The sequence below is a fragment of the Xenorhabdus koppenhoeferi genome, from assembly GCF_900116635.1.
In the GTDB taxonomy this organism is placed as follows: domain Bacteria; phylum Pseudomonadota; class Gammaproteobacteria; order Enterobacterales; family Enterobacteriaceae; genus Xenorhabdus; species Xenorhabdus koppenhoeferi.
On record NZ_FPBJ01000004.1, the window covers coordinates 1 to 115343 of the forward strand.

Consider the following 115343-nt stretch of genomic DNA (forward strand, 5'->3'; position numbering starts at 1 on the left):
GCAGAACAAGAGGGGCAAGTCACATCAATCTTTGCCATTTGAATGTTCTCCAAATAGACAGACTATACATGATTCAATAGATTGATGTCACGACCCAGAATACTGTTAAATAAACTAGAGACTAATCCCAAAAATGTGTGCAATATCTAACCTTTTGAACATTTGATTTCATTAATTCCTATACTGCACTGGTATTAAAAAAATCAATCGGTTATCTAAATTCCATCAAAGCTATCCACTCGCCGTTTCTGCTCATCACTGAGATTGAACGAAAACTCTTCATGCTCAATCTGCCATGTGCCAAAGCTCATCAGGAACGCAATTGCAGGGTCTATCTTATTTGCTGATTTCTTCTTATTCGGTTTGATATTGGCGTTCGCGTCAGTTTCCATCACTACATTAGACATTGCCCACGCAAGTACTGGATCGCCGTTGTGACGAATGACTTTGCGGTTAACGAACACCTCCGGCGTTCATCACAGCGGGTAAGACTTCCGCCGTGGAGGGGGAAACATGAAGACAGAATATTTACAAAAACTTTAACTTTAGCTTTAACTTTAACTTTAACTTTAACTTTAACTTTAAATGATCAGCCTTGATCATTCGAAGTATTTATACAAATGTTTATACACAGTATGCTGCAAGAATGGGATAACGCTAATAAACACTGGAACAATATACAGTCTTTTATTTTATTATCCATTTGATTTTATTTGAATTTAAAATAACACCTGATAGCATGAGAACTTAAGAAATGAAAATACGGCAATATTGAGAAAATTAGTAATAATCAATTCGCCTTTCGGCCACGGGCGAGAAAGCGTATTCGCTAATGTAGAAGGACAAAGAGGCTTGTCCCTAATACCGACAGAAGGCAGGAGAGTTATTTTTGGTAGAAAATAACAGAAGGGGCGTGAAAAAAACGCCCCAATGAAGTGCTTTGAAAGTTAGATATTCAGCTAATGCAAATGTTCTTTATTCTAATCTATACCATCCCATTAACATAATATAACCATTAGTAATATCGATTATTTCCCTGTGGCCAGTATTTGATGTTGTTCCAGAAACAGTATGGTGATGGGCACCAATATTTACAGAATGGGCATGATTGCCCTGAGTATCTGTGTATGCAACTTTTTCATTGGATTTATAGCTGGCTCCACGAATTACCACTCCTTTCTGAATATACCCTCCCCATACAGGTTCCTGACTTTGATCATATGATAACGCCGTAGCATGTTTATGCTCACCTGTAACACTGGTTGATTTTATTCCATAATCAAATGAATCGGTTGTAGCTGAAAATGAGTGATTATGGGGAGGGAGTTGCGAAGCTTTCAGTGTGATAGCATCATTTCCTCCTATTGATAAAATGTCGGAACCGTCTAAAGCTCCCAGCCTGATAGTTTTATTTTCGCCAATATATTTCCAGACTGTGTCAGGGAATAGAATATTTGGATCTTTACTTTGAGCAAAAAATGTAACAATCCCAACAGGATATAATATATCAATAGTTACAGCATGTTTTTCCCGTTCTAATGCCAATTCATCTTCAGATAACGTTTTTATTGTGCGTTTCTTATTTTGAATGCTCATACTGATTCCTCATGTATTAACAAAGTACATTGCTAGTTAAGCCAAAGAGGTTTAATTGGAAATATCTTTGGCAATATGAGGCGGTGGGATACTTCTCCGCCTGTGAACATCAATAAAATCAGTTCATCAATACTGGAGAGTACGGCTGGGCTAAATTCAGCTGGTTAATATTTAGTAAATTGTATGCTTTGATGGCAGAATGGCACAAAATAACAGATGGTAAACAATAAAATTTATCAAATAACTGATAATACTTGGTGCTATAAAGGTGGAATATTCTATAAAGATGGTTGAATGCCAAATATCATAGTTATTTGATTATTAATCATTTATTCTCAGTAATAGAAGCAAGTAAAGTCCATAAATTAACTAAATGCCGTCAAAATTAGCCAAAAGCGGTTGCTCAAGGTTCAGTACTGTACATTGTCGGTGAAGGTGGCGGCATTGGTGTATCACGGAGAAGAAATGTATAACACGTGATACCCATTTCCAGATGAATCTTGCGAGAAAACGCAACGAAGAATGATAAAACGAAGAATGATAAATAGTGTCACACGTTAATCATTTCAGCCAAAATAGCCCGTAATCAAATTGATATGTTCACTATTTAATTGGCCTGACTCACTCAACAAGCCTATCCATGCTTTCATGTAGTCATATTTCGCCTGAGACAGTTCACGGCGGATGGTATAGAGTTGCTGTTCTGCATTCAAAATATCGACATTCACCCGCTGCCCCAACGCGACACTTTTCTGGGTTGCCTCCACTTGCAATTCAGCAGCTTTCAGAGAGTTTTCATAGGCTCGTATCCGCTTTTCACCATTCATGCAAGCGTTATAATGGCGGCGAAGCGTATTTAATATCTCGCCCGTCTGGGCATCCATCTCATATTTAGTCTTGCCATAATTCGCTGCGGACTGACGCAGGGCAGCCGAGGTTCCACCGCCATTGTAGAGGTTCATTGAGACACGTAAGCCAACAGAATCTGTCCGGTATTTTTGATCGATACTGTTATCACTGCTGGATTTATTTTCACTATGGGAAGCGTATAGTTCCAGTTTAGGCAGAAATCCCGCCCGGTTGCTCTCAATATCCTGATACGCCACATCCATTTTCTGCCGTGTAGCCGCCAGCTGGGGGTTATGCCACAACGCCCGTTGTTCCCAATCCGCATACTGTTCTGCATCCAGTTTGATGATTTTGAACTTGGGGACGTTGGACAGGCGATTAATCGGTAAGTCTGTCGGCAATGATATGCCAACCAATAATTGTAAGCCGCGGATGGCGGCATCCAGTTCATCCTGTACGGTTAACTCATCCGCCATTACTTGGCTATAACGGGCCTCAGTTTCAGCCACATCCGTGCGGGTACCTTCCCCAGAAACAAACAATTTCTGATTGCGCACCAATTGTTCTTCATAAACAACCCGCTGCTGGGTAACTTGTTCCAACCTGTCTTGTGCATAAGCCACCGCCACATAGCTGTTGACAACTCTGACTGCCAGTTGCTGACTATCCGAGCGAAAACGGGCATCACTCATCAATGCATAGGCCTGACGGGTGCGGTAACGTGCCCAAGCCTCGAAATCGATTAATGGCTGGGTCAGAAGCACCGTACTGCTGTAACTGCGATATTGCCGATTACGGCTCTCTTTGGTGTTCCTGCCCCGTAGATCGACAGCATGAGATACCATCTTCTGCCCATTTTTCGGCGCATTCTGATAACTGAATGATAATCTGGGCAATAACTCCGCCAACCCAAGATTTTTCTCCTCCTGTCCCGCTTCCTGCGCTTTAATGGCAGCCTGAAAGGTGGGATCGTGCTGTAAAGCCAACGCATAAGCCTCTGTCAAGGAGAGCGCTCTGGCAAAACCAGCAAAGATGGATGTCCCCATTAATAACAGCGTCAAACATAGAGGCAGTAACAAAATGCGCCCATAGGTAACTCCGTGATGCCTCAACATCGCCCTTACTCCTCAATCAGTGACGTGGATGCCCTGTCCACCAACGGCTTGAACAGATAACTCAGCAGAGAGCGTGAACCAGTTTTGACGAATACCTCAACGGGCATGCCCGGTTTAATATTCAATCCCGCCAGTTTTTCCATGCTTTCCGGCATGACTCTTAATCGCATCTGGTAATAAGGCTCTCTTGTGATGTCATCCACCAAACGGTCGGCGGAAACCACCGCCACTTTCCCCGTAACTTTCGGTGTCCGGCTCTGGTTGAAAGCCGTAAACATCAAATCTACCTCCTGTCCCACGGCAACCTTGTCAATCAGACTCACCATCAGTCGTGTCTCCACTTCAAGCGCACTTTGGGCAGGCAGAATTTCCATTAGCTTTTCACCGGAAGCGACCACCCCACCTTGGGTAAACACGGTTAACCCGACGACCACCCCCTCTACCGGAGCAATAATGGCGGTGTGCGACAGATCGAATTGCGCCGTTTCCAGTTTATTTTTCAACTCATTCGCCAGTACCTGCACATCCGACAGTTGGCTGCGCACTTCACGCTGATAATCTGCCTGACGTTGGATCACCCGCTGTTGTGTTTCCTGTCTCTGCTTTTCAAGCTGCCCCATTCGCCCCGCCATTTCGGCCATGCCGCCACTTAATTCGCTTTGGCTACGCAGTAACTCCAGATAACGGTTACGGGGAAAATAGCCCTCTTCCGTCAGGGGACGCAAATTCGTCATCTGCTCTTTGAGCGAATCCTGTTGCTGCTGTTTGCTCACCAGCGCTGCCCTCAGCCCTTTGATCTGGAAATTCAGCCCCTCTTCAGCCTGATGCATTCCGGCCAGATCACTGCGCAATATTTCACGGCGTGATAAAAAGAGCTGTTTCTGCAATGCCAAAATATCGTGAATGCGGGGTTCTGACTGTTCCGTCAACAATGCGGAAGGAAAAACGATCACCTCCAGTCCCTGTTGCTCTGCCAGCAATCGCGCTTCCGTCGCCTGTGTGGTGTACAGTTGCTGTTTGAGGGAATCAATCTGCGCATTGACCTGCACCTGACTCAGCTGAACCAAAACCTGACCAGCCTTGACCTGTTGCCCCTCTTTCACCTGAATTTGCCGGATAATCCCATTAACAGGAGACTGAACTGTTTTACGGTTACCATCCACGACGACCGTCCCCGAAGAAGCCACGCCTTTATCCAGTGGTGCCAACGCCGCCCAAATGAGAAATCCCAAAATGCCGATGCCAATAATCAGCCAGCCGGTTCGCAGGTAACGATTCGCATCCAGCGGCAATAATTCCGATGCCTCTTGTTGGGCATCTTCTGCATTATTCTGATAAGACATATTTACTCCCGGATAGCCATCTTCCAAGAATTACAATAGGGTTGAATCATGTTACGACGCACGTTCAGCCGCTTTTAGCGGTGATTGTGGTTGTGACGAAGCCTGAGCCTGAGATTGAGACAGCGCCGCCATGACTTGCTGGGAAGGACCAAACAGCTTCATTTTTCCCTGAACCAGCAGCAAGATTTTGTTTGTCTGCGACAGCAATGCCGGCCGATGAGTGACGACGATGACGGTTTTACCTTGCTCCCGCAATTGTGTAATCGCATGACTGAGCGCTTTTTCACCCATATCATCCAGATTCGAGTTAGGTTCATCCAATACCACCAGCGACGGGTTGCCGTACAAAGCGCGAGCCAGACCGATTCGCTGCTTTTGTCCGCCCGATAGCCCCATTCCCCCCGCTCCAATCAGCGTGTCATAACCCTGCTCAAGATTAAGCACTAATTCATGGACACCCGCTTTTTTCGCTGCTTCAATGACTTTTTCAGGATCAACATCACTAAAACGGGCTATATTCTCTGCAATCGTGCCACCAAACAGTTCAATGTCCTGCGGAAGATAGCCGACAAATGCTCCTAATGCATCTTTGTTCCACTGGTAAATATCAGCATCATCAAGCCGCACCACACCTTCCTGCGCAGGCCAAATGCCTACCAGCAAACGTGCCAGAGTGGATTTCCCCGACGCGCTGGGACCAATCACGCCCAGAACATCACCAGAATTCAGGGCAATGCTGATATCTTGTAAAACATACTGGGTATTTTGTACCCCCCCGTTTTGTGAGGCTTGTAAGACCCGAGTCTTACGCGGTGGGATTGCTGACACTTTCTCCAGCCGCAATTCCCCTTTTGGCGCTGGCAATGACATACCACTTCTGCGCTCTGGCTGTGCTTCCAGTAACGTGCTTAACCGCTGCCATGATAAACGAGCCGCGCTCAGGCTCTTCCAGGCCTGTATCAACTGCTCAATTGGGGATAACGCTCTCCCCATCAAAATAGAGCCGGCAATCATCATGCCCGGTGTGATATTTCCCGCAATCGCCAGCCAGCCCCCTAATCCCAGAATCAACGATTGCAGAGCCATGCGGACAGTTTTAGTTATGGCAGTGATCGATGCAGATCGCTCACTGGCGATACGCTGAAAATGAAGAAAGCGTTTATGTAAATCAAACCAACGACGACGCAATGCCGGTAACATGCCAAGCGCTTCAATCACTTCCGCATTGCGCAAATTAGTGCTGGCCAAATGAGTGGAACGTAAAGAGAGGTTACTGGCTTCTGCCAAGGGCGCTTGAGATAACCACTGATTCAATACCGCCAGCGTGATCAAAATGATCGCCCCTGCCAGCGCCAATAAACCCAGATACGGGCTGAACAGGAAAATGACACAGAGATAGAGAGGGAACCAAGGAGCATCAAAAAAGGCAAACAGAGCATTGCCTGTCAGAAACTGACGGATAGTCGCCAAATCATTGAGCATCTGCCCGGCATCTGTTAAACCGCTTTTTAAGTTGGATTCATACGAAGCAGTATAAACCCGCTGGTTCAGGCACATATCAAACTGACTGCCAATGCGGATCACGACCTGACTCCGAATATATTCCAGCCCGCCCATGATGGCAAACATCCCCAGAGTGATAAGCGTGAGCATCAGCAGGGTCATTTCATTGCTGGATGGCAACACCCGATCATATACCTGCAACATATAAACAGAAGGAACCAACATCAGCATATTACTGAATGCCGTAAATAATCCAAGAGTCCAGAAAACCCCGCTACGGGCACGGATAACATCCGTGATTTCGTCCTTCGGAAAACGTAGTTTCACAGCCATCCCTTTATCATGTTTTACTTCGTTACTGCCTTCGCAGTACCATTAAATGTCATGACCAGTTCCTTGCCATCAACAAAGTAAGCGATCCACTGTTCCGATTCATGGCTAAAAAAGGCCAGGCTGTTACCATCATCATTGGTTAATGCGATGCCATCAGGAGACGGATACCATCCTTCAACAGGCTGCCCAATCAATTCAGTCACACAAGAATCACCTTTCACAGCCCAAATTGAACCTTCAGGTAGACGGTTATCAGTCAATTCAATACTACACAGCTCATTCCCATCGGAGAGTTGCCATAATCCTTTCAATTCATCGACTGCTGGAAGTCTCAAACTACTGGCCATACATCCTCCTACAAAAAAGAGGGATAAAATTATTGATAAACTCAATTTCGGAAAAAGTGATAAAAGGGAATTAAAGAAAACAGGCAATAAACTTCGATATTTATATAACATGGTTACCCCCTTTCCATAATACTGCCGCACACCTGGAGGCATACGGCAGTATTTCGTTATTGTGATGAACTCATCAGACGATGAAATCTGCCTCAGTTAACGGTTGCCCGATCACTTTCACCAGAAAATCATTGCCAGCCAGATCACCACCGAGGCTGATCTCCAAATCGGTTGCTTGATTCTCTTCATCATAAGTGAACAGTACTTCGCCCGCCTTACCTGAGAACGAATCCACGAATTTGATATCGCCAGTGCCGCCGAAATTGAAATCAGACAGGTCAATCTTGTCTTCACCAGAGATAAAGTCATGAATCCAATCTGGGTTATCTTTCAATGATTCTTTTCCATTCAGATAAACAAATGTATCGTTGCCTTCACCGCCCCACAAATGATCACCGCCGAGGCCACCATAAATGATGTCATCACCTGCGCCGCCTTTCAGGATGTTATCAGCGCTGTTACCCACCAGAATGTCGTTCCCACTGCCGCCGATCGCGTTTTCAATCACAACGCCACGGGCGATGGAAACATTGCCTTTCAAGCCACCAACATCAGAGAAAGCGCCTTCATTCAGGTTAATACGCTGATTTTGAGTAAAGCCGGAGAAATCAAAGGTATCTTCGCCGCCAGCATCCCAGACACTGAAAATGAGTTTGCTATTAGCATCGGTAGCCGTCATGAAATCGCGCTCGGTATTGGAATTGAAACCGTACACAGTATCATCCTTGCGAGTTTCCATATTCGCGCCATATAACTCCTGAATGGCGGAAATATCATTCAGCAAAGGTGCAGATGAATACCCATATTTGAAATCTTGCCCCGTGATTTTTTCACTGAAGTAACTCATGACGGTATAGGCACGGGAATCTTCGAAATATTTCGCTTTATTGGCATAACTCGGACGAACTTTATCAGAACCGTCATAATCGGCAGGATGTTCTAGTCCTAATGCATGTCCAATTTCATGAGTGAATGTCTGACGGATATAACCATTCACATCAATATCATTGTCTACAAAAGTATGGCTTTTCGCATTATACCAAGTATAAACCGTTTTCTGTCCCTGTGGCAGATTTGCAAATGCATAATCATTGTTAAGGCTATGATCAAATAAACCAAAAATGATATTGGCCTTATTAAGACTCGCTTCGGTAAATTTAATATTGGCAACATCAGACCAAGATTGTAAAGAAAGTTTCGCAGCTTCTTCGTGCTCTTCATTAAAAGCACTGAAACCGGTAATCTTAAAGTAAGGCATGAACAGTGGTTCTGATTCCATGAAGTTATACGATAATTCTAATGTTCCAGAAGAATTAACGTATTTATTGCCCCATTTATAATGACCACGCACAAGCTCACCCGGCGCTTCATCTGCGGCTGGCTCATGTACAACAAGAATATTAGGATCAGAATTTGGAACATAGGCTGTGAGAAGTGAGTTAACATCCTGAACAGAATTGGAATCAGATAACCCCGCATAGGTATATTTTTTCGTTGAGGTCATATAAATCTCCTATAAAACAACATGAATATCCTAAAACCCGAAATATTAGTAGTAACGGGAGCTAAAGTTTTAAATTCTCTAGAAATAAAACTCCAGAATAAAATAGCGTTAGTTCTTGTCTGTGTAAAAATAATTAATATATCTTTTTAGAATACATATTAAACAAATTTAGTTTATATATTTAATTATTAGATCTTAAATAACTTTTTTGATAACAAAAAAACAGTATTATTTATTATTAAATAATACTGTTTTTATCTACTGAGGATTGATCTTAAGAAAGAATTATCTTTTAACCCTTCCCTTTTTCAAATTGCGCTTTTTTTATACAATTTGAAATTTATTAAACCCCAAAATCATCAATAATCTCGTTCATGTGCATATACAGACCAAATACGGCGAACATGTACCGTGATCTCTTCACGATCGTGATACAAGTGTTTAGCCTGAATTTGAACATTCACACCATTTTCTTTTAATTGCTGTTCCATTTTCAGCAAAATATGAGCTACTTCTTCGTTGCGCTTTTTCATTGGCAACTTAAGGTTGAAGATCGCCTCACGACACCAGCTTTTTGTCATCCAATCCGTTATTAACTGTGCAACTTTGGCAGGTTTCTCAACCATGTCACAAACCAGCCAATAAATATTTTTCACTGTTGGTTCAAATTTGAAGCCATCCACTCGATGATGCTTCACTTGACCCGTTTCCATCAGACTATCAGCCATCCGGCCATTATCTACCGCATGAACCAGCATACTGCGTTTCACAAGCTGGTAAGTCCAACCTCCGGGACAAGCACCAAGATCGACGGCATGAAGGCCGCTGCTCAAACGCTCTTCCCATTCGTCATAAGGAATAAACACATGAAAGGCTTCTTCAAGTTTCAGTGTTGAACGGCTTGGCGCATCTGATGGGAATTTCAGGCGGGGAATGCCCATATAGAAACGGGAATTATTGTTACTGTAGGAATAACCCACATAGCAGCAACCCGGCGCAATGAAAAAGATATGGATCACAGGACGGTTGTGATTTTCTTTCGCCAGTAAAAGTTTTTCCTGGCGCAACGCATTTCGCAACGGAACCGTAAATTTACGGCAGAATTTCATCAATTCCTTACTTTCATTCGTATCCGGTACTTCTACACGCAGCTCGCCTGCCCGTTCAACCACACCGATCAACATACCAACAATCGGCGTAATACGATCTTCCTGCGGCAAATCTTTCAGCAATTCACCAACAACCAACATTTGGCGGGCAAAAATCAACTCCTTAAACGGAATTTCACGGATCAAACGGTCGGCATCATCAGGCTGATAACACTCAAACAGCACATATCCACTGTTTTCTTTCACGCGGGCAAAACCGTAAATCTCTTTCTTACCCGCTTTATCGGTAATTTCCGCCGCACACTCTTTTTCAAAACCAGGGCGGCAATATAAAGCAACTTTATTCATGGCTAAGCGCCGATTTCCTTAGACGCAGAGCGCCAATTAATACACATAACCAACCAATCAGAAAACCGAACCCATCAATTGGTGTCAGATACACTAAAAATTTTAGTGGTAAAGATAAAAAAGCCAGACAATAAAGACTGCCACTAAACAGCACAATTGGATATATAGCTATTGGATATATTGAGTAATAAACCCTAACCTCTCCTGCTCTGTCGCAGCTTGCGTCAGTATCCATTTCCGAAAAGCCACAATCTTACCCAATTCTGCCTGATTATCGTGACAAACCAAATAAAATGCGTTCTTACTGACCAAAACATCATTGAATGGGCAGACAAGGCGACCTGCATCAATTTCATTTTGTGCCATGACATTATTGGCAAGAGCAACCCCCTGACCATGCACAGCAGCCTGAATTACCATGGAGCTATGACTGAATATTGGCCCCTGCTGGACATTGATATGCTGTTGCATATCAAGCTGGCGAATATAGGCCTGCCAATCCCTCCGGGATAAGTCATGCAACAAAGTATGTTTGGCAAGATCTGCGGGCGTTTTTAATGGGCGATCTCCCATCAGCAACGAAGGGGAACAAACAGGCAGCAGATATTCGGGATAGAGCCGATCTGTCCTCAAACCCGGCCAGTTGCCTCGCCCATAAAAAATCGCCACATCAACATCATCAGCCAGTTTATCCTCTTCCCTATCTATCGCCTGAATTCTGACATCAATGCCCGGAAAACTCTGATTAAAGCCAGAAAGTCGGGGAACCAGCCATTGAATGGCAAAGCTGGGAGATAAACTGACCGTTAATGCACCTTTAGCGATGCGTGCCTGAAGCTTACGAGTTGCTTCATTAATCGCGATAAAAATCTCTTTAATATCGAGATAATAACTCTGCCCATCTTCGGTTAGCAGTAGCGAACGGTTACGACGACGAAAAAGCTTCAATCCCAGAAAATCTTCCAAGCTTTTCATCTGATGACTAACAGCAGCCTGAGTCACAAATAATTCTTCTGCTGCTTTAGTAAAACTTAAATGACGGGCAGCGGCATCAAAAACTCGTAACGCATTAAGTGGAGGTAAACGTTTGGACATGTTCATTTCTTAATATGGTGGTGACGATACCGGTAACTCTTTTCGTTCAGGTATTAGTTTTTATAATCCGAATCATTATAATTTTTCCATTGATGATATACCAGCAAATCCCTATAGTGTGCGCACTTCCTAAGCCGGAACGAAAAGCCTCTTTGTAGCAATACATTGATACTTTTGGCTTTGTGGTTGTGATGTTGTGTTTGCAAGTTGTCTGGGATTACCAGACCTTGTAGCTTAGGCTACTATTTTTTCACTTCCTGTACATTTACCCTGTCTGTCCATAGTGATTTTTTAATGCACCGCAATTGCGGTGCTTTTTTTCTCAACTTTCCTGTAGAATCCTTCCTAACCTGATTAAAGAAAAACTTATTCTTTATCACACAACGATTAAATTAACATCATTTATGAAAGCCTTTGACTCAGAAAAATTCCGCCAGCGATTTCCTGCCCTGCAACAATCAACCATATTTCTGGACAGTGCCGCTACGGCATTAAAACCAATATGCATGATTGAAGCGACCAAGCACTATTACCAAAACCACAGTGCAACGGTTCATCGCAGCCAACACGCCACTGCACAAGCCATGACCGCTCGTTATGAACAGGCTCGATCACTGGTATCGGAATTGATTAACGCGCCATTACCTGAAGATATCATCTGGACAAAAGGCACTACTGAATCCATTAACTTAGTCGCACAAAGTTACTTTCGCCCTCGCCTGAGTGCTGGCGATGAAATCATAGTCAGCGAACAGGAACATCATTCCAACCTGCTTCCGTGGCTGATTCTGGCAGAACAGACCGAAGCCAAAATCGTTAAATGGCCAATAGGCAACCACCGTCAGCCAGAAATAGCGACGCTCGCAGAACTGTTGAATGAAAAAAGCCGACTGATTGCCATCAGCCAGATGTCGAACGTGACTGGTGCCACAGTGGATCTCACCCGGGTCACAACACTCGCACATCAATATAATTGCCGGGTACTGGTTGATGGCGCTCAGGGTATCGTGCATTCTGCCGTTGATGTGCAACAATTGAATATCGATTTTTACGCTTTTTCTGCCCATAAACTGTATGGTCCGAACGGATTGGGCGTGCTGTACGGCAAAAGTGAGTTGCTGAATATGATGTCACCGTGGCATGGGGGCGGAAAAATGCTGACCCGAGTTTCATTCGAGGGTTTCACACCGGAAGCCGTACCTTATCGCTTTGAAGCAGGTACCCCGAATGTCGCCGGTGTAATCGGATTTGCAGCAACCCTGGAATGGTTGAAAACCGTCGATATCCAGCTTGCCGAATCCCATGCAATCGCCCTGACGGATTATGCCGAGCAACAACTCAGTACCTTACCGGGATTTATCAGTTACCGTACGGCGAACTCCTGTCTTCTGGCTTTTAATATTGCAGGAATACATCACAGTGATCTAGCAACCTTAATTGCTGAACAGAATATTTCACTGCGTTCAGGCCAGCATTGTGCCCAGCCTCTGCTGGATGCCCTGTGCGTCAATGGTTGTCTGCGCGCCTCATTCATGCCTTATAATAATCAACAAGATGCAGATAAACTGGTCAGCGCTGTGAAATTTGCCCTGTCGCTGCTGAATGATGAATAATGAATAATGAATAATGAACGGATTAAAAACCCTAATAAACTCACCGCAAGATACATAACCGATGACACAACTTTCAGATACTATCCTTGCACCGCACCCGTTTGGAACGGAAATCACGGAGCAACAACTTATTGAACTCTTCCAGCAATGCAAATTATGGGAAGATCGCTATCGGCAGCTGATTCTGTTAGCCAGAAAACTGCCGACTTTAGCGGATGAATTAAAACAACAAAACATTGAAATGCCCGGCTGCGAAAATCGCGTCTGGCTGGGGCATCAATTACGCCCTGACGGCCATCTGCATTTTTACGCTGATAGCGAAGGCCGCATTGTCAAAGGGTTATTAGCCGTTATATTGACCGTCGTAGAAAACAAAACACCAGCACAGATTTTACAAACACCTTTAACGGAATTATTCCAGCAACTCGGTCTCACACAGCAATTAAGTGGCTCACGGCTCAATGGCGTGAAATCCTTGATTAATACCATCAAGGATATTGCCCGTACCTATATACAGTAGAGACTGCATTTGTAGATATCGTATACCCGTCGTCTTTCAAGTTGCAGCTTTGTTGGCTGCGCTCACTCACCCCAGTCACATAGTTAGCTATGCTCCTGGGGGTTCATTCCCTTGCTGTCGCGCTGCATCTTGAAATCCATTGGGTATATTACAACGTATTTTCCCGCCCGGCTTTTGCCACCATCTTTTTCAGGGCGTGGGAGACTGCCACAAAACCAAAGGTTGCCGTAACCATCGTTGCGGCACCAAAACCAGAAGCACAATCCATCCGTTTCGAACCATCCGCAGTACTCTTCGCCGCACAGACCGTCCCGTCTGATTGAGGGTAAACCAGTTGTTCTGTTGAAAAAACACAATCAATGCCTAATTTGCCCTTACCGTTTTTCACAACGCGGTAATCCGACTTCAAACGTTCTTTCAATTTAGCCGCAAGCGGATCTTGTACCGTTTTTGCCAAATCCACGACCTGAATCTGGGTAGGGTCAAGCTGTCCACCAGCTCCACCAGTTGTCACAACGGGGATCTTATGCCGGCGACAATAGGCCAATAACGCCGCTTTTGGCCGTATGCTATCAATGGCATCAATCACATAACTAAATCCCGTGGACATCAATTCGGCTACATTATCAGGCGTCACAAAATCATCAATGCAAGTCACCTGACATTCTGGATTGATCGCCCGTATCCGTTCAGCAATGACCTCCGTTTTTGGCAACCCGACATTTTGTACCAGAGTATGAAGCTGGCGATTGGTATTGGTAATACAGACATCATCCATGTCAATCAATGTGATGGCACCAATGCCTGTTCGAGCCAGAGCCTCCGCAGCCCATGAACCGACACCGCCAATACCCACCACACAGACATGTGAACGGGCAAATAATGAAAGCGCTTTCTGACCATATAGTCGAGCGGTACCCGCAAAACGCTGGAGATAAGCATCAGAGAGAGAAATTTGCATCACTAAATAAATCCTGAATAATACCTATACCCTTAGCCTTTCAAGCTACAGCTTTGTTGAATTTGCTCCCTTACCGCCATGCTGTAACTCGAAATCCATCGGGATATCTCTGTCGAGATAGGTTATCGATTAATTGTTTGAATCAGGGGATCTTACTGGTTTGCCACCAAAAAACCAGATGAGGCTTTCTTCAATACCCAAACACGGCCATAGTGATTATAAAAACCGGCCATTTCTCCGGCGTTATCACCAACACCATGGTAGATATCAAAATGATGCCCTTTGATGGCGCCACCAACATCCAGTGCCACCATCAGGCGCATTCGATACTGTCCGGTAAATTTACCCATATTATCCAGCACAGGTATTTCTGCCAACAGCGCAGTTCCCGGAGGGATCAACGATCTATCGGATGCCACAGACGCTTTTGCCACAAGAGGCACCGCACTGGCTCCTCGCACAAAGGTATAGGGTTCAGATTTAAAGAACACAAATGAAGGATTTTGCTCCAATAGCTCTCTTACTGCGGTTTCACTATTCCTTTCCCCCCACTGGCGAATCGTTTTCATTGACATATTTTGACTGGGTACTTCTCCACGGTCGATCAGTACCTTGCCAATACTGCGGTATGGATGTCCATTTTTCCCCCCGTAACCAAAAAAGGTCAATGGCTGACCATCACCAAAATCGACATAACCACTTCCTTGCACTTCCATCATAAAATTATCCATCAGGGAATTGCTGTACCCGACGATAAATTTTTTATTCAGCGCTCCACGGTATATTGCTGCGCGGTTTGGCAAACCGAAACGCGATTTAGGTGGCATCCTGTACAGCGGATATTTAAATTTCCCCCGCTTAATATGCCGCGCTTGCAAAATGGGGGTGTAGTAACCGGTAAATTTCACGTTACCATAATTATCTTGACCTTCCATTTGGTAAGCCAATAACCCAAATTCATTTAAATAACGGGTATCACCACCAGACAATATCCAATTCTTGATAGCATCAAATGTTTCACGGTTATTGTTATAAAGGCGAGGAGAAGATTCACTGATGAAGTTAACTTGAGTGGCAAAATCCTTGGCATTCACAGGCCGCCCTTGAGCATCGGGAGTATTAACCAGTTGAAGATCTTGGGTGATGTGACCATCTTTATACTGTTGTCCCTGCTCGGTCGGTCGATGACATCCCGATAATAACAAAATGACAAACCCACATAAAAAATATCTGCCCCAGAGTTTCATATTTACGCCTTATCTCCAACCATCATTATTCGACGATGAACAATATCAAACGCTAATAAATAATGAAATGTAGTTAGAAAAAAATAGACTCCTGCTTTAATTAAGCCATAACGAGCAAAAACAAAACAATAAGACCAACATTTAATCAAAAAGCAAATAAATTTAGTAAATATCAACAAAAAAGCTTGCAACGGCATCGTTCAAGAGTATAGTGTGCCGACATCAGACGCGGGGTGGAGCAGCCTGGTAGCTCGTCGGGCTCATAACCCGAAGGTCGTCGGTTCAAATCCGGCCCCCGCAACCAATTTTATATAATGTTATTACTAATAGCGTTATTACTGATAATGTCATTATTGATAAGTGCAACATATATGTATAGAAAGTAAGAATTTGATAATTAAAGAATGTCATCATTCAGTATTTGCCCACTATTGATAATCAAAGTTTGCAAATAGACGGACGCGGGGTGGAGCAGCCTGGTAGCTCGTCGGGCTCATAACCCGAAGGTCGTCGGTTCAAATCCGGCCCCCGCAACCAACTTTTCTTAATACACCTATTTACATCTATTTTCGTTGTATCCAAATCCCTTCGAGTTTCAAATTAATTTCCGAATTTTATTTATTCCTTATATAGGTTCCCCAGATTTCCCAATAAAAATAGTTAAAACTGATTGCAAGTTGTCACTTTTAGAAATAGCTTTTTATAGAATTTATTCAAGGCGGATATTTCACCGCCGAGCTAATTCGGCACCATTTTTAAAGTAAGCCTTAATACCAGCAAAAATAGATTTTGCTATTTGTTGCTGGAATCTCGCTGTTTTCAGTTTACGTTCTTCTTCCAGATTACTAATAAATGCAGTTTCTACTAAAACAGAAGGAATATCTGGCGCTTTTAATACCGCAAACCCCGCCTGATCGACGCTATTTTTATGCAATTTATTAATTTTTCCCATCCGCTTGAGCACTTCATCACCAAATTTCAGGCTATCATTAATTGTCGCGGTTTGAACCAAATCCAGCATAGTATGATCTAAATATTTATCACCACTTTTACTGACTCCCCCAATCAAGTCAGCCTCGTTCTGAGTCTGAGCTAAAAATCGGGCGGTATTACTGGTCGCTCCCTTAGTGGAAAGCGCAAATACCGATGAACCCCGTGCAGATCGATTTGTAAAGGCGTCTGCATGAATAGAAACAAATAGATCTGCACGCATCTTGCGGGCTTTTGCTACCCTCACTTTCAAAGGAATAAATACATCTTCATTACGGGTCATATAAACTTTCATGCCAGGTTCACGTTTAATAAGAGCCTGTAAACGACGAGCAATTTGCAACACAATATCTTTTTCACGGGTTTTGTATTTTCCAATGGCTCCCGAATCTTCGCCACCGTGACCGGGATCGAGCATAATCACAATCGGCCGATCTTTTCCTGCCTTACCGGGTTTACGCGCCTTCGCAGGCAAATGCTTTTCCAAATCACCGCTGTTGTACTCTTCGAGCAAAGCCAGTAAAGGATCATCATCCACATTTGCTGCCTTTTTAGGATAAAGATCTAATACCAAGCGATGCTTAAATTTCGCAATCGGCGGCAGCGTAAAAATATGCGGAGCAACAGGCTGTTTAATTTCAAATACCAAGCGCACCGTTTTGGGATCAAATTGCCCTGCCCGCACCAATTTCAGGTAGGGATCACGCTGCTGAACCTGTGCTCCCATACTGCTCAGGACACTATTGATCTGGATACCCTGTAAATCAATGACAATACGGTTGGGATTTGAAAGTGAGAATTGGCGGTACTTAAGTGAAATATTAGACTCCAGCGTCACTCTGGTATAACTTGATGCCGGCCAAATACGGACAGCAATTACTTTTGAGTTTGTTGCGTAACCTATTGGACTAACGCTTAATAACCATACAGCTGCTGAGCCTTTCAGCAGACGACGACGTGAAGAATTATAGTCTGAATAACTCATCGTTTATTCCATTTAAAAACAGCCAAACTCAGCAATTTTTGCTAAAAATAATCGTTAGGCGGGGACTCTAATTAATTAGAGAATCGCTGTCATCAAAAAAAAGCATTTTATGCTCTCTCAATCTATTTATACCAATATAAATAATAACGTTATTTTTATCCATTTTTCCTCTTGCCATTTCCTATCAAAAGGAATAGAAACACATAAAATAAGCATAAAAATTCATTCGGAGAGAGTTTAATGAAAGAACGCAGTACCGAATTGGTTGAAATCGTCCGGCAATCGGTTCCGTATATCAATGCACACCGGGGAAAGACTTTTGTCATTATGTTGGGAGGTGAAGCTATCGCCCATGAAAATTTCTCCAACATCGTTAACGATATTGGATTGCTGCATAATCTAGGCATTCGTTTAATTGTCGTGTACGGGGCCCGCCCACAGATCGAACAAAATATTGCGGAGCATAACTGCCTGTCGGTCTATCACAAACATACCAGAGTGACTGATACCAAAACATTGGATCTCGTTAAGCAAGTCGCAGGGTTGTTACAATTGGATATTACTGCACGTCTTTCTATGAGCCTGAGTAATACACCATTGCAGGGTGCCCATATTAAAGTGGTCAGTGGTAATTTTATTATCGCCCAACCTTTAGGTATCGAAGATGGTATTGATTATTACCACAGTGGCAAAATCCGCCGCATTGATGAAGAAGCCATCAACCAGCAATTGGACAATAATGCGATTGTGCTGATTGGGCCAGTTGCAGTTTCCGTCACGGGAGAAAGTTTTAACCTGACATCCGAAGAAATCGCAACACAGCTGGCAATCAAATTAAAAACAGAAAAATTAATCGGCTTTTGCTCGTCACAGGGCGTACTTGATGCTGAAAACAATACCTTATCAGAACTCTTTCCCAACGAAGGGGAATCCCGTCTGCATGAATTGGAAAAAGCGGGCGAACACTATTCAGGAACTGTTCGCTTCTTAAGGGGGGCTATCAAAGCCTGCCGCCGTGGAGTGCGTCGCAGTCATTTGATCAGCTATCAGGAAAATGGTTCGCTGGTTCAGGAGCTATTTTCCCGCAAAGGTATCGGAACCCAAATTGTAATGGAACGCTCCGAACAAATCCGCCGTGCCAATATTAATGATATCGGTGGCATTCTTGAGCTTATTCGCCCATTGGAACAGCATGGTATTTTGGTTCGCCGCTCGCGGGAACAATTGGAAATGGAAATCGACAAATTCACTTTGATAGAACACGATAACGTCACTATCGCCTGTGCTGCGCTATATTCTTACCCTGATGAAAAAATCGGGGAAATGGCCTGCGTTGCCGTGCATTCAGACTACCGAAACTCTTCCCGAGGTGAAATCCTGCTAAATGCTATTTCCGCCCAAGCCAAGCAAATAGGGCTGGAAAAACTTTTCGTACTCACAACCCGCAGCATTCATTGGTTTCAGGAAAAAGGTTTTGAACCCGCAGAGATCGAGATGCTACCCGTAGGGAAACAAGCGCTGTATAACTATCAGCGCCGTTCCAAAATCTTAATGTTAGATTTACAGAATCATTAATCTTATTCACTGCGGGTTTAACCATGTTGCCAACCCGCTCCGGCGCTGGGTTGTTGTGGCAACCGCCTTGTCCAAAACAGGTCGGTGAGCATAAATGGTCAACTTTTCCCGCGCCCGGGTCAGCGCGGTATACACCAATTCCCGACTGACTATCGGCGAGTATTGAGTCGGTAATACCAATGCGGTATGTTCAAATTCTGACCCCTGAGATTTATGCACAGTCATCACATACGCAGTTTCATGCTGAGGCAAGCGACTTGGCTGAAACCCTTTAATCTGCCCGTCAGATAACTGAAAGTAAGCCTTCAGTTCATTATCCTGATTTCTGAGCATAATCCCGATATCTCCGTTAAACAGCCCAAGCGTACTGTCATTACGCAATATCATGACCGGACGCCCTGCATAGCCACGGTTTTCCACATTATTAGATAAAGTGATAACACCTTTTCTGTGCAATAATTGCTCCAGTCGCTGATTCAGCCCAACAACGCCAAACGGCCCTTCTCTTAATCCACACAATAACCGAAAACGCTTAAACTCCGTCAAAATTGCTTTCTCTGATGCCCCTTCATTCACCATCGCCAGATATTGATAGTAGCCAGAAGCTGTTTCAGTCAGCAAACGCTGGTAATCTTCATCTATTGAAAGCGGATTGAAAGAAACATCAGGAAAAGCGTTATTCAGCATCACCGAGACCCCTTTATGATCTCCCTGATTAACAGCCGATGCCAACTGCCCAATGCCAGAAGCCGAATTGAAGCGATAACTTTTGCGCAGCAGACATAAACAATCCCGCACTGCGGAAACTTTGTTGTCTGAATCAGGTACAGAATAAGACGTTAACTGACATCCGGTTAATCGCCCCAACTGTTCTGCACGTTTAGTGCTGTACCCCTGTTCTGCAAAGCGGCAGATATCCCCCAAGAGGGCACCAGCTTCAACCGACGCTAACTGGTCTTTATCCCCCAAGAAAATCACTTTTACCTGTGGCGGCAAAGCATCAATCAAATGTGCCATCATCGGCAAATCCACCATTGAAGCTTCATCAATAATCAAAATATCAAGGGAGAGAGGATTATCGCGGCCATAACGCAGTTTTTGGCTATCTGGTTGAGCACCCAGTAAACGGTGAATAGTTTGCGCCTGCTCAGGAATGCTGCGCCACTGTTCCGGCGTCAACACAAGTTTCTTTACCGCATCCCTGAGCGATTCAGTCAACCTGGCCGCTGCTTTGCCCGTTGGTGCAGCCAGTTGAATGCTTAATTGCTGTCCTTCATGCAGCTTTATCAGGGTGACCAGCAACTTAGCCACGGTAGTGGTTTTTCCGGTTCCCGGACCACCGGAGATAACTGAAATACGGCTCGTCACAGCAACCGCGGCTGCAACTTTTTGCCAATCTATTTCCCCTTCGGCTGTGACACCAAAAAGCTCATCCAAAATACGACGGGTTTGAATTTCATCAAGTGCATCAGTCAACTCAACAGACGCAAAGAAATCCGCCACACGCCGCTCACTTTGCCACATGCGTTGTAAATACAAGCTGTAATCCGCATTTCCTTGATGAGAAAGAACCATCGGTGTCGGACAGTCGCCCCGACTTACTGCCTGACATATCTGCAAAGCTGCAACAATTTGTGCCTGATCCGGCTCACCTGCCAAAGACCAAAGTGAAGCCGCTAACTCAGGTTGCCGACCCTCAAATAAATATTTTGGTGCAATACGTTCCAGAGGCAAGCAGACATGCCCTGCCCCCGATTCAGCACTCAACAGAGCTGTAATCAGCAACAACAGCGGGTTTTCATCTTCAATCATCGCATAAGCAAACTGCACATCCAGTGGACGCAATAATTTTTGACTTACGGCTTGTTGCAATAGTGACTTCATTGAATTCATACGCTTTGTTCCTCATCCGCAGCGCTGAAAAGGGTATCCAATTCGTCAATAAATTCAAAAGGCGGCAAATAGTGATAAATACCATGCCCGGGGTTATCTTTATCAATACCACGCAAAAACAAATATATGACTCCACCAAAATGATTCCGATAATCATAACTGGCTAACCGATGACGCAAATAACGATGCAAGGCCAACGTATAGAGCTGATACTGTAAATCATAGCGATGTTCTATCATGGCTTTCGCCATCGCTTCCTGCGTATATGACTGACTACTTTCTCCCAACCAATTTGATTTGTAGTCCACCACATAAAATTTACCCTGCCAGCAAAAAACCAAATCAATAAACCCCTTTAACATCCCCTTTACCTGATGAAAGGCCAACGGCGCACACTGTGCTGACAAGGGATCATAACGGCGTGTCAGCGCGTCCATCTCCTTTGAATGTAATAACTTATCCACGGGTAAATAAAACTGCATTTCACTTTGCTGTTGCTGACGGGGAATATCAGCCAGTTGCATTCCTTGCTCATTCAACTTTGCTCTAAAAATATCGTCTACCCACGGCGCCAATACCAAAGCCCAATTTCCATCAAAACCTGATGCCGTCAGCTTTTCTGCCAACGATGCCTGATCAGGCGGATTACCAAAATCTACATTTTCCAAAATACTATGCAGAAACGTTCCCGCTGATGCCCCACGCGGAAAAGTGTGCGGCGTCATTTGCAAAGATTGTTCTTCCTGTTTCTCACCACGGGCATCAATATCCAGTTTCGGCGAAATGGATTGCACAATCACATCCACAGACTCGCCAAGTGCACCGGCACGATTATCAAAAGTAACCGGAGAAACAGCGCGAGAAGCTGAATATTGTAAACCTGAATAACTCGTTACCCGCCAATCATCCCGAATGGAACGTTGAAATCTTCTGGCCTCCAGAGACAAATGATTTTCACTTTGTGAACACCATTGTGCATCCGCAGTCTCCTCTACCCGCTTAATCTCTATATTATTATCAGACAGTTCATCTAAACTGCCTGCCAGAAGTTCCGCATCGCCTTTCTCGCCCTTTTGCAACACATATCCAAGGGCAGACAGGTGCAAATCAGTATCCCCCGCTTTCCCCCTGCTCCCTTTGATAAGCGGAGCCACACCAACGCTACAGTGATAAACCGACCGCGTTAAGGCAACATAGAGCAAACGTAAATCTTCCGCCAAGCGTTCTTCATCAGCCAGTTCTAGGGCTTCTTTCAACGTTTCATCGTCATGGGAAATATTGAGGTGAGCCTCAAAATTATGGCGATCATGATAAACAGCCTGCTTCTGCTTCCTGTAACCACAAATAAAAGGTAAACAAACCAATGGATATTCCAGCCCTTTAGACTTATGAATAGTACAGATCTGCACCAGATGCCGATCACTTTCCAGTCGTAGTTGCTGGTTTTCTGATTGTGGGTTAGGGCGTGAAATTTGTTGCGCCAGCCAGCGGGCAGCGGCATGTTCACTGTCCAGTTGCTGCGATGCTTCCTGCAATAACTCACCAATGTGCATAATATCAGTAAGCCGACGCTTCCCATCATCCCCGGCCAGCACGTTTTCCGCTATCTGATATTTCACCATGACAGCCCGCAGCATCGGCAATACACCACGGGAACGCCAGATGCGGGCATAACCATCAAATTCATCAACCAAACGATCCCATGTAATTTCATCATGATTGAGTTGATCGATTTGCTGCGCACTCATACCAAATAAACTACTGGCTAACGCGCTTCTCAGTTCTCGGGCCTTTTCCGGTGCCAATACCGCCTGCAATAGCCAAAGCAAATCTTTAGCTTCGGGCGTATCAAACACACTTTCCCGATTAGAAAGGAAGACTGACGGTATTTTAAGTGTGTTTAATTCTTGACGGATCAACGATGCTTCCCGACGATCACGAACCAACACTGTAATATCCGACGCCACCACCGGGCGGCTTTTTTCTGCCTGATGCAGCAATGCCTTACCATCTTGCCCAGCCTGTAACCAATCCCGAATTTGGGCAGCACACAACCGGGCCATGTTCTGTTCATATTCTCTTTTGGAAACACCCTCACCGGATTGTAACCAAAATCGCAATGCAGCCTGTTCTTCATCATGTAAGGTGAATTTCAGCCCATGATTTTTCTCTGCGGCTTTCACATTAACAAATGGGATCTGTTCAAACAAAAATGGGTGTTCTGTGCGGGCAAACAGTTTATTGACAGCCTGTACCATAGACACAGAAGAACGCCAGTTAGTTTCCAATGTGTAATGGGCACTCACATTGGAACGCGCGCGAATATAGGTAAAAATATCCGCACCACGGAATGCATAAATAGCTTGCTTAGGATCACCAATGAACAAGAGTCCATTTTCTGATGGCTGGTTTTCTGATATCTGGTTTTTTGATATCAGGCTTTCTGGCTCGCAACGATATATGGCCTGAAAGATGCGATATTGCTGAGGGTCAGTATCCTGAAATTCATCAATCATTGCGACGGGATAATGTTGCCGGATGGCTTGTGCAAGCTGCTCACCACTTTCATGCCGCAGGGCGCTATCCAGACGGGTCAATAGATCATCAAACCCCATATGGCCACGCATCAACTTTTCTTGCTGAACAGACTGTCGAACTTCAATAATCGCTTTAGCAATGATGATATCTTTCAATGTCAGCGGATGCTGGTATAAATCATCGATAGCCTCAAACAGCAGATGCTGTGGGGCTTCACCTTTTTTAGTTTTTTCTATTAAACGTGACTGGCAAAATTTATCCAATTCTTTAGGAAGCTGATAGTCTTCAGTGAGTAATTTAGCCCATTCAGAAACTTTATTTAGCCAATTAGGTAGATTTTTTTTGGTATAACTACGTTTATCAACATCAGAGTTTGCTATCAAATCATGTAAACCCGATGCCACTTCATTCCACTGACACTTTACTGAATCAATTTTCTCAATGATTTTTTGATGGCGGCTAAACAGTGTTTCATTGCTGTCAGGCGCGTTGACAATATACGGCACATCTCCGTACAAATAATCAGAGATATCTTTCAGCAATGCTTCCGGCCCACTCCATATTTTGCTTACCTCCCCTGCTATCGGCAATGGCAGAGGATAACAGTGTCGCCGCCAGAAATCGGCGCAGCCTTGTTTGCGTAGCTGGCTTTCATCCTGAATCAACGTTTGCTCGAACAGTACACCGGACTCAAATGCATTATTCACCAGCATTCGCTGACAAAAACCATGTATGGTATAAATCGCAGCTTCATCCATCTGGCGTTCAGCAATCAACAACCAATTAGCCGCACTTTCTCTGTCTGGAATTTCATCCAGCAATTGCCGATAAGTGGGATCGCTAACCGCAATTTTTTCCCGTATGCAGGCCAAACGAAGCTGATGGATATTTTCACGGATACGTCCACGCAATTCATCTGTTGCCGCTTTCGTAAAAGTGACAACCAGAATCTCTTCAACATTCAGCGGTCGGGAAAAGGCAGCAGAGCCACCCAATCCCAGTAACAAACGGAGATAGAGCAAGCCTATCGTGTAAGTCTTGCCCGTACCTGCTGAAGCCTCGATCAGCCGCTGACCATACAGCGGCAGTGTTAACGGATTAAGTTTATGAGACTGAACCAAATGGTTCAGTCTTTCATTACTCGGTATTTCTTTGCTCACTGAGCATTCACCTTAACCGGTAATTGTTTTTGGAAATCTGACACATATTTGTAAGTTTTCCAGCCTTTCAATTCCGCATATTGATGAGCCGAACCTTTTTTCCCGGTAATTTGGGAAATCAGCGCCAATCCCTGACGTTTAATCACTGCTTTTTCATAAAATGCAATAACCTGTGCTTTGGTGGTTTTCTCCATCGCTGCTATGACTTTCTCACGTTTATCAAATTTAAAGTTATTGCGTCCAAAGTCTCCCTCATAGCGCGCCACTTCTGAATAGAAGGTTTGCGGTGGTTCACGCATTTCTGTTAGCAGCGATTTTTTATATTGTTCAAACTCAGCATCAGACATCGCTTTAAGCTTTTTATCCGCCTGCTGATAGAAGTTTTGGTAGCGTTGATGCAGGTAATCAGGTTGTTTGCTGTTACTTTGCACAAGAAAACCCAGTCCAAGTTGTTCACCGATCCCTGAGTTAGAGGCCGAAACCATATAGCCAAGCTGTTCTGTCGTCCTCAATTGATCAAAGAACCACGGTGACAAAATGCTACTCAACACATTGGAGTAAACATATCCCGTGATACGGTCATACCCCGTTGGAATATAGATTTCTGCCAGAGCGTTATCCGTGCTGCTCGCCATTTTTTTGAAATTAACCGCATAATTACGGTCAATAACAATGTGTTCGCCAGTCCACCACACCGTCCCTTGATTGGCGAGCTGCTTCTGTGCGGCTTCAATGATGTTAATACTCTGCTGCTCAGTGAAATTACCGAAGACCATAGCCTGTAAAGCTGCATGTTGGATCATTTTCTGACGATATTTCACAATATCGTCAAGAGTAATGGTATCCAGCACTTTCAGTTTTTCAGACTGTTCGAAGTAAGGCACATTCGCAAGTTGAGAAATGGGTCGCGCGGCCATTTGGAAGGCTTTGCTGTTATTGGCAACTTCAATTTGTTCCCGATACCATGATTTCGCCTGCTCCAGTTTCTCCTGAGTTGGCATAAATGAGATGTACTGCTCTATGGCGGAAGTTAACAATTCTGGTAAATGTTGTGTAAAACCATCTACTTGGATTCTCAAACCCTCAGCATAATCTGTTGAGACCCCCATTCCCGCTACAGACGCCCGATAATTCAGCCGATCAAGGGCGGCCCTAGATAAATAGACAAACAACGTATCTGCAAGCTGATCCTTAATGTTCTTCATGCCATCAGGATTACGCATCTCCAATATGATACTTCCCTTCGGTTCATCTGAAAAATATTGGCTTGGCATATACAGCAAGCGAACATTTGGCTTTTCCAAAATCATTTTAGGTTTTTTTTGGCTACCCGATGTTTTCACCAAGGATAAATCATCAGGAATATAGGGATTCAACTCTGGCAAAGAGAATAAATCCCCTTGTGCAAGTTTTTTCCATTCAGCCAATTGTGTTGGCGTAATTTTATTGACTTGATACGGAGCCTGCACAAAGTAGGCTTCTTTATTATGTGGCTCTGTTGGGCTGATAAACCAGATGCGCGCATTTTCAGGCGTTAACTCATCCAAACGGCTAGCTATCGCTTTTGGATTGAAGGTATCTGCAACATAACCTGCATCCAGCACATGGGAAATGGGCAATTGCAACATGGCATCGGATACCCCTTCAATATAGTTCATATTCCGCACGATTGACGCATACTGGAACGACAAATTAAAGACGTTTGTCATTTCATCGAAATAACTTTTATTGATGCCCTGTTTTTTTAGCAGGTTAATGTAAGAAAAAATGGCGGCAATGACTTGATCGCGCTGTTCAAGCCCCTTATCAGTTAGCGAAACATGAATATTAAATGTACCGGAGTTACCATCAGTTTTGGGGTTTGCCCCAGCGTCGATACTTTCGATTAACCCTTGCTTCAGTAACCAACCAGATAAGGTATTTTGACTATTATTATTACCAATCAAGTATCCGATATATTCATCTGTTTTACTGCGAAAATCTGCACTGTTATCGGCTATGCTAAATTCCAGCCGCAATGCCTTATGAGGCTGAGCAGGCACATAATGGATAATCACGCCTTCTTCTTTATCCGTAACAGCCGGAACCGTGATAGCTGGTACAGAAGCATGACGATTCGGGATACGGCCAAAAGTTTCCGCAGCGATCTGAGCTAATTCGTTTATTGATTGTTTACCATACACCACTCCTTTCATTAAATTAGCAGAGTAATAACGCTGGTAAAAATCGATTAATGCTGTCTGCAATTTACTTTCAGGTTTATCGCTTAATGTTTCCAGATTTCCACCCGCAAAACGGGCATTAGGATGAACCGGATTGATAGTCTCAGAGCGAATTTGCCAGATGCGATGTCCTTCACCTGCCCGGGCAATAGTCATTTCATTATCAACAGCGTGGCGTTCACGATCTGCATTCACAGGGTCCAGCAAAGGTTCAGCAAGTGCATCAGCCAGACGATCAGTCGCTTCTGCCAGAGAGTCGTTTTCAACTTCCAGATAGAATGCCGTACGGTTGGCATTCGTACTGGCGTTATGACTTCCCCCGTGTTTTTGCAGAAACTCAGTAAATCCGCCGGCGTCAGGGTAACGATTGGAACCCATTAATACCATGTGCTCAAGATAATGAGCCAAACCAAGCTGACTGTCCGGGTTTTCCATATGACCTACTGGAATCGCAACAGCAGCCAATGATTTAATGGCTTTTGCATCTGATACCAATAAAACTGTCATGCCATTTTGCAATTGAATGGCTTTATATTGGCGGGGATCACGATCACTTTTGTTGATCGTATCCGGCAACAGTTGCCACTGTGATTGGGCATGAGCCGTTACCCCACAAAGGAGCAAAAAGAGCATCGTCATGATGCGGATAATATATTTAGGCATAACCTAATATTCTCCCTATTTACTTGAATAAAAAGCCATTTAAATAAATAACTATTTGAATAACGAGCCATTTGAATAGCAAACCATCGGCAACAAATAACTCTGAGTTTCGCGCTTTATACGCTCCAAAAGTGATTGATCAACGTGCCGGAAAGCGCGCTGTATATAGTGATCACTGCTTTCCCCTTTCCTGTCATTTGTTCCCAGCCATTGCTCCAGCAATTTATTTTCAGCATTTTGTTGGATTTCCTCACTGAAATCGATTTGCTGACTTTCCTTATTGAAGCAACCTTCCAGCCATGCCCAGCCACTTCGGCAAAACAAGGGAAGAGGTTCGGACATTCCCTGGAAATATCCTTCTATTATCTGATTCAGGTATTTTTTCGCTTCATCCTGCCTTAGCGGTGAAAAACGACACTCTGTACCTTTTTTACCCTCTTTTCCTCCCGTCCCATACATGCGACTTTCGCTGGTACCACCTGAGAGACAATAAGCAAGATGTTCAATCCATAATTGGATACCATCATTGGCTGTTAAGTTCGCCGGACGCCAACATAAAATTCCATCAGGCTGCACCTGATGAATTTTTCCGGTCAATATCACACTGTCTAATTCCGCATATAAATCAATGGAAGAAGATGCGGTTAGCTCCCCGCGAACCTTATCTGCCAATGGCTGCATGGTTTCCAGTTGAGCCTTCCAGTAAACTTGAGCAAACGCGCCATGTGGTAAGCCACCCGATGCGCGAAGATGATGAAACAAAGATTCAGGATGCTCTTTTTCTATCAAAATACTCAGAAGCAGTTGGTTGAATTGATAACGTTTCAGGTTATCCAGTACAAAAGGTTCTTCTTCAGGTAACTCCGTCTCTTCGATGACAAAATGTACCTTTAGACGTTGCTGGAAAAATGCCCTGACAGGATGGCGATAAAAGCGGACTAATTCATCCAGAGAAACCTCTTTTATTTCGCTGCGGTCAAACGCCACTGGCTGGCAAAAATCAGTTACAGAAATGCCTTGCTGAGTTGCCGCAGGCAACCACTCTGCCGCATAACTTTGTGAGTAATGATCAGGAAGGAAATTTTCTGTCGCAAAAGGAACACGGGTATGCTGTGAAAGCAAATGTTGTCTGACATTTCTGGCACTATCATCAACATTCAGCATTTCATCACCTGCGTGGCAAAAACTCTGGCAAACATAATCCAGTAGTTCATTGACTAATACAGATGGATTGCACTCAGTATCATCTCGAATCGATTTACCGATGTAGCTGATATAAAGGAATTGCTCCGCCGAAACCAACGCCTCCAAAAAAAGATAGCGGTCATCATCACGTCGTTTGCGATCTCCCCGTTGCGTTTTTTCCGCCATAAGATCAAACCCAAGTGGTGGAATAGTGCGTGGATAAACTCCGTCATTCATTCCCAACAGGCAAACAACCTTAAAAGGAATAGAACGCATCGGCATCAGAGTACAAAAATTCAGAGAACCCGCCAGAAAACGCTGACTTATCTTCTCGTCATCAAAACGAAACGCCAATTCATCACGCAACAATACCAAAGGAACATTTTCTTCGTAATGTGCATTCAGGCCATTATCAATCACTTTTTGCCATTGTTGGGTAATGAGTGCCAATACCAGTTCAGTTTCATCATCCAACGCGAAAAAAGTTTCCAGTAATTGTGGGTACACTGCCAGCCAATCCGCCAATTTCTGCTCTTCACCCAGAATCTTGCGCCAATGGTTCAATTCCATTAAAAATTCAGCCAATTGACCGACTAATTCGGCAGCAAGACCACTGGATTCATCATAAGGCAATACGTCATTCCACGGCCCTGCCTGACTGTCCATCGCATAACCCAGTAACATGCGTGTCAGTCCAAAATGCCAAGTATTTTGTCCCGTGGCGGGCAAAGACAATGCTTCAATGTTGCTATCATCCAGCCCCCAACAAATACCTGATTCTTTCACCCAGCGCCGCAGTAAACGCAATCCCTCTTCGTGAATAGAAAATTTGCTGGCTAAAGCAGGCACTTCCAACAATGCCAGAACTTGTTCAGCCGTAAATCGACTCTGTGGCAAATCGAGCAAGGTAATGAATGCTTGTAAAACAGGATGCGCCTGACGAACTTTACGGTCAGAAATAGCAAAGGGGATATAGCGCTCCTCAGGTGCATTGCCAAAAACAGCCTGAATATAAGGCGCATAGTTATCAATATCCGCCATCATTACAATAATGTCCCGCGGCATCAGAGAGGGATCATCATCCAACAAACGCAGGAGCTGATCCTGCAATACTTCTATCTCTCTTTGCGGACTATGGCATGAATGAAAAGTCAACGAACGATCCGCACTATCAAACGAGCGTTTTTTCAGACTATTTTTGAACGTATTTTCCGTCGTTCCTATCTGGGCATGATCTTCAAGATTGAGAATATCCCGCTGGATTTGATGCAAAACACATTCAGACTCCAATTCAACAAAAGCATGAATATCAGAATCTGGCTCTAATTGTGACAGCAGATAGAGATTATCTCTCCCCAATTTTCCCCAGGATGCCAATAATGGGTTGTTTAGGCTCTGCTCACCGTCTTCATTAAAGAGCGATGACGCATTTTCTGGTTCTTTGAATCTCTCCAGCAATTTGCTGCTTTTATAATGTTTTGGCTTACGGCTGTTTAATCTGGAGAGAAATGTATAACTTTGAATATCTCCCCAATAATATTGGCACGGGTTAGTAAACATAAGATGAATATCAATATATTTTCCTAACGTCTTAAATAGTTGCAGATAAGCGGGAGGCAGGGTAGAAATTCCGCAGATAAAAATACGCGGCGGCAAATTTTCCAATGGAAAATTGCCTTTCTCCAAAGTTGTGATAAATCGCTGGTATAAATTAGCACGATGCCACAAGGGTTGCTGTAGCTGGCGAGTATATTCTGTCAGTTCAGACCACAATCTTTTCTGCCACAATTGATTGCTGTTCAAACCATCAATTAATTGGCCATTACCCCAACTTTCTAGCCATTGCGGACGATAAACCAAATATTGGTCGAACAAATCCGCAACCCGACCAGCCAATTGATGAATCTTGCGTTTATCGATGTCCTGATCAAGATAATGGCTAAGCGCAACAAACTCCGGCTCAGTTAATAAAGCAGGCAACAGCGTCATTAATTTCCATTTCATGGCGTCCTTACTGAAAGCACCATCTTTGGGCACATCAATCAATACTCGCGTGAACATCTGCCAGATAAAGGTTGCAGGAAGTGGGAATTCTATGTTCGCAGCAATACCCAGCTTCTCCGCCAGTTGAATCTGTAACCACTGAGACATGCCCGGGCTTTGAACTAAAATTACTTCTTTGTCAAATGGGTTAGAAAGAGGCTCATCCCCGATCAGGCTCACCATCAACTCTTTAAGTACATCAAGTTGATTTGAATGATAAACTCTAAACATCAATGCTCCCACTTGCACAAAACCAGCGCTCTAATTTACTTGGTTTATTGTAATGTACTGTCAACTTAACTGTTACCTGATAGCAGCCAAAAGAGCGAAACTCTCGTTGAAATTCCATCTTCCATTTCTGCTCTGATGCCGTTTTTCCTCCTGTTTCCCCGAATTCCCCCTGTCCTTCCAAACGTTCATATTGTTCCAACTGATCATGGGCATATCGCACGGCCTTAAGCTGCCCCCAGTATTGCTGAAAATTTGCTGATAATGCTTGGTGGTAACGCATTAATCCCAGCAAAGAGATGGCAAATACAACAGATGCCACCATGACTTCTGGCAAACTCATGCCTTCTTGTCGGCCGGATTGATGGCGCATTTTCATAAGCAAAATTCGACCTGAGAAACAGGACAAAAATCCAACCAACCACTTTCAACAGGAACCAGTTCCATAGGAGTAAGTGTATCCTGACTTGAGTGTTTCATCTGTTTCATCCATTGATAAAGTTCAAGATTTTCCTCTGCTGCAAATTGGGCTATACCTTTTAGCAGAAAAAGTGTGCCAGAATAACGCCTGAGACAACTTTTCAGATGAAATTCAGGTTGTTGCAAACAAAACCAACCATCAATGCCTTGTTGATTGCTCCGCCATGATTGCACTTTTCCCCATGTTAATGATGATTCAGCCCGCCAAAAGGCATTCAAATAGTTTTGTTCATCCATCATCATAAACATCGCATTTTCTTGTTGATAATGGAGTGATTTCAACATCATTAAACTCAATGCCAACAGCATAATTATCGAGACTAACAAGATATTTCCCTGCTGCTTATTTACTATCTGTTTTTTATTATCAGTTCCTGCCATTTTCTTCACTCCCTGATATTGCGCAGCCGGATTGTCGTTTGATGGCGATGCACAATGGATGGAGATTTAAGCCAATGAGCGTTAATGGACAAGCTAATGAAAACCAGCCCTCTTTTTACCTGTAATTTTTCAAGATGAAAGGTATCAATCACAATTTCTCTGGGATCAAACAACCTTTCCCAACCATTTTCCTGGCAATCACCCGCACCTCTTTTCCATTCAAGAGCACGGTTATTTAATCGATAACCAAAAAACTCAGATTCAATCTGTTCGGGTTTTTCCCATCGATTATTTAAATTAAGATCAAAAGCAACAATAATGCAGGAATTAATGGATTCTGTATTTTTATTTTTAATTATCAGTGGTTCTCCTTCACACTGTTTTCTATCCCGGCAATACCCTGCTCGCCTGATATCCTTTTCTATCAAATAGGCAGTTCTAGTTACCAAATAATGCAACCTATACTTTCGGTAGAGGTCGAGAATTTGCCCTGATAAAACTGGGTAAGTTTTCGTCATGGCAACCAAAATCACACTACCGATTAGCATTGCCACCAAAACTTCCAATAAAGAAAACCCCGTCTGTTTTTGCTTAAAACAGAAAATGGCTGGCATCATGGTTTTTTTATTCCTTCACAATGAGGAAGCTGGCTAATAGTATCGCTGCATGTTCTGATCCTCCCCCGCCCTGAAATTATCACGCTAATTTCTCCGGCAGAATTTGCCAATATAAAACTGGCTGGCATGGCAGTGTTCCTGACACCATAAAAATCAATGCGATTCGTCGTAGATGATACTAAAAGCACATCATCATAAGGAGAATAAACTCGTGCTCCATCACCTTCATCACAGTCAGATATCTGAGTGATAGAAGATACCAAACACCAAGACTGCCCGTTCATTAACCATAATGTGCGATCCTGATTCAGATAGTTTGCCTGAGCCTGTTGCCTTTCCATAAAAGACAGCACGTTGTTCACTGTTGATTGCAAATGTAATCGGTTCTGATATTTCTCCCAATGATACACTCCCCAAGACAGGCTAATGGAAATGATAAACATCGCTATCAATAATTCCAATAATGTAAATCCTGATGCTTCATTGCTGATTACAGTATTGCTGAGCGCTTTATTGTGATAACACATTATTTCCATATCAATTTTATTTTTTTCTGGTTCATGCTTACTTTTTCTTGCAGCAAATATCTTCAATTCATAGAAAAATGAAAAGACAACTAATTGAGTTATGCGAAGCGTTTTCAGAAAAAAATAGTGATGAAATGACTTTTTCATTTTATTTGCGCAGCGGCACGCAAAAATGACAGGAAGCTAATTTTTAATATTGATAACTGTTAGCGACAGATGTAAAAAGAGCAGGTAAAACCCGCTCTTTAACAATTTTTAACAATTTGATATTGAATTTTGAACCTATTATGGATCTTAGATCGCAACTGGGGCTTTGATGCCCGGATACGGGTCATAATCCACAATCTCAAAGTTTTCGAAACGATAATCAAACAGTGAATCTGGCTTGCGTTTAATAATCAGTTTAGGCAATGCTCGCGGCTCACGGCTCAACTGAAGATGAGTCTGTTCCAAGTGATTGCTGTAAAGATGGGTGTCACCCCCTGTCCAAACAAAATCACCCACTTCAAGATCACACTGCTGAGCCATCATATGTACCAACAAAGCATAACTTGCGATATTGAAGGGCAATCCTAAAAACACATCGCAGGAACGTTGATAAAGCTGGCAGGAAAGTTTGCCATCTGCTACATAGAACTGGAAAAACGCATGGCACGGTGCCAACGCCATTTTATCCAATTCCCCAACATTCCACGCAGAAACAATAATCCGGCGTGAATCAGGATCACTTCTTAACTGCTCAAGGACTTGGGTCAATTGATCGATTTGGCAACCATCCGCAGAACCCCAGGCGCGCCATTGTTTACCATAAACAGGTCCCAAATCTCCATTTTCATCGGCCCATTCATTCCAGATGCTCACGCCATTATCATGCAAATACTTGATATTGGTATCGCCATTCAAAAACCAAAGCAGCTCATGAATGATAGAGCGCAGATGACACCGCTTAGTTGTTACCAATGGGAAACCTTCTTGCAAATTGAAACGCATCTGATGACCAAAGATAGAAAGCGTTCCCGTCCCCGTACGGTCATCTTTTGCAGTGCCTTCTTCCAGCACTTTTTTCATTAAATCCAGATACTGTTTCATTTTGCCTCTTGTATCTTGTCATTTCGAGTTTTGTTGCGGGGGCATTTATATGCCCATACCATCATAAATATTCCCGCTAAAATCATAGGAATGGAAAGTAGTTGCCCCATACTAATTCCTTCAAACAGCCCGAGCTGGGCATCAGGCTGACGGAAAAATTCTACTATTATGCGGAATGCACCGTATCCAGTCAGGAATAACCCCGAAACGCTCCCCATCGGGCGCGATTTACGGATAAATAAGTTAAGAATGATAAACAACACGATGCCTTCAAGTACCATCTCATATAGCTGGGACGGGTGGCGGGGCAAGACACCATATTTCTCCAGAATCGACCATAAAGAAGGGTTGGTTGTAGCCAATGCAATATCTTCGCTGCGGGAACTCGGGAACAACACCGCCCAAGGTGTATCAAGCGTAACACGACCCCACAACTCCCCATTGATAAAGTTACCGATACGCCCCATTCCCAAACCAAAGGGAACCAACGGAGCGACAAAATCAGCAGTCTGTAAAAAGTGACGTTTCGTACGGCGTGAAAACCACCACATGGCACAGATAACCCCTACCAGCCCACCGTGGAAAGACATGCCTCCGTCCCAAATCTTGAACAGATAAAGGGGATTATCAAGGAACATTGGAAGATTATAGAACAGGACATAGCCAAGACGTCCGCCAACGAAAACCCCGACAAACCCTGAATATAATAAGTTCTCGACTTCGACTTTGTTCCAGCCACTGTTCGGTTGTGCCGCACGGCGATTTGCCAACCACATGGCAAAAACAAAACCAATCAGATACATAAAACCGTACCAGTGGAGAGATACGGGCCCGATTGAAAACATGACAGGGTCAATGTTAGGAAATGCCAGATAGCTAGTGCTCATCGTTCCCCACTAAAAATATGTTGTGTGAATGCTATTGTGAATAAATCATCTGTTGCGAATGAATTATATTGCTTGAATAAATTAAGACAAATAATTGCATAGGCAACTATTCTCTTCATCTTTCAAACTACTGCGTTGTTGGCTGCATTACATCTTAAAACCCGTCGGGCATAAGCTGACTAAGTGCAAGAATAACAGCAAGCTGCATTGCCAGACAGGTTTCATTGACCAGTAGCTCAAGCGCTTCAGATAAATTGGCTGCCATCGCAACCTTTTCAACAATTTCTCGTAAGCGCATGAGCATAAACTGTTACCTAATTTCTTCTGCGACGATATAAATAAGGCGAATAGAGCTGTAAAGCAGGTTCCTGCATTGGCATCACAATGGAAGAGAATTCTTTCATTACGCGGCGATATACATCCCGTTTAAAAGAAACCACTTGCCGGACAGGATACCAGTAACTAACCCAACGCCAGCCATCAAACTCCGGCGTATTACTGCGCTGCACATTAATATCAGCTTCATTACACAACAACTGTAATAAAAACCAACGTTGCTTTTGCCCAATACAGACGGGCTTTGTATCCCAACGCACCAAACGCTTGGGTAATTTGTAACGCAACCAACTCCGGGTCGAGGCAAGAACCCGGACATCTCTGCGATTTAAACCAACTTCTTCAAACAACTCGCGATACATTGCTTGCTCTGGTGATTCCCCTGGGTTTATCCCCCCCTGAGGAAACTGCCAAGAATGCTGCCCATAGCGGCGGGCCCATAGAACTTGCCCTTGGCGATTACAAATTACAATTCCTACATTCGGGCGGTAGCCATCATCATCGATCACCAGACTACCTCTCGATAAAACGAATTTGAAAAGATAACTAATTGTTTCACACTCATCTCAAGCGGTAAACCTCTATGATTGGACTTTGCAGATCCGGCCGAAGTCTCTACAATAAGTCCATCTCAACGGGGTGCAGTTGTTACAAAATATTGCTGCTGAGAACAAACCCGTCGAACCTGAACCGATTAGTATCGGCGTAGGGATTTGGGATGCTACTAATTGATTAAAATAAGTAATTTTCATTTAGCTCCTTCTCAGATCCTTTGCCAATCTTCTAATAACCATTGTTAATAACGACAGGAGAGCAAAGTGTTTAAGAAATTATTTTCCCGTTTTATTGCCATCAGTACTCTCTCGATTTCTGCCTGTGTTTTTGCTCAGATGGCTCAAGTAAAGCCTACGCTGACAGTCTACACTTATGACTCCTTTGCCTCTGAATGGGGACCGGGGCCTGCCATTAAAAAAGCTTTTGAAACAGAGTGTAATTGTGAACTGAAACTCGTCGCTCTGGAAGATGGGGTCTCCTTGCTGAACCGTTTGCGGATGGAAGGCAAAAAAACATCAGCGGATATCGTTCTGGGATTAGATAACAATCTGATTCAAGCGGCTCAACAAACCGGATTGTTCACACCAAGCCATGTCGATACTTCAAAACTGAAATTACCCATTTCATGGAATAATACTACGTTCATTCCTTATGATTACGGTTATTTCGCCTTTATTTACAACAAGAATACCTTACCTCATCCACCCAAAAGTATGGATGAATTAATCAATGGTCACCAGAATTGGAAGATTATTTACCAAGACCCTCGCACCAGTACCCCTGGCTTGGGGTTCCTGCTCTGGACGCAAGATCTCTATGGCGACAAAGTGGCACAGGAATGGCAAAAAGTTGCCAAAAAGACACTCACTGTCACGAAAGGCTGGAGTGAAGCCTATGGCCTGTTTCTGAAAGGTGAAGGCGATATGGTACTTAGCTATACCACATCTCCGGGTTATCACATCATTTCAGAGAAAAAAGATAATTATGCAGCGGCTATCTTCAAAGAAGGCCACTATTTACAAATTGAAGTAGCAGCTCAGTTAGCCTCGAGTAAGCAACCTGAATTAGCGCAGAGATTCATGAACTTCATGATTTCTCCAGCATTTCAGCAAGTCATTCCAACAACTCAATGGATGTATCCCGTGATTAATATTCCGTTGCCTGACGTTTTTAAACAACTTCCTGTTCCTGAGAAATCTCTGCAATTCAACGCAGATGAAGTGGCAAAATACCGTACAAAATGGATACGTACATGGCAAAGCGCTGTAAGCCGCTAATTGCAGGCTGGTTATTACCGGGGGTCATTGCCTCCGGTTTATTGATTATCGTTGCCTTGTCTGCATTTGGGGCGCTGTGGTTCAATGCGCCTGAAAGTAATTGGCAGGAATTCTTGAATGACAGTTATCTCTGGCATGTCATTCGATTCACTTTCTGGCAAGCATTTTTATCCGCCGTATTATCGGTGACACCCGCCATTTTCCTTGCAAGATCACTTTACCGCCGCCATTTTCCCGGTAAGGCTCTCTTTCTGCGTTTATGCGCCATGACATTGATCCTGCCAGTTTTGGTCGCTTTGTTTGGTATCCTTACCGTTTATGGTCAAACAGGCTGGTTAGCAAATATTTTCCAATGGTCAGGTATTGAATATCGTTTTACACCTTATGGATTACAAGGGATCTTGCTGGCTCATATTTTCTTCAATATGCCGATGGCAACACGTCTGCTGCTACAATCGCTGGAAAGTATCGCAATCGAACAGCGGCAACTTTCAGCCCAGCTTGGTATGAGTGAATGGCAACATTTTCGTTTTATTGAATGGCCTTATCTGCGCCGCCAACTTTTACCAACAGGCGCACTGATTTTCATGCTGTGTTTTGCCAGCTTTGCTACCGTTCTCGCTTTAGGGGGAGGCCCTGCGGCAACAACTATTGAACTGGCGATTTACCAGGCTCTTAGCTATGACTACGATCTTGCACATGCGGCTTTGCTTGCACTGATTCAACTATTTTGCTGCGTTGGCTTGGTACTGATCAGTCAAAAACTCAAAGGAGCACTGTCAGTGGGTTATGGTCATCAACAACAATGGCGCAATCCACAGGATTCATGGTTGCGGAAATTATTTGATGGCCTTCTGATTAGTCTGGCCTTGTTGCTTCTACTCCCCCCCTTGCTGGCAGTTATTGTGGATGGTTTAAACAGCGGTATTTTTGATGTTTTACGCCAGCCTGCCTTATGGCAAGCCTTTACAACTTCGGTCATTATCGCACTGGGAGCGGGGCTGCTGTGTGTAATACTAACCATGATGTTGCTATGGAGCAGCCGGGAATTACGCTTACGTCACTCTCCTCGTTGGGGACAAGCGATAGAAACCAGTGGATTGCTGATCCTTGCCATGCCGGGAATTGTCCTTGCAACAGGATTTTTTCTTCTGCTGAACACAACTTTTGGATTGCCTCAATCACCTTACGGATTGGTCATTTTGACCAATGCACTGTTGGCAATCCCTTATGCTTTGAAAGTATTGGAAAACCCGATGCGTGATCTGGCGGAACGCTACAACCCTCTGTGCCGTTCACTCAATATTCAAGGTATTCAGCGCCTACGCTGGATTGAGCTCAAGGCACTGAAAATTCCATTAGCACAAGCGTTGGCTTTCGCCTGTGTACTCTCAATTGGCGATTTCGGTATTGTCGCGTTATTTGCCAGCGAAGATTTCCGTACTTTGCCTTATTACCTGTATCAACAAATTGGAGCCTACCGCAATCAGGATGGTGCCGTGACCGCATTCCTGCTGCTGCTTCTCTGTTTTATTTTGTTCACTGTCATTGAACGCTTACCGGGCCGACACCATGATTAAACTCGAAAATGTCACTTACACCTATAAACACCTTGTCATGCATTTTGATGCAGGCATTAAAGCTGGAGAGCGCATTGCGATCCTCGGCCCAAGTGGAGCGGGCAAAAGCACATTGTTAAGTTTAATTGCGGGCTTCCAATTCCCAGAGCAAGGCAATATCTGGATGGATAACAAAAATCACACAAATACACCACCTTCCAAACGGCCTGTTTCCATGCTGTTTCAGGAAAATAATCTGTTTTCTCATTTAACGATTGAGCAGAATATTGGTTTGGGATTGCATCCCGGATTGCGACTGGATGCAGAACAAAAGAAAATGCTCCAGCAAATTGCTTCTCAGGTATCACTGGAAGAATATTTACCTCGCCTGCCCGCTCAACTGTCCGGCGGGCAACGCCAACGCGCGGCCCTGGCGCGCTGCTTAGTCCGCCATCAACCGATTCTATTGCTGGATGAGCCATTTTCGGCCCTTGATCCTGCGTTGCGTAATGAAATGCTGGAATTACTGGATCAAATATGCAGCGAACGTCAAATTACTTTACTTATGGTGTCCCATAATCTTGATGACGCGGCGAAAATCGCTCCGCGTTCTTTGCTGATTGTGGATGGTAAAATTCAGTATGATGGTGCAACGAAGAAATTGGTGAATGGCGAAGTGCCTGAAGCAGAGGTTTTAGGAATAATATAATTGATTATACCCAATGGATTTCAAGATGCAGCTTTGTTGGCTGCGCTCACTCACCCCAGTCATATAGTTAGCTATGCTCCTGGGAATGAATGAAAGGCTTCTGCTTTTCACCGATTGACTACCCGGCTGACCGATAATTTCCAGACTTTAATTCCTGCATCTTCAAGTTAATTGCGTATATTTATCTATTTTTCTTACAGTTATTTAGCACAAGGCTCTGTTTTAGCAAAAACAGAGCCAGCTCGAATTTGGCTTTGAAGACTTTAGCAATTTTTTTTAAATCGAGCTGTCCGGAACCAGTATCTGCCGTAAATTGTGATCGCCGTGAAGGTGTAAAGCTCCCACGGCAACCAAATATTTTCCAACTGGTAAGTCTTGCAACTGCTTACTCCATTGACGATTACGTTCAGCCATTAAGGTTTGATAAGTCTCTTCACAAAATGTCATCGGCAATACCTGATTTTGTTGCTCACAGTTATAATTCATCCACCAATTGATCATCGTCTGCAAAGCACGGGCATTGGTATGCCAATGATTAAGTGTATCTTCCAATAGAGAAAGCCCACCGTTTGGCAAATTGGTAAGTAAAGCAACCTGCGTATCGGTGCCTTCTAATTCAATGATGGGTTTATTCAGTGTTTTTGCACTATTCAACAATTGATAGTCAATGCCATATTGAGGACGTAACCCCAAATTTTGAGCTTGAGAAGTCTGTAATATTAATGCGACTTGCCATGACGGTAATGGATCGAGTAACGAAACAGGATACTGTATCTCCTGGCTGTAATGCTGTAAGTAGTCAAAATATTCGGGAGATAAACGTTGTGATAAAGCAATCTGTTCTGGAAAACCTTCTTTGAAGGGGATGCTTGCTTGTGTAATATCCGCTTCGACAATAAGAGCATCAGCTTGCTCCAATCGCTCCAATAGTACTTCAGAAAGCGGGAACATGTTCTTTGTTCCCATATGAATACTACCAACAATATGTAATTTTTTATTTTGTCTCAGATTAATATCAAACGCAGGGTAGGGATAATGTTGTTGAGTATTAAACCCTAATATTTCGCTGAAATATGTCATCAATTTCCCCATATCCCATACTCCGAAAGTTGACATTAATCTTTTCTAACATAATTTTTTGAATACGTTAGGATTTAGGCTTGAAACGCAATAACCGATTGGCGTTACTGACGACAGTAATGGAAGATAATGCCATTGCAGCGCCTGCAACGACAGGATTCAGTAATGCTCCGGTGAAAGGATATAAGATACCTGCCGCAATCGGAATGCCTAACGTATTATAGACAAATGCACCAAATAGATTTTGTTTCATATTGCGCAATGTGCCTCTGGATAATTCAACTGCATCAGCAACCCCGTGCAAACTATGGCGCATAAGAGTAATTGATGCAGTTTCAATGGCAATATCACTTCCACTTCCCATAGCGATGCCTACATCTGCTTGCGCCAATGCGGGAGCATCATTAATGCCATCGCCTATCATCGCCACTTTCAGCCCTTTTGATTGGAGTGATTGGATTGCAGTTGCTTTACCATCAGGTAAAACACCGGCAATTACCTGATCAATCCCTGCTTCCCTGGCGATGGCGTTAGCAGTTACTGGGTTATCACCTGTCAGCATGACTAAACGATAGCCTTGATGATGCAAACGTTGCAGGGCAGAAACAGTATCTTGGCGCAGAGGATCGCGGATAGAAAACAGAGCTGCGATCTTTCCGTTTACCGCAAGCGTAACGGGTGTTATACCTTTTTCTGCTTGTGCTGCAACTAATGATTTTAATTCTGTGGTCTCAACCTGATTTTGCTCAAGCAGGTTTTGATTGCCCAACAGCAGAGAAGTATTGCCGATCTCACCTCGAATGCCGAGTCCTGCCAGTGTCCGGAACTGTTGTACTTCTGGTAATTTTTGCCCTTCAACTTTCATCAAAATGGCTTTTGCCAGAGGGTGGTTCGAACCATTTTCCAGTGCGCCAGCCCACACTAAGACTTGTTTTTCAGTGAAGCCATTAAAGGTTTTTATCTCAGTGACTTGCGGCGTGCCTTCGGTCAACGTACCTGTTTTGTCAAAAACAATGGTGTCCAGTTGGCTGGCTTGTTGCAGGGCATCAGCATCACGAACCAATATACCCAATTCTGCCGCCCGCCCAACGCCAGAAATGATAGACATGGGAGTTGCCAGCCCAAGTGCGCAAGGACAAGCGATAATCAGTACGGTGGTTATGATTACCAGTGCATACATGACTTGTGGGGCAGGGCCGATAAAGTACCAGATTGCACCAGAAATGACGGCGATGGCAACGACAACAGGCACAAAGATTGATGATATTTTGTCTGCCAGCTGGCCGATTTCGGGTTTGCTGCTTTGTGCCTGACGTACCAATTTGATAATGCGTGCCAGAGTTGTTTGGCTGCCGACGGCATTAGCTTTAAACAACACGGTTCCATCCTGAACGACAGTACCGGCATGAACAGCATCAGCGATTGATTTTTGTTGGGGAATGGCTTCACCTGTCAGCATGGCTTCATCCAGCCAGACTGTACCCTGAATAATTTCACCATCAACCGGAACACGGTCTCCTGTTGTCAGGCGCAATGTCATATTGGGAATAACATCATTCAATGGCAGTATTTTTTCGCCTTCTTCAGTCATCACCCGTGCAGTCGGTGGTGTTAAATCCAATAGTCTCTCAAGGGCTTTAGAAGAGCGCTGACGGGCGCGTTGTTCCAGTGCGTGACCGAGGTTGATTAAACCAATGATCATCGCACTGGCTTCGTAATAAAGGTGGCGGGCTTGAGATGGGAAAATGTCTGGCCATAGATTGACGCTAATGGAATAGAGCCATGCCACACCCGTCCCCAGAGCTACAAGTGTGTCCATCGTTGCACTGCCATTTTTCAGGCTTTGCCATGCATTGCGGTAAAAATGCCCGCCAGCAAATATCATTACGACCAGTGTAATCAGGCCAATAGTGAGCCAAATCGTGTGGTTTGCAGGTGTGAGTATCATATTATCGCCTATCATGCCCCAAACCATGACTGGCACACCAACCACTAAGGCAAAGGCAGACTGCCAGCGAAAACGGTGCATATTGGCTTGTGCAACCTGTTGCTGGCGCTCACGGCGTTCTGTTTCATCCTGAATGATTTCCGCACCATAACCTGCCTTGATAACCGCCTCAACCAAAATATTTGGTGATGCTCTACCTGTAACCAAAGCGCTTCTTTCTGCAAGGTTTACTCTGGCATATTCCACACCATCAACGGATTGCAGCACTTTTTGTACTTTACCGACACAACTGGCACAAGTCATTCCATCCAATAAGAGCTGAACACTATCATCACTAATAGCACCATTTTGGTTATTCACAACCTGAGTTGATTCGATTAAATGAGTTTTTGTCTGAGTTGTTATTACCGGAGATGCTTTTATTGAATAAGTATTTACTGAAGAGGAAAAGGTTGCCGCCGCTAAAGACTCCGGTGTTTGTGGGGCAGGTATTGTCAGCGGCTCAGTTTTTGGGAAATCATCTCCGGCAGCTAACTCGGCGTGGTATCCAATATCAGACCTTGTGGCAACAGTGGCTTGATAATCAGCGGCAACAATAGCAGCAATTAATACATCGGGTGAAACATCACCGATAACTTTGGCATAATTCAGACCTACATTTGTGTGTTCAACACCGGATATATTTTCAAGCGCTTTTTTAACTCTGCCAACACAGTGCATACAAGTTAAGTCTTGAAGTGCGAGAATGGTGGTTGTGGACATAGCAATATCTCCTGATACAGAGTGGTATACTTATCGTTAAGGCTAAACCTTCCTGCAAGGGGAAGGTCAAGGGGGAAAGGTGAACATCAGTGAAATTGCGCAGAAAACAGGTTTAACCAGCAAAGCGATCCGATTTTATGAGGAGAAAGATCTGATCACTGCTCCGATTCGGGGAGATAACAGCTATCGTTATTACCAACAAAAGCATGTTGATGAACTGATACTTCTGCGTCAGGCGAAAGAGGTGGGGTTCACTCTGGAAGAGTGCCGTGAGTTGTTGCGCTTATTTCGTAACCCTGGCCGCCACAGTGCGGATGTAAAAACGGCGACCCTGCAAAAAGTTGCAGAAATAGAAAAAACAATCACGGAATTACAAAAAATAAAGGAAACATTGCTGGCACTGGCAGCTGAATGTCCGGGAGATAATGGGGCTGATTGCCCCATCATTGAACGCCTGTCGGGTTGTTGTACACATCATAGCTAGCGGTTTATGGGCCTTACCTTTAATGTAATTCCGTCAACGGCGATGACCTCAACTTCGGTATTGGCAGGAAGTTCTTGGTTACAATGAATGCGCCAACTGCCATCCGCCAGTTTGACTCGGCCATAACCGTTTTCAGTATCCGTGATTAAACGGGTGCGAAGCCCGATTAATTGGTGATTTTTCTGATTGAGGGTCTTATCGCTGATTTGGCGTGGGCGATGGCGCAACCAGCTACGCCATGCAATAACAGAAACCAGTGTTAAAACAGCCAACAGAACACCTTGCAGTTCCCAGCCCATATTAGGGAAAATCCATGTGATCAGGGCAACAACAACGGCTGCTGTTCCTGTCCACAAAAGGTAACCTCCCGTTCCCAGCAATTCAGCAATCAAAAGCAGGCCACCAAAACAGAGCCAGAACAAAGCTGGCTGAGCGGCGATCTGTTCAATCATGGCTAATTATCCTGTTTGCTCTTCTTGCTTTCACCAATTAACTCAGCAATACCACCTATTGCCCCCATTAAATTACTGGCTTCCAGTGGCATCATAATAACTTTGCTGTTATTTGCTGCGCCAATGTTGGTAAGGGCATCAGTATATTTTTGGGCGACGAAGTAGTTAATTGCCTGCATATCGCCATCAGCGATGGCATCTGAAACCATTTTAGTTGCACGGGCTTCTGCTTCCGCGGCACGCTCACGCGCTTCTGCCTGAAGGAAAGCTGACTGACGTTCACCTTCTGCTTTCAGGATTTGTGACTGCTTTTCTCCCTCCGCTTTCAGAATGGCAGCCTGACGAATGCCTTCTGCTTCAAGAATATCAGCACGCTTAGTACGTTCTGCTTTCATCTGGGCATTCATCGCAGAGATCAACTCCTTGGGTGGACGCACATCACGGATCTCAATACGCGTGATCTTGACACCCCACGGGTTAGTGGCTTCATCAACGATTGTCAGCAGGCGGCTATTGATAGAATCACGCTGAGAAAGCATTTCATCCAGTTCCATTGAACCGAGAACAGTACGGAAGTTGGTCATGGTCAGGTTAATGATGGACAATTCCAGATTACTGACTTCATAGGCTGCACGTACCGGATCGACAACCTGAATAAAGCAGACGGCATCAATGGTCACGTTGGCGTTATCGCGGGAAATGACTTCCTGCGATGGAATATCCAGAACCTGCTCCATCATGTTGATTTTACGGCCAACTCTATCAATAAATGGCACAATGATGTGCAGGCCAGGCGTCAATGTGCGGGTATAGCGCCCAAAGCGTTCAACAGTCCACTGATAACCTTGTGAAACGGTTTTTACACAGGTAAAGACGATAACGACAGCAATAATGATAAAGATTGGTACAGCACTAAAAGAGAGTAAATCCATAACAATTCCCTTATTCACTAATTATTAATTATGGAATAGATAAGTTTTTTTACTTAATAGAGTAAAGAGTATACATGACGACGGTATTTAGATGCTAGTGCATCGCTGCTTCCCAGAGCCGATAGAATATCCATCATCGTCTTTTTCACCGCGCCATCAGCAGCAGCAAGATCTTTTTTCAGAAAACCAAGCAGTAACTCTAGCGCCTCTTCATTACGACCAACTTCGTGTAACTTTGCAGCAAGTTGAATAGCCAACTCTGCATTTTCTGGTTGAGCTGCCAGCTCTTGCTGAAGTTGTCGAATTTCAGGTGAATCAGCCGCTTCTTTCTGAGATTTAATGTGCTCAAGTAACTCATGATAATGCTCATCCTGCTCTTCTAATGGGACGATATCCAATATTTTTTGAGCTTCTTCAAGATGATTAAGTGAAATGTTAACTTGAGCTAACAGTAATGTAATGTCTGTATCTTTTGGATTTTGCTGATGAATCTCTTTCAGCAAAGGCAGTGCTTCCTGATTGTTGCCTTCTGTAAGCAGAGCATTCACTTTTTCTAACGGTGATTTTTCTTCCTGAATAATGAGTTGGGAAAAAATGTTTCTGATGGCTTCATCAGTTTGGATACCTTCAAAGCCTTGGACAGGACGCGCCTCTTTTACAAATAATACAGTAGGCAAACTACGTACACCAAATTGTGCCGCGAGATGAGGAAGTTGGTCACAATTAACTTTAGCCAGAATAAATTGTCCGGCATATTCATGGGCTATTTTATCAAGCGTTGATTCTAATTCATGGCAATGCAGATCCTGTGGAGACCAGAAGTAGAATACGACAAGCTGAGTAAGTGAGTGCTGAACTACTTGAGCAATATTCAACTCATCAATCTTGGTGATATAGGCGGTATTATTGTTGGTATTCACTGTAGGTTCCATGAGCATTTCTCTCTGATTAGTTAATAAGGGATCATATTGAATAAATAAGACTCGTTAGTACCTTTTTCAATGTTCATTGACTTAGCCTGCGAACAATTTTGTCGAGCCATTTTTCCGGGAGTATACGACGTACTATTTTTACTGTGTGAGTCAATAATGTATACACTTCGTCTTTCAAACTGCCTCTTTGTTGGCTGCGCTCGCTCACCCCGGTCACATAGTTAGCTATGCTCTTGGGGGTTCATTCCCTTGCCGTCGCGCTGCATCTTGAAATCCATTGGGTATAAATGATTTACTATTAAGCAATATCTTTACTTAAAAATGGTTGATATATGCCGACAGTTGATTGGACATCCAATCAGCAATAAAGGGCTGTGCTGATTGATTCGGGTGCAACCCGTCATCCTGCATCCATTCTGGTTTTATAGCAACATGCTCCATGAAAAATGGCAGTAGCGGAATTTGGTTGAGTTCAGACAGTGCAGGATAAATTTTTGCAAAGGCTTCGGTATAACGCTTGCCATAATTGGGTGAAACCCGAATTTGCATTAATAAAGGTTGAGCATTGGCCTGTTTAACCAAGGTAATGCTCTGTTGCAAATGTTGTTCTATGTTTTGAATGGGAAAACCACGTAGTCCATCATTTGCGCCAAGCTCTATCAGAACCCATTTTGGATTGTGTTGTTTCAATAACTCAGGCAAACGCTCAAGGCCTTGCAATGCAGTATTACCGCTGATACTGGCATTTACGATAACTGTTTTTTTGCCAGTTTGTTGCCATTGCTTTGCCATCAGCGAAGGCCATGATTGCTCAACGGGCAGACGATATCCTGCACTGAGGCTATCACCCAATATAAGCAGAGTATCCGCTGCTGTCGCTCTGGCACTGTATGGTATTAACAACAAAAGGAAAAATACATGGCCGTAGAAAGTATTCTTGAAGTTCATAATCTCACTAAACATGTTGGTCAAGAGGAACAGGTAATTAATATATTGCAAGGTGTTGGGTTGGTTGTCGAGTCAGCACAGACAATTGCATTGGTTGGTGAGTCGGGATCAGGGAAGTCAACGCTTCTTAGCATTATTGCAGGTTTGGACGATGGCAGCAGTGGAGACGTTCATTTGTTGGGGCAAAATCTCAGCCACATGAATGAGGAACAAAGGGCGCAGTTACGGGCAGAAAATGTGGGATTTGTTTTCCAGTCGTTTATGTTGATTCCAACCTTGAACGCATTGGAAAATGTCCAGCTTCCGGCGTTATTGCGTGGCGAATCGGAAAACCAAAGTCGCCAGCAGGCCATTGAATTACTTGAACAGCTAGGGTTGGGAAAACGTTTGAAACATATGCCAGCTCAACTTTCTGGCGGGGAACAACAGCGAGTTGCTCTGGCCCGGGCGTTTTGTACCCGCCCAAAAATCTTGTTTGCTGATGAACCTACAGGCAATCTTGATCGCCAAACAGGTGATCGCATTGCTGATTTGCTGTTTTCCCTCAATCACGATTACGCCACCACCTTAATTTTAGTCACTCATGACAGCCAGTTGGCTTCCCGATGCCAACGCCGTTTACGGCTGGTCGATGGAAAATTGCGGGAGGAAGCATGATCTGGCGCTGGTTTTGGCGTGAATGGCGTACACCATCCCTCCTGATTGTCTGGTTATCCTTGACATTGGCAGTTGCTTGCGTCTTGGCATTAGGGCGTATTAGTGATCGCATTGATCAAAGTGTACATTATCAAAGCCGTGATTTTCTGGCTGGCGATCTGGTCTTAAGGGCCTCGTATCCCGTTGATGAAGCTTGGTTAAAACAGGCTCAGAAGCAAGGGTTGACATTAAGCCGCCAGATCTCATTTTCGACCATGACTTATGCGGGTGATATTCCGCATTTAGCCCAAGTGAAAGCGGCAGATGATCTTTATCCGCTGTACGGCGAGCTGGAAACTAAACCGAGAGGATTAAAACCAGAAAAAGGATCTGTGTTGGTGGCACCTCGGTTGCTGGCATTATTGGGTGTTAAGATTGGTGATAATCTCGAGATTGGCGATACAAGGTTGAAAATTAGTGGGGAATTGCTGCAAGAACCTGATGGCGGCTTTAATCCATTCCAGATTTCCCCCCGGATTTTAATCAATCTTGATGATGCTGAAACGACAGGAGCTATCCAACCGGGCAGCCGTTTGACTTATCGTTATGTGTTCTCTGGCTCTCCAACCGCACTCCAGTCTTTTCAGCAGCTGATTGATCCGCAACTAAAAGCTGACCAGCGTTGGCTCACACTGAAACAGGATAACGGTGTACTGGCACAATCCATTGAACGCGCACAACAATTTTTACTGTTATCAGCTTTGTTGACACTGTTACTTGCCGTCGCTGCGATGGCGGTTTCCATGTCGCATTATTGTCGCAGCCGGCATAATCTGATTGCCATTCTGAAAACATTGGGGGCGGGGCGTTGGGCTTTGCGTCAGTGGATAATTGGGCAGTGGTTAGTCATATTGCTTGCCGCGATTGTGGTGGGTTCTGTTTTAGGTTTAGTTTTTGAAACTGCATTGATTCGGATCCTGGCAGAAATGCTGCCTAAAATGCTACCTGCGGCGGGTATATGGCCGTGGATATGGTCGATTGGTACTTTATTGGGTATTGCTGTGCTGGTGGGCATTCGTCCTTATCGCCAATTAATGGCGACCCAGCCTTCACGGGTATTAAGAAATGATATGACTGTGGCTATCTGGCCATTACGTTATTATTTGCCGACAGTCGCATTGATTATCACGGGAGGATTGGTCTTGCTGGCAGGCACCAAACCGTTGTTATGGTCGTTGCTGGCAGGGGTACCGATGGTTGCGTTGCTGTTGGCACTATTGGGATGGAGTGGCTTATGGCTGTTGCGCCGAGTGACATTTCGTCAATTAAGCCTGCGTCTGGCTGTCAACCGTCTACTGTGTCGCCCATTCCAGACCATGACACAATTGGCTGCATTTTCTCTGTCATTCATGTTATTGGCTCTGTTGATCATGGCAAGGGGTGATTTATTAAATCAGTGGCAACAACAATTACCACCTGATAGTCCGAATTATTTCCTGCTCAACATGACTCAGCCGCAGATTGCTCAAGTTAACAGGCTATTAGATAAATATCAGATAAAGCCGACTGATTTTTATCCTGTGATACTGGCACGCTTGACAGAAATCAATGGGCAATCGGCGGTTGAATGGGCAGATGAAAAACACCCCAATAGCACAACGGTACGCCGTGAATTGAATTTAACGTGGAAATCAGAATTACCCCCTTTTAATACCCTTGTAGAGGGAACATGGCCGCCGAAAACGAATGAAGTATCTATGGAACAAGGCGTTGCTGAGCGATTGCAAATTCATTTAGGTGATCAACTTACATTCACGGGTGATACACGAACATTTCATGCCACCGTAAGCAGTATTCGTCAGGTAGATTGGGAAAGTGTAAATCCAAACTTCTTTTTTATCTTTACTAAAGAAACGTTAGAAAATCAGCCCAAAATGTGGCTGACCAGCTTCCATTATGAAGGCGATGGACGGTTGCTGACAGAAATTAACCGGCGTTTCCCGACTATCAGCATATTGGATATCGGCTCAATACTTAAACAGTTACAAGGTATCTTGCAGCAAGTCAGTAAGGCACTGGAAATTATGGTTGTTCTGGTGATGATTTGCGGTGCCTTGCTTTTACTGGCACAAATTCAGGTCGGTATGAGCCAGCGTCAGCTCGAATTGGTGGTATACCGGACATTGGGCGCGAGCAAGAAATTACTGCGTCGCACATTGTGGAGTGAGTTTGCATTACTGGGATTTATGGCGGGGTTAGCCGCCGCATTTGGCGCAGAAATTGCGCTGTGGTTATTGCAAACCCAGGTCTTTAATTTCCCGTGGCAACCACAATGGCTGATGTGGTTTTTACTTCCCATTATCAGCAGCTTACTGCTTTCATTATGTGGCAGTTGGCTGGGGATTAGATTATTGCGTGGCAAAGGGCATTATCGACGCTTGCCAGAGTAAAATAAAAGTAGAATAAAACAGAGGGAGGTTTTAAAAAAACACTCCCCATTTTTAAAGTGATTATCTGACCTCATCAGGAAAATTTTTCTCTTAATCTGGGCAGGATTTGATCCCCAAAAACCTTTAACCCCTTTATATAATCGGGGAAAATTAACATCACGCCATCCAATTCACAGGTACGCATTAAATCTGCCAGTTGCTTGTAGCAGGTATCTGGCGCACCGATGGCGGTATGGGTCATAAAGGCATTTTGGGAGCGTTCGACCATCGCATTACTTTTTCCATCCATATCGACGCCGAAACTGTGCATCATATTTTTGACGGCTTCCACATCCAAACCCTGGCGGTAGAACTGGGCAAGAGTTTCAGCATAGGTATCTGTTTCAGCACAGATGACGGTACACATGCAGAATGTTTTCGTTGTTGTATTGTATTCAGCCGCAATACGTTTGGCGGTTAAACTGATGTTGCGGGTTTCAGCCTCATCCTTGCCACCGATAAAACAAACATCGGTATGACGTACACTGAAACGCAGCCCTTGCTCGGACTGACCGGCACAAACCAGATAAGGGCGCGGCAGTGAAAGAGGTTTAGGCTCAGAAACACACTGTTTTAGATGAAAGTAAGTGCCTTCATAATCAACCTGTTTTTCACGCCAAAGTCGTTTGATCAACTGAGTCCACTCTTCGGTCATGGCATAGCGCTGATCATGGTCTAAACTACCATCCCATTCACCCATTTGTTCAAACTCATCCCGGAATGAACCGGAAACAATATTCAGGCCAGCACGCCCCTGACTAATATGATCCAGAGTAGCGATCATTTTAGCCGTGACAGCCGGATTATGTAGCCCCGCGTGAACAGTAGCGATTAATTTTGCGCGGTGGGTAACTTCAGCAATACCAGCCATCATCGTGACGGATTCGAGCGAGCAGCCCCAATGATCTGTTTCGCCACCAAACCCGCGCCATTTACCCATGGACATAATGAAATCAAGGCCAATCTGGTCAGCCAGAATAGCAGCCTCACGGTTTTGTTTATAAGACGCATCCAGTGGTGGCGTGTTTTTGGAGATGATCCACCCACCTTTGGCAATGGGTAGAAATACACCAAACTCTTTCTTTGACATCACTCTTTCCTTGTTTGTATGTATGTTATTTCAGCTCATTCTTGCCCTATTCAGTAAATTGAGTGTTTTCTGCCGAATGCTTTCTCATTTTCTGAGCAGGCGGTTTCATCATTAATGTTATGACAAGAACAATGAATACGGGGATAGCAATAATCAGGAACGCTAAAGTAAAACTACCTGAGTAATCTTTAATGGCACCCGCAAAAAAAGGAGCCAGAGAAGCCAATGTTGAAATCAGGTTCATGATTGAAAACAGCTCAAGATAAGGTTTGCGGCCAAAATAGTTAGCCAACAACACACTGGATGCGAGGAAAGTCATTCCGTATCCCATGCCGACAAATAGTGAGAACGCAATCAAGAATGGCCATGAAGAAGCGATACTCAGCGCGATTAGGCCAAGAATGATAATAGTCAGGCTGCCAATCAGTAATTTTTTCGGATCAACCCATTCCCCGGCTGCGCCTCCGGCCAATCTGGAAAATGCATTGATAAAGGCCATCGTGCTCAATAGCCCTACTGCGATAGCTTCGCTGAAACCATTTTCGATAATATGAGCAACCGCAAAACTATTGACTGTAATACCACACCATAAAAATGCGGTGTAAGTTGCTGCAATCGCATAGAATTGCCATGTTCTAAGTGCCTGGTGCGCAGTCCAGCGTTGCTTGGTGCGATAAATGCTGAATGTATCCTGATTGTTATGTTGTTGGTTCACGGCCTTTGCATGGGCAATTTCCCGTTTTCCTTCCTGAAGGGTAATAAGGGTCAGAATAACGAAAATGGTGAGCACAATAGCGGAGATCATCCAGTGCATCCGCCAGGTTCCCCAGACACGGGTTGCCAAAAAATAGATCCATGGGCCAATCACGCCCCCTAATCCACCGATCGTGAAATAGAAGCCAAAAGCAAGGGACTGTTTTTCATACAAGCGTGAAATGGCATAAGTGCCCGGAACCGTCGCCAAAAAGGTAAAACCGACACCAATTAAAGCCGTGCCGATAAAATATGATGAAATAGCGTATGTGTGGTAAAGATTGTAGAAACCGGCCAGAAAAATCAGCAATCCAATGGACAGAGTGAAACGAACACCAACCTTACGAATGAACACAGTTGGCAGAAAACTGGATAGCCCGCAAGTCAGGCCAAGCAGCGTGAATCCCAAACCGGCATTAGTCCAGCTCCACCCCAGTTCATTAATCATGCTGGGTAGGACAACACCCAATGACGTAAAGGTTGTTGCTGTGGATAAAAAATAGACCATGCCTAAAAGTATCAGCAAAAACCACTGATAAGTACGTCCGAATTTGTCGTATTGAATGGACATTTTGACCCCATCAAGGATATAAACCATTAAAAACGGCACTATTTTATGTGCTTATTAGAAAAAGCTGTATCGAATAAACACCCCATAGCTAAATTGATTCGTGCGAAAGCTTGGCGTATCTTTTATTTTGTACTTATTTTTGACCGGATTTACGACAACCCCAGTCCACAGATGACCAGCTTGATATCCCAGTTGTTTCCCTAAGTCATAATGTAATTCAGGCTTGAAATCTATCATTTCAGGGTTATCGTGTAGCCCCAATGTATAGTCGAAAGTCCCTACGATGCGGAAATCCCCTAACCGATTAGTGAAAGGAATGCCATAATCAATGTGGATACGTTGATCGTTCCAGCTTCCTTTTGAATTATTTTCAAAATAAAAAATGGTACGTAACCAACTGAATCCATTCACTTGCCAATCAAGGCTGATGCCTGGGAAATAGTCATATTTTACGTTTTTGGTTTTAGCAATCCACTGGGAAAACAGCACATCTTTTAATGGACCATAAGAAAAATCATACCCCGTGATTTTGCTGGCACTGAGTCTTGGCACAAATTTATAGTAATAAGTGCTTTTATCGCCTTGATAGTCATGTTGCAGAGAATTTTGCCAAATACTGTAGACATACATATCACCGATTTTATAATCACCAAAGGCTTCAATAATAGGAGAGAGCGTTTTCTCAGGATCGACTTTATTTCCAGATTGGAAGTAAAGGCTGGTATCAATTGATTGAAAATTAATGAAATCAACGGCTTGTACCGATGACGAAAAAAGAAAACAGAATGAAATAACAGGTAATATTGCATTTATTGTTGTCATTGATGTACCCAGTATTGTAAGCGGTAAGCTATTTCAATGCGTTACCGCTTTATTACGGTTTTCTTCAACTTAATTTATTTTGTGCCCATTTCAGCCCACTTTGATACTCTTCGGGTAATAATGGGATCAAATTTTCCAAAGTCGTTTTCAATACATCCCTGTTGGAATGAACCAGATTCAGATGCCCAACCTTACGTACAGGACGAACTTCCTTTTCATACCAATGTAAATGAACCAGCGGCAAATTCAGCCATGCTGGATTTATCTCTGTACCGATCAAATTAACCATAATGGATGGCAAAAAGATTTCTGGCTGAGGCATAGGCAGATCTAAAATAGCCCGTAAATGAAGTTCAAATTGACTAATTGAAGCACCGTTTTGTGTCCAGTGACCACTATTGTGAACCCGCGGTGCCAGCTCGTTGATCAACAAGTCATCGCCAACAATAAAACACTCCATCGCCATAACGCCGACATAATTCAAATGATCCATGATAGCGGATAGCATTTTCTCTGCCCGCCGCTGTAATTTTTGATCTGTGTTGGGTAAGGCAACACTGGTACGCAGAATTCCTTCCTGATGCAGATTGTGGGTCAATGTATAAAATACAGATTTACCTTGAGCATTACGGGCTCCAACCAGCGACACCTCCCCAGAAAACGGAATCCCTTGTTCTGCGATACATTCACCATAAATTTCAGGAGATAATTCTGATTCATAACCCGGCCGAATGCGCCATTGACCGCGCCCATCATAACCGCCCGTCCGACGCTTAATGATGATAAAGTCACCTAATTCAGCAAACAGTTGTGGCCATTGACTTGGGTCGGAAAGAAGTTTCCACGGCGCTGTCGCCAGGCCCAGAGTATCCATAATCTGTTTTTGTGGCAGGCGATCTGCCAGCTGTGGAAAAATATCGCGATTGATAAAAGCCTTGTGGTGTGCTAATTCACGAGTTAGCGGCGTTTCCGGCCAACGTTCAATTTCTGCGGTGATGACACTGCTCTGGTAAGGTACGGCTTCCGGCTCTGCATCCAAGCCAACGGGATACACAGTAATCCCCAATGGTTCACCTGCCTGACGTAACATACGGCCTAATTGACCACTTCCCAATACACAAACAGGTTTCATGCATCCTCCCGTGGATCGGGATTATCCAAAACATCCTGTGTTTGTGCCTGACGCCAATCTGACAACCGTTTAAACACCATATCATCATGTAAAGCCAACACTTGTGCGGCAAGCAGTGCTGCATTTGCCGCTCCAGCCTTGCCGATAGCCAGCGTACCAACCGGAATGCCCTTTGGCATTTGCACAATCGAATATAGGCTATCAACCCCACTCAGTGCGGCACTTTGCACTGGAACACCAAACACAGGCACTAAGGTTTTGGCAGCCAGCATGCCCGGTAAGTGTGCTGCGCCACCTGCACCTGCGATAATCACCTCAAAACCGTTTTCTTTAGCTTGCTCGGCAAAATGAAAAAGTTTATCAGGTGTCCGGTGTGCTGAAACAATTTCAACATGAAAAGGGATCGTCAGGGCGGTCAAAATATCGGCTGCGTGTTGCATTGTCGCCCAGTCACTTTTTGAACCCATGACAATGGCGATTTTGGCGTGTGTTTTGGCGTGTGGCTGGGTTGGTATTGTTGTAAAAGAGATCACTGCCGTAGAAGTCATTTTTGCGGGATCAGAGCCGGTCGTCATAAATCAGATGCTCCTGTATTGGGTATCTACCAGAACAAAAAAGATGATGGTTAAGAAGGGGGGATCATATCACGCTGACTTCATAAGGAAAACGTTTGCGTTGTTTAATTTATCGATTTTTCCAAAAAATTAAGAGGGATTAAAAAGGAAAATATATCAATTCAATGGAAGTTTCTGTCACCTTGAACATTGAACCTTGGTCATGCCATGCGCCTAATACACCGCGATGTACGGTTTTGTCACCCATTTTAATATCATGGATTGCCGCGCGATGGGTATGCCCGTGAATCATCCAATCTGTTTGATACTGTTTGAAGTATTCGATAACCGCTTGTTGATTGACACCCATAATGGCTTCGGATTTCCGGGTATTGGCGGATTGGCTACCCGCACGCATTTTGGCAGCGATTTTCAATCGGATAAATAAAGGCAGAAGCAAAAACAACCGTTGAATCCACGGAGTATGTACCCGTCTACGATACTGCTGATAACCGATATCATCTGTGCATAGTGTATCGCCATGCAGGATCAGAATCCGTTTACCATACAATTCGAGCACTTTTTCCTGTGGCAGCAAGATCAAACCACTTTCTCTGGCAAAGCGGGTGCCAAGCAGGAAGTCTCGATTACCATGAATGAAATAACAGGAGATACCTTTTAGCTTCAGTTCATGGAGTGCTTGCGCGATTTTGGTGTGCAGTGGGTTGGGATCATCATCACCAATCCAGTAATCGAAAAAATCACCGAGAATATAAAGACTTTCAGCCTGAATCGCATCTTCACGTAAAAAACGCAGAAAACCGGCAGTAATTGCCGGCTCTTGCTCACTGAGATGCAAATCTGCAATAAACAGTGTACTCATCTAACGATTAACTCTCAGTTATTCACTGACAGTCACACGTTCAATGATCACATCTTCATGTGGGACATCTTGGTGCATACCGCTGCGACCAGTAGAAACAGCTTTGATTTTATCAACCACATCCATGCCTTCAACGACTTCAGCAAATACGCAGTAACCCCAGCCGTCTGGACGCTCTGAACGGAAGTTCAGAAAATCGTTATCTACGACGTTGATGAAGAATTGGGCAGTTGCAGAGTGTGGATCATTAGTACGAGCCATTGCGAGAGTACCGCAGCTGTTTTTCAGACCATTATTAGCTTCGTTCTTGATAGGAGCGTTAGTTGTTTTCTGTTTCATGCCCGGCTCAAAGCCGCCGCCTTGAATCATGAATCCATTGATAATACGGTGGAAAATTGTGTTGTCATAAAAACCGTCGGAACAATAACTCAAGAAGTTTTCAACAGTTACAGGTGCTTGTTCTTCGAATGTTTTGATTGCAATATCGCCAAAATTGGTGTGGAAAATCACCATAATAGAAATCCTGATAATAGTTTTGGTTGACCCTGTATTTTAGGGGTTCGGAGAGACGTTGTTATATCATATCTGAGATAGTGAGTCAGTATTCGAAACAGTATCAGGTAAGGGCTGGCTTACGGTGCTTGCAATGCATTGCATATCAAGGTGAAATACCTTATCTGATTTTAATATCTTAGTTTATCTCCCATGAGATCCAAATTGCGGTCAACAAAGCCGCAACTCTAAGACGACGGGTATATTTATGCCGCTGATAAAGAAGCCTATAATCAGCAAATTCATTTGATTTTATTACACGTACATCAATTTTTACGGAAAACCCACTGATGCTAAAAATTTTCAATACTCTCAGCCGCCAAAAAGAAGAATTTAAGCCGATCCATGAAGGAAAAGTGGGCATGTACGTGTGTGGTGTCACTATTTATGACTTGTGTCATATTGGTCACGGTAGAACGTTTGTTGCATTTGACGTGATTACCCGTTATCTGCGTTACTTGGGGTATGATCTGACCTATGTTCGTAACGTTACTGACGTAGATGACAAAATTATCAATCGTGCAATTGAAAACAATGAAAGCTGCGACGATTTGACCACACGCATGTTGGCAGAAATGCACAGTGACTTTGATGCGCTGAATATCTTGCGTCCAGATGCAGAACCTCGTGCGACACATCATATACCCGAAATTATTGAGATTACCGAAGAGCTGGTTAAGCGCAGACATGCTTATATTGCCACTAATGGCGATGTGATGTTTTCCATTGATACCAATCCTGTTTACGGCCTGCTTTCCCGTCAGGATTTAGAACAATTACAAGCTGGGGCACGTGTTGAAGTCGCAGATGTAAAACGTAACCCAATGGATTTCGTATTGTGGAAAATGTCCAGGCCGGGTGAACCTAGCTGGGAATCTCCGTGGGGTGCAGGCCGCCCGGGTTGGCATATTGAATGTTCTGCCATGAATGGTAAGGCGCTTGGTCACCATTTTGATATCCACGGTGGTGGTTCTGATTTGATGTTTCCGCATCATGAAAATGAAATTGCGCAGTCTACTTGTGCTCATGACGGCCCTTACGTCAATTACTGGATGCACTCTGGCATGGTCATGGTGGATAGAGAGAAAATGTCCAAATCACTGAATAACTTTTTTACTATTCGTGACGTGCTGAAATATTACGATGCTGAAACGGTGCGTTACTTCTTACTATCCGGCCACTATCGCAGCCAGTTGAATTACACGGAAGAGAACCTGAAACAGGCACGTACTGCCCTTGAGCGTCTCTATACCTCCCTGCGTGGTACAGATAAAACGGTTCAGCCTGCTGGTGGAGAAACGTTTGAAACGCGTTTCATTGAAGCAATGAATGATGATTTCAACACGCCGGAAGCATATTCAGTCCTGTTTGATATGGCTCGCGAAATCAACCGCTTGAAGACAGAAAGCATGGCTGCGGCGAATGGTCTGGCGGCTGAATTGCGTAAGCTGTCGGGAGTTCTCGGCCTTTTGGAACAAGAGCCAGAACACTTCTTGCAGGGCGGGGCACAAGCGGACGATGATGTTTCTCAAATTGAAGCACTGATCAAACAGCGTAATGATGCTCGTAAAAATAAAGAGTGGGCATTGGCAGATGTGGCGCGTGACCAGTTAAATGAGATGGGAATAGAACTGGAAGACGGCCCACAGGGAACAACATGGCGGCGTAAATGACTGATTGTTTACTTAGCTGAAATTTGAAATATCTCTTGAACCGCCCTTTATATGGGCGGTTCAGCTTTTATCGCGTTTACGTTTTTACAGTGATATTTTTAGTTGTAATACGTGGACGGAATAAAAATAGGCAGATTTATCGATGAGCATTCAGATACGCAGGATAAAAAGCATTTCCAGTGTGATAAGTAGTTTTCCCTGACGTTTTATCTCGTTTCATGGCAACAAAAGAAGAATTGATTAAATGTTCAGGGAGTTGATGTGTGCTATCACTGGAAGCAGGATTAAGAAGAGAAATTTTTACTCTGCGTTTAGAGTTACTGACTTTATAAGACAAACCCAACAACCTTCTTGCAGCTCTATTACTTAACATAATTAACTCCGTTTCAGTTGTACGTAATTTTCTGAGTATAGCAATTTATTAGAAAACCAAAACATTTCAGCTATGCTTATTTATTAATATATCGTCAGTGTCACATATCCTGAGGATGAAACCAGATAAATTGATTTTCTAAGACATCGATATCATGTGATTTGGAATAGAAAAATCTGGCAGGAATAAGTGTTGAAATGGGAAAAAAAGACGGATGAATATTTAATAGAAACATTCATCCGATATGAGAGATTATTTAGCCAAATACTTCTTGATGTTATTTTGAATGCCCGCTGCATCCAATCCTAAATCAGCGTGCAGCTCTTGTTGTGTTCCTTGTGGGATAAAATAATCTGGTAAACCAAGATTTAATACCGGAACTGACTGTTTTTCCTGCATCAGAAGCTCGTTAACACCACTACCCGCGCCGCCCATGATGGCATTTTCTTCCAGGGTCACCAGTAAATTGTGACTGGCTGCCATCTCAAGCGTCAGTTCTCTATCCAGCGGTTTAACAAAACGCATATCGACAACAGTTGCATTCAGATTTTCGGCTGCTTGCAGTGCATGGGGTAACAATGTACCAAAGTTCAGGATAGCAATGCGCTCTCCCTGACGGCGGATTATGCCTTTGCCAATCGGTAATGCCTCTAACGGCTGGAATTCAGCGCCTGTTCCTGTGCCGCGAGGATAACGAACGGCAGTTGGGCCTTCTTGATAGTGATGCCCTGTATGCAGCATCTGGCGACATTCATTTTCATCGCTGGGAGCCATGACCACCATATTCGGGATACAACGCAGGAATGAGAGATCAAATGCGCCTTGGTGGGTCTGCCCATCTGCACCAACAATGCCGCCACGATCAATGGCAAACAATACAGGCAGGTTTTGGATGGCGATATCGTGGATAACCTGATCATAAGCACGTTGCAGGAAGGTGGAATAGATGGCGACAATCGGTTTGTAGCCACCGATCGCCAAACCCGCAGCAAAGGTAACAGCATGTTGTTCAGCAATTGCGACATCAAAATATTGTTCAGGATATTCGCGGGAGAAACGCACCATGCCGGAACCTTCTCGCATGGCTGGCGTGATTGCCATCAGTTTTTTATCCTGATCTGCTTCCTCACACAGCCAGTCACCGAAGATCTTGGAAAATGTCGGGCGAGTATCTGCGCTTTTAGGCAGGGAGCCAGTAGCAGGATCGAATTTTGGTACTGCGTGCCAACTAATCGGATCTTTTTCCGCAGGCGCATAACCACGGCCTTTTTTGGTCATGATATGCAGGAATTGCGGCCCTTTCAGATCTCGCATATTTTTCAGGGTCTGGGTCAGGGCGAGTACGTCATGACCATCAACAGGCCCGATATAGTTAAAGCCAAGTTCTTCAAACAGAGTTCCCGGTACAACCATGCCTTTGAGATGTTCTTCGGTTTTTTTCAGCAATTCTTTGAGAGGAGGCAGATTGGAAAAGACTTTTTTTCCACTTTCACGCAGGGTTGTATACAGTTTTCCTGACAGTAGTTGTGCCAGATGGTTGTTCAATGCCCCTACGTTTTCAGAAATGGACATTTCATTGTCATTGAGAATAACCAGCATATCAGGATCGATATCTCCCGCATGGTTCATGGCTTCAAACGCCATGCCGGCTGTGATGGCACCATCCCCAATAACACAAACTGTTTTGCGTCCTTTGTCTTCGTGTTTTGCCGCGATTGCCATACCCAGGCCTGCGCTGATTGAGGTGGATGAATGACCGACACATAAAGTGTCATATTCACTTTCCTCACGCCACGGAAAAGGATGCAGCCCATTTTTTTGGCGAATGGTATCAATGCGATCACGACGCCCTGTCAAAATTTTATGTGGATAGGCTTGATGACCAACATCCCAAACTAAATTGTCAAAGGGTGTTTTATAAACATAGTGGAGTGCGACGGTTAATTCTATAGAGCCAAGGCCGGAAGCAAAGTGGCCGCTGGAACGACTGACACTATTTAGCAAAAATTGACGCAGTTCATCGCATAACTTTGGCAAAGTGTCTTTGGGTAGCAGGCGAAGCTCTTCTGGAGTTTCAGCCAAAACCAATGTTGGATATTTCGCTATATCAATGCTCATGCTATGCCTGTATAAAATGCTATATACCCTTCAACTTGGAATATATTGGGTATACCCGTTAGAAGTTTAAGATTAAGAACCCTGTTACACCCGTCATCTTCAAATTACCGCTTTCTTGAAATCCATTGGGTATGTTATCCATGTGTAATTGCTGGGTTCACCCCGTAAGGCGTTTTTATGATTATTATGTTTATGTATAATTTGTGGTCATATTAAATGAGTGATTAATATGGCCCATGTCTTAGTTATTTCTTTCAATGATAAAGTTAGCCAGTTTCTTTAAGTTTGTGGTGTTATATGACTGTTTTTCCAGCTCAGCAAGTGCGGCTATGGCTTCTTCATACAGATCTCGGGCTTTTTGCTGGGCTTGTTCCAGGCCCAATAAGGCAGGATAGGTACTTTTACCGAGTTGCTGGTCATTACCCTGACGCTTGCCAATCACCTCTGTATTACCAACAACATCCAAAATATCATCGTGTATCTGAAATGCCAGGCCAATAGCTTGGGCATATTGATCCAGCAAAGGCAGTACTTCACGACCACGGTGCCCTGCGCTATAAGCTCCCAGCCGGACAGCAGCGCGTATTAATGCGCCCGTTTTATGTTTGTGAATTTGTTCCAGTAAGGCTAAATCGATTTGTTTACCTTCAGCTTCCAGATCCAGTGATTGCCCCCCGCACATGCCGGCAAAACCGCTGGAGCTTGCCAGTTCTGCGACCATTTCCAGACGATCAGATAAAGCAACATCCGGCATCTCTTGCCTGGACAAAATTTCAAAGGCCAATGACTGTAATGCATCGCCCGCCAAAATAGCCTGACTTTCACCAAATTTGATATGACAGGCAGGCTGACCCCGACGTAAGTCATCGTTATCCATAGCGGGTAAATCATCGTGGATAAGAGAATAAGCATGGATACATTCTATCGCGAGGGCAGCGGCATCAAGACTCTTTTTGCCGTATCCGAACATCTCGCCCACGCTGTAAACCAAGAATGGACGCAGCCGTTTTCCACCCAATACAGCACCATATTGCATAGCGGTGTCTAATGGGCTGTTCAAAAAAGGTAATGAAGAAAAGATTGCCAGCAACTTGTCATTGACGTGTTGCTGGCAATCTTTTAATTGTTCCTCAAAAGGGATCTGATATTGTACGGACATAAATTTACTCAGTATCGGAAGAAAATTCATCAAGTGGCGATTGTGCATCATGATTCAATAAAATTTGCACCCGTTGCTCAGCCTGCTGGAGAGTTTTCTGCCCTTGTCTTGCAAGTTGAATACCGCGTTCAAATTCATTTAACGCATTTTCTAATGGGAGTTTCCCGGATTCCAGCCGAATAACAATTTTTTCCAGCTCTTTCAGAGCGGTTTCAAATGTTGGAATCTGTTCGGTTTCTGATGTTTGATTTGCTTTAGACATAATGACTTAACATATGGTTATTTAACGAATTACAGCAAAGCAAGTTCGTTACAAAATTGCAGAGTACCCTACTACACCAAGAAAAATAAATCATGCGTTACCGCTGTTTTTTTACAGGCTATATTTCTTAAGGCTATGTAGTGAGATAATGCTATACTCTGCGCCCAATCTAACTGAACACTTAAGAACAATCATTGATATTGTTTGTGATAGTTCAACATTGAATGACTACTATATCTTACTATGAAGTTTATCATTAAATTATTCCCAGAAATTACGATCAAAAGCCAAACTGTCCGGTTACGCTTTATTAAAATTCTTGCCAGCAATATCCGTAATGTGCTGAAAATATTTGGAGAAGGCATTGCTGTTGTTCGCCATTGGGATAATATCGAAGTTCGGGTTAAAAATGATAACCTCGGTGCAGAAATTTGTGACGCACTGACACGTATTCCAGGTATTCACCATATCCTGCAAGTGGAAGAACGAAATTTTCGTGACTTGCATCATATCTTTGAACAAACTTACGAAACATATGGCCATTTATTGCACGGTAAAACGTTTTGTGTCCGCGCAAAGCGTCGTGGCAAACACAGTTTTACCTCTAATGAAGTCGAGCGCTATGTCGGCGGCGGGCTGAATCAACATATTGAATCGGCTAAGGTGAAACTGACTCACCCTGATGTGACTGTGAATCTGGAGATTGATCAGGACACATTGATTCTGGTTAAAACTCGCCATGAAGGGATCGGCGGTTTCCCAATTGGTACACAGGAAGATGTACTGTCTCTGATCTCTGGTGGCTTTGACTCCGGCGTTTCCAGCTATATGCTGATGCGCCGTGGTTGCCGGGTGCACTATTGTTTCTTCAATCTTGGTGGCTCAGCCCATGAGATTGGTGTGAAACAGGTTGCCCATTATTTGTGGAACCGCTTTGGTCGTTCACATAAAGTCCGCTTTGTTGCCGTCAATTTTGAGCCGGTTGTGGCCGAAATTCTGGAAAAAGTGGATGACGGCCAAATGGGGGTCGTGCTGAAAAGAATGATGGTCAGAGCGGCATCTAAAATTGCAGAGCGCTACGGTGTGCAGGCAATTGTCACTGGTGAGGCATTAGGGCAGGTTTCCAGCCAGACTTTGACGAATTTAAGACTGATTGATAATGCCTCAGATACGTTGATTCTTCGTCCTCTGATTTCTCATGATAAAGAGCACATTATTAAATTAGCTCGTGAGATTGGCACGGAAGATTTCGCTCGTACCATGCCGGAGTTTTGTGGTGTTATCTCAAAAAGTCCGACAGTGAAAGCCGTTAAGGCCAAAATTGAAGCGGAAGAAGATAATTTTGATTTAGAAATCTTAGAGCGAGTGATAAGTGAAGCTCAGAATCTGGATATTCGTCAGATAGCGGAACAGAGCAGCGAGCAGGTTGTTGAAGTAGAAATGGTAACGGAATTTTCTACTGATGATGTGCTACTGGATATTCGTTCTCCTGATGAACAGGATGAACGCCCGTTAAGTATGGGAGGGGTTGAAGTCCAATCATTGCCTTTCTATAAACTGAGCACTCAATTTGGTGATCTGCCAAAAGAAAAAACGTATTTACTTTATTGCGAGCGAGGCATGATGAGCCGTTTACAGGCACTATACCTGCGTGAACAAGGTTTTGAAAATGTGAAGGTATATCGGCCTTAATTTGTCGTTAACGATATCGGGTTGCTTATTGGGTATATAAGCAACCCGGTATAATTACTGAAGGTTTTGGTAATTATTAACACCAGGCGGCAAAATGAGTTGAGCTGCAACTTCCGCAGATTTATCATTTCCTTTCAAAAAGTTAATCAGTTTTAAGGCAAAGTCAAAAGCAGTTGCAGGCCCTTGGCTGGTCAGCAAAGTTTCTTCACTACCGTGTGCCAGACAAATGAGTGCTGATACGCTCATATTCTTCCTCTTTACGCTTAATGTAATGATAAATCGCTGTATTTTCTGCAATTTGAAGGCCGTGCATACGTGCCCGACGCAGTAAAAAACCGGTAATGTAGTCTACCTCTGTGTGCCGCTGTGATCGTATATCTTGCAGCATGGATGAGTAGTTTTCTGATGTTTGTTCAATCACATTCATGACGTGATCGATGAGTGTCTGTTTAGTCGTATGGATATCATCGTGTTCCATGACTTGTTGGATTTCATCACACAATAACTGAATTTGTGCCAGGTGATACTGTAATTCACCATTTTTGCAATCATACATGACTGTGAGTGGATTAATGACACAGTTGACGGCAAGTTTCATCCAACAGATGGTGTATATTTCATTATGCCAGGCCACATCGGGTAGGGCATGATGCATGATATTAGCCAACTCACTGAGTTTACTCGAACTATTAGTCATTGAACCAATGTGAGTGATACCTTGTGATTTGTGATAAACAATGCCATTTTTCTGATAGGCTCCATGAGTGGTCACGCCAAGTAAAATGGGATTGGGTAAAGGCAAAAGTTCTTCTTGTGAACCCATTCCATTATGTAATAACAAGATTGGGCAATGAGGAGAAAGCTTACTGGCAAGGTTATTAATCGCGTCAGAAACTCGCCATGATTTTAAACAAACCAAGAGTAACTCACTTTCAGCAAGATGTCGTTCGTTATTGGCCGGAAATTTCTCATGAAAAATTTCCCCGTTGGCGTTTTCGATCTGAATGGAAATAAATGGTTGTGGAACTCTTAGCCATGCTTGTACGTCGTGTTTTTGCTTAGATAAAGCGGCAAGCCACAGTTTGCCCATAGCACCACAGCCAAGAACAGTTATTTTCATATTTCTTCCTCGAGGAGCACTTTTATGGAAGCCTCGAATCGTAATTTCATGCTAAATGACCCCAAAACAAAATAAATTCCAGAAGATCGCCAAGCCTCCCGAGTATAGAGCTTTTGCCGATAATGGAAAGCGGTTATCATGCCGATTTGTTGATTAGCAGGAGGTGACGAACAATGCCATCATTTGATATTGTTTCAGAAGTTGATATGCAGGAAGTGCGCAACGCGGTAGAGAACGCACAAAGGGAATTAACCAATCGTTGGGATTTCCGCAATGTCAATGCGAGTTTTGAATTAAACGAAAAAAGCGAATCAGTCAAAATTGCAAGTGAATCTGATTTTCAGGTGAATCAATTAATTGATATTCTGCGTGAAAAATTTTCTAAGCGCGGAATTGATGGTTCTGTGCTCAACATTCCTGAAAATAGGGTTCACAGCGGCAAAACATACAGTGTAGAAGCCTCCTTGCTGCAAGGCATTGATACACCGCTGGCGAAGAAGATTGTGAAGCTGATTAAAGACAGTAAGCTGAAAGTGCAGGCTCAGATTCAGGGCGAGCAAGTTCGGGTAACAGGCAAAGCTCGCGATGATCTGCAAGGTGTTATCGCATTGGTTCGTGGTGCTGAATTAGGCCAACCTTTCCAATTCACTAACTTCCGCGACTAAGCACCGCACGAGTGCTGAAAAAGTACGGTGTTTAATACTGATTATTCTACACCGTACCTTTTTAGTGAAAATTTTGCTTCGTTACAAACACAGCTAATTATTTATGGGACAAAACAAGCTGTTCTAATTGCTCTCGATTAGTCAGTTTTGTATCGACTTTGATATAAGCACTAAGCTCTTCTGGAACGATAACAATATCTTTTACACCGGACTGTGCCAATATATTTTGTTCTAAGATATCAGGGTTGCTGAGTTTATTGGGTAAAATAAGTCTGATGCTGCTGACATACGGAGGCTGTCGCAATGTGAGACTGATAATGAACCAAAATGCGGTCAGTGCAATGCCTCCCATAAATACCAGTGAAGCTCCTTGCAGTTCATACAACATTCCACCAAGAGCGCCGCCCAAAGCAACACCAAGGAATTGGCTAGTGGAATAAACCCCCATTGCTGTACCTTTATAGCCGGCAGGTGCTTCTTTGCTGATAAGTGAAGGTAATATGGCTTCCATAATATTAAACGCAAGGAAGAAAATTTGAATGCCCACAAAAATCCCCCAAAGATGTGATCGCTGCGACCATAAAACAACTTCAGCAATGAACAATATACCAATGCAAAGTACAAATACCTGCTTCATTCGGCGTTTTACTTCTGCATAGATAATGAAAGGCAAAACAGCAACGAAGGAGATAAGCGTGGTGATTAAATACACTTTCCAGTGTTGTTCTGCTGGAAAACCTGCTTTTTCCATGATGAGGGGCAGAGCAATAAAGCTGGACATCAATAAGGTATGTAAGCTAAGGATACCAAAATTAAGTTTTAACAGTTGAGGATCAGAGAGTACTCGTTTAAAACTACCTCGGACAATCCCTGATTCGCGATTTAGTGAGTGCTCATGTGTATTTGGAACGGCAAATAGTGTGATAAATATTCCACAGCCAGCAAGCACGGCAATTGCACTAAACAGCCCATTTAAGCCGATTTGATGAGTGATAATCGGGCCGACAACGATAGCAAAGGCGAATGTTATGCCAAAGCTAATGCCGATAAATGCCATAGCTTTTGTTCGGTTTTGTTCTCGGGTTAGGTCAGAAAGTAATGCCATGATTGCAGCAGATATTGCCCCTGTGCCCTGTAGGGCGCGTCCGATGATAATACCCCAGATAGAGTCACTTAATGCGGCAATAATGCTGCCTGATACAAAAATGAACAGCCCACCGATGATTAAAGGCTTACGGCCAATTTTGTCTGAAAGAAGTCCAAATGGAATTTGAAAAATTGCCTGTGTCAGGCCGTAGATACCAATGGCAATACCTATCAGTGCTTCAGTTGCACCATGTAATTCTAAGCCATAGGTCGTTAAAACAGGTAAGACCATGAACATGCCTAACATGCGCAGAGAGAAAACAGAACCTAAGCCCCATGTTGCTCGAAGTTCAAGCGGAGTCATTTTATTATCGTTCATGGATACCTCAAAAAATCTGATATGACATTTAACTTAGATGGCAACAAACAAAAAAATATACATGTAACTGTCAGTTGTCATTGAATAGAGATAAAGGAAAGGAAAAGAAAAGATGGCAGGCTTCAGCCTGCCATCTTTGATATTACCAGACGTAAGTCAGTAGGTTTTCTGGAGATGCTGATGAGTCTACAGACATCATGACACTCAATGACATGATAGCAATAATAGAAAACATAAATAACCTACGGGCCCAAAGACGGTCATTAGAGGTTTTATAACCAGATAATGCCATACCCAGCCACCAGATGCTGACCGCAGTAGCAACGATGAGGTATTTATAACCTGCATAGCCACTAATGGTCAGCATCAATGTAGCAATGGTAAAGGCCAGAATATACAGTGTGATGTGGTTTTTCGCGACGGAAATACCTTTAATCACAGGTAATACTGGAATGTTAGCCGCTTGATAATCTTTGAACCTGAAAATAGCAATCGCATAAGAATGGGGCATCTGCCACAAGCTGAAGATCAACAACAGGATCAGCGCGCCTGTATCAAAATGACCCGCGACTGCACAGTAACCGATCACTGGTGGTGCTGCGCCTGACAAGCTACCAACCAGCGTGCCATAAACAGATTTCCGTTTCATGTAGAGGCTGTAAACCCCGACATAAATGACAAATCCGATAAAAGCTAACCACATTGCTAATGCATTGGCTGCTACATAGAGCAGCACCATGCCAGCAATACCTAACACTGAGGCGTAAATCAGGCTGATTTTCGGATCGATAAGCCCTTTCACAAGGACCCTTTCTTTCGTTCTTTCCATGATACGATCGATATCGCGGTCGATATAGTTGTTGAATACACAACCTGATGCAACTACCAGCGATACCCCGACCATTGTTGCAAAGAATAAGGGGTAATCTATGACGCCCTTGGACGCGAGTAGAAAACCACCAATCACAGAAATTAGATTCCCGAAAATAATTCCTGGTTTGGTCACTTGCAGGTATTGCTTAATCATTCAAATCAACCCTTAATCAACCATCATATTGATGTTCAGGTTGTACATAATCCACAGAGAGCCAACAACAACGATAGCGATGACCAATAATGTGAATAATAAAGCAACGAGGTTCCAACGCTCTTCAGACGATGTATTCATATGCAGGAAGCAGATGAAATGAACAAAAATCTGAATGACAGCCATCGCAACTACTGTCACGAGGATTGAGCTGTGGGAAGCTGTGCCTTCCATCACCATCCAAAATGGGATCACCGTCAGTATGACTGACAGTACAAAACCAATCATATAGGTTTTGAAACTACCGTGGCTGGCGCCGGAATGAGAAGTATTTGGATGACTCATTACATAGCTCCCATCAGATAAACGACAGTAAATACACAGATCCATACAACGTCAAGGAAGTGCCAGAACAGGCTCAGGCAGTTCAGGCGCATACGGTTCACATCGGTCAGACCACGGCGTGAAACTTGAATCATCAGGATGATAATCCAGATCAGGCCGAAAGTGACGTGCAGACCGTGAGTAGCAACCAGTGCAAAGAATGCGGATAAGAATGCACTTGTTTGAGGACCAGCACCTTCCGTAATCAATTTATGGAATTCATACACTTCCATTGAAACGAAGCCAAGGCCAAGCAGGAAGGTAACAAATAGCCACAAGTTAACTTGAGCGACTTTACCTTTGTTCATGCTCAGCATGGCGAAACCATAGGTGATACTACTGAACAGCAGTAAAAAGGTTTCGACCAGTACAAATGGCAGTTCGAAAATATCTTTACCAGATGGACCACCAGCAGTGCCATTAACCAGCACTGCATAGGTAGCGAACAGACTTGCAAACAGAACCAAGTCACTCATCAGGTAGGTCCAGAAACCAAATATTTTGTTGGTTCCTGTATCGTGGTGCCCATGAGTGTCATGGGCGGCTGTGTTGTTAAGGGTTTGAGTCGACATTATTTCACACCTGCCTTTCTCAGTTCTTCGTAACGCTGATTTTCAATTTTCTCAACTTCAGCTACAGGGACGTAGTAATCAACGTCTTCGTCAAAGCTTTTCACGATGCAACTGATGATGATACCAGCGAAACTTGCGATAGCCATCCACCAGATATGCCAGATCAAAGCAAAGCCTAATACCAAACAGAAACCACTGATAATCACACCGGCGCCTGTATTTTTAGGCATATGAATTTCTTCATATTTAGCAGGGCGCTTATATTCAGTGCCTTTTTCTTTCATATCCCACCATGCATCACGAGTCTGGATATGCGGAACTTCAGCAAAGTTATAGAACGGAGGTGGAGATGAAGTTGACCATTCCAGAGTACGGGCACCCCACGGGTCACCAGTCAGATCTCGGTTTTGATCACGGTCACGGATACTGACGTAGAACTGGATAATCTGACACAGGATACCCAAGGCGATTAAGACTACACCGCCAGCTGCAACAACCAGCATAGAGTGGAATTCTGGGTTGATATCTTGGCTCAGACGACGGGTCATACCCATGAAGCCCAGTGCGTACAGAGGCATGAAGGCAACGAAGAAGCCTGAGATCCAGAACCAGAATGCACGGACGCCCCATTTCTCATTCAGTGTGAAACCAAACGCTTTCGGGAACCAGTAAGTAGTACCTGCGAAGCAACCGAATACAACACCACCGATGATTACGTTATGGAAGTGAGCAATCAGGAACAAACTGTTGTGCAGAACGAAGTTTGCACCAGGTACTGCCAGCAGAACACCGGTCATACCACCAATAGAGAAAGTGACCAGGAAGCCGATAGTCCACAGCATTGGGGTTTTGAATTCGATACGACCACGGTACATGGTGAACAGCCAGTTGAAGATCTTAACCCCGGTTGGGATCGAGATAATCATGGTGGCGATACCAAAGAAAGCGTTAACGTTCGCGCCAGAACCCATGGTAAAGAAGTGGTGCAACCATACAATGAACGACAGGATGGTAATAACGATTGTCGCCCATACCAGTGAGGTGTAACCAAACAGGCGTTTTTTCGAGAAGGTTGCAGTAACTTCAGAGAAGATACCAAATACTGGCAGAACCAGAATGTAAACTTCAGGATGACCCCAAGCCCAAATCAGGTTGATGTACATCATCATGTTGCCACCCATATCATTGGTAAAGAAATGGGTGCCCAGATAACGATCCAGAGTTAACAACGCAATAGTGACTGTCAGGATTGGGAACGCAGCAATGATCAGTACGTTGGTGCACAATGAAGCCCAGGTAAATACAGGGAGTTTCATCATGGACATACCTGGGGCACGCATGCGCAGGATGGTCACGAAGAAGTTAACACCTGTCAATAATGTACCCACACCGGAAAGCTGAAGACTCCATATCCAGTAATCAACCCCAACTCCAGGATTATATTCCAGGCCGGATAGAGGCGGGTATGCCAGCCAACCAGTTTGCGCGAACTCACCTATTCCCAGAGAGATGTTGATGAGTGCGACACCAACAACAAACAACCAGAAGCTTAAAGAGTTCAAGAATGGGAATGCAACGTCGCGTGCACCGATTTGCAGAGGAACAACAATGTTCATCAGACCAACAACGAAAGGCATTGCCATAAAGAAGATCATGATAACGCCGTGAGCGGTAAAGATCTGGTCATAATGGTGCGGGGGCAGGAAACCTGCTTCACCCGCGGAAGCGAGGGCTTGCTGTCCGCGCATCATGATGGCGTCAGCGAAACCACGAATCATCATTACCATGGCAACGACGATGTACATGACACCAATTTTTTTATGGTCAACGCTGGTTAACCATTCGCTCCAGAGCCATTTCCATTTACGGAAATAAGTTAAGGCACCAACAACTGCCAGTCCCCCAAGCAAGATCCCAAGCAATGTCACCACAATAATGGGTTCATGTAATGGGATCGCATCCAGTGTTAATTTTCCCCACATGTCTTTATTCCTCAACACCTGCATGAGCCGGCTGACTCATATTCATATTATGACCCGCAGCTTCACCATGTTCTGTTTTTTCGTGACCAGATTTACCATGATCCGACATACCAAACATACCAGTATGGCCCATATCCCCCATAAATTTGGCGATAGTCTCTTGGAATAGTTTTGGTTTCACGCTTGAGAAGTATTCAACTGGGTTGTTTTGGCTAGGTTTAGCTAACTCATTGAATGCTTGCACAGTATCCAGGGTTTTAGGTGAGGCTTTAACTTTTTGCACCCACTCTTCAAAACCTGCACGATCCTCAGCTGCCGTTGCAGTGAATTTCATGCCGGAGAAACCATGCCCACTGTAACTAGCTGAGAAACCATCGTATTTACCTGTAGAGTTAGCAATTAAGTGCAGTTTGGTCTGCATACCTGCCATTGCATAAATCTGTCCACCTAACTGTGGGATGAAAAAAGAGTTCATCACAGAGTCAGAAGTGATTTTGAAGTTAATTGGCACGTCTTTAGGGAATACAATTTCATTTACAGTTGCAATACCCTGCTCCGGATAGATAAACAGCCATTTCCAGTCAAGCGAAATAACTTCAATCGTTACCGGTTTCACATCACTGTCCAACGGCTTATATGGATCGAGCTCATGAGTCGTTTTCCATGTAATCGTTGCTAACGTGATGATAATCAGAATAGGCACCGTCCAGACAACCAACTCAATTTTATTTGAGTGTGCCCAGTTTGGACGATAAGTGGCAGATTTGTTGGCTTCCCGGTAACGTACGGCAAAAATGATTGCCATTACAATTGCCGGAATAACAACGATCAGCATGAGGCCAAACGCTGTTAATATCAGCGTTTTTTGCTCAACGCCGATCGCCCCCTTGGGATTCATCAATACCATATCGCAACCACTTAGCATTAAAATGGCTGCGAGTAGTGACGATAACCCAATAGTTTTTTTGTATTTCATAAGTCTCATTGAGCGACCCCAGATAACAAAAGCTTTATTGTCGTTTCATCAGTGGGGGCATTCTACGGTAAGGTTACTGGAGTGTAAACAATTGTAATGGAAGCAGGTTAGCTTGTAGGCTTTTTATGCTAGGGGGATCACATGTAATATTAAATTTAACAAAACGTTAATTTTGAGTGGTTATCTAATCCAAAAAATCAAAATAGACAATTTTTTAAAGCCAACTATCTATTTTTTAAGGTTTAATTTTGATTAAAATAAAATAAAATAAAATAAAATAAAATAAAAAACAACTTTCATACGCGTCGTAAACGATAAGATAACTATTATTTCTTGGGAACAATGAGCAGCCAGAAGCTGCCCAGTGAAAAATTAGTTATTAGAAATTATATTTCACACTGTAAACAATGCCATCTTGCCAGAAATCTTCTCCCAATTTATTATCTGCATAGCGGTATTGAATGCCGGTTGTGAAAGAGGAATGTGGAGTCCACCATAATGCAATAGCACCATTCACGCCTTCGCGTCCGCCGTTGCCGTAACGTTTATTGCGGTTCAACTCAATTTCATTCCAGTTTGTGATACTGAATTTTTGCTCCCACAGGTTGAAATCGTATCCTGCTACCCAACCTACGACATACCCGTTATTTCCTGAGTAGAAAGTTTGGTCAACATAGTGCAGGGCGACAAATGGTTTGAGCCATAAACCCGCAAGGGTTGTATTATAGCCTAATCCATAGAGTGTATTGACTTCATGGAAGTTTCCGCCGTTTGCTTTACCTGGTAATGAATAGGTTCCATAGACATGACCATAGAGGTTGAAACCAGTATCACCAAGATAGAAACGGCTTGTTGTTTTAAAGGTGTAACGTTGGTTATCACCCGGTTGTGCAATTTTACTGTTAAATGGATTCTCTAAATCAGCGAAACCATATAACTCTCCCCAGCTGAAATCAGCACCGCCTTCCAGTTCCAAATAGGCAAAATCATCTTTATGGGAGATTTGCCCAGTTTTTTGTGTAGTGTGTTTGTTCCAGTCAAGGTAGTTCATGCTGGCATTGGCAAACCCCCTTTGGTATTCCGCGCTAGCTGAAGCAGAAACCAAAGCAGCGGCAACTGTAGTGAGTGTTAAAATATGTCTTTTCATAAATTCTCTTTATATGATTTTAAATTGATTAAAAATATTTCGAATAGTTCGAAATAAAATACGTTCAAATATTAAATAGCAGTTCCAAATAATAGATCACAGGCAGGGAACGCAATCCGAATTGAGCGATCTGATTAAATAAGATTTTAAAATAGTAGATCACTTGAAGGGAACTCAGTCCGATTTTTGCGATCTGATTAATTGCTAAATCAAAAAAATCCCAAAATGGATTGAGTTAATGCCAATCATAGCAGAAATACCTCGAAATGAACGACGTCAGATGAAAAAATTTATCCAGAGAACCGAGATAAGGACTATCGCGTCGCCTCACCACGCTCTTAATGTGACATGAAGGAAGTAAGGTTTCTCTTGTCTCCAGGACTCTTCACTATTCACGTTCCTCAGTCAATCGCTGGATAAATTGATTTACATTATGTACTTTAAAATCTTATTTGATGCATTTTTCTAGCTCGTTTTTATTCCTTATCAGACAAGAGATACGTGAGCTATTAACAAAACATGAATCGACTACAGGAACGACGGGGGGTCGTGAGTTCAGAGCGGGATTAGCCGCTCTGAAACCGCCATAATCACTTAATACAGCCAATCCTGCCCCATTCTGTCTGTGGCCAGAATTGCAGCATAAACTTGATCGGGTGTCACAGCAAAAGGCATATTGTGGATGGTTTCTTCTTCGGAACAGCTTGCTATAGCGACTTGCATGATTTTTTGATGCAGTTTTTCACTATCACGTAAACCGAGTTGCTCCAGTGTTACTGGCAGACCAACTTGTACACAGAAATCGAGTACGGCTTCCAGCTCTTCACTTGAGCTGTTTTCCAATATTAATTGCGTCAAAGTGCCGAATGCCACTTTTTCACCATGATAGAGATGGTGACATTCTTCCAGCACCGTAAAACCATTATGGATTGCGTGAGCTGCGGCCAGGCCCGCACTTTCAAAACCGATGCCGCTGAGATAGGTATTTGCCTCAACAATATTTTCAACCGCGAGTGTACTGACTCCCGCTTCCACGGCTAATTTTGCTTTATAGCCTTCTGCTATCAAGGTTTCATAACATAGTTTAGCCAATGCTAAAGCTGTAGTAGATGTGGCTCCTCCGGCCATAGTTGGTTTATGGGCTGAACTATTGGCTCGCGCTTCAAAATAGGTGGCAAGGGCGTCCCCCATTCCTGCCACAAATAAGCGAACAGGTGCTTTGGCAACGATACTGGTATCCATCAGCACAATATCCGGATTTTGTGGATAGCGCAGATAGCGGTCGAATTTTCCAAGTTCAGTATACAGGACAGAGAGAGCACTGGTCGGCGCATCAGTTGAAGCAAGAGTAGGTGAAATAATTATGGGGATCTTAGATTCGTATGCTATAGCTTTGGCAGTATCAAGCGTTTTTCCGCCCCCGAGTCCAATGACGGCCTGACATTGGTTACTGACCAGAATGGCGGACAAGCGTTCTATTTCACTGCTGCTGCATTCACCATTGAAGATTTCGAAATGGCTGGTAACTTCGTGTTCTTCTAGGCTATTGCTGACGGTATCCCCAATAAGGCTCATCACGAAATTATCGGCAATTACGAAGACATGGCCAGCAATCATTTTGGTGTATCGGCCAATGTGAGATAACGCACCCGGCCCTTGGATATATTTGGATGGAGACTGGATCACTTTCAGCATAAGAAATATTCCTTCTTCACTGGAAACGAGTTCACTGAGAACTGGGTATGGAGTGTCACCATACAGAGGTGTCGCAGGCTACGAATTGCATCATATCGAAGTGTGTGTTTACCTGCTCACCAAACACTATACGGCAAAATATCCAGAGAAGTTATGAGTAAAAACAGGAATTGACATCTTTTCCCACCTGGACAATGGTTATGGATCTCATTGTGTCTGGTTCCTGCTATAACTGAATCCAGGCTATTTAGCCTAGAAAAGTACCTCAAGAATAGGAAGTGTTTTTCTTCTTATGCCGGTAACTAATTTTTTAACTGATCGTGATTCCCAGCATACCAGCCTATATAGTCATCGCTTGATATGGGGGTTTCAATTCCTGACTTGTCCATTTCAAAATCGTAAATATAGCAGTTTATTATTTCCGCATGATCGCGAATATATGTTATGTGTCTTTCATTTAACTTTTTAGATTCTTGTATATTAATGATTTCGCTTATCAAAAGATCACGCATAGAACGGTGGATCCAGTCGAGAAGATAACCCTCAAGAATCATCCCGATATCGTCGGTATTATATGAATCAGTGATTGTGGTCACAACGGCTAAAATGGCATATGTTTGGCTGAGAGTCAGAAAATCGTTGCTGTTTTTATTGATAATGTCGAGAGTTATTTTTTTATTATCGTGTCCAGTTAATTTTTTAAGTTTATCTAATAGATGTTTGGCATAATCAGTGAGAATGGAAAGCAAATCATCCTCAATGTTTGTGTCACTATTTTTCAGGCCATTAGTCAGGATCATCTCCCCAGCTTTCAGGGAGAGAACAAGATTATCACCTTCCGCAGTAATCGCGCCAAAATTGGAGATTAAATACTGGGGTATTTTATTGATGGAGAATAATCCATGAGCACCACAGCGTTCACGGCAATTAATCAGTATCTCTTGTGTACGCCAGGTAAATAATGATTTTATCGAGATTATCTCAACGAGTAACTCATCGGATATTTTAAAGTTGTTAGTCGATTCTGATAGCGGAATTGAAATTTTTTTTGTCAATTTTCTTAAATATAGAGTGTGAGCTATGGTAGTCAGTGTATCCCATGCGATACTTTCTTTAAAGTGACAGTAGTTGAGGGCTGGCATTGCACCAGAGTAACCGAAAGTCTGCCGTTTACTTCCATAGGTACTAGTAATATAAAGTGCTGATTTAGCCATCCCGACTGAACAGATGGACATGCAGATTTTCCCTGTATGTATCCGATTGGTAACTAATGCAAATCGCTTTTTTAATTTCTTAACATGCAATGATATCTGACCATTTCGATCTAATGTCATTACATTGCCTGCAAGCAGCCCTTCAAACGGAATTTCAACGTTATCAAAAGAAGTGATAGCGTTATCAAGATAGAATCCAGGTTTATCGCTTAGTGGCGTTATTTTAACCCCTTTAGTTAACTTGCCATTGATTGACAGAGGTAATATAAATGGGAAAATACCATATTTTCTGTTGGCTACATTGAGTTGGGCATACACGACTGCGATTTTGGGTAATTCACACGGTACCGTATTAGGCATAAATTTATAGGCATTCGGATCAGGTGAGTTAAGGATAAAAATGCCTTTTTCCGGGAGATAAGTAGCTTGCGTTTTCAGGTTTATCAGGTTATTGCCATATGCTAATTCAGTTGCCAGATAGACCCCAATTGCATTCCCTGAACAAAGTTTCTGGTAAAGTTCTTCTATATATGGTGTTCGCTTATTTAAATTGGCGATAGTACCGATAGTCAGATTAAAGTGGATTGATAACATAGAGGCTACAGCACCATCATGGAGAGCGACAAATTCATGAAGCTCAGCCAGTTTATCAAATGAATTTATATCAATATTATTATTTTTGATATAGTAAAGTAGTTTTATAAATTTCTTTACTGATGCCTGATATGTATTACTGTTGGTTTTAATTATCTTTGTAATTCCATCAGATAGTTTTATATTTCTTATTCCTAAATAATTACTTATTTTTAGTGAAGAACTAGGTGAAGACAGATTCATTTTATTGAAGCCTCATTTTTTTCACGGGAAAGACAGATGTGCTTTTTCTTTTTAAGACTGCAGTTTTCAAAATTTTTATATGCCATTCTTAGTTTTATTGGGTAAAAAAATATATACCGAATAGATTTCAAAATGTCTCGTAGTGGCAATTTTGAAAGACTAAAGGCATAGATGTTCTATCTAAGATTATACTCTAAACTTCAATTTGCCGGTCACGAGACGAAAGCAGCTTATTATCTTTCCGCACCACGGGAAAATAATAAATGTATATTGAAGTAGTGTGAGTATATTGGAAAAATATTCTTAACGATATATTTTAAATATCGGGGGATGACTCAATAAATATTATTCGGAATTTTCCCCCTCTCGATTTAGAGAGGGAATGGCTATATCAGGCTTGAGGCAGAATATTCCTTTCTGTTCCAGAGAAAAAATATTTTATTATTAAATTCAACATAAATCCGTAAGCAGGCAGGAAAAAAAGCATACAGATAAATAGCTTGAACGCATAATCTACCAAGGCAATTTCTACCCAATGTGTTGCCATGAACGCATCGGTACTGCGGTAAAAGGCAATAAAGAAAAAAGCCAGTGTATCGAGCATATTACCGAAAAACATGGCGGTAGCCGGCGCTATCCACCAGCGGCGTTGTTGGCGCAGTCGGTTGAAGACACTAACATCTAATATCTGCCCAAGGACATAGGCCATAAAGCTGGCTGCTGCAATACGGGCGACAAACAGGTTGAAAGTTCCCAATGCTTCGAATCCCTGCCATGCTCCCTGAAAAAATAGCGCTGAAATCAGGTAAGAGATTAGTAATGCGGGAAGCATCACGGAGATAATGATCCGTCGAGCCAATGGCGCACCATAAATCCGCACAGTCAGATCGGTTGCCAAGAAGATAAAGGGAAATGTAAAGGCTCCCCAAGTGGTGTGAAAACCAAAAATGGAAATGGGTAATTGCACCAGATAATTACTGGAAGTAATGATCAAAACGTGGAAGAGTGAAAGCCAGATCAACGCAGTGATCCGCTGTTGTGCGGTCAATTGGAACATATTGTACCTTTTTGCTGAATGGGGTGAGGGAACCCAAAAAATAAACGTGCCTGAAAGATCAGGGAGATAAATCATACTCTGCTTGCGAAACAAAAGTAAAGTACGGTAGTTGACGATATTTTGTAATATAATCCACCGCCATAGATTGTTTGAACTTACAGAGATTTTTATGTCAGATATTTTTGCCAATCCTGACAAAACGCTTGATACGTCAGGATTACGTTGCCCAGAGCCTGTAATGATGGTGCGTAAGACAGTCCGCTATATGACTGCGGGTCAGACGTTATTGATCATCGCGGATGATCCGGCGACAACCCGTGATATTCCAGGATTTTGTCGTTTTATGGATCATGTGTTGGTGGCGCAGGAAATAGTGCAAACACCTTATCGGTATCTGCTCAGAAAAAACGAAAATATTGGATAATTGAGAAAATACAAAGCGATTTTCTGGCAGAAAAAAGAAAGCATACTATGCTTCAAATATGGCAGTTAGTTTCGACTCATTAGTTTACTGAATGCCATATTTCCTTTTTCCTTAATAGCAATTTTGAGTAATTGTAATTTTGAAAAGGTGCATACCTTGCACCTTTTCAATTTGTTCTTTTTTCTATCAGCAGTTCCACCTGCCATTTATCACTTCTGCTTATCACTTCTGCGTCTTTATTCTCAACAGCCGGACAGCGTTGGCGGTGACCAGCGCGGTAGCACCAGAATCAGCCAGAACTGCCATCCATAGCCCAGTGATGCCCAATAGACTCGTGATAAGGAATATTGCCTTTAAACCCAGCGCAATGGTGATATTCTGGCGGATATTGTAATGGGTTGTCCGGGACAGAGCGATAATTTCAGGTAATCCGGTCAGACGGTTATGCGTCAAAGCGGCATCGGCAGTTTCCAGAGCAACGTCAGTACCGCTGCCCATAGCGACACCGATACTGGCCGCTTTCATGGCTGGGGCATCGTTAATACCATCTCCGACCATCATAGTACGGTGTTTCTGGTTCAACTCAGTAACCGCTTTCACTTTATCTTCAGGCAATAACCCTGCACGATAATCTATTTCTAACTGACTGGCGATGGCCGCTGCCGCCCTGGGATTGTCACCTGTTAACATAACCGCGTTTATCCCTTGTTTTTTCAGGGTTCGGATGGCATCTATGGCATCCTGACGCAGAGTATCCTGCATGGCAACCAAGCCCATAAATTGCTCATCCTGCATGACTGCAACCGCAGTTTTGCCACTGCTTTCCAGTTCGCTGACTCTTTGTTTCCATTCAGCAGATAAGGTATTTTCAGGTAATCGTGCAGGAGCAGTAACTAAAACTCTCTTCCCTGACAATTGCCCTGCAACCCCGATACCTGCAAGCGCTTTGCGGTGTTCGGCCTCAATAATTGTCACTCCTTTGCTTTCAGCCGCGTTAAGGATAGCTTTGGCCAATGGGTGATGAGAACCGCTTTCTACGGCACCAGCCAGCGCCAGCAGGCTTGCTGTATTGATGCTTGCAACTGGCTCAATCTCAGTAACTTGTGGTTTACCTTCGGTCAGTGTGCCGGTTTTATCCAGTGCGATTGTGGTTATTGCCCCAAGTTGCTCCAATGCCGCTCCACCTTTGATGAGGGAGCCTCGGCGGGTTGCCGCTGCCAGAGCAGAAGTAATTGCTGCGGGAGTAGAGATAACCAAAGCACAAGGACAGCCAATCAGTAGCAGGGTCAGACCACGGTAGATCCACGTTTCCCACGATCCGGCAAAGAACAGAGGCGGAATTAGCACGACTAATGCTGAGAATAAGATAATCAGTGGCGTATAGATACGGCTGAATCGGTCGATAAAGCGTTCGATAGGTGCACGACGTTCTTCTGCCTCTTCAATCAATTGGAGAATACGATCAATTGCGTTGTGTCCCGGTTCAGAGACTACCTTCATCTGTACGGCACTATCGACAGAAAGACAGCCAGCAGCGACTTTTTCTCCTTGATGCCGTTCAACGGGAATAGACTCACCAGTTAGGGCACTTTCATCAAAACTGGCAAATGGACTGAGTAATTCCGCATCGGTGGGTAAACGGGCACCAGGCGCAATCTCAATAATGTCGCCGGGACGCAGATCGGCAGCCGATACGGTTTTTTTCTTGCCATCCTTAACCAGTAAGGCTTGATCGGGGACTAAGGCCATCAAAGCACTGACACCGCGACGAGCCCGTCCGGCAGCATAAGATTCCAGAACCTCCCCTAATTTAAACAGTAAAATGACCATTGCGGCTTCTGCGGTGGCATCAATGAACAAGGCACCAATGGCAGCAACACTCATTAACGTTTCAATGGCAAAGGGTGTACCTGAACGAATAAGTTTGACGGCTTTAATCGCAACCGGATATAACCCAATTAGCGTGGTAATGATGAAAGCAATTTGCCCTGCGGGAGTATTGACTGTTGATATCCCCCAGCTGATGAGCATCAAGGCAGTGAGGATCAGGATCGGAGAGAATGTTTTCCAATGATTGGCGGCTGGAGGTAGCTTGGATATTGCATCCGTTGCCTTAATTTCAAAGCCAGCCTGTTTTACGGCTTGTTCAACGGCAGCACGAATATCAACATCAGAATCGACTACCAGTTTTTCTGTTGTAAACAGTACCTTAACCTGTTTAGCCTCCGGAAGTTTGTTTACGGCATTCTCGATTTTTCCTGCACAACTCGGGCAATCCATACCCTGGATAATCCAATTAAAGCGTTGATTGGCTGTTAATTCGAGTGGGACCGTATCCTGTATGGCATGAGCATGATCGTGTGAACAATGAGCACCATCATGGCTGTGGTGATGCTCTTTTTCTTTCTGAGAAAGCAAAGCATTGTGATCTAATTGCTTATGTTTTCGGGCTGTGGGGGGCATAGGCGACCTCTAAGATAGTGTTAATTCTGACTAGTTGAGATTAACTCTACACTCTAGAGCTTACTCTAGAGTCAAACCCGATAAGAGGAATTTTTTTGATAATTTGTGCGATTTCATGATGGATTTTCATTATCAATACCCTTCCTCTTGGTGCCGTTTGCTCCTTAAGACTTTACGTAATGCGAGGTGAAAAATGAACCACTGGTGGGGGTTATTTTTTTTCTCGCTGCTGCTTTTTCTGCCAAGCCAATAATTCAAAAACACCGAAAAAGAAAATTTTGGTTTGAAGAATAGTAGACAGTTTTTGCTCTTTAGGCTGAGAATGCTTTAGCAGTAATAACTGAAAAGAATGCATTACTGCTGTGAATATCATGGCGATATCCATAAAATATCTCAATGGCTTAGGGAACGGGTGAAATAAATTGAAGATCATGATCCCCCAAACGAAAACCATGAGAACTCTTCCTAATTGAATAAACATCATTGACTCCAAAGTAGTATTTAATCGGGTCAGACACCAGATTGCGGATGGCGAATATACAATCGGTAAGCAACTTGCCCAGCGATTTTTTCCCTGTGCAGTTGCCAGGTTGCGGGAACTTCTGTCGCAGCAGATTCAGATTCTGCCTCAACATAAATCCAGCTTTCTGCCGCCAGCCAGCCATTACTTTCCAATAAACGGATTGCCTCAGTAAGCATTCCCTTACGAAATGGGGGATCAAGAAAAACCACATCAAATGGTGCTCCTGCTTTACTAAGATATTGTAGAGCATTATTCTGCACAACTTCGGCATTTTCAGCATTCAGCAAGGCTAAATTAGACGATAGTTGGGCGGCCACATGGCGATCATATTCAATTAAAGTTGCGTGTTTTGCGTAACGAGACAAAGCCTCGAATCCGAGTGCCCCGCTGCCTGAAAAACAATCGAGACAACGAGCTTCCTGAATAATAGGCATAAGCCAGTTAAAGAGCGTTTCACGGACTCGATCAGTCGTTGGGCGTAGCCCGTCACTATCAGGAACTGGCAATTTTCTTCCGCGCCATTTACCGCCAATAATACGAATTTGTCCCAACGACGCACGTTTTGGTTTTTTAGCCATAATTTACATAATTTAAATATTTGTCATCCAACGCGATTAAATAATATCTGGCGGAGACAAAGAGTGAATGAGAATGAAGAAACCGATTGATTAATTTACCACGAAATCCGTGATAGATATGTGTTGTGGTGTGATGAAAATGTTAGACTGAATTTTATCACCGTTAGAACCTATACCCAATGGATTTCAAGATGCAGCACGACAGCAAGGGAATGAACCCCCAGGAGCATAGCTAACTATGTGACTGGGGTGAGTGAGCGCAGCCAACAAAGCTGCAACTTGAAAGACGACGGGTATATCTCAGTGGGCATATTTATTGATAACGCCATAATTAACCGCAAGGAGTGTAGTGGCCGATGGCAAAAGAGAGAAAAAAAGGTTTCTTCTCTTGGTTTGGACTTGATCGTCAAGAGAAGAAACAAGAAGAACAAGCTGAACAAAAACGATTAGCTGCGGAAGAAGCTGCCCGCCGAGCAGCCGAAGAAACCGAACAGCAATGTTTAGCAGAAGAAGCCGTCCGTCGCGCAGCCGAAGAAGCCGAACAGCAGCGTTTAGCGGAAGAAGCCGCCCGTCAGACCGAGGAGCAAACTGCATTACCTAAAGAACAGGAACCTCCAACCAAAGAAGGCTTCTTTGCTCGTTTAAAGGGCAGTCTGGTTAAAACCCGCCAGAATTTTGGCTCCGGTTTTTTAGGATTATTCCGTGGCAAGAAAATTGACGATGATTTGTTTGAAGAGTTGGAAGAACAGCTACTGATTGCGGATGTGGGTGTCGAAACCACCTGCAAGATCATCACAAGTCTGACAGCTCACGCCAGCCGTAAAGAATTGAAAGATGCAGAAGCGCTTTACTCTAAACTGAAAGAGGAGATGTCAGACATTCTGACGAAAGTTGATAAACCTTTGGAGATTGAAAGTAAATCACCTTACGTCATCCTGATGGTGGGAGTAAATGGTGTTGGCAAAACAACTACCATTGGTAAATTAGCGCGCCAATACCAATCTCAGGGCAAGTCCGTCATGCTGGCAGCAGGGGATACTTTCCGTGCAGCGGCAGTAGAGCAGTTGCAGGTTTGGGGTGAGCGCAACAAAATTCCTGTTATTTCTCAGCATACGGGAGCAGATCCTGCTTCAGTGATTTTTGATGCCATCCAATCAGCCAAGGCCAAAGGTGTAGATATCTTGCTCGCTGATACCGCAGGGCGCTTACAGAACAAATCTCACTTGATGGAAGAGCTGAAAAAAATCGTTCGTGTGATGAAAAAACTGGACGCCGAAGCTCCACATGAAATTATGCTGACACTGGATGCCAGCACAGGTCAGAACGCAATAAGTCAGGCTAAACTATTCCATGAAGCTGTGGGATTAACAGGTATTTCACTGACCAAACTGGACGGGACTGCGAAAGGTGGTGTTATCTTCGCCATTGCCGACCAATTTGAGATCCCAATCCGCTACATTGGCATAGGGGAAAGTATTGAAGATCTCCGTCCATTTAAAGCAGACGATTTTATTGAGGCTCTTTTTGCCCGAGAGGATTAACTATAAATGATTCGCTTTGAACAGGTCAGTAAAGCCTATCTGGGAGGTCGGCAAGCACTTCAAGGGGTGGATTTTCACCTGCTCGCAGGAGAAATGGCATTTTTAACCGGTCATTCAGGGGCCGGTAAAAGTACGCTTTTAAAACTTATCTGTGGTATCGAACGCCCCAGCGCAGGCCATATCTGGTTTGCTGGTCATGACATCAGTCGATTGAAGTCTCGTGAACTCCCTTTTTTGCGTCGCCAGATCGGTATGATTTTTCAGGATCATCACCTGCTGCTGGATCGTACAGTATACGAGAATGTAGCCATGCCTCTGATTATATCAGGGGCAAGTGCTGAGGATATTCGCCGGCGGGTATCTGCGGCACTGGATAAAGTCGGCTTACTGGACAAAGCGAAAAATTTTCCCATCCAGCTTTCCGGGGGAGAACAGCAGCGAGTTGGTATTGCCCGTGCTGTTGTGAACAAACCTACTGTTTTGCTGGCGGATGAGCCGACAGGAAATCTGGATGGTGAATTATCTGAGGGGATCATGCGCCTGTTTGAAGAATTTAACCGCGTTGGCGTGACGGTGTTGATGGCTACCCATGACACCGCCCTTATTGGACGAAGAAACTGCCGTATCCTGACTTTGAATCAGGGGCGTATGCAAGGAGGGCAACATGGTTAAACATGTCCGTCATTCAGCAAAAAAAACTCAGCCCCCCAAACCTAAGTCCAGGTCATTAAAAGGTGGATGGCGTGTGCAGTGGCGCTATGCATGGAAAAGTACTCTGTCAGATATGTTGTGCCAGCCGTTGGCAACATTGTTGACCATCATGGTAGTTGCCATTTCGTTGACTTTGCCAAGCGTATTTTACATCGTTTGGAAAAACGTAAATCAGGCGGTGGTACAGTGGTATCCTATCCCACAACTGACGGTCTATCTGGATAAGTCGCTGAATGACAATAGCGCCAAAAAAGTTATTGAGCAGCTGAAAGGCACGGATGGCGTCAAATCGGTGAATTATCTTTCCCGTGAAGAAGCGGTAAACGAATTCCGTGCGTGGTCGGGATTCGCCAATGCGCTGGATCTGTTAGAAGAAAACCCTTTACCGGCAGTTGCCATTATCTCTCCCAAACTGAATTTTCAAGACCCGCAGGTATTGACAGTTTTGCGTGATCAGGTTGCTCAGATTAAAGGCATTGAAGAAGTCAAGATGGATGACAGTTGGTTTGATCGCCTGACCTCGTTGACTGCGCTGATTGGTCAGATTGCTGCCGTAATCGGCATCTTGATGGTGGTTGCGTTGCTCTTGGTTATTGGTAATAGTGTTCGGCTGAGTATTTTCAGTCGTCGTGAAACAATTAACGTGATGAAACTGATTGGTGCGACGGATGGTTTTATCCTGCGCCCTTTCCTCAACGGCGGGGCTTTGCTGGGGATGATGGGGGCGATTTTTTCCCTGATCCTTTCATCCTTGTTAGTGTGGAAACTTTCCAATGTTGTCATGGAAGTGGCGGGAGTGTTTGGGACAAGTTTTAAATTGTATGGATTGGGATGGGATGAAGCACTATTGTTAGTCCTTGTTTCAGGCATGATAGGTTGGATTGCTGCATGGTTTGCAACAATTCAGCATTTACGTCGTTTTAGGCCGGAATAAGAATATTTGTTGGTTTTCAGGTGAACTTTTCGGCTTAATCGCTGCCGAAATGACAGTGACAGTTTTGTATCGATATCTACACAAATTTGACGATTTGAATATGATCTCTACGATGGTAAAATAGACGTGTCTTTGTGCTTGAATAAACCTTATGGGTTGATTCAGACAAATTTGAAAGACCATCAATTTGGATCTGATTTTGAGAGAATTTGAATGACAAAAGAAATGCAAACTTTGGCATTAGTTCCACAAGGTAGTTTGGAAGGGTACATACGTGCTTCCAATGCTTATCCCATGCTCTCCGCAGAGGAAGAGAAGGAACTGGCAGAAAGACTGCATTACCAGGGAGATCTGGATGCAGCGAAAAAGCTGATTCTTTCTCACCTGCGCTTCGTTGTTCATGTTGCTCGCAGTTATGCCGGTTATGGTCTGCCACAGGCGGATTTAATTCAGGAAGGTAATATTGGCCTGATGAAAGCCGTTCGTCGATTTAATCCAGAAGTGGGCGTGCGTCTGGTTTCTTTTGCTGTTCACTGGATTAAGGCAGAAATCCATGAATACGTATTGCGTAATTGGCGTATTGTGAAAGTTGCAACGACAAAAGCTCAGCGCAAGTTGTTCTTTAATTTGCGCAAGGCTAAACAACGTTTGGGATGGTTCAATCAGGATGAAGTCGAGCTGGTAGCCAAAGAATTGGGCGTAACCAGCAAAGATGTCCGAGAAATGGAATCCCGTATGTCAGCGCAGGATATGGCATTTGATATGTCTTCTGATGATGACAATGATAGCCAACCTGTAGCACCAGTGCTGTATTTGCAAGATAAGGCTTCTGATTTTGCCGATGGCATTGAAGAAGATAACTGGGAAAACCATGCTGCGGATAAGCTTTCGGTCGCAATGGAAGGACTGGATGAACGTAGCCAAGACATCATTCGCGCTCGTTGGCTGGATGATGACAACAAAACCACCTTGCAGGAATTAGCAGATAAATATGGTGTATCTGCTGAGCGTGTTCGACAGCTGGAAAAAAATGCAATGAAAAAATTGCGATTGGCTATTGAAGCGTAAGCACCCATACTCTTAATGATTAAAAGCGATAATTTTTTATCGCTTTTTTATGGTGGTGCGCCGAGCATGGCGTGTAGTGCCTTGAAAAAAGCCACTGCTAGTGCAGTGGCTTATGTAATAAATATCAATTAAACGAGATTACAGGGCAGCGATAGTTTCTTTCTGCGCCAATAATTTTTCTTTCGCGGCGTTGTTAGTTGCCAGACGTTCACGCTCTTTTGCAACAACAGCTTCTGGCGCACGGCTGACAAAGCCTTCGTTAGCCAGTTTACCTTCAATGCTGTTGATCTCTTTGTCCAGCTTCTCAATTTCTTTATCCAGACGTGCCAGTTCTGCCTCTTTATCTACCAAGCCTGCCATTGGGATCAGTACTTCTGCCCCATTGATCAATTTGGTAACAGAAACAGGGGCTTCTTCTCCTGCCGCCAATATGGTAACAGAAGAAAGACGGCCCATTGCCTGAATGAAATTGAGATTTTCAGTGACACGGCGTTGTGCATCGTCATTGGCATCACGCAGCAGAACTTCCAGCGGTTTACTTGGCGCGATGTTCATTTCTGCACGAATGTTGCGTGCTGCAATAATTGCCTCTTTGATCCATTCCAGATCGTTCAGTGCCAGTTCATCTACTTTCTCCTGATCGAATTCAGGGAAAGATTGCAGCATGATGGTATCTGCATCAATGCCTTTGACGACTTTCACGCGCTGCCAGATAGTTTCGGTGATGAATGGAATAATGGGGTGTGCCAGGCGCAGCAAACCTTCCAAAACTTCAACCAAAGTATGGCGGGCCGCGCGGACTTCCGCTTCCGAACCTTTATTGATAGCGGGTTTGGACAATTCCAGATACCAGTCACAGAATTGGTTCCACGTGAATTCGTAAAGAATGTTCGCGGCAATGTCGAAACGGTAAGTATCCAGCGCTTCACGATAGGTTTTAACTGTCTGGTTAAACTCTGCCAGAATCCAGCGATCTGCCAGTGACAGCAACATTTCGCCACCGTTTTGGCCGCAGTCCTGTCCTTCGGTGTTCATCAGCACGAAACGGCTGGCGTTCCACAGTTTATTACAGAAGTTGCGATAACCTTGCAAGCGCTTCATGTCCCAGTTGATGTCACGACCGGTAGATGCCAGCGCTGCCAGTGTGAAACGCAGGGCGTCAGTACCGTGGGCTTCAATGCCTTCAGGGAACTGCTTTTCAGTGCGCTTGTAAATTTTCTCAGCCAGTTGTGGCTGCATCAGGTTGTCGGTACGTTTTTCCAGCAGATTTTCCAGTGAGATACCGTCAATCATATCCAGCGGGTCGATAACGTTCCCTTTGGATTTTGACATTTTCTGACCCTCGTCATCGCGGATCAGTCCTGTCATGTAGACGGTTTTAAACGGAACTTGCGGTTTGCCGTTTTCATCTTTGATGAAGTGCATGGTCATCATGATCATGCGGGCAATCCAGAAGAAGATAATATCGAAGCCACTGACCAGTACATTGGTTGGATGGAAAGTTTTCAATGCTTCAGTCTGCTCAGGCCAGCCGAGGGTGGAGAATGTCCACAGACCAGAGGAGAACCAGGTATCCAGCACATCTTCGTCCTGATTCAGAATGATGTCTGAACCAAGGTTGTTCTCACGGCGGACTTCTTCTTCATCGCGGCCAACATAGACATTGCCTTGCGCGTCATACCAAGCCGGAATACGGTGGCCCCACCACAATTGGCGGGAGATACACCAATCCTGAATATCACGCATCCAAGAGTAGTACATGTTTTCGTACTGCTTTGGTACAAACTGGATATCTCCGTTTTCAACCGCTTCGAGCGCTACTTTTGCCAGTGGTGCGGTGCGGACGTACCACTGGTCGGTCAGCATCGGTTCGATAACCACGCCGCCACGGTCGCCGTAAGGTACGGTCAGGTCATGAGGCTTGATCTCAACCAGCAGGCCCTGTTTTTCGAATTCTGCCACAATCGCTTTACGGGCAGCGAAACGCTCCATACCACGGTATTCAGCAGGAATATCGGTTGAGTAGGTTTCAGAAATTTCGCCGTTGGTATCGAACACTTCTGCCGCTTCACGGATATCACCGTCGAAAGTCAGAATGTTGATCATTGGCAGGTTGTGGCGCTTACCGACTTCATAGTCATTGAAATCGTGAGCCGGCGTGATTTTCACGCAGCCAGTGCCTTTTTCCATGTCAGCGTGTTCATCGCCCAGAATAGGAATACGGCGGTTTACCAAAGGCAGCAGGATTTCTTTACCAATCAGATCCTTGTAGCGTGGATCTTCCGGGTTAACGGCAACACCGGTATCACCCAGCATGGTTTCCGGGCGTGTTGTGGCAACAAGCAGGTAATCCTTACCCTCAGCGGTTGTCGCGCCGTCAGCCAGCGGATAGCGCAGGTGCCACATGGAACCTTTGACTTCACGGTTTTCAACTTCCAGATCAGAAATTGCTGTGCGCAGTTTAGGATCCCAGTTGACCAGACGTTTGCCACGGTAAATCAGATCTTCCTGATACAGGCGAACGAAAGCCTCTTTAACCGCTTTGGACAGACCTTCATCCATCGTGAAGCGCTCACGCTCCCAATCCACGGAGTTACCCAGACGGCGCATCTGGTTGGAGATATTGCCACCCGATACCGCTTTCCACTGCCATATCTTGTCGATAAAGGCTTCCCGTCCATAATCGTGACGGGTTTTGCCTTCTTCTGCTGCGAGCTTGCGCTCAACAACCATTTGTGTCGCAATACCCGCGTGGTCAATCCCGGATTGCCACAAGGTATTTTTACCCTGCATACGCTGGTAACGTACCATAGTATCCATGATAGTCTGCTGGAATGCGTGCCCCATGTGCAGGCTGCCGGTGACGTTTGGCGGTGGAATGACGATGCAGAAACTTTCACGGCTGCTATCACCATTAGGCTTGAAATAACCGCTTTTTTCCCAGTGATTATAAAGAGGTTGCTCTATCTCTGTCGGGTTGTATGTTTTATCGAGAGATGGCTCAGATTGCGTTTGATTTGCGGGTGTCTTTTCCATTATGTCTTGCTATTTAATAGGTTGGCGGGGTTGCCATGGTCAAATTAAAGCCGACGCTACGATAGGATTTATATCGTTCGCGCGCTAACTGTTTCAGATTTTCATCAATAGGAACGAAGTCTATCACTTCATGGAAAGCTGTGGCAAAGTCTGCAAAGTGAGGAAGCAGTGTCACCAGCACATCGCGGGGAGCATTGCTTCTTTTCTGTGGCCAGCACAATTCTACAGGAGCGCCGTAACGAGGGCCTTCTCCGGCAAGATTGTGCGGTACAAATTGATTAGGCTCACGTTGCCATAATGCTTCGTCCAGTTTTTCGGCCTGTTGCTGGCTTTCACAAGCAATCAAAACCCGCTTCCCTGCACGCCATTGGTCAGCGGCAAGCTGACATGCCAGCCATTCATGCGGTTGTAAATCGTCAGAAAACGATGATTGTTCCGGTAACATCTTTTCCGGTGGTAGCTTTTCTAACAAATAGAAGGTGGCGTTTTTCATAGCTTCTTAGTTACAAGATTACGGAAACCGTTAAGGAAAAGGGTACTGCGTCTGCAATACCCTTAATTCCGTTTATTCCCTGAATACCTTTGATGCCACATTTTTATCAAATATCTTGAAATTATCGAAAAATATGTGGAGCAGGGGCATTAATCATCAGAATTCAAACCTGAACGATTTAACAGGAATTGTGACAGAAGTGCAACCGGACGACCTGTCGCACCTTTCGCCTTACCTGAACGCCATGCTGTACCGGCAATATCCAGATGCGCCCAGTTGTATTTGGTCGCAAAGCGGGCCAGGAAAGCACCTGCAGTAATGGCACCGCCTGAACGTCCGCACGAGTTCACCATATCCGCAAAATTGGATTCCAACTGCTCGGTATATTCATCACCCAGCGGCAAGCGCCATGCGCGATCCCCTGCTTGTTTTGATGCATTCAGCAGTTCGTGTGCCAGTGGATTATGGTTAGACATCAAACCCGTGTAATGACTACCCAGTGCAATGACACAAGCACCTGTCAGAGTTGCAACATCAATAACTAATTCCGGTTCAAAACGCTCAACATAAGTCAGCGCGTCACACAGTACCAAGCGGCCTTCCGCATCCGTATTTGTCACTTCAACGGTCTGACCGGACATGGTGGTTAAAATATCGCCCGGACGATAAGCCCGTCCACCCGGCATATTTTCGCAACCAGCCAGAACACCGATGACATTGATTGGCAGTTGCAGTTCGGCAACAACGCGCATAACACCGTAAACCGAAGCCGCGCCGCACATATCATATTTCATCTCATCCATGCTTTCGGATGGCTTGATAGAGATACCGCCGGAGTCGAAAGTCAGCCCCTTACCCACCAGTACGATAGGTTTCGCATTGGTATCTTTGCTGCCTTTATACTCCATGACTGCCATCAAGGATTCATTCTGTGAACCTTGACCCACTGCCAGATAAGAGTTCATGCCCAGCTCTTTCATCTGCTCTTCGCCAATGACTTTGGTTGCCAGATTCTCGGCGTTGTCAGCAAGCTGGCGTGCCTGTGATGCTAAATAGGCGGCATTACAGATGTTGGGTGGCATGTTGGCCAGATCTTTTGTCGCCTTAATACCGGAAGCAATGGCAAGGCCGTGCTGAATCGCTCGTTCGCCGCTAGTCAATTCACGGCGTGTCGGCACATTGAATACCATTTTACGCAGCGGGCGACGCAGCTCATTTTTGCTGCTCTTAAGTTGATTGAAAACATACAGTGACTCTTTGGCTGTTTCGACTGCCTGACGGACTTTCCAGTAATTGTTGCGCCCTTTCACATGCAGTTCAGTCAAGAAGCAAACTGCTTCCATTGAACCTGTTTCATTGAGGGTACTGATGGTTTTCTGGATAATTTGTTTGTATTGACGTTCATCCAGTTCACGCTCTTTTCCGCAACCGATCAGTAAAATACGTTCAGACAGCATATTAGGAACATGATGCAGCAACAAGGTTTGACCGACCTTGCCTTCAAGTTCACCACGGCGCAATAAGGCACTGATATAGCCGTTACTTATTTTGTCAAGCTGCTCTGCGATAGGGGAAAGACGGCGGGGTTCAAATACGCCGACAATAATACAGGCACTGCGCTGTTTTTCCGGACTACCGCTCTTTACACTAAATTCCATGCGTTCTCCTGAATCTTAAAGACAAAGGCGGATACAATAGCTAAAATATCACGTTCCGCATTAATTCATCCCAAAGAAAGTTAACTGTTATGTTAAGCTAAGCATATTATTTTTTGGTACTTAGCTAACGATAAGTGTGTTCTAATTGGGACCCCAATATATGGGATGCTTTGGTATCATTTTAGCAATGGGGAAGCCAAACTGATGCATATAAATGGTAGATATACGACGAAGTTAGCGGCTTTCCTGCAAAAAGACAAGTTTTCACAGGCGTAATAAGCGTGATCATCATTAGATATCTAGTACGGGAAACTCTGAAAAGCCAAATCGCAATACTCTTCATCTTATTGCTGATCTTTTTCAGCCAGAAATTAGTTGAGGTATTGGGTGCGGCAGTTGAAGGAAATATTCCCGTAAATTTGGTTCTATCGTTGTTAGGTTTAGGTGTGCCTGAAATGGCGCAACTTATTTTGCCCTTGAGTTTATTTCTCGGGATATTAATGACGTTCAGTAAACTTTATACCGAAAGCGAAATCACCGTAATGCATGCCTGCGGATTGGGCAAAAGTGTATTGGTGAAATCAGCTCTTATCCTTGCTTTAATCACAACCATGCTGGCGGCTGCCAACGTTATCTGGTTCACCCCGTGGTCTTCTAAATATCAGGCACAAGTATTGGCCGATGCAAAAGCCAATCCAAGTCTTGCGGCGATCATGGAAGGACAGTTCAAGCCGTCTCGTGATGGCAACATGGTGCTTTATATCGGCAATGTGAAGGGAAACACTTTTGAGAATGTATTCCTTGCCCAGCTGCGGCCGTCGAATGATCAACGCCCTTCGGTTGTGTTTGCGGATGGTGGGCATATGGAAGAGCTTTCGAACGGCAATCAGGTTGCGGTACTCCATAAGGGAACGCGTTACGAGGGTACGGCATTAATGCGCGATTTCCGCATCACCGAATTTATCAACTATCAGGCGGTGATTGGTCATCAGAGGGCAGATATCGATAACAACAAAGTCGAGCAAAAATCACTTGAGCAGCTTTGGCATGCTACAGACGATGACTCCCGCGCAGAATTTCACTGGCGTCTGACTTTGATTTTATCTGTGCTGATTATGGCACTGATGGTGGTTCCGTTGAGTGCCGTGAACCCACGTCAGGGACGCATATTGAGTATGTTGCCAGCGATGTTGCTCTATCTGATTTTCTTCCTGCTGCAAAGCTCTCTGCGTTCCAATAGCAGTAAAGGCAAATTCGATCCTATGCTCTGGATGTGGCTGGTTAACGGCGCATATCTGGCCTTGGCTGTCGTGCTGAATCTGTGGGATACCGTACCCATGCGCAAGCTGCGTTCACGCTTTAAGAATCAAGGAGCGTCATGATGTTTGGGGTATTGGATAGATACATCGGCCGGATGATTCTGCAAACCATCCTGATGACTTTGTTCATGCTGGTATCACTTTCCGGCATTATCAAATTTGTCGATCAGCTGCGCAAAGTCGGGCAGGGTGAATATACCGCCTTTTCCGCAGGTATTTATACCCTGCTGAGTGTTCCCAAAGATATCCAGATCTTCTTCCCGATGGCAGCCTTGCTTGGTGCATTACTGGGTTTGGGAGCACTGGCTACACGCAGTGAGCTGGTAGTGATGCAGGCTTCCGGTTTTACCCGCCTGCAAGTAGCAGGTTCTGTCATGAAAACGGCGATCCCGCTGGTTTTGCTGACGATGGTTATTGGTGAATGGGTTGCTCCGCAAGGGGAGCAGCTCGCCCGTAATTATCGATCCCAAAAAATGTATGGCGGTTCGCTGATGTCCACGACCAAAGGTTTATGGGCAAAAGACGGACAGGATTTTGTCTATATTCAGAGCGTGGATAAAGATAATTCTCTGAACGGTGTTAACATCTATCACGTTGATAAAAATAGAAAGCTGCTGTTCGTGAAATATGCTGCTTCAGCGGTATATGACAAAGATAATCAGCAATGGAAGTTATCTCAGGTTGAAGAGTCTGATTTAATGCAAAATGGCCGGATTACGGGTTCACAACGTATTTCTGCGGATTGGAAAAGCCGGTTGACACCAGAAAAGCTGGGCGTGGTTTCCCTTGATCCTGAAGCACTCTCCATTCGTGGCCTGCATGAATACATTACATATCTGAAACAGGGCCAACAGGATGCCGGGCGTTACCAGCTCAATATGTGGAAGAAAGTCTTCGCACCATTATCAGTTGCGGTGATGATGCTGATGGCACTCTCCTTCATTTTTGGTCCGCTGCGCAGTGTTCCAATGGGATACAGAGTAATTGTGGGTATCAGTACGGGCTTCTTTTTCTACGTCCTGAATGAAATATTCGGCCCACTCAGCTTAGTTTATAGCATGCCACCGATATTGGGGGCGTTGCTGCCAAGTTTGTTATTTTTTTGCCTGAGTATTTACTTACTTCTGCATAAAAAACAATAACGGTGACTGGGGTGAACTGGGGTGAAGTGAGTACAGCCAACAAAGCTGCAACTTGAAAGACGGCAGATATTCTATCAGGCACTTAAATCATCTTTAAAATTAATGTCCTGTATCAATTGATGCAAAGCGGGGGATCACTATAATGACGATCTCACAATATTTTATTTTCGACGTTAAACAGGAGTTTCTAATGTCACGTTCTATTCATACCGAAAATGCACCAGCCGCAATCGGCCCTTATGTACAGGGTGTTGATCTGGGCAGTATGGTTATCACTTCCGGCCAGATCCCTGTTGATCCGAAAACCGGTGCTATCCCTGAAGATGTTACAGCTCAAGCCCGTCAGTCTTTAGAAAACGTTAAAGCTATCATTGAGCAATCTGGCCTGAAAGTATCTGATATCGTAAAAACGACTGTGTTTGTCAAAGACCTGAATGACTTTACAACCGTCAATGCAGCTTATGAAGCGTTCTTCAATGAGCATAATGCACCATTTCCTGCTCGCTCATGTGTTGAAGTCGCCCGTTTACCAAAAGATGTGAAAATAGAAATTGAAGCGATCGCTGTCCGTAGCTAATTTAGCGTTGCCAATGCCGTTTTTTGCCAAAACCGAGAGTGTTGTCCACCATTTTGATTTCATTCAGATTGAGCTGCCAGATAGGGGATTTGGCCGCTGACGCGACAGGAAAACGGCGGCAGTAACGTGTTCTGGCCAGGGTTTCAGCGTCACCTGTCAGCCGGAGTACTTCTCCACGAAACTGAATGCCTTTGATTTTAGCGATATTACGGGTTTGTCCCGCAATAGTACCTGCAACAACAGGGTTTTTCTGCATAAGCTGACCATGACGGGTATCAGGTTCAGTCATAAACCAGAATGCCACGCTATCAGCATCAAAGACATAAAAGCAGCTCGCACACCATAAATCCTGGGTTGAGGAAGTACAAAGTGTAAATACGTGCTGTTCGGCAAGATATCGGCTAATAGTTAAAATTTCTTTATTTAAATACATATATTTCCATGCTGTTATTTTGCCTGTTTGTAACAGAACACGACTGGATGTTTGTCCAGTTTCGTGTTCTGCACTTAACTAAATATACCGAGAGGTTTGCATGGGAACACTATAAATTATTTATAGATTTCGGCAACTCCGTTGAGCTGATTCTGACCATTTGCAAAAACAACGCGGAAATAACTCGCCCCAGCTTTGTCAGCTTTTTTGGATAACTCTTCGGTTAAGTTATCCAGTGTAGATGCGCCAGTTACTGAAACAACACCAATCTTATCATCTTTAGCATTTTTCACTTCAGCAGCCGCAAATAAACCAAATGAAATAGCACTTAATGCTAAAATAGCCATGATGTTTTTTACAGACTTCATCTTTAGATCCTCTGTTCACTCTTAAAATAGGTTTCATCCTTTTGTGATACGGCTTATGTTATACCTCTGTTTCGAAAATGATAATTAGCAATTATTGCTATAATTGTTCAATAATTTTGAATTAAAATTACTAACATTGCATATCAATCTATATATATTTAAAATAATTCAAGATGTTAACTTGATGAAATACTAAAAATTTGGCCTATACCCAAATAACACATTAATTACTTATGGTAATCTAACCATAAAAATTATTAAAAATAAGTAATGAATATTAAAGAATCTAATTGGTATATTTACCTGATCAGAACACAAAGTGGCTCTTTGTATACCGGGATCACTACCGATATATCCCGGCGATTGATGCAACATGCATCTGGAAAAGGTGCCAAGGCCTTAAGAGGAAAAGGCCCTTTGATCTTGGTCTATCAGAGTTTGGTAAAGGATCGGGAAACAGCGTTGAAAGTGGAATATCGCATAAAGAAACTCAGTAAACGACAAAAAGAGAGGCTGATTATGCTCCAGCCCCTCTGTATAACGACTTATTTAGTAACATTCGGGTTATCTGAAAAGTTTTTAACTCAATCAGTGAACCCTTAAGAAGTGATCATTCAGACAGCGACCACAGGTTATCAAAATGGGCAGGATAAGTAACCAGACCTTGACAACCCTCCAGCGAAACATCAGCCAGAGGATAAATCAGGAAATAATCCTCACAATCAGGCCATGAACAATACAATTGATATGCGTTGGCAAGCTGGAAACCGAAGCGGCAGTAATACTCAGAGTCCCCCAGAGCCACAACCACTCTATATCCAAACTCATTCAGGCTGTCCAGACCTTCATAAACCAATTTTTCACTAAGCCCATGATGACGGTATTGTTCCGCAACTGCCAATGGCCCCAGACTGACCCACTGACGATCTTCGCCATTGATATCAACTGGCGTGAAACCGACATAGCCAATCACATGGCCTTCATCGTTAGTCGCAACAATGCCCAGTGTCAACAAACCATCTTCTCTCAGTTGATTAACGACTTCAGCTTCAGCCGATGTCTCAAAAGATTGACGCAACAAGCTATCAATCCCCATCGCATCGACAGGAATTTCAACCCTGATTAACATGACAATAACGCGCGATCGTATTGATCGGCGCCCTCTTTATGTCCCGCTTTGATAAATCCAGTCAGACGCAATAAACCAAAGCGAAGAATGGATGGCATAGATTCCGGCTCAATGGAATCCATCAAATTTTCTACATTCAGTCCCAATTCTGTGTTTCCTTCAATCCGTAAACGACGCTGAAAAAACAGTGTAAGCCAAGATCCCGCACTTCAATTTTTAACCAACGGGAATCCAAAAACGCCTGCCCCTTCTGCCTGTGCTCTCGGAACCTGCCAGCCAGGAAGCTGTTCCAGCACCTGACACAGTAAGACAAAAGGAGTTGTTTTAAATGGGAAACTCAGTAGTGCAGATCCCGATCCTACATCAAGGATCGATAATAAATCTCCCATCACAAAACGTCTACAGAACAAACATCAAAAACAAAGGGAAAGCCATTTTTGGGTATGTGGATTTATACATGGCAGCTTTACCCCCTCCCCTTCACCTGTCAACTATTCCTGCCAATGCCCTATTGACGGAGTCAAATTCAACCTCTGATAATAGCGTTTAAAATTTATTATCGTTATTAATCACACAATGAAAAAATATGTACGAATTTAACCTCGTGTTGTTAGTGCTTCAGCAAATGTGTGTCTATCTGGTGATTGCCTGGCTGCTGAGCAAAACACCTCTCTTTATTCCCCTGCTGCAAGTTACCGTCCGTTTACCACATAAGATGATGTGCTACGTGATTTTTTCCGTCTTTTGTATTATGGGCACATACTTTGGACTGAATGTTAATGATTCCATTGCCAATACCCGCGCTATCGGGGCCGTATTGGGTGGTTTTCTCGGAGGGCCAACGGTAGGGGCAATGGTGGGATTCACAGGCGGATTGCATCGCTATTCTCTCGGTGGAATGACCGCCTTCAGTTGTATGGTATCCACGATTGTGGAAGGGATATTGGGTGGCCTGGTACATATTTACCTGATGAAGCGAGGACAGATTAATAAGTTACTGAATCCGTGGACAGCTGCTATTGTCACTTTCTTCGCCGAATGTACCCAAATGGGCATTATTTTACTGCTTGCCAATCCTTTCAATGAAGCACTGAGTTTGGTGAAAAACATCGCCGCGCCGATGATCATCGCCAATAGTATCGGAGCCGCCATGTTTATCCGTATTCTATTGGACAGACGCGCCATTTTCGAAAAATATACCAGCGCCTTTTCTGCCCAGGCTCTAAAAATTGCCGTCTGCACAGAAGGAATTTTACGCAAAGGCTTCAATCAAGATAACAGCATGCGAGTGGCAAAAGTTATCTATCAGGAGCTGGGAATTGGCGCTGTCGCTATCACTGACAGAGAAAAGTTACTCGCATTTATTGGTATTGGCTCTGATCATCATTTGCCCGGTACGCCGATTGCTTCCGAGCAATCACGCAGTGCAATTGAAAATAATGAAGTCGTGTATGCCGATGGTAATGAAACGCCCTACTGCTGTTCTCTAAATCCTGCTTGTAAGCTTGGTTCTGCTCTGGTAATCCCTCTGCGGGGAGAAAATCAGCAAGTGATTGGCACCATCAAACTTTACGAAGCTAAAAATCGTTTATTCAGTTCTATCAATCGTACATTGGGTGAGGGAATTGCCAGCTTGCTCTCTGCCCAGATCCTTGCCGGACAATATGAAAGGAATAAGCAGTCTTTGCTGCAATCAGAAGTGAAGCTGCTTCACGCGCAAGTGAATCCTCACTTTTTATTTAATGCCCTGAATACATTACAAGCTGTGATCCGTCGGGATAGCCAGCAAGCAGGTCGACTTGTGCAGTATCTTTCTACATTTTTCCGTAAGAATTTGAAGCGTCCCGAAGAAATTGCCACGTTGGAAAATGAAATAGAGCATGTGAATGCTTACTTACAAATAGAGAAAGCTCGCTTTCAGGAACGGCTTCAGATTGCCATAGAGATACCGGAATTCCTGTACGATGCAAAATTACCCGCATTTTCCCTACAACCAATAGTAGAAAATGCAATTAAACATGGCACGTCACAGTTACTTGATACAGGAAGAATTACGATTAGGGCCCATCAGGAAGATGATTTGCTATTGGTCGAGATTGAAGATAATGCCGGACTTTATAGTCCAAAACAGACAAGAGATGGACTTGGGATGAGTCTGGTAGATAAACGTCTCCAGCTTCGTTATGGTAAACAGTATGGCGTAAGTGTTGATCACCAGACAGAAAAATTTACCCGTGTCATTTTATGTTTACCATTGGAAAAAGAGGCTAAAAAAGCGGCGTAAATATGAATGTATTAATTGTTGATGATGAACCATTGGCACGTGAGAATCTACGTTGTCTGCTGGAAAAAGAAACGGATATCCAAATTATCGGTGAATGTGCCAACGCCGTGGAAGCGATTGGTGCCATCCACCGTTTAAAACCGGATGTCGTCTTCCTTGATATTCAAATGCCCCGCATTACTGGGCTGGAGATGGCAGGAATGCTCGATCCTGAGCATCGTCCTTATATTGTTTTTTTGACTGCGTTTGATGAATATGCAGTGCAAGCCTTTGAAGAACATGCTTTCGATTATTTATTGAAGCCACTGGAAAAAGAGCGCTTGGGTAAAACATTGCAACGCCTGCGTTCTGGCTATCAAAAGCAAAATCTCACTGAACTGCAACGCGAAAATGAGCAACTGAAATATATTCCTTGCACAGGGCATAGCCGGATCTGGCTGATGCCATTGGATGATGTACTGTATGTAACTTCCCGGCTGGGTGGTGTTTATGTCATGAGTGCCAGCGGGCAGGAAGGTTTTACCGAACTGACTCTACGAACGCTGGAAACCCGAACTCCATTAACTCGCAATCATCGTCAGTATCTGGTCAATATGAGCCATTTGCGCCAAATTGTTTTTGGGGAAAACGGACAAGCAGAATTGGTTCTGAGCAATGATAAACACATTCCGGTTAGCCGTCGTTATTTGAAACCACTAAAAGAAGAATTGGGATTAAATTAATCTGAACTAATACACATGATTCATCAAAGTGAACGCTTATTTTCAAATACTTAAACTAAAGCCGAATTGAAAGACGACGGGTATAAACCTATTTCAAAAAACTAGCCCAGACCTGATTCAAATTTCATCTTTTCGGTATTTTACTTATCGATAAAGTAACCGAGTTAACGAAGGTTATCATTTCATAGGTGTTCCCCGTAGTTACGGGGAACATGCTGAATCTTGCCGCAATGCAATTCTGACGGCCGGTTTAATGAATAAAATTCATAACCACTATCATTTTTCAGGTATTAATCAAAGTTTATTAGGGTGTTAGTCTTTAGCCACAACATAACGACTGTCTTTTTTCATTAGGGTTAATGGCAGTCATAATTATTAGCGTTAATGGCAATTATATTGAATATCATCCCTTCGTGCCCATTATTAGAAATTAATATATCAAAACATATATATTAAAATGATCACTTTGCAACCAGATCATGCTGATGGAAAAGAGGGGTATGAGTAAGATGCTGAAGGATAATTTTACGGCTATTTTTTATCTGATTGTCGTTGCGCATGAGAGGAGTTTCACTCGTGCTGCTGCAAAACTTGGACTCTCACAATCTGCATTAAGCCATGCTATAAGGAGCCTGGAAGAAAGACTGGATATTCGATTACTAGCCCGGACGACCCGCAGCGTGGTGCCCACTGAAGCGGGAGAAATGCTGATTAACAATATCAGCCCCCATTTGAATGAAATTGAAAATGATCTCATCACGCTGACGGATATGCGGGATCGGATTGCGGGTAATATCCGCATTACGCTGGGAGAACATGCGCTTCAGTCTACAGTGTGGCCATTATTACAGCCTTTTGTGCGTGAATATCCCGATATTCATGTAGAACTGTTTATGGATAACAGTATGACCGATATTATCAGCGGCCGTTTTGATGCGGGAGTACGTCTGGGGACGCTGGTAGCTAAAGATATGGTGGCTGTACGGATTGGCCCGGACTGGAGAGAGTGTGTGGTGGGAGCGCCAGAATATTTTGCGGCTCACGGTAAACCGGAAACGCCGCTCGATTTGCAGCAGCACAATTGTATCAATATCCGGCGACCTACCTTAGAGGGTCTATATACCTGGGAATTTTCTAAGGGTGGGCAGCGAACGCGGGTACGGGTTAAAGGTCAGCTGACTTTTAATAATCTGGAGATGCGTATAGAAGCGGCTGCTTTGGGGCATGGATTATCTATTGTTCCTGAAGACTCGGTAGAAAAAGAAGTTGCTGAAGGGAAGTTAGTTAAAGTTTTAGAGGATTGGTGTGAACCTTTCCCGGGGTATTTTCTTTATTATCCGAGTCGGAAACAACATACATCGGCTTTTGTAAGATTAATTGAAGCATTTCGTTATAAAGGCCAAAGTAAAAACGGCATGCAAAAAAACGGTCTTGAATATCAGGAAATAGGCACATAGTTTTTATTATAAAACCACTTATTTACCCGAAATTATAAATGCACGGGTATTAATCTAAAATCCATTAATATTTATTAAAAAAATAAGAAAATAAGGAATGATTTAGAATTAAAAAACCTAATGATTTATTTAAAAAAAGATTAAGTTTATTAAAGAAAGTAATTTAAGAATTAATAAAATGTAAGCCAATACATTTTGTTAGTAGTTCCACACACTAATCACTCATTAATAATGGGAAAATTTTAATATGTTTAATATGAAAACTACACCACGTAAATTAGCAATTTTATCTGTCTTGATCTCCTCTGTATTCTCAGCAGGAGCAAACGCAACATCAAAAGTAAAAAATATAAATGGTGTAGATGTAGATGTTTACAGCTCATCCGAATTAGATGGTTTTCTGAATGGAAAAGCAAATAATACTGATCTGAATGATCTGACCACTAAACTGAACGGAAAAGCAAATAATACTGATCTGAATGATCTGACCACTAAACTGAACGGAAAAGCAAATAATACTGATCTGAATGATCTGAACAATAAACTGAACGAAAAAGCAACTATAAAAGAACTGACTAGGTTGCAAGGTGATCTGAAAAAACAAATAGAAGATGGGATGGTTAAACTTAACGTAGATGATATAGTAGAAAGAGAAGTACTTAAGTCGCAGACAACACTAATCAAGGATATTGAAGTTGAAACTAGTGAACGTAAATTAGGAGATATAAAAACGTTAAAGGACGCGAACAATTATACTGATCAGCGTTTCGATAAGGCACAATCATATACAGACCAAAAAGTTAATCATCTCGATAATAAAGTTGACCGAAATGAAAAACGCGCTAATGCTGGTATTGCCAGCGTAGCGGCAATGAGCAATATTCCTTATAGCAATAATACCGGATTTAGTCTTGGTTTAGGCTTAGGCCAATATAGAAATGGCAGCGCTGTAGCTTTAGGTATTCAAAATAAATTAAATGAAAATGTAAGCCTTAAATTGTCAACCAGCTGGAATAGTTCAGGCAGCCCGGTATTTGGGGCTGGTGTTGGTATAAGCTGGTAAATTTCCTTTCTGCTTGCTGTAATATAAAGTAAGTAAAAAAATGAAGTACGTACAAGGAAATAACAGGAGAGGCAGTTAGCCCCTCCTGACTTTTTTTGTTTCCATTGTTCAGGCCGTATACACTTCGTCTTTCAAACTGCCTCTTGAAATCCATTGGGTATACAAAAGTATTCAAATTACTTTGTCAAATCATCAAAAAATCGCTTCACGCCATCAAGGAAGCTCTTGGAACGAGGGCTGTTGGTTTCACCGCCTTTCCCGCCAAAAGATTCACCCAGTTTACGCATTAACTCTTTCTGCTCTTCGTTCAGCTTAACCGGCGTTTCGACGACAACACGACATAACAAGTCACCTTGTGCACCACCGCGGACAGATTTAACACCTTTACCTTTCATGCGGAACAGTTTACTGGTCTGAGTTTCCGCAGGGATTTTCAGGCTGACACGGCCATCAAGAGTGGGAACTTCAATTTCGCCACCCAATGCGGCAGTTGCGAAGTTGATCGGGACTTCACAATAGAGGTTGCTGCCTTCGCGCTCAAAAATATGGTGCGCTTTGACCTGAACCTGTACGTATAAATCACCTGATGGTGCACCATTTTCACCGGCTTCACCTTCACCGCTCAAACGAATGCGATCATCGGTATCTACACCGGCAGGGATCTTAACAGACAGGGTTTTGTATTTTTCAACGCGACCATGACCGTGGCATTTACCGCAAGGTTCTTTGATGATTTTTCCGCGTCCGTGACACTGAGGACAAGGTTGCTGAACTGCGAAGAATCCCTGACGCATCTGTACCTGGCCCACACCATGACAGGTTGGACAGGTTTCTGGGCGGGTGCCTGTTTTTGCGCCGCTACCATGACAGATATCACAGGATTCTAATGTTGGAATGCGGATCTCTTTGGTCACACCACGGACAGCTTCTTCCAGTGTCAGTTCCATGTTGTAACGCAGGTCTGAACCACGGCTGGCGCGCTGTTGACGACGACCGCCACCGAAAATATCTCCGAAAACGTCACCAAAAACATCACTAAAGTCAGCTCCACCACCGAAACCGCCAGCACCACCGCCCATGCCGCCCTGTTCAAAGGCAGCATGACCATATTGGTCATAAGCAGCGCGTTTTTGAGAATCTGTCAGGATTTCATACGCTTCTTTAATTTCTTTGAATTTGCTTTCTGCGTCTTTATCGTCCTGATTACGATCAGGGTGATATTTCATTGCCAGCCGTTTATAGGCTTTTTTTATCTCTTTTTCGTCTGTGGTTTTGGAAACGCCCAAAACTTCGTAATAATCTTTTTTTGTCATTATATTATTTACCCTTAACAACGCACGCACGGGCGCAGAGTTACCTCAACGCCCGTGCCAGTTAACAAGTAACAGGCGCCCTGTTACCTTGCCCGCTAAGGGCTATTATTTTTTGTCTTTAACTTCTTCGAATTCAGCGTCTACAACGTCGTCTTCTTTCTTCGCATTGCCTGCACCTGCGTCAGCAGCACCAGCCTGAGCTTGTTGCTGTGCAATTTCCAGAAGTTTCTGCGATGCTTCAACCAGAGCCTGGATCTTCGCTTCGATTTCAGCTTTATCTTCGCCTTTCGCCGCAGTTTCCAGCTCAGAAGATGCTTTCTCGATTACTGCTTTTTCGTCAGCAGTCAGGTTGTCACCCGCTTCTTCAACTTGTTTACGGGTACTGTGGATCAGTTGGTCAGCTTGGTTGCGAATCTGAACCAGCTCTTCAAATTTACGGTCAGCTTCTGCGTTGGCTTCTGCATCGCGTACCATCTGTTGAATTTCTTCTTCGTTCAGACCAGAAGATGCCTTGATGGTGATGTTCTGCTCACGACCAGAGTTTTTGTCTTTCGCAGAAACGTGCAGGATACCGTCAGCATCAATGTCGAAAGTGACTTCGATCTGCGGAGTACCGCGCATTGCTGGCTGAATACCGTCAAGGTTGAACTGACCCAGTGATTTGTTATCGTTGGCACGTTTACGCTCACCTTGCAGTACATGGATGGTTACTGCGGACTGATTGTCTTCTGCTGTAGAGAACACTTGGCTATGCTTGGTTGGAATAGTGGTGTTCTTAGTAATCAGGGATGTCATCACGCCGCCCATAGTTTCGATACCCAAGGACAGTGGCGTTACGTCCAGCAGCAGAACGTCTTTCACGTCACCTGCCAGTACGCCGCCCTGAACTGCTGCCCCCATCGCAACGGCTTCATCTGGGTTGACATCTTTACGTGGCTCTTTGCCGAAGAAATCTGCAACTGCTTTCTGTACCATTGGCATACGAGTCTGACCACCAACCAGAATCACATCCTGGACATCAGATACAGACAGGCCAGCGTCATTCAGAGCAACTTTCAGTGGCTCGATAGAACGTTTAACCAGATCTTCAACCAGAGATTCCAGCTTCGCACGAGTTACTTTAACGTTCATGTGCTTAGGACCCGTCGCGTCTGCGGTGATATATGGCAGATTCACGTCAGTCTGCTGCGCGGAAGAGAGCTCAATTTTCGCTTTTTCAGCTGCTTCTTTCAGACGCTGCATGGCCAGTGGGTCGTTACGCAGGTCGATGCCTTGTTCTTTTTTGAACTCGTCAACCAGATAGTTGATCATGCGGCTGTCGAAGTCTTCACCACCTAAGTGAGTATCACCGTTGGTTGCCAGAACTTCATACGTTTTTTCGCCGTCAACTTCGTCGATTTCGATGATAGAGATATCGAAAGTACCGCCACCCAGGTCATAAACTGCGATGGTACGGTTACCGATCTCTTTGTCCAGACCATAAGCCAGAGCAGCCGCGGTTGGTTCGTTGATGATACGCTTTACTTCCAGACCTGCGATACGGCCGGCATCTTTAGTTGCCTGACGCTGTGCATCGTTGAAGTATGCCGGAACGGTAATAACAGCTTCGGTTATTGGCTCACCCAGATAATCTTCTGCTGTCTTCTTCATTTTCTTCAGAACTTCAGCTGAAACCTGAGGTGGTGCCATTTTCTGGTTCTTCACTTCCAGCCATGCATCGCCGTTATCCGCAGCTATGATTTTGTATGGCATAATAGATACGTCACGCTGAACTTCTTCGTCTGGGAAACGACGACCGATCAAACGCTTGATGGCGAACAGCGTATTTTGCGGGTTAGTAACAGCCTGACGTTTAGCAGGTTGACCAACCAGAGTTTCACCATCCTGAGTATACGCGATGATAGAAGGTGTGGTACGGTCACCCTCGCTGTTTTCAAGCACACGAGTGGTTGTGCCGTCCATAATTGCTACACAAGAGTTGGTAGTTCCCAAGTCGATACCAATGATTTTACCCATCTAAACGCCTCCACAAAGAATTCATATATTCGGTCAAGTTACTAAGCTATATGAGGACGAATGTTTTCTTTTCAATGGCACTGATGGCCAGAAATTCCTCATTTTATATTTTCAGCTAATGCCGGAATATTAGTAGTAACTGTAGTTGAGACTTAGATGGGGTCATTCATCCCATCATCAAGGGGGAGACTGAAAAATTTTTGAGGTTTGATAAAATTTTTTTTTCTCAGACCATTGTGTAGTTGATGCCATCACATTATGATTCGCCGCCTTTTATGATTTCTTGGCACCGGAAACCGCCGCCAGAAATTTTTTAATATTTTGTTTTATTCGTATTTTCCAGGGGGAGTATGCATTCTACTAAGTTGGCGAACCCAGGCCCATTGGGTTTAATGGGTTTTGGCATGACCACCATTTTGTTGAATTTGCACAACGCAGGTTTTTTCCCATTGACCTCAGTTATCCTGAGCATGGGAATTTTTTATGGTGGTTTGGCTCAGGTGCTGGCTGGCATTTTTGAGTACAAAAAAGGGAATACTTTTGCTGCAACCGCATTTACCTCATACGGTATGTTCTGGCTGAGTTTGATTGGCTTGCTTTTCCTGCCAACAATGGGGTTAGCTGAAGCAACCAGCCATGAATTCCTCGGCGTTTATCTGGCCCTGTGGGGGATTTTCACCCTGTTTATGTTTTTTGGTACGTTGAAAGCAAACCGTACTCTGCAATTTGTGTTTGCCAGCCTGACGCTGCTGTTCGCATTGTTGGCGATTGGCAATATCACGGGTAATGCGGGCATCTTGGCCTTTGCTGGTTTTGAGGGTGTTATCTGTGGTGCAAGTGCTTTCTATCTGGCAATGGCGGAAGTTCTGAATGAACAATACGGCCGTACTATTTTGCCAATTGGTGAAGTAAAACACGCCTAATCGTTGTAAGGCAGGATGAATATTTATGCTCATCCTGTTCTTCCTGTTCTTCCTGTTCTTTAAAAGAAGCTGTTATTGTCCCCTATTCTTCATTATCTGCTACATCTGCTACACGCCTTTTTTCCACAAATAACCCCCTAATAAGAAACCGATAGCCGATAAGGACATCATATAGTAGGCGGGTGCTTGTGACGTATATTTCAGCAGTAAGGTCACAAGGATCGGGGTCAATCCGCCAAAAATGGCATAAGCCAGATTATATGAAAATGAAATGCCACTGAAACGCACTTCTGGCGGATAGCTCTTGACCATGACGAACGGCGCTGCTCCGACCACGCCAACAGACAGCCCGACGATAGCATAAGCGCTAAATAATGTGAGTGGTTCATCGCTGATATTATGGTAAAAAATCCAACTTGTGGCAGCCAAAAGAAGACAACCGATAATTAAAACGATACCGGCTCCCCACTTATCACATAAATATCCGACAGATACACAGCCAATCGCCAATGAAATGATGGCCAGACTATTTGCTTTCAGGGTCAGCGACTGTTCCAGATGAAATACTGTCTGCATATAAGTTGGTGTCATTAAGATGACGACAACGATGCCAGCGGAGAGTAACCAAGTCAGCAGCATAGACATTATAACGGCGCGTTTGTGATTAAAAACCACAGACTTGAGCGGCATGTCTTCTGCCAATACCTTGCGCTCCTGCATTTCTTTGAAGACAGGTGTTTCATGTAACCAACGGCGCAGGTACACAGCACACAGGCCGAAAATCCCGCCCAGCAAGAATGGCAGGCGCCAGGCCCAGTCCAGGACTTCTTGTTTGATATAAATAGACATAATGATGGTTGCCACAAGAGAACCAAATAAAATTCCTATGGTCAGGCCGGCTGTAAGAACACCACACGCAAATCCAATGCGTTTATGGGGAACATGTTCTGCTACAAAAACCCATGCACCGGGAACTTCCCCGCCAATAGCAGCCCCCTGCATCACACGCATAAATAAAAGCAGCAGGGGAGCGACGATGCCAATAGAATCATAGGTAGGCAGCATCCCGATGGCCAGCGTTGGTACAGCCATCAGGAAGATACTGAGTGAAAACATTTTCTTACGTCCGACCAAATCACCAAAATGAGCCATGATGATTCCACCTAAGGGCCGGGCTAAATAACCCGCAGCAAAAATGCCAAAGGTTTGCAGTTGCCTAAGCCATTCAGGTATGTCCGCAGGAAAAAACAGCGTACCAAGCGTAACGGCAAAAAAGACGAAGATAATAAAATCATAAAACTCCAAAGCACCACCCAGAGCAGCCAGAAACAGAGTTTTATAGTCTTGCTTGTTTAATGAACGATTTTGATATTGTGACATAACTTACCGATTTATAGTTATAAAATAAGATTTTCATGACTATTTTCAATCACCTTGTTGCGATTTGGCTAGATGAAAATATAACTTATGCTATATTAAAAGATGTTTATTCTACAATTTTTAAAATGAAACCATTATGGTGATATGTAGCTTAAAATAGGTAGCTTAAATTTTCTCAAAATGGCTTTAATGGCGAGCTACCAGAGGATTTGGCAGGGGAAGAGTAAGAATCCTATTTGCTGATTAACTATTCTGCCAGGTAAGGATTACTGAACACTCTTCCACAGATAAAAGTTATTTCGGTAGATATTGTTTTAACAGAGAAATAACCGTTTCAGTGTCCGGCAGTGAAGGATGCCCGACCATCCGTTGCAGGGACGCATCAAAGTTTTCATGCCACACAGGTTCAATAACATGGTAGCTATCATTGCGTAACTGGTTGATATTGCGGCGTGTTGCATCTTTTTCCCACATTACACTACCCATGACAGGAAAAAACAAAACAGGAAATGTGGAGGCCAAAACGACTGTCGTTAATCGGTTGGTCGCACCGCCGTGGGCAACAGTTGCCAGTGTGTTGGCAGTTGCAGGTAGAACTGCCATGAGGTCATGATCCGCAACAATGCGTGAAGGCTTATCTGTTGGCCAGTCTTGCGGTTTTTCTCCGCTGATAACTCGATCGGCATAGAGAGCAACCGTTTCTGCTGGCAAAAAGGTAGTGGCGTTGTTTGTCATTATTACCGTTAAAGTACAGTCGATCGTTGCCTTAATAGCTAAAAGGTATCTGGGAAGAAGGCTGATATCGACGGAGCCGGTTGTCCCAATCAGAATCCGCGGTTTTATCTGTTGAATCATTTCATCATTTTTCATGGGTAAATTAGCCTTTTATTATCAGCATGGCTGGTTAGCTAAAATAACGGGTTAGTTAAAATAACGGGTTAGTTAAAATAAATAGTCAGCGATACTCGTTTGCATGTTCCAGTAATCCATCCAGTTCCACTAAGTAAGAGCATTTGCGATGCTCTTGCCAATCCCGTGGATATCCCAACGAAACTTCAATATGGATAATATTCTGAATATATTCGATATTTGGAATGTGCAGATGACCGTATACCACCATGCGTACTCCTTTTCTCGATGCCCACTGATGAGTTTTTTCACTACCGCACCAAATGGAAAATTCGGTATTGCGTAAAGATTCGAGGGGTTTTCGGATGATGGGAAAGTGGCTCATCAGGATGATGTCTTCATCATCTGGAATGATATTCAAACGTTTTTCGGTATATTGAATACGCTCTCGGCACCAATCGATAATACTTTTGTGGGGATAGGTTTTCAGGAAGAACTCGTCAGAACTAATGACACCACACCGGCGGGCGCGTTCGATAGCCTGATCAGCGGTATAGTCAAAGGTGTTTCTGAATGAATAGTCGTACAGCGTAAAGACAGGGGCAATGGTGACAGCTGAACCATCCCCCATGTGGTAGCGGCAGAACTCATCTTCCGGGGTGAGAACGTTATATTTTCGGCAGATATTGACCAAATGTTCATAACGCAGGACACCGGGTAACTTTAATGGATCTTTGGGGGTACACCAAAGTTCATGATTACCCGGTGTCCAAACAACCTGGGCAAACCGTTGGGACAGTGTACTGATAACCCATGTAAAGTCTGATTCCTGCTCTGCAATATCGCCGGCAAGCAGGAGCCAATCATTGGGCGTGGTTGGCCTTAATGATTCAACCAGCAAACGATTTGCAGCATGGGATACATGTAAATCACTGATAGCCAACAGCATGCTTTCACCTCACTATCGCTAAATGTCCTTTAAGGGTCAGAGCAAAAAATTAGGGCGTTCCCGGAGGGGCATCTCCCCAACCCCATTTGGGTACAGTTTCGCGGCGTGATGGCTTTGCATCCGGCTGGGAATTAGCCTCAGCCCTGCGGGAACCCCATTCGATATAGCCTGCGAATGCTGCGCGAAATTCAGGGTCGGACGGTAAACCGACTTCATCGGCAGCCAGCATAAGTAAATCGACCCATCTTTTCCGCTGTTCAGGTTGAATACTCCTGCCCCGGTGACGGCTCAGCATGACTTTGAATCCACCGCGTTCATTGGTATAACGTTCTTCTCCGCCGAGCACTTCTTCCAGCCACATAGCGACATGGCCCGGGTGGTCTGATTTCATGTTCTCAAACAGCGGGGCCAGCAGTTCATCTTGTTCAACCTTGGCATAAAAGGTGTCCATCAGTTTCATGAGCACCTCACGGCCTCCCATCCATTCAAATAAGGTTGGTGTTTCATTTGCCATAACATAACCTCTTATATGAGTACGTTAACGATATTAATGATGCTGTGATTCAGACAAGGACGGTGTCTGAATACTTATCATCCCAATTCCAACGAACTAATTGCCTTGACTTTATCTTGCCGTCCCTTGGATACAACATTGCCTTTGTACATCCTGTATGTATTAAAGAGTCCCCGTAGCCCATATTCGTGAGCCAGCAGGAGAAAGTCGTTGTTATCGGTTTCAGGAACATCGGCTGATATGTTTTCTCCGGCAGGAACCAGCGCAAATGCAGTAAGAGCGAGAGTTTCGACAGCTTCTGGATTGTCAGCATGAAAAGGCCCGATCCGATAGCCGTTATGAGACTTACGGATACCGATGACGCCGGAAATTCCTGTTTTGGAATAGGTACAAAACCCATAGCGCTGCTCTCCCCAAAACCAATTAGAAAGCAATGTATCCCGATAGATGCCGCTGCATTCGGCATCGTATTGAATGATGTCAGCGATATTGGCTGGCGTAATCGGGATCGCGCCTGTCGGCGGGATAATTTTTTGCGTAATGGAGCCAGAAAGCCGGACATTGCGATAATGGATGACAAACCCTCTTTTTTCATAGATCTGAATTTTATCCCAATTACCATCACACCCAATCGTGCGATGTTCTGCATAGGCAATGGTGGGTTTCCATATTCTTGCAGCGCAAACATGATGACGAAATTCCGGTGCAATGATGAAATTGCCGCCAAACGAATAATTATCTGAATACTTGACCATCGATATTGATGCAATTGGTTGTTCATCACGATAGGCAATAAAAAAGGCATTCGGGTCTACATTAAAGAAATTAGATGTATCGCCTATGCACATATCCCAATTTTCGGCCTCTGCCCAGCCAAGAACAATGGAGTTCCATTGTCTGGCATTTACCGATCGGATGAGACATGTTTTGCTGCTCTTCTCATTCATAACCAATATATCCTCTCGAATAGGGTAGGATGTAAGAGCCTACCGGAATAGACTCTCAGTGTTGGGAACTTCAGAGCTATTTGTAGCAATTCATCGGCCTATCTTTGCGTTTGCGGCATGACTAAGCACTAAATTGAATACTAAAGTCCCATAGATTTACTGATAATTTCTTGCAATACCTCGCTGGTTCCACCGTAAATAGTTTGAGCGCGGCTATTTAGCCAATTCTTGCCGGCAACGGAATCGCGCATATATCCCATCCCGCCATGTAATTGCAGGCAACGATCTGCCACTTTCATCTGAAGTTCAGTTGTCCATAACTTGATGCGGGCTGCATCCACTAAGCTGAAAAGGCCTTGGTTAAAAAGATCAGTGGCGTTATCAAGATAAACGCGGGCAATTTTTACTTCGGTATCCAGTTGAGCGAGGACAAAACGGTTGTACTGAAAGGAACCGATGGACTGATTAAAGGCTTTTCTTTCTTTCACATATTCCAGTGTGCTTTGCAAAATATTTTCGGCACTGGCAACCGCCACAGTTGAAATGCTGAGACGTTCACGAGGCATTGCTGACATGAAGTAATAGTTGCCGAGGTTTTCACGGCCAATCAGATTGGTCGCAGGTACTTTGCAGTCATGGAAAAAGAGTTCAGCGGTATCACTGCCGTTCCAGCCAATTTTTTTCAAAGGTTCTCCTCTGGAAAAACCCGGCATGCCCCGCTCTATTGCCAACAAACTGATACCCTGACCTTGCTGTCCTTCTTCAGTTTTGACAGCAACGACGATTAAATCCGCATTAATACCATTGGTAATGTAGGTCTTGCTGCCATTAACCAGATAATAATCCCCTTGCCGCGTAGCCACGGTTTTAAGATCTGCGGTATTGGAACCCCCATTTGGCTCTGTCATGGCAATAGCTGCGACCTGTTTTCCGCTACATAGATCCGGCAACCATCTCTTTTTCTGATAGGTGTTACCGAGAGCAAAAATGTAGCTGGTGGTAACATCATTGTGGGCCACGATCCCCGGTACGGTGACACCTGCTTTGATAAGCTCTTCTGTCAGAATCACCGCGAATCGATAATCGTGTTTTCCCAGCCCTCCGAATTCGGGGCTGACACTGATACCCAGTAATCCTGACCTCCCCAGTTTTTCCCAGAAAGAGCGCTCAACCAGTCCGTTTTCCTCCCATAGCTGATGCTCAGGGACGATTTCACGTTCAAGAAACTCACGGCAAGACTTCCGGTAATTCTCGAAATTATCAGTCTCAATACGCATATTCACTCCAGATTCTTTGTCAGCAGTATTTGCTTAATGACATCCCAGTGTTGGTACACAGCGAAGTGATCCCCTTCGATACGGATGAGCGAAGTATCGTGAGAAGTGTAATTTTTCCAGTCTTCCATATCTGCCAACGTGACATAGATGTCATTGGTGGCTGAAACAAGTGCCAGCGGATAATTCACTCGTATATTGTCAATCTGGGGAAATTGGCTGCGTATCAGGTAATCACTGCGCAATTGCTTGATAATTGGTTTTATCAGCGCAGGCTCGTTCAAGATGGCTTCGGGTGTCCCTTGGTCTTCTTTGATTTTTTGGATTAACTGTTCATCCGTCCATTGATGACGCTCATCTTGCTGTTGAAGATGTGGAGGAACAGAACTGGAAATCACGCCAAATAGAGGAGATATACCATAGTTTTTCACTAATACGTGACCAACCGCGATACTCAGAACTCCACCAAAGCTGTGGCCAAAGGTGATCCATTCAGTAATCCCCTGAGCCTGTTTCTGCCGGAGATCGTTCCAGATATCAGACGCCAGCCGTTCAGCCAGTAAATCGAGATCGTCTATTTCCGGCTCTTTAGCCAGATAACCGCGACCCGGGATCGCAACTGGTTGCAAGATTGCGGCATTAGTCGCCATCAGATTATTCAACCAAGGGCGATAAATTGCTGTTGTAGCTCCCGCGTGTGGAAAGGCATAAATGACCCGTCTGCACTTAATGTCCATTTGCCCTCCGTTCGCTGGTGGTTTCCTTCTCAAGCAAGAAACTGACAATACGTTCAGCGACCATGATAGTTGTCAGATTAGTCGGCATGGAAGGAATCGTGGGAAACAAAGACGCATCGGCAACGGTTACACCTTTGATGCCACGTACCTGCCCATTTTCTTGGGTTGCACTATCCGGATCACCGTCAGCACCCATTCTGAGCGTGCCGGAAGCATGCCAGCCCGGATTGACCAGATTCTTAATCGCACTGTTCATGATTTCGTCGTTATAAATCATGGAGTGAGACCAAAATTGAATGCCGTCAAGGAAGGAATCGACTTCTGGATGCTGTAGAACTTCCCAAATTTTGCGTACGCCGCCCACAAGACGGGCGATATCTGCCGTACTGCGAGTGAGGGGCAGATCAATTTCGGGCAGTGCTGTCAAATCGGCACTACTGATAAAAACGCGCCCCAGTGCCTGCGGGCGCATCAGCATCACGGATGCTCCGACCAACATGGGATAAGCAACGCGATCTCTGAAACCCGGCACGGTATCACTGGCAACATTATTCAGCAGACCAATTTGTACATCGACTTTTGCGTCATAACCGCTGCTGATGCGGGCCGCAATTTGACGCCACGGCAGACCTGTTGTACAGACTCCCGCTTTGGGAAGGGCCCATAATACGACTGACGCATGATCCGTTAAATTTCTGCCAACGGCGGGTACTTCCGCAACAATCGGAATATCCAATGAATTCAGATGACCGGGATCACCCACACCTGATCGTTGTAACAACGCAGCTGAGCCAATGGCACCGGCGCAGAGAACGATATGTTCTGCTCGATAAATCAGCTCTTTTCCTGCCTGAATAACTTTTACACCAGAAGCGACAGTACCGTTAAAGGTGATCTGTGCAGCCAGAGCATCAGTCATAATGTGCAGGTTTTCTCTCTGCAAAACCGGCTCAAGGTATGAACGATAGACATCCACCCTTTCGGCACCATTGATGACATTGGCAGGAACAGGGCCTACGGCGGGTTCTTCACCGACATTAAGGTCATCGGCATAAGGGACGCCAGATTGTTCGCAGGCGTGAGCAAAAGCCATATCAAGGGGATGAATCTCACCGTTTGGCGGTCTGCGCAGACACATTGGCCCGTGTGAGCCATGATTGTCATCATTGATATAATCGACATCATTCTCCAGCTGCTTGAACCACGGCAGAACTTGCTCCCAAGACCAATTGGGACAACCCATTTTTACCCATTGTTCGAAATCGCCCGGAAAGCCTCTCAGAGCGATAGCACCGTTAACCGCAGAGGAGCCGCCGAGTACTTTTCCTACCCGATAATTGAATGGCCTGCGTCCTTTATGTTTGCGGGCCGTCTGCTTGTCTTCCTGCGCAGGCACAGAAGGTGGAATGAGATCAGTGAACCGATCTTCATTGCGTACATTGGCCTCATAATCCCAGTTATATCCTTCCAGTACCAAGCGTGAGGCGTCTCTGAGCGGGCTGGCAGGGTTGTGAACATCGGAAGTGTGACCGGCTTCAATCAGCAGTACGGACTTCATGCCATTTTCAGACAGGCGTGATGCAGCTACGCATCCCGCCGAACCACCGCCTACGATAATGTAATCGTAATAATCGTGTGTCTTGGTCATAGGTCATTCACCGCTTGAGATTGAATAATTGTCTCAATAATGCGAGAAAAAGACTGAATATTAGAGTTCATGAACAGTCCTTCAATAATGTCTTGTTCGCCTACCGGCGTGATCTTAAACTCCTGCCTCAATGCACTGAGCAAGCCTACGGCATGAAGTGAATCACCACCAATATCAAAAAAGCCATCGGTGACATCAAAATCATCATGCTGAAGTTGTGCCTGCCAGAGTTTAAGGATCTTTGCTTCTATCTCATTAGCCGGTTCAACCATGAAATCGGTGTTCTCTTCGGTATCAGACCAAGGGAGAGGCAATGACTTACGGTCAATTTTTCCATTACTGGTTAATGGCATGTGGTGCAGCAAGATGTAATAACTGGGCACCATATAAGAGGGTAATGTTTTCCGTGCCAGTTCTCTTAGTTGATCCTGAAAATGGCCAGGCTCATGCAAAGTCTCTGCATTGACCGGAACAATATAGGAGACGATATGCCGTTGCCCGGTTTTGGCATGGACAGGGGCATCAATAACGACATGGTTGGTATTTTGGTGAGCCAGAAGACAAGCTTCAATTTCACCCAATTCAATGCGATATCCATTGATTTTCACCTGATTATCTTCACGTCCCAGAATTTCTATCAATCCATTCGCGATATAGCGCCCCAAGTCTCCCGTTCTGTACAATCGCTCGCCCGTAATGGGATGAGTAATAAAGCGCAGTGCGGTTTTTTCGGCATCTCCCAAATAACCCTGAGTCACACCGTCTCCGCCGATATAGAGTTCTCCTGTGACCCATTTGGGACAGGGGAGGAACCAATTGTTCAAAACATGGAAGGTCTGGTTTGCCAGCGGTTTGCCATAGGGAATGCTTTTCCAGTTTTTATCTATTTTTTCAATGGGATAATATATCGACCAGATAGAGCCTTCGGTGGCTCCTCCA

Annotated in this window: 97 protein-coding genes, 2 tRNA genes, 6 pseudogenes and 1 riboswitch (1 of these 106 running past the window's edge); of the genes and pseudogenes, 29 read left to right on the forward strand and 76 right to left on the reverse strand. The window is 44.1% G+C overall.

The window, feature by feature from the left end:
* Window positions 1–215: 215 nt before the first annotated feature.
* The 11 genes and pseudogenes from BM329_RS01990 to BM329_RS02040 all read right to left on the reverse strand — a co-directional run.
* Window positions 216–467: pseudogene (locus BM329_RS01990) on the reverse strand (terminase TerL endonuclease subunit); the annotation flags it as partial.
* A 300-nt stretch (window positions 468–767) separates the two neighbouring features.
* Window positions 768–848 (reverse strand): annotated as a pseudogene (locus BM329_RS15175) (helix-turn-helix domain-containing protein); the annotation flags it as partial.
* Window positions 849–975: 127 nt separating this feature from the next.
* Window positions 976–1596, reverse strand: a complete 621-nt coding sequence (locus BM329_RS02000; protein WP_245758988.1) for a phage baseplate protein — start codon at window positions 1594–1596, stop codon at window positions 976–978.
* Window positions 1597–2162: 566 nt separating this feature from the next.
* A complete protein-coding gene (locus BM329_RS02005) occupies window positions 2163–3560 on the reverse strand; it encodes a TolC family outer membrane protein (protein WP_092548144.1) in 1398 nt (465 codons plus the stop codon).
* A gap of 5 nt (window positions 3561–3565) precedes the next feature.
* Entirely contained in the window at window positions 3566–4903 is a 1338-nt protein-coding gene (locus BM329_RS02010) for an HlyD family type I secretion periplasmic adaptor subunit (protein ID WP_092548147.1), read from the reverse strand.
* Between the two features lie 51 nt (window positions 4904–4954).
* Window positions 4955–6739: a type I secretion system permease/ATPase gene (locus BM329_RS02015; protein ID WP_177216163.1), complete on the reverse strand. Its 1785-nt coding sequence runs from the start codon at window positions 6737–6739 to the stop codon at window positions 4955–4957.
* A gap of 14 nt (window positions 6740–6753) precedes the next feature.
* A complete protein-coding gene (locus BM329_RS02020) occupies window positions 6754–7086 on the reverse strand; it encodes an AprI/Inh family metalloprotease inhibitor (protein ID WP_092548150.1) in 333 nt (110 codons plus the stop codon).
* Between the two features lie 184 nt (window positions 7087–7270).
* Window positions 7271–8701, reverse strand: a complete 1431-nt coding sequence (locus BM329_RS02025; RefSeq protein WP_092548153.1) for a serralysin family metalloprotease — start codon at window positions 8699–8701, stop codon at window positions 7271–7273.
* A gap of 359 nt (window positions 8702–9060) precedes the next feature.
* Entirely contained in the window at window positions 9061–10158 is a 1098-nt protein-coding gene (gene rlmM / locus BM329_RS02030; protein ID WP_092548157.1) for a 23S rRNA (cytidine(2498)-2'-O)-methyltransferase RlmM, read from the reverse strand.
* Window positions 10151–10315: pseudogene (locus BM329_RS15260) on the reverse strand (DUF423 domain-containing protein); the annotation flags it as partial. The pseudogene BM329_RS15260 and the gene rlmM, both read right to left, overlap by 8 nt.
* An 11-nt stretch (window positions 10316–10326) precedes the next feature.
* Window positions 10327–11253, reverse strand: coding sequence for a transcriptional regulator GcvA (locus tag BM329_RS02040; RefSeq protein WP_092548160.1), 927 nt, complete (start codon window positions 11251–11253; stop codon window positions 10327–10329).
* Between the two features lie 404 nt (window positions 11254–11657).
* Between BM329_RS02040 and csdA the strand changes: the two genes are divergently transcribed.
* Window positions 11658–12866, forward strand: coding sequence for a cysteine desulfurase CsdA (csdA, locus tag BM329_RS02045; RefSeq protein WP_092548163.1), 1209 nt, complete (start codon window positions 11658–11660; stop codon window positions 12864–12866).
* Between the two features lie 61 nt (window positions 12867–12927).
* Window positions 12928–13386, forward strand: coding sequence for a cysteine desulfurase sulfur acceptor subunit CsdE (gene csdE / locus BM329_RS02050; protein WP_092548166.1), 459 nt, complete (start codon window positions 12928–12930; stop codon window positions 13384–13386).
* A 148-nt stretch (window positions 13387–13534) separates the two neighbouring features.
* Here the strand turns inward: csdE and tcdA are convergent, their stop codons facing one another.
* Together tcdA and mltA are read right to left on the reverse strand one after the other, a co-directional pair.
* Window positions 13535–14347: a tRNA cyclic N6-threonylcarbamoyladenosine(37) synthase TcdA gene (gene tcdA / locus BM329_RS02055; protein WP_092548169.1), complete on the reverse strand. Its 813-nt coding sequence runs from the start codon at window positions 14345–14347 to the stop codon at window positions 13535–13537.
* Window positions 14348–14499: 152 nt separating this feature from the next.
* Window positions 14500–15594, reverse strand: coding sequence for a murein transglycosylase A (gene mltA, locus BM329_RS02060; RefSeq protein ID WP_092548172.1), 1095 nt, complete (start codon window positions 15592–15594; stop codon window positions 14500–14502).
* Between the two features lie 227 nt (window positions 15595–15821).
* Between mltA and BM329_RS02065 the strand changes: the two genes are divergently transcribed.
* Window positions 15822–15898 (forward strand) — tRNA-Met (locus BM329_RS02065).
* 156 nt (window positions 15899–16054) lie between these two features.
* Window positions 16055–16131: transfer RNA gene (locus BM329_RS02070), tRNA-Met, on the forward strand.
* Window positions 16132–16321: 190 nt separating this feature from the next.
* On the opposite strand, the gene amiC is transcribed toward BM329_RS02070, so the two are convergent.
* A complete protein-coding gene (gene amiC, locus BM329_RS02075) occupies window positions 16322–17569 on the reverse strand; it encodes an N-acetylmuramoyl-L-alanine amidase AmiC (protein WP_092548175.1) in 1248 nt (415 codons plus the stop codon).
* Between the two features lie 240 nt (window positions 17570–17809).
* Here amiC and argA point away from each other — a divergent pair, with 240 nt between their 5' ends.
* Entirely contained in the window at window positions 17810–19144 is a 1335-nt protein-coding gene (gene argA, locus BM329_RS02080; RefSeq protein WP_092548178.1) for an amino-acid N-acetyltransferase, read from the forward strand.
* Between the two features lie 6 nt (window positions 19145–19150).
* Here argA and recD read toward each other — a convergent pair whose 3' ends face one another.
* From recD to rppH, 12 genes are all read right to left on the reverse strand, one after another.
* Window positions 19151–21037 carry an exodeoxyribonuclease V subunit alpha gene (gene recD, locus BM329_RS02085; RefSeq protein ID WP_092548180.1) on the reverse strand — a complete coding sequence of 629 codons (1887 nt, stop codon included), beginning with the start codon at window positions 21035–21037 and terminating at the stop codon, window positions 19151–19153.
* Window positions 21034–24735, reverse strand: a complete 3702-nt coding sequence (recB, locus tag BM329_RS02090; RefSeq protein ID WP_092548183.1) for an exodeoxyribonuclease V subunit beta — start codon at window positions 24733–24735, stop codon at window positions 21034–21036. The genes recD and recB overlap by 4 nt, the downstream gene beginning before the upstream one ends.
* Window positions 24732–27620, reverse strand: a complete 2889-nt coding sequence (gene ptrA, locus BM329_RS02095) for a pitrilysin (protein ID WP_092548186.1) — start codon at window positions 27618–27620, stop codon at window positions 24732–24734. The genes recB and ptrA overlap by 4 nt, the downstream gene beginning before the upstream one ends.
* Window positions 27621–27671: 51 nt before the next feature.
* A complete protein-coding gene (recC, locus tag BM329_RS02100; RefSeq protein ID WP_092548189.1) occupies window positions 27672–31079 on the reverse strand; it encodes an exodeoxyribonuclease V subunit gamma in 3408 nt (1135 codons plus the stop codon).
* On the reverse strand, window positions 31072–31455 hold the full coding sequence (locus tag BM329_RS02105) for a prepilin-type N-terminal cleavage/methylation domain-containing protein (protein ID WP_092548192.1): 384 nt from the start codon (window positions 31453–31455) through the stop codon (window positions 31072–31074). Before BM329_RS02105 ends, recC begins: the two co-directional genes overlap by 8 nt.
* A complete protein-coding gene (locus BM329_RS02110; RefSeq protein WP_092548195.1) occupies window positions 31452–31937 on the reverse strand; it encodes a YgdB family protein in 486 nt (161 codons plus the stop codon). The genes BM329_RS02105 and BM329_RS02110 overlap by 4 nt, the downstream gene beginning before the upstream one ends.
* A gap of 5 nt (window positions 31938–31942) precedes the next feature.
* A complete protein-coding gene (locus BM329_RS02115) occupies window positions 31943–32554 on the reverse strand; it encodes a prepilin peptidase-dependent protein (RefSeq protein WP_092548198.1) in 612 nt (203 codons plus the stop codon).
* A complete protein-coding gene (locus tag BM329_RS02120) occupies window positions 32551–33228 on the reverse strand; it encodes a prepilin peptidase-dependent protein (RefSeq protein WP_245758989.1) in 678 nt (225 codons plus the stop codon). The genes BM329_RS02115 and BM329_RS02120 overlap by 4 nt, the downstream gene beginning before the upstream one ends.
* A 147-nt stretch (window positions 33229–33375) precedes the next feature.
* Window positions 33376–34170: a thymidylate synthase gene (gene thyA / locus BM329_RS02125; RefSeq protein WP_092548201.1), complete on the reverse strand. Its 795-nt coding sequence runs from the start codon at window positions 34168–34170 to the stop codon at window positions 33376–33378.
* Window positions 34167–35057: a prolipoprotein diacylglyceryl transferase gene (gene lgt, locus BM329_RS02130; protein WP_092548204.1), complete on the reverse strand. Its 891-nt coding sequence runs from the start codon at window positions 35055–35057 to the stop codon at window positions 34167–34169. Before lgt ends, thyA begins: the two co-directional genes overlap by 4 nt.
* Before the next feature lie 154 nt (window positions 35058–35211).
* Window positions 35212–35361 carry a hypothetical protein gene (locus BM329_RS14625; RefSeq protein ID WP_177216164.1) on the reverse strand — a complete coding sequence of 50 codons (150 nt, stop codon included), beginning with the start codon at window positions 35359–35361 and terminating at the stop codon, window positions 35212–35214.
* Between the two features lie 10 nt (window positions 35362–35371).
* Window positions 35372–35902, reverse strand: a complete 531-nt coding sequence (gene rppH / locus BM329_RS02135; RefSeq protein ID WP_092548207.1) for an RNA pyrophosphohydrolase — start codon at window positions 35900–35902, stop codon at window positions 35372–35374.
* A 116-nt stretch (window positions 35903–36018) separates the two neighbouring features.
* A riboswitch (TPP riboswitch) is annotated at window positions 36019–36123 on the forward strand.
* 88 nt (window positions 36124–36211) lie between these two features.
* Between rppH and thiB the strand changes: the two genes are divergently transcribed.
* Genes thiB through thiQ form a run of 3 tightly spaced genes read left to right on the forward strand, consistent with a single transcriptional unit; the run spans window position 36212 to window position 39493 of the window.
* Window positions 36212–37225: a thiamine ABC transporter substrate binding subunit gene (thiB, locus tag BM329_RS02140; protein WP_092548210.1), complete on the forward strand. Its 1014-nt coding sequence runs from the start codon at window positions 36212–36214 to the stop codon at window positions 37223–37225.
* Window positions 37201–38805, forward strand: a complete 1605-nt coding sequence (gene thiP, locus BM329_RS02145) for a thiamine/thiamine pyrophosphate ABC transporter permease ThiP (RefSeq protein WP_092548213.1) — start codon at window positions 37201–37203, stop codon at window positions 38803–38805. The genes thiB and thiP overlap by 25 nt, the downstream gene beginning before the upstream one ends.
* Window positions 38798–39493: a thiamine ABC transporter ATP-binding protein ThiQ gene (gene thiQ / locus BM329_RS02150; RefSeq protein ID WP_092548216.1), complete on the forward strand. Its 696-nt coding sequence runs from the start codon at window positions 38798–38800 to the stop codon at window positions 39491–39493. The genes thiP and thiQ overlap by 8 nt, the downstream gene beginning before the upstream one ends.
* A gap of 276 nt (window positions 39494–39769) precedes the next feature.
* Here thiQ and BM329_RS02155 read toward each other — a convergent pair whose 3' ends face one another.
* Together BM329_RS02155 and copA are read right to left on the reverse strand one after the other, a co-directional pair.
* Window positions 39770–40585 carry a TraB/GumN family protein gene (locus BM329_RS02155; protein ID WP_092548219.1) on the reverse strand — a complete coding sequence of 272 codons (816 nt, stop codon included), beginning with the start codon at window positions 40583–40585 and terminating at the stop codon, window positions 39770–39772.
* A 55-nt stretch (window positions 40586–40640) separates the two neighbouring features.
* Complete coding sequence (copA, locus tag BM329_RS02160; RefSeq protein WP_092548222.1) at window positions 40641–43283, reverse strand: copper-exporting P-type ATPase CopA; 2643 nt, start codon at window positions 43281–43283, stop codon at window positions 40641–40643.
* Window positions 43284–43362: 79 nt separating this feature from the next.
* Here copA and cueR point away from each other — a divergent pair, with 79 nt between their 5' ends.
* Window positions 43363–43767, forward strand: coding sequence for a Cu(I)-responsive transcriptional regulator (gene cueR, locus BM329_RS02165; protein WP_092548225.1), 405 nt, complete (start codon window positions 43363–43365; stop codon window positions 43765–43767).
* Here cueR and BM329_RS02170 read toward each other — a convergent pair.
* The 4 genes from BM329_RS02170 to tesA all read right to left on the reverse strand — a co-directional run bounded on the left by BM329_RS02170 (window position 43764) and on the right by tesA (window position 47031).
* The gene (locus BM329_RS02170) at window positions 43764–44219 is read right to left on the reverse strand and encodes an NfeD family protein (RefSeq protein ID WP_092548228.1); all 456 of its coding nucleotides are present in this window, start codon (window positions 44217–44219) and stop codon (window positions 43764–43766) included. The two genes, cueR and BM329_RS02170, sit on opposite strands and share 4 nt — an antisense overlap.
* A gap of 2 nt (window positions 44220–44221) precedes the next feature.
* On the reverse strand, window positions 44222–45151 hold the full coding sequence (locus tag BM329_RS02175; RefSeq protein ID WP_092548231.1) for an SPFH domain-containing protein: 930 nt from the start codon (window positions 45149–45151) through the stop codon (window positions 44222–44224).
* A 53-nt stretch (window positions 45152–45204) separates the two neighbouring features.
* The gene (locus tag BM329_RS02180; protein WP_092548235.1) at window positions 45205–46083 is read right to left on the reverse strand and encodes a co-chaperone YbbN; all 879 of its coding nucleotides are present in this window, start codon (window positions 46081–46083) and stop codon (window positions 45205–45207) included.
* 315 nt (window positions 46084–46398) lie between these two features.
* The gene (tesA, locus tag BM329_RS02185) at window positions 46399–47031 is read right to left on the reverse strand and encodes a multifunctional acyl-CoA thioesterase I/protease I/lysophospholipase L1 (protein ID WP_177216165.1); all 633 of its coding nucleotides are present in this window, start codon (window positions 47029–47031) and stop codon (window positions 46399–46401) included.
* On the opposite strand from tesA, the gene ybbA reads away from it, so the two are divergent.
* Together ybbA and ybbP are read left to right on the forward strand one after the other, a co-directional pair.
* Complete coding sequence (ybbA, locus tag BM329_RS02190; RefSeq protein WP_092548238.1) at window positions 47002–47688, forward strand: putative ABC transporter ATP-binding protein YbbA; 687 nt, start codon at window positions 47002–47004, stop codon at window positions 47686–47688. The two genes, tesA and ybbA, sit on opposite strands and share 30 nt — an antisense overlap.
* Window positions 47685–50117: a putative ABC transporter permease subunit YbbP gene (gene ybbP, locus BM329_RS02195; RefSeq protein WP_092548241.1), complete on the forward strand. Its 2433-nt coding sequence runs from the start codon at window positions 47685–47687 to the stop codon at window positions 50115–50117. The genes ybbA and ybbP overlap by 4 nt, the downstream gene beginning before the upstream one ends.
* Window positions 50118–50190: 73 nt before the next feature.
* On the opposite strand, the gene BM329_RS02200 is transcribed toward ybbP, so the two are convergent.
* The 7 genes from BM329_RS02200 to ppiB all read right to left on the reverse strand — a co-directional run bounded on the left by BM329_RS02200 (window position 50191) and on the right by ppiB (window position 56474).
* On the reverse strand, window positions 50191–51246 hold the full coding sequence (locus BM329_RS02200) for an LLM class flavin-dependent oxidoreductase (RefSeq protein WP_092548244.1): 1056 nt from the start codon (window positions 51244–51246) through the stop codon (window positions 50191–50193).
* 46 nt (window positions 51247–51292) lie between these two features.
* Complete coding sequence (locus tag BM329_RS02205; protein ID WP_177216166.1) at window positions 51293–52570, reverse strand: MFS transporter; 1278 nt, start codon at window positions 52568–52570, stop codon at window positions 51293–51295.
* 54 nt (window positions 52571–52624) lie between these two features.
* The gene (locus tag BM329_RS02210; protein ID WP_092548250.1) at window positions 52625–53392 is read right to left on the reverse strand and encodes an outer membrane protein OmpK; all 768 of its coding nucleotides are present in this window, start codon (window positions 53390–53392) and stop codon (window positions 52625–52627) included.
* A gap of 64 nt (window positions 53393–53456) precedes the next feature.
* Window positions 53457–54524 (reverse strand): 5-(carboxyamino)imidazole ribonucleotide synthase, encoded by a 1068-nt coding sequence (gene purK, locus BM329_RS02215; RefSeq protein WP_092548253.1) that lies wholly within the window; start codon window positions 54522–54524, stop codon window positions 53457–53459.
* Window positions 54521–55072: a 5-(carboxyamino)imidazole ribonucleotide mutase gene (purE, locus tag BM329_RS02220; RefSeq protein ID WP_281245120.1), complete on the reverse strand. Its 552-nt coding sequence runs from the start codon at window positions 55070–55072 to the stop codon at window positions 54521–54523. The genes purK and purE overlap by 4 nt, the downstream gene beginning before the upstream one ends.
* Before the next feature lie 166 nt (window positions 55073–55238).
* Complete coding sequence (gene lpxH, locus BM329_RS02225; protein WP_092548256.1) at window positions 55239–55961, reverse strand: UDP-2,3-diacylglucosamine diphosphatase; 723 nt, start codon at window positions 55959–55961, stop codon at window positions 55239–55241.
* Between the two features lie 18 nt (window positions 55962–55979).
* Window positions 55980–56474 (reverse strand): peptidylprolyl isomerase B, encoded by a 495-nt coding sequence (ppiB, locus tag BM329_RS02230; protein WP_092548259.1) that lies wholly within the window; start codon window positions 56472–56474, stop codon window positions 55980–55982.
* 329 nt (window positions 56475–56803) lie between these two features.
* Here ppiB and cysS point away from each other — a divergent pair, with 329 nt between their 5' ends.
* Window positions 56804–58186, forward strand: a complete 1383-nt coding sequence (cysS, locus tag BM329_RS02235; protein WP_092548262.1) for a cysteine--tRNA ligase — start codon at window positions 56804–56806, stop codon at window positions 58184–58186.
* 136 nt (window positions 58187–58322) lie between these two features.
* Here cysS and sra read toward each other — a convergent pair whose 3' ends face one another.
* The 4 genes from sra to xseB all read right to left on the reverse strand — a co-directional run bounded on the left by sra (window position 58323) and on the right by xseB (window position 62098).
* Complete coding sequence (gene sra / locus BM329_RS02240) at window positions 58323–58559, reverse strand: stationary-phase-induced ribosome-associated protein (protein WP_092548265.1); 237 nt, start codon at window positions 58557–58559, stop codon at window positions 58323–58325.
* Window positions 58560–58811: 252 nt separating this feature from the next.
* Entirely contained in the window at window positions 58812–60677 is a 1866-nt protein-coding gene (gene dxs / locus BM329_RS02245; RefSeq protein ID WP_092548268.1) for a 1-deoxy-D-xylulose-5-phosphate synthase, read from the reverse strand.
* Window positions 60678–60918: 241 nt separating this feature from the next.
* Window positions 60919–61836, reverse strand: coding sequence for a (2E,6E)-farnesyl diphosphate synthase (gene ispA / locus BM329_RS02250; RefSeq protein ID WP_092548271.1), 918 nt, complete (start codon window positions 61834–61836; stop codon window positions 60919–60921).
* Between the two features lie 4 nt (window positions 61837–61840).
* Window positions 61841–62098, reverse strand: a complete 258-nt coding sequence (gene xseB / locus BM329_RS02255; RefSeq protein ID WP_092548274.1) for an exodeoxyribonuclease VII small subunit — start codon at window positions 62096–62098, stop codon at window positions 61841–61843.
* Between the two features lie 243 nt (window positions 62099–62341).
* On the opposite strand from xseB, the gene thiI reads away from it, so the two are divergent.
* Complete coding sequence (thiI, locus tag BM329_RS02260) at window positions 62342–63790, forward strand: tRNA uracil 4-sulfurtransferase ThiI (protein WP_092548277.1); 1449 nt, start codon at window positions 62342–62344, stop codon at window positions 63788–63790.
* A 54-nt stretch (window positions 63791–63844) separates the two neighbouring features.
* Here thiI and BM329_RS02265 read toward each other — a convergent pair.
* Both BM329_RS02265 and panE read right to left on the reverse strand, forming a co-directional pair.
* A pseudogene (locus BM329_RS02265) lies at window positions 63845–63988 on the reverse strand (DJ-1 family protein); the annotation flags it as partial.
* Window positions 63989–63998: 10 nt separating this feature from the next.
* A complete protein-coding gene (panE, locus tag BM329_RS02270) occupies window positions 63999–64910 on the reverse strand; it encodes a 2-dehydropantoate 2-reductase (RefSeq protein ID WP_092548280.1) in 912 nt (303 codons plus the stop codon).
* A gap of 173 nt (window positions 64911–65083) precedes the next feature.
* Here panE and BM329_RS02275 point away from each other — a divergent pair, with 173 nt between their 5' ends.
* Window positions 65084–65575 carry a YajQ family cyclic di-GMP-binding protein gene (locus BM329_RS02275; RefSeq protein ID WP_092548283.1) on the forward strand — a complete coding sequence of 164 codons (492 nt, stop codon included), beginning with the start codon at window positions 65084–65086 and terminating at the stop codon, window positions 65573–65575.
* A gap of 97 nt (window positions 65576–65672) precedes the next feature.
* Here BM329_RS02275 and BM329_RS02280 read toward each other — a convergent pair whose 3' ends face one another.
* The 7 genes from BM329_RS02280 to BM329_RS02310 all read right to left on the reverse strand — a co-directional run bounded on the left by BM329_RS02280 (window position 65673) and on the right by BM329_RS02310 (window position 73128).
* Window positions 65673–67040 carry an MFS transporter gene (locus tag BM329_RS02280; RefSeq protein ID WP_092548286.1) on the reverse strand — a complete coding sequence of 456 codons (1368 nt, stop codon included), beginning with the start codon at window positions 67038–67040 and terminating at the stop codon, window positions 65673–65675.
* A gap of 142 nt (window positions 67041–67182) precedes the next feature.
* Complete coding sequence (cyoE, locus tag BM329_RS02285) at window positions 67183–68067, reverse strand: heme o synthase (protein ID WP_092548289.1); 885 nt, start codon at window positions 68065–68067, stop codon at window positions 67183–67185.
* 12 nt (window positions 68068–68079) lie between these two features.
* The gene (locus tag BM329_RS02290) at window positions 68080–68412 is read right to left on the reverse strand and encodes a cytochrome o ubiquinol oxidase subunit IV (protein ID WP_092548292.1); all 333 of its coding nucleotides are present in this window, start codon (window positions 68410–68412) and stop codon (window positions 68080–68082) included.
* A complete protein-coding gene (locus BM329_RS02295; protein ID WP_092548295.1) occupies window positions 68412–69023 on the reverse strand; it encodes a cytochrome o ubiquinol oxidase subunit III in 612 nt (203 codons plus the stop codon). Before BM329_RS02295 ends, BM329_RS02290 begins: the two co-directional genes overlap by 1 nt.
* Window positions 69023–71005: a cytochrome o ubiquinol oxidase subunit I gene (gene cyoB / locus BM329_RS02300; protein WP_092548298.1), complete on the reverse strand. Its 1983-nt coding sequence runs from the start codon at window positions 71003–71005 to the stop codon at window positions 69023–69025. The genes BM329_RS02295 and cyoB overlap by 1 nt, the downstream gene beginning before the upstream one ends.
* Window positions 71006–71009: 4 nt before the next feature.
* Window positions 71010–71990, reverse strand: a complete 981-nt coding sequence (cyoA, locus tag BM329_RS02305; protein ID WP_092548301.1) for a cytochrome o ubiquinol oxidase subunit II — start codon at window positions 71988–71990, stop codon at window positions 71010–71012.
* Window positions 71991–72360: 370 nt separating this feature from the next.
* Window positions 72361–73128 carry a nucleoside-specific channel-forming Tsx family protein gene (locus BM329_RS02310; RefSeq protein WP_092548304.1) on the reverse strand — a complete coding sequence of 256 codons (768 nt, stop codon included), beginning with the start codon at window positions 73126–73128 and terminating at the stop codon, window positions 72361–72363.
* Window positions 73129–73366: 238 nt separating this feature from the next.
* On the opposite strand from BM329_RS02310, the pseudogene BM329_RS14945 reads away from it, so the two are divergent.
* Window positions 73367–73550: pseudogene (locus BM329_RS14945) on the forward strand (IS630 family transposase); the annotation flags it as partial.
* 172 nt (window positions 73551–73722) lie between these two features.
* Here BM329_RS14945 and BM329_RS02320 read toward each other — a convergent pair.
* From BM329_RS02320 to BM329_RS02330, 3 genes are all read right to left on the reverse strand, one after another.
* Window positions 73723–74823, reverse strand: coding sequence for a glycerol dehydrogenase (locus tag BM329_RS02320; protein WP_092548307.1), 1101 nt, complete (start codon window positions 74821–74823; stop codon window positions 73723–73725).
* A 302-nt stretch (window positions 74824–75125) separates the two neighbouring features.
* A complete protein-coding gene (locus tag BM329_RS02325; RefSeq protein ID WP_092548310.1) occupies window positions 75126–76874 on the reverse strand; it encodes an acyl-CoA dehydrogenase family protein in 1749 nt (582 codons plus the stop codon).
* Window positions 76875–77265: 391 nt separating this feature from the next.
* Window positions 77266–77931 (reverse strand): 7-cyano-7-deazaguanine/7-aminomethyl-7-deazaguanine transporter, encoded by a 666-nt coding sequence (locus BM329_RS02330; RefSeq protein ID WP_092548313.1) that lies wholly within the window; start codon window positions 77929–77931, stop codon window positions 77266–77268.
* Between the two features lie 169 nt (window positions 77932–78100).
* On the opposite strand from BM329_RS02330, the gene tusA reads away from it, so the two are divergent.
* Complete coding sequence (gene tusA, locus BM329_RS02335; RefSeq protein WP_092548316.1) at window positions 78101–78355, forward strand: sulfurtransferase TusA; 255 nt, start codon at window positions 78101–78103, stop codon at window positions 78353–78355.
* Window positions 78356–78577: 222 nt separating this feature from the next.
* Here tusA and BM329_RS02340 read toward each other — a convergent pair whose 3' ends face one another.
* The 3 genes from BM329_RS02340 to rsmD form a co-directional block, all read right to left on the reverse strand.
* Complete coding sequence (locus tag BM329_RS02340) at window positions 78578–80818, reverse strand: zinc/cadmium/mercury/lead-transporting ATPase (RefSeq protein WP_092548318.1); 2241 nt, start codon at window positions 80816–80818, stop codon at window positions 78578–78580.
* A 211-nt stretch (window positions 80819–81029) separates the two neighbouring features.
* Complete coding sequence (locus BM329_RS02345) at window positions 81030–81299, reverse strand: DUF1145 family protein (protein ID WP_092548321.1); 270 nt, start codon at window positions 81297–81299, stop codon at window positions 81030–81032.
* Between the two features lie 29 nt (window positions 81300–81328).
* Window positions 81329–81919 (reverse strand): 16S rRNA (guanine(966)-N(2))-methyltransferase, encoded by a 591-nt coding sequence (gene rsmD / locus BM329_RS02350; protein WP_092548324.1) that lies wholly within the window; start codon window positions 81917–81919, stop codon window positions 81329–81331.
* 356 nt (window positions 81920–82275) lie between these two features.
* On the opposite strand from rsmD, the gene ftsY reads away from it, so the two are divergent.
* The 4 genes from ftsY (at window position 82276) to rpoH (ending at window position 86173) form a co-directional block, all read left to right on the forward strand.
* Window positions 82276–83460, forward strand: a complete 1185-nt coding sequence (gene ftsY / locus BM329_RS02355; RefSeq protein WP_092548327.1) for a signal recognition particle-docking protein FtsY — start codon at window positions 82276–82278, stop codon at window positions 83458–83460.
* Between the two features lie 6 nt (window positions 83461–83466).
* A complete protein-coding gene (ftsE, locus tag BM329_RS02360) occupies window positions 83467–84132 on the forward strand; it encodes a cell division ATP-binding protein FtsE (protein WP_092548330.1) in 666 nt (221 codons plus the stop codon).
* Window positions 84125–85105 carry a permease-like cell division protein FtsX gene (gene ftsX, locus BM329_RS02365; protein ID WP_092548333.1) on the forward strand — a complete coding sequence of 327 codons (981 nt, stop codon included), beginning with the start codon at window positions 84125–84127 and terminating at the stop codon, window positions 85103–85105. Before ftsE ends, ftsX begins: the two co-directional genes overlap by 8 nt.
* 213 nt (window positions 85106–85318) lie before the next feature.
* A complete protein-coding gene (gene rpoH, locus BM329_RS02370; RefSeq protein WP_092548336.1) occupies window positions 85319–86173 on the forward strand; it encodes an RNA polymerase sigma factor RpoH in 855 nt (284 codons plus the stop codon).
* A gap of 138 nt (window positions 86174–86311) precedes the next feature.
* Here rpoH and BM329_RS02375 read toward each other — a convergent pair whose 3' ends face one another.
* From BM329_RS02375 to pepA, 3 genes are all read right to left on the reverse strand, one after another.
* A complete protein-coding gene (locus BM329_RS02375) occupies window positions 86312–89209 on the reverse strand; it encodes a valine--tRNA ligase (protein ID WP_092548339.1) in 2898 nt (965 codons plus the stop codon).
* Window positions 89210–89222: 13 nt separating this feature from the next.
* Window positions 89223–89702, reverse strand: coding sequence for a DNA polymerase III subunit chi (locus BM329_RS02380; protein WP_092548342.1), 480 nt, complete (start codon window positions 89700–89702; stop codon window positions 89223–89225).
* Window positions 89703–89851: 149 nt separating this feature from the next.
* Complete coding sequence (gene pepA / locus BM329_RS02385; RefSeq protein WP_092548345.1) at window positions 89852–91360, reverse strand: leucyl aminopeptidase; 1509 nt, start codon at window positions 91358–91360, stop codon at window positions 89852–89854.
* A gap of 281 nt (window positions 91361–91641) precedes the next feature.
* Here pepA and lptF point away from each other — a divergent pair, with 281 nt between their 5' ends.
* The 3 genes from lptF to ridA all read left to right on the forward strand — a co-directional run bounded on the left by lptF (window position 91642) and on the right by ridA (window position 94398).
* On the forward strand, window positions 91642–92742 hold the full coding sequence (gene lptF / locus BM329_RS02390; RefSeq protein WP_092548348.1) for an LPS export ABC transporter permease LptF: 1101 nt from the start codon (window positions 91642–91644) through the stop codon (window positions 92740–92742).
* Window positions 92742–93821, forward strand: a complete 1080-nt coding sequence (gene lptG, locus BM329_RS02395; protein ID WP_092548351.1) for an LPS export ABC transporter permease LptG — start codon at window positions 92742–92744, stop codon at window positions 93819–93821. Before lptF ends, lptG begins: the two co-directional genes overlap by 1 nt.
* 190 nt (window positions 93822–94011) lie before the next feature.
* Window positions 94012–94398, forward strand: coding sequence for a 2-iminobutanoate/2-iminopropanoate deaminase (ridA, locus tag BM329_RS02400; protein ID WP_092548354.1), 387 nt, complete (start codon window positions 94012–94014; stop codon window positions 94396–94398).
* A 1-nt stretch (window position 94399) separates the two neighbouring features.
* Here ridA and BM329_RS02405 read toward each other — a convergent pair whose 3' ends face one another.
* The gene (locus tag BM329_RS02405) at window positions 94400–94831 is read right to left on the reverse strand and encodes a YhbP family protein (RefSeq protein WP_092548357.1); all 432 of its coding nucleotides are present in this window, start codon (window positions 94829–94831) and stop codon (window positions 94400–94402) included.
* 116 nt (window positions 94832–94947) lie between these two features.
* Window positions 94948–95199 carry a multiple stress resistance protein BhsA gene (bhsA, locus tag BM329_RS02410; RefSeq protein WP_092548360.1) on the reverse strand — a complete coding sequence of 84 codons (252 nt, stop codon included), beginning with the start codon at window positions 95197–95199 and terminating at the stop codon, window positions 94948–94950.
* 270 nt (window positions 95200–95469) lie between these two features.
* Here bhsA and BM329_RS02415 point away from each other — a divergent pair, with 270 nt between their 5' ends.
* A complete protein-coding gene (locus tag BM329_RS02415; RefSeq protein WP_092548363.1) occupies window positions 95470–95802 on the forward strand; it encodes a GIY-YIG nuclease family protein in 333 nt (110 codons plus the stop codon).
* A gap of 7 nt (window positions 95803–95809) precedes the next feature.
* Here the strand turns inward: BM329_RS02415 and BM329_RS02420 are convergent, their stop codons facing one another.
* The gene (locus BM329_RS02420) at window positions 95810–96328 is read right to left on the reverse strand and encodes a GNAT family N-acetyltransferase (protein WP_092548367.1); all 519 of its coding nucleotides are present in this window, start codon (window positions 96326–96328) and stop codon (window positions 95810–95812) included.
* A pseudogene (locus tag BM329_RS15180) lies at window positions 96322–96717 on the reverse strand (SCP2 sterol-binding domain-containing protein). The gene BM329_RS02420 and the pseudogene BM329_RS15180 overlap by 7 nt, the downstream one beginning before the upstream one ends.
* 197 nt (window positions 96718–96914) lie before the next feature.
* Between BM329_RS15180 and BM329_RS02435 the strand changes: the two are divergent.
* From BM329_RS02435 to BM329_RS02450, 4 genes are all read left to right on the forward strand, one after another.
* Window positions 96915–98612 carry a sensor histidine kinase gene (locus BM329_RS02435; protein WP_092548373.1) on the forward strand — a complete coding sequence of 566 codons (1698 nt, stop codon included), beginning with the start codon at window positions 96915–96917 and terminating at the stop codon, window positions 98610–98612.
* A gap of 2 nt (window positions 98613–98614) precedes the next feature.
* A complete protein-coding gene (gene btsR, locus BM329_RS02440) occupies window positions 98615–99334 on the forward strand; it encodes a two-component system response regulator BtsR (RefSeq protein ID WP_092548376.1) in 720 nt (239 codons plus the stop codon).
* Between the two features lie 509 nt (window positions 99335–99843).
* Entirely contained in the window at window positions 99844–100791 is a 948-nt protein-coding gene (locus BM329_RS02445) for a LysR family transcriptional regulator (RefSeq protein WP_092548379.1), read from the forward strand.
* 247 nt (window positions 100792–101038) lie between these two features.
* Window positions 101039–101854: a YadA-like family protein gene (locus BM329_RS02450; RefSeq protein WP_092548382.1), complete on the forward strand. Its 816-nt coding sequence runs from the start codon at window positions 101039–101041 to the stop codon at window positions 101852–101854.
* 176 nt (window positions 101855–102030) lie between these two features.
* On the opposite strand, the gene dnaJ is transcribed toward BM329_RS02450, so the two are convergent.
* Window positions 102031–103167, reverse strand: a complete 1137-nt coding sequence (gene dnaJ / locus BM329_RS02455; protein ID WP_092548385.1) for a molecular chaperone DnaJ — start codon at window positions 103165–103167, stop codon at window positions 102031–102033.
* Window positions 103168–103272: 105 nt separating this feature from the next.
* The gene (gene dnaK / locus BM329_RS02460; RefSeq protein WP_092548388.1) at window positions 103273–105183 is read right to left on the reverse strand and encodes a molecular chaperone DnaK; all 1911 of its coding nucleotides are present in this window, start codon (window positions 105181–105183) and stop codon (window positions 103273–103275) included.
* 350 nt (window positions 105184–105533) lie between these two features.
* Here dnaK and satP point away from each other — a divergent pair, with 350 nt between their 5' ends.
* A complete protein-coding gene (gene satP, locus BM329_RS02465) occupies window positions 105534–106106 on the forward strand; it encodes an acetate uptake transporter (RefSeq protein WP_092548391.1) in 573 nt (190 codons plus the stop codon).
* A gap of 108 nt (window positions 106107–106214) precedes the next feature.
* Here the strand turns inward: satP and BM329_RS02470 are convergent, their stop codons facing one another.
* The 9 genes from BM329_RS02470 to BM329_RS02510 form a co-directional block, all read right to left on the reverse strand.
* A complete protein-coding gene (locus tag BM329_RS02470; protein WP_092548394.1) occupies window positions 106215–107486 on the reverse strand; it encodes an MFS transporter in 1272 nt (423 codons plus the stop codon).
* Between the two features lie 294 nt (window positions 107487–107780).
* Complete coding sequence (locus tag BM329_RS02475) at window positions 107781–108356, reverse strand: flavoprotein (RefSeq protein ID WP_092548397.1); 576 nt, start codon at window positions 108354–108356, stop codon at window positions 107781–107783.
* Window positions 108357–108441: 85 nt separating this feature from the next.
* Window positions 108442–109284 (reverse strand): metallophosphoesterase family protein, encoded by an 843-nt coding sequence (locus tag BM329_RS02480; protein ID WP_092548400.1) that lies wholly within the window; start codon window positions 109282–109284, stop codon window positions 108442–108444.
* 49 nt (window positions 109285–109333) lie between these two features.
* Complete coding sequence (locus tag BM329_RS02485) at window positions 109334–109798, reverse strand: group II truncated hemoglobin (protein WP_092548403.1); 465 nt, start codon at window positions 109796–109798, stop codon at window positions 109334–109336.
* Between the two features lie 77 nt (window positions 109799–109875).
* Window positions 109876–110745 carry a GNAT family N-acetyltransferase gene (locus BM329_RS02490; RefSeq protein ID WP_092548406.1) on the reverse strand — a complete coding sequence of 290 codons (870 nt, stop codon included), beginning with the start codon at window positions 110743–110745 and terminating at the stop codon, window positions 109876–109878.
* Between the two features lie 140 nt (window positions 110746–110885).
* Window positions 110886–112022 (reverse strand): acyl-CoA dehydrogenase family protein, encoded by a 1137-nt coding sequence (locus BM329_RS02495; RefSeq protein ID WP_092548409.1) that lies wholly within the window; start codon window positions 112020–112022, stop codon window positions 110886–110888.
* Window positions 112023–112024: 2 nt separating this feature from the next.
* On the reverse strand, window positions 112025–112756 hold the full coding sequence (locus tag BM329_RS02500; protein ID WP_092548412.1) for a thioesterase II family protein: 732 nt from the start codon (window positions 112754–112756) through the stop codon (window positions 112025–112027).
* Window positions 112746–114404 carry a GMC family oxidoreductase gene (locus BM329_RS02505; RefSeq protein ID WP_092548415.1) on the reverse strand — a complete coding sequence of 553 codons (1659 nt, stop codon included), beginning with the start codon at window positions 114402–114404 and terminating at the stop codon, window positions 112746–112748. Before BM329_RS02505 ends, BM329_RS02500 begins: the two co-directional genes overlap by 11 nt.
* On the reverse strand, window positions 114401–115343 hold the final stretch of the coding sequence (locus BM329_RS02510) for a non-ribosomal peptide synthetase (RefSeq protein ID WP_092548418.1). It continues 2450 nt past the right edge of the window; 943 of the gene's 3393 nt are visible here — the last part of the coding sequence; the start codon falls outside the window, past its right edge; it ends in the stop codon at window positions 114401–114403. Before BM329_RS02510 ends, BM329_RS02505 begins: the two co-directional genes overlap by 4 nt.

Coding starts and splice junctions, on each gene's coding strand:
- ybbA (WP_092548238.1), top strand. CDS start 47,002: ATGGCCGTAGAAAGTATTCTTGAAGTTCATAATCTCACTAAACATGTT.
- copA (WP_092548222.1), bottom strand. CDS start 43,283: ATGTCCACAACCACCATTCTCGCACTTCAAGACTTAACTTGTATGCAC.
- ppiB (WP_092548259.1), bottom strand. CDS start 56,474: ATGGTGATTTTCCACACCAATTTTGGCGATATTGCAATCAAAACATTC.
- lpxH (WP_092548256.1), bottom strand. CDS start 55,961: ATGAGTACACTGTTTATTGCAGATTTGCATCTCAGTGAGCAAGAGCCG.
- BM329_RS02170 (WP_092548228.1), bottom strand. CDS start 44,219: ATGATTGAACAGATCGCCGCTCAGCCAGCTTTGTTCTGGCTCTGTTTT.
- pepA (WP_092548345.1), bottom strand. CDS start 91,360: ATGGAATTTAGTGTAAAGAGCGGTAGTCCGGAAAAACAGCGCAGTGCC.
- purK (WP_092548253.1), bottom strand. CDS start 54,524: ATGAAACCTGTTTGTGTATTGGGAAGTGGTCAATTAGGCCGTATGTTA.
- BM329_RS02485 (WP_092548403.1), bottom strand. CDS start 109,798: ATGGCAAATGAAACACCAACCTTATTTGAATGGATGGGAGGCCGTGAG.
- BM329_RS02115 (WP_092548198.1), bottom strand. CDS start 32,554: ATGATGCCAGCCATTTTCTGTTTTAAGCAAAAACAGACGGGGTTTTCT.
- recC (WP_092548189.1), bottom strand. CDS start 31,079: ATGTTTAGAGTTTATCATTCAAATCAACTTGATGTACTTAAAGAGTTG.
- BM329_RS02420 (WP_092548367.1), bottom strand. CDS start 96,328: ATGTTAATCAGGGTTGAAATTCCTGTCGATGCGATGGGGATTGATAGC.
- recD (WP_092548180.1), bottom strand. CDS start 21,037: ATGAATTCAATGAAGTCACTATTGCAACAAGCCGTAAGTCAAAAATTA.
- ispA (WP_092548271.1), bottom strand. CDS start 61,836: ATGTCCGTACAATATCAGATCCCTTTTGAGGAACAATTAAAAGATTGC.
- BM329_RS02325 (WP_092548310.1), bottom strand. CDS start 76,874: ATGAATCTGTCTTCACCTAGTTCTTCACTAAAAATAAGTAATTATTTA.
- rlmM (WP_092548157.1), bottom strand. CDS start 10,158: ATGAATAAAGTTGCTTTATATTGCCGCCCTGGTTTTGAAAAAGAGTGT.
- ftsY (WP_092548327.1), top strand. CDS start 82,276: ATGGCAAAAGAGAGAAAAAAAGGTTTCTTCTCTTGGTTTGGACTTGAT.
- ridA (WP_092548354.1), top strand. CDS start 94,012: ATGTCACGTTCTATTCATACCGAAAATGCACCAGCCGCAATCGGCCCT.
- bhsA (WP_092548360.1), bottom strand. CDS start 95,199: ATGAAGTCTGTAAAAAACATCATGGCTATTTTAGCATTAAGTGCTATT.
- xseB (WP_092548274.1), bottom strand. CDS start 62,098: ATGTCTAAAGCAAATCAAACATCAGAAACCGAACAGATTCCAACATTT.
- BM329_RS02480 (WP_092548400.1), bottom strand. CDS start 109,284: ATGCTGTTGGCTATCAGTGATTTACATGTATCCCATGCTGCAAATCGT.
- satP (WP_092548391.1), top strand. CDS start 105,534: ATGCATTCTACTAAGTTGGCGAACCCAGGCCCATTGGGTTTAATGGGT.
- amiC (WP_092548175.1), bottom strand. CDS start 17,569: ATGAGTTATTCAGACTATAATTCTTCACGTCGTCGTCTGCTGAAAGGC.
- BM329_RS02000 (WP_245758988.1), bottom strand. CDS start 1,596: ATGAGCATTCAAAATAAGAAACGCACAATAAAAACGTTATCTGAAGAT.
- BM329_RS02320 (WP_092548307.1), bottom strand. CDS start 74,823: ATGCTGAAAGTGATCCAGTCTCCATCCAAATATATCCAAGGGCCGGGT.
- tesA (WP_177216165.1), bottom strand. CDS start 47,031: ATGAACTTCAAGAATACTTTCTACGGCCATGTATTTTTCCTTTTGTTG.
- sra (WP_092548265.1), bottom strand. CDS start 58,559: ATGTTAAGTAATAGAGCTGCAAGAAGGTTGTTGGGTTTGTCTTATAAA.
- BM329_RS02450 (WP_092548382.1), top strand. CDS start 101,039: ATGTTTAATATGAAAACTACACCACGTAAATTAGCAATTTTATCTGTC.
- BM329_RS02310 (WP_092548304.1), bottom strand. CDS start 73,128: ATGAAAAGACATATTTTAACACTCACTACAGTTGCCGCTGCTTTGGTT.
- BM329_RS02330 (WP_092548313.1), bottom strand. CDS start 77,931: ATGTTCCAATTGACCGCACAACAGCGGATCACTGCGTTGATCTGGCTT.
- BM329_RS02180 (WP_092548235.1), bottom strand. CDS start 46,083: ATGGAACCTACAGTGAATACCAACAATAATACCGCCTATATCACCAAG.
- BM329_RS02155 (WP_092548219.1), bottom strand. CDS start 40,585: ATGGGGAAATTGATGACATATTTCAGCGAAATATTAGGGTTTAATACT.
- BM329_RS02205 (WP_177216166.1), bottom strand. CDS start 52,570: ATGTCCATTCAATACGACAAATTCGGACGTACTTATCAGTGGTTTTTG.
- dnaK (WP_092548388.1), bottom strand. CDS start 105,183: ATGGGTAAAATCATTGGTATCGACTTGGGAACTACCAACTCTTGTGTA.
- BM329_RS02290 (WP_092548292.1), bottom strand. CDS start 68,412: ATGAGTCATCCAAATACTTCTCATTCCGGCGCCAGCCACGGTAGTTTC.
- panE (WP_092548280.1), bottom strand. CDS start 64,910: ATGAAAATAACTGTTCTTGGCTGTGGTGCTATGGGCAAACTGTGGCTT.
- BM329_RS02120 (WP_245758989.1), bottom strand. CDS start 33,228: ATGAAAAAGTCATTTCATCACTATTTTTTTCTGAAAACGCTTCGCATA.
- BM329_RS02025 (WP_092548153.1), bottom strand. CDS start 8,701: ATGACCTCAACGAAAAAATATACCTATGCGGGGTTATCTGATTCCAAT.
- BM329_RS02380 (WP_092548342.1), bottom strand. CDS start 89,702: ATGAAAAACGCCACCTTCTATTTGTTAGAAAAGCTACCACCGGAAAAG.
- cyoB (WP_092548298.1), bottom strand. CDS start 71,005: ATGTGGGGAAAATTAACACTGGATGCGATCCCATTACATGAACCCATT.
- lptG (WP_092548351.1), top strand. CDS start 92,742: ATGTTTGGGGTATTGGATAGATACATCGGCCGGATGATTCTGCAAACC.
- rpoH (WP_092548336.1), top strand. CDS start 85,319: ATGACAAAAGAAATGCAAACTTTGGCATTAGTTCCACAAGGTAGTTTG.
- rsmD (WP_092548324.1), bottom strand. CDS start 81,919: ATGGCTAAAAAACCAAAACGTGCGTCGTTGGGACAAATTCGTATTATT.
- BM329_RS02415 (WP_092548363.1), top strand. CDS start 95,470: ATGAATATTAAAGAATCTAATTGGTATATTTACCTGATCAGAACACAA.
- BM329_RS02015 (WP_177216163.1), bottom strand. CDS start 6,739: ATGGCTGTGAAACTACGTTTTCCGAAGGACGAAATCACGGATGTTATC.
- BM329_RS02345 (WP_092548321.1), bottom strand. CDS start 81,299: ATGTTTATTCAATTAGGAAGAGTTCTCATGGTTTTCGTTTGGGGGATC.
- csdA (WP_092548163.1), top strand. CDS start 11,658: ATGAAAGCCTTTGACTCAGAAAAATTCCGCCAGCGATTTCCTGCCCTG.
- BM329_RS02105 (WP_092548192.1), bottom strand. CDS start 31,455: ATGAAAATGCGCCATCAATCCGGCCGACAAGAAGGCATGAGTTTGCCA.
- ftsX (WP_092548333.1), top strand. CDS start 84,125: ATGGTTAAACATGTCCGTCATTCAGCAAAAAAAACTCAGCCCCCCAAA.
- BM329_RS02340 (WP_092548318.1), bottom strand. CDS start 80,818: ATGCCCCCCACAGCCCGAAAACATAAGCAATTAGATCACAATGCTTTG.
- BM329_RS02280 (WP_092548286.1), bottom strand. CDS start 67,040: ATGAACGATAATAAAATGACTCCGCTTGAACTTCGAGCAACATGGGGC.
- BM329_RS02405 (WP_092548357.1), bottom strand. CDS start 94,831: ATGTATTTAAATAAAGAAATTTTAACTATTAGCCGATATCTTGCCGAA.
- BM329_RS02005 (WP_092548144.1), bottom strand. CDS start 3,560: ATGTTGAGGCATCACGGAGTTACCTATGGGCGCATTTTGTTACTGCCT.
- BM329_RS02200 (WP_092548244.1), bottom strand. CDS start 51,246: ATGTCAAAGAAAGAGTTTGGTGTATTTCTACCCATTGCCAAAGGTGGG.
- csdE (WP_092548166.1), top strand. CDS start 12,928: ATGACACAACTTTCAGATACTATCCTTGCACCGCACCCGTTTGGAACG.
- cyoA (WP_092548301.1), bottom strand. CDS start 71,990: ATGAGACTTATGAAATACAAAAAAACTATTGGGTTATCGTCACTACTC.
- BM329_RS02470 (WP_092548394.1), bottom strand. CDS start 107,486: ATGTCACAATATCAAAATCGTTCATTAAACAAGCAAGACTATAAAACT.
- lgt (WP_092548204.1), bottom strand. CDS start 35,057: ATGAGCACTAGCTATCTGGCATTTCCTAACATTGACCCTGTCATGTTT.
- tusA (WP_092548316.1), top strand. CDS start 78,101: ATGTCAGATATTTTTGCCAATCCTGACAAAACGCTTGATACGTCAGGA.
- cysS (WP_092548262.1), top strand. CDS start 56,804: ATGCTAAAAATTTTCAATACTCTCAGCCGCCAAAAAGAAGAATTTAAG.
- dnaJ (WP_092548385.1), bottom strand. CDS start 103,167: ATGACAAAAAAAGATTATTACGAAGTTTTGGGCGTTTCCAAAACCACA.
- thiQ (WP_092548216.1), top strand. CDS start 38,798: ATGATTAAACTCGAAAATGTCACTTACACCTATAAACACCTTGTCATG.
- BM329_RS02435 (WP_092548373.1), top strand. CDS start 96,915: ATGTACGAATTTAACCTCGTGTTGTTAGTGCTTCAGCAAATGTGTGTC.
- ptrA (WP_092548186.1), bottom strand. CDS start 27,620: ATGCCTAAATATATTATCCGCATCATGACGATGCTCTTTTTGCTCCTT.
- BM329_RS02295 (WP_092548295.1), bottom strand. CDS start 69,023: ATGTCGACTCAAACCCTTAACAACACAGCCGCCCATGACACTCATGGG.
- argA (WP_092548178.1), top strand. CDS start 17,810: ATGAAAGAACGCAGTACCGAATTGGTTGAAATCGTCCGGCAATCGGTT.
- mltA (WP_092548172.1), bottom strand. CDS start 15,594: ATGAAACTCTGGGGCAGATATTTTTTATGTGGGTTTGTCATTTTGTTA.
- BM329_RS14625 (WP_177216164.1), bottom strand. CDS start 35,361: ATGCTCATGCGCTTACGAGAAATTGTTGAAAAGGTTGCGATGGCAGCC.
- BM329_RS02445 (WP_092548379.1), top strand. CDS start 99,844: ATGCTGAAGGATAATTTTACGGCTATTTTTTATCTGATTGTCGTTGCG.
- BM329_RS02505 (WP_092548415.1), bottom strand. CDS start 114,404: ATGACCAAGACACACGATTATTACGATTACATTATCGTAGGCGGTGGT.
- BM329_RS02010 (WP_092548147.1), bottom strand. CDS start 4,903: ATGTCTTATCAGAATAATGCAGAAGATGCCCAACAAGAGGCATCGGAA.
- ybbP (WP_092548241.1), top strand. CDS start 47,685: ATGATCTGGCGCTGGTTTTGGCGTGAATGGCGTACACCATCCCTCCTG.
- BM329_RS02040 (WP_092548160.1), bottom strand. CDS start 11,253: ATGTCCAAACGTTTACCTCCACTTAATGCGTTACGAGTTTTTGATGCC.
- BM329_RS02275 (WP_092548283.1), top strand. CDS start 65,084: ATGCCATCATTTGATATTGTTTCAGAAGTTGATATGCAGGAAGTGCGC.
- thiP (WP_092548213.1), top strand. CDS start 37,201: ATGGCAAAGCGCTGTAAGCCGCTAATTGCAGGCTGGTTATTACCGGGG.
- BM329_RS02020 (WP_092548150.1), bottom strand. CDS start 7,086: ATGGCCAGTAGTTTGAGACTTCCAGCAGTCGATGAATTGAAAGGATTA.
- BM329_RS02475 (WP_092548397.1), bottom strand. CDS start 108,356: ATGAAAAATGATGAAATGATTCAACAGATAAAACCGCGGATTCTGATT.
- BM329_RS02495 (WP_092548409.1), bottom strand. CDS start 112,022: ATGCGTATTGAGACTGATAATTTCGAGAATTACCGGAAGTCTTGCCGT.
- purE (WP_281245120.1), bottom strand. CDS start 55,072: ATGACTTCTACGGCAGTGATCTCTTTTACAACAATACCAACCCAGCCA.
- thiI (WP_092548277.1), top strand. CDS start 62,342: ATGAAGTTTATCATTAAATTATTCCCAGAAATTACGATCAAAAGCCAA.
- btsR (WP_092548376.1), top strand. CDS start 98,615: ATGAATGTATTAATTGTTGATGATGAACCATTGGCACGTGAGAATCTA.
- cyoE (WP_092548289.1), bottom strand. CDS start 68,067: ATGATTAAGCAATACCTGCAAGTGACCAAACCAGGAATTATTTTCGGG.
- BM329_RS02210 (WP_092548250.1), bottom strand. CDS start 53,392: ATGACAACAATAAATGCAATATTACCTGTTATTTCATTCTGTTTTCTT.
- tcdA (WP_092548169.1), bottom strand. CDS start 14,347: ATGCAAATTTCTCTCTCTGATGCTTATCTCCAGCGTTTTGCGGGTACC.
- dxs (WP_092548268.1), bottom strand. CDS start 60,677: ATGAGCATTGATATAGCGAAATATCCAACATTGGTTTTGGCTGAAACT.
- BM329_RS02110 (WP_092548195.1), bottom strand. CDS start 31,937: ATGGCAGGAACTGATAATAAAAAACAGATAGTAAATAAGCAGCAGGGA.
- BM329_RS02490 (WP_092548406.1), bottom strand. CDS start 110,745: ATGAATGAGAAGAGCAGCAAAACATGTCTCATCCGATCGGTAAATGCC.
- BM329_RS02500 (WP_092548412.1), bottom strand. CDS start 112,756: ATGGACATTAAGTGCAGACGGGTCATTTATGCCTTTCCACACGCGGGA.
- BM329_RS02175 (WP_092548231.1), bottom strand. CDS start 45,151: ATGGATTTACTCTCTTTTAGTGCTGTACCAATCTTTATCATTATTGCT.
- BM329_RS02375 (WP_092548339.1), bottom strand. CDS start 89,209: ATGGAAAAGACACCCGCAAATCAAACGCAATCTGAGCCATCTCTCGAT.
- thyA (WP_092548201.1), bottom strand. CDS start 34,170: ATGAAACAGTATCTGGATTTAATGAAAAAAGTGCTGGAAGAAGGCACT.
- ftsE (WP_092548330.1), top strand. CDS start 83,467: ATGATTCGCTTTGAACAGGTCAGTAAAGCCTATCTGGGAGGTCGGCAA.